The sequence below is a fragment of the Salinisphaera sp. RV14 genome (assembly GCF_052044135.1).
Classification (GTDB): domain Bacteria; phylum Pseudomonadota; class Gammaproteobacteria; order Nevskiales; family Salinisphaeraceae; genus Salinisphaera.
This window is the reverse complement of record NZ_JBQDYF010000002.1, coordinates 227,133-328,978: the sequence shown is the minus strand read 5'-3', so window position 1 is coordinate 328,978 and position 101,846 is coordinate 227,133. Positions and strand designations below refer to the sequence as shown.

At 63.9% G+C, this 101,846-nt stretch carries 93 protein-coding genes, 1 tRNA gene and 1 pseudogene (1 of these 95 only partly in view); 41 read left to right on the top strand and 54 right to left on the bottom strand.

Annotated features, from left to right (window positions below):
- Nucleotides 1-4: 4 nt before the first annotated feature.
- From ACS8Y6_RS04430 to ACS8Y6_RS04395, 8 genes are all read right to left on the bottom strand, one after another.
- Complete coding sequence (locus ACS8Y6_RS04430; protein ID WP_440855043.1) at nt 5-325, bottom strand: hypothetical protein; 321 nt, start codon at nt 323-325, stop codon at nt 5-7.
- Between the two features lie 503 nt (nt 326-828).
- The gene (locus ACS8Y6_RS04425; RefSeq protein ID WP_440855042.1) at nt 829-1,224 is read right to left on the bottom strand and encodes a DUF6680 family protein; all 396 of its coding nucleotides are present in this window, start codon (nt 1,222-1,224) and stop codon (nt 829-831) included.
- A 125-nt stretch (nt 1,225-1,349) separates the two neighbouring features.
- Nucleotides 1,350-2,753: a hypothetical protein gene (locus tag ACS8Y6_RS04420; protein ID WP_440855041.1), complete on the bottom strand. Its 1,404-nt coding sequence runs from the start codon at nt 2,751-2,753 to the stop codon at nt 1,350-1,352.
- 172 nt (nt 2,754-2,925) lie between these two features.
- Nucleotides 2,926-3,333 (bottom strand): hypothetical protein, encoded by a 408-nt coding sequence (locus ACS8Y6_RS04415; protein WP_440855040.1) that lies wholly within the window; start codon nt 3,331-3,333, stop codon nt 2,926-2,928.
- Entirely contained in the window at nt 3,330-3,650 is a 321-nt protein-coding gene (locus tag ACS8Y6_RS04410) for a hypothetical protein (protein ID WP_440855039.1), read from the bottom strand. The genes ACS8Y6_RS04415 and ACS8Y6_RS04410 overlap by 4 nt, the downstream gene beginning before the upstream one ends.
- Before the next feature lie 152 nt (nt 3,651-3,802).
- The gene (locus tag ACS8Y6_RS04405; protein WP_440855038.1) at nt 3,803-4,426 is read right to left on the bottom strand and encodes a hypothetical protein; all 624 of its coding nucleotides are present in this window, start codon (nt 4,424-4,426) and stop codon (nt 3,803-3,805) included.
- Between the two features lie 5 nt (nt 4,427-4,431).
- Nucleotides 4,432-4,623 (bottom strand): DUF2188 domain-containing protein, encoded by a 192-nt coding sequence (locus tag ACS8Y6_RS04400; protein WP_440855037.1) that lies wholly within the window; start codon nt 4,621-4,623, stop codon nt 4,432-4,434.
- 155 nt (nt 4,624-4,778) lie between these two features.
- On the bottom strand, nt 4,779-5,150 hold the full coding sequence (locus tag ACS8Y6_RS04395) for a hypothetical protein (protein ID WP_440855036.1): 372 nt from the start codon (nt 5,148-5,150) through the stop codon (nt 4,779-4,781).
- 164 nt (nt 5,151-5,314) lie between these two features.
- On the opposite strand from ACS8Y6_RS04395, the gene ACS8Y6_RS04390 reads away from it, so the two are divergent.
- Both ACS8Y6_RS04390 and ACS8Y6_RS04385 read left to right on the top strand, forming a co-directional pair.
- Nucleotides 5,315-6,289, top strand: a complete 975-nt coding sequence (locus ACS8Y6_RS04390; RefSeq protein ID WP_440851652.1) for an integron integrase — start codon at nt 5,315-5,317, stop codon at nt 6,287-6,289.
- A 349-nt stretch (nt 6,290-6,638) separates the two neighbouring features.
- Nucleotides 6,639-7,022 carry a diacylglycerol kinase family protein gene (locus ACS8Y6_RS04385; RefSeq protein ID WP_440855035.1) on the top strand — a complete coding sequence of 128 codons (384 nt, stop codon included), beginning with the start codon at nt 6,639-6,641 and terminating at the stop codon, nt 7,020-7,022.
- A gap of 82 nt (nt 7,023-7,104) precedes the next feature.
- Here the strand turns inward: ACS8Y6_RS04385 and ACS8Y6_RS04380 are convergent, their stop codons facing one another.
- The 8 genes from ACS8Y6_RS04380 to ACS8Y6_RS04345 all read right to left on the bottom strand — a co-directional run bounded on the left by ACS8Y6_RS04380 (nt 7,105) and on the right by ACS8Y6_RS04345 (nt 15,045).
- Nucleotides 7,105-7,275, bottom strand: a complete 171-nt coding sequence (locus ACS8Y6_RS04380) for a hypothetical protein (RefSeq protein WP_440851650.1) — start codon at nt 7,273-7,275, stop codon at nt 7,105-7,107.
- A gap of 138 nt (nt 7,276-7,413) precedes the next feature.
- A complete protein-coding gene (locus ACS8Y6_RS04375; protein ID WP_440851649.1) occupies nt 7,414-8,448 on the bottom strand; it encodes a D-cysteine desulfhydrase family protein in 1,035 nt (344 codons plus the stop codon).
- Nucleotides 8,449-8,872: 424 nt separating this feature from the next.
- Complete coding sequence (locus ACS8Y6_RS04370) at nt 8,873-9,604, bottom strand: SDR family NAD(P)-dependent oxidoreductase (RefSeq protein ID WP_440855034.1); 732 nt, start codon at nt 9,602-9,604, stop codon at nt 8,873-8,875.
- 71 nt (nt 9,605-9,675) lie between these two features.
- Nucleotides 9,676-10,014 carry a cytochrome o ubiquinol oxidase subunit IV gene (locus ACS8Y6_RS04365; protein ID WP_440851647.1) on the bottom strand — a complete coding sequence of 113 codons (339 nt, stop codon included), beginning with the start codon at nt 10,012-10,014 and terminating at the stop codon, nt 9,676-9,678.
- The gene (locus ACS8Y6_RS04360) at nt 10,011-10,622 is read right to left on the bottom strand and encodes a cytochrome c oxidase subunit 3 (RefSeq protein ID WP_440851646.1); all 612 of its coding nucleotides are present in this window, start codon (nt 10,620-10,622) and stop codon (nt 10,011-10,013) included. Before ACS8Y6_RS04360 ends, ACS8Y6_RS04365 begins: the two co-directional genes overlap by 4 nt.
- A gap of 33 nt (nt 10,623-10,655) precedes the next feature.
- Nucleotides 10,656-12,740 carry a cbb3-type cytochrome c oxidase subunit I gene (locus ACS8Y6_RS04355; RefSeq protein ID WP_440851645.1) on the bottom strand — a complete coding sequence of 695 codons (2,085 nt, stop codon included), beginning with the start codon at nt 12,738-12,740 and terminating at the stop codon, nt 10,656-10,658.
- Nucleotides 12,741-12,768: 28 nt separating this feature from the next.
- The gene (locus tag ACS8Y6_RS04350) at nt 12,769-13,740 is read right to left on the bottom strand and encodes a COX aromatic rich motif-containing protein (RefSeq protein WP_440855033.1); all 972 of its coding nucleotides are present in this window, start codon (nt 13,738-13,740) and stop codon (nt 12,769-12,771) included.
- 363 nt (nt 13,741-14,103) lie between these two features.
- The gene (locus tag ACS8Y6_RS04345) at nt 14,104-15,045 is read right to left on the bottom strand and encodes a glycine betaine ABC transporter substrate-binding protein (RefSeq protein WP_440855032.1); all 942 of its coding nucleotides are present in this window, start codon (nt 15,043-15,045) and stop codon (nt 14,104-14,106) included.
- 503 nt (nt 15,046-15,548) lie between these two features.
- On the opposite strand from ACS8Y6_RS04345, the gene ACS8Y6_RS04340 reads away from it, so the two are divergent.
- Complete coding sequence (locus ACS8Y6_RS04340; RefSeq protein WP_440855031.1) at nt 15,549-16,799, top strand: MFS transporter; 1,251 nt, start codon at nt 15,549-15,551, stop codon at nt 16,797-16,799.
- Between the two features lie 83 nt (nt 16,800-16,882).
- On the opposite strand, the gene ACS8Y6_RS04335 is transcribed toward ACS8Y6_RS04340, so the two are convergent.
- The 4 genes from ACS8Y6_RS04335 to ACS8Y6_RS04320 form a co-directional block, all read right to left on the bottom strand.
- A complete protein-coding gene (locus tag ACS8Y6_RS04335) occupies nt 16,883-17,224 on the bottom strand; it encodes a TraR/DksA C4-type zinc finger protein (RefSeq protein ID WP_440851693.1) in 342 nt (113 codons plus the stop codon).
- 326 nt (nt 17,225-17,550) lie between these two features.
- Complete coding sequence (locus tag ACS8Y6_RS04330; RefSeq protein WP_440851692.1) at nt 17,551-18,408, bottom strand: universal stress protein; 858 nt, start codon at nt 18,406-18,408, stop codon at nt 17,551-17,553.
- An 18-nt stretch (nt 18,409-18,426) separates the two neighbouring features.
- Nucleotides 18,427-19,914, bottom strand: a complete 1,488-nt coding sequence (locus ACS8Y6_RS04325) for a SulP family inorganic anion transporter (RefSeq protein ID WP_440851691.1) — start codon at nt 19,912-19,914, stop codon at nt 18,427-18,429.
- Nucleotides 19,915-20,119: 205 nt separating this feature from the next.
- Nucleotides 20,120-20,371, bottom strand: coding sequence for a DUF1127 domain-containing protein (locus ACS8Y6_RS04320; RefSeq protein WP_440855030.1), 252 nt, complete (start codon nt 20,369-20,371; stop codon nt 20,120-20,122).
- A gap of 176 nt (nt 20,372-20,547) precedes the next feature.
- On the opposite strand from ACS8Y6_RS04320, the gene ACS8Y6_RS04315 reads away from it, so the two are divergent.
- Entirely contained in the window at nt 20,548-21,429 is an 882-nt protein-coding gene (locus tag ACS8Y6_RS04315; RefSeq protein ID WP_440851689.1) for a LysR family transcriptional regulator, read from the top strand.
- Here the strand turns inward: ACS8Y6_RS04315 and ACS8Y6_RS04310 are convergent.
- The gene (locus ACS8Y6_RS04310) at nt 21,417-21,686 is read right to left on the bottom strand and encodes a DksA/TraR family C4-type zinc finger protein (RefSeq protein ID WP_440851688.1); all 270 of its coding nucleotides are present in this window, start codon (nt 21,684-21,686) and stop codon (nt 21,417-21,419) included. The two genes, ACS8Y6_RS04315 and ACS8Y6_RS04310, sit on opposite strands and share 13 nt — an antisense overlap.
- 120 nt (nt 21,687-21,806) lie before the next feature.
- On the opposite strand from ACS8Y6_RS04310, the gene ACS8Y6_RS04305 reads away from it, so the two are divergent.
- Nucleotides 21,807-23,000 carry a hypothetical protein gene (locus tag ACS8Y6_RS04305; protein ID WP_440855029.1) on the top strand — a complete coding sequence of 398 codons (1,194 nt, stop codon included), beginning with the start codon at nt 21,807-21,809 and terminating at the stop codon, nt 22,998-23,000.
- A gap of 3 nt (nt 23,001-23,003) precedes the next feature.
- Nucleotides 23,004-23,834, top strand: a complete 831-nt coding sequence (locus ACS8Y6_RS04300) for a mechanosensitive ion channel family protein (protein ID WP_440851686.1) — start codon at nt 23,004-23,006, stop codon at nt 23,832-23,834.
- A gap of 158 nt (nt 23,835-23,992) precedes the next feature.
- Here ACS8Y6_RS04300 and ACS8Y6_RS04295 read toward each other — a convergent pair whose 3' ends face one another.
- The 3 genes from ACS8Y6_RS04295 to ACS8Y6_RS04285 form a co-directional block, all read right to left on the bottom strand.
- A complete protein-coding gene (locus tag ACS8Y6_RS04295; protein ID WP_440851685.1) occupies nt 23,993-24,481 on the bottom strand; it encodes a hypothetical protein in 489 nt (162 codons plus the stop codon).
- A gap of 227 nt (nt 24,482-24,708) precedes the next feature.
- Entirely contained in the window at nt 24,709-28,236 is a 3,528-nt protein-coding gene (locus ACS8Y6_RS04290) for a S41 family peptidase (protein WP_440855028.1), read from the bottom strand.
- 305 nt (nt 28,237-28,541) lie between these two features.
- Nucleotides 28,542-29,648 carry a C45 family autoproteolytic acyltransferase/hydolase gene (locus ACS8Y6_RS04285; RefSeq protein WP_440851098.1) on the bottom strand — a complete coding sequence of 369 codons (1,107 nt, stop codon included), beginning with the start codon at nt 29,646-29,648 and terminating at the stop codon, nt 28,542-28,544.
- 345 nt (nt 29,649-29,993) lie between these two features.
- Here ACS8Y6_RS04285 and ACS8Y6_RS04280 point away from each other — a divergent pair, with 345 nt between their 5' ends.
- Together ACS8Y6_RS04280 and ACS8Y6_RS04275 are read left to right on the top strand one after the other, a co-directional pair.
- Nucleotides 29,994-30,374: a hypothetical protein gene (locus tag ACS8Y6_RS04280; RefSeq protein WP_440855027.1), complete on the top strand. Its 381-nt coding sequence runs from the start codon at nt 29,994-29,996 to the stop codon at nt 30,372-30,374.
- A 166-nt stretch (nt 30,375-30,540) separates the two neighbouring features.
- Complete coding sequence (locus ACS8Y6_RS04275; protein WP_440851100.1) at nt 30,541-31,020, top strand: hypothetical protein; 480 nt, start codon at nt 30,541-30,543, stop codon at nt 31,018-31,020.
- 468 nt (nt 31,021-31,488) lie between these two features.
- On the opposite strand, the gene ACS8Y6_RS04270 is transcribed toward ACS8Y6_RS04275, so the two are convergent.
- Entirely contained in the window at nt 31,489-32,814 is a 1,326-nt protein-coding gene (locus tag ACS8Y6_RS04270) for an MFS transporter (protein ID WP_440851101.1), read from the bottom strand.
- 211 nt (nt 32,815-33,025) lie between these two features.
- Between ACS8Y6_RS04270 and ACS8Y6_RS04265 the strand changes: the two genes are divergently transcribed.
- The gene (locus ACS8Y6_RS04265; protein ID WP_440851102.1) at nt 33,026-33,913 is read left to right on the top strand and encodes a LysR family transcriptional regulator; all 888 of its coding nucleotides are present in this window, start codon (nt 33,026-33,028) and stop codon (nt 33,911-33,913) included.
- A gap of 112 nt (nt 33,914-34,025) precedes the next feature.
- On the opposite strand, the gene ACS8Y6_RS04260 is transcribed toward ACS8Y6_RS04265, so the two are convergent.
- Nucleotides 34,026-34,892: a LysR substrate-binding domain-containing protein gene (locus tag ACS8Y6_RS04260; RefSeq protein ID WP_440851103.1), complete on the bottom strand. Its 867-nt coding sequence runs from the start codon at nt 34,890-34,892 to the stop codon at nt 34,026-34,028.
- Between the two features lie 116 nt (nt 34,893-35,008).
- Here ACS8Y6_RS04260 and ACS8Y6_RS04255 point away from each other — a divergent pair, with 116 nt between their 5' ends.
- From ACS8Y6_RS04255 to ACS8Y6_RS04230, 6 genes and pseudogenes are all read left to right on the top strand, one after another.
- The gene (locus ACS8Y6_RS04255) at nt 35,009-36,244 is read left to right on the top strand and encodes a YbfB/YjiJ family MFS transporter (RefSeq protein WP_440855026.1); all 1,236 of its coding nucleotides are present in this window, start codon (nt 35,009-35,011) and stop codon (nt 36,242-36,244) included.
- A 54-nt stretch (nt 36,245-36,298) separates the two neighbouring features.
- Entirely contained in the window at nt 36,299-36,790 is a 492-nt protein-coding gene (locus ACS8Y6_RS04250; protein ID WP_440851105.1) for a pyridoxamine 5'-phosphate oxidase family protein, read from the top strand.
- A gap of 320 nt (nt 36,791-37,110) precedes the next feature.
- Nucleotides 37,111-37,386, top strand: a complete 276-nt coding sequence (locus tag ACS8Y6_RS04245) for a CopG family ribbon-helix-helix protein (RefSeq protein ID WP_440855025.1) — start codon at nt 37,111-37,113, stop codon at nt 37,384-37,386.
- The gene (locus tag ACS8Y6_RS04240) at nt 37,383-37,667 is read left to right on the top strand and encodes a type II toxin-antitoxin system RelE/ParE family toxin (RefSeq protein ID WP_440851107.1); all 285 of its coding nucleotides are present in this window, start codon (nt 37,383-37,385) and stop codon (nt 37,665-37,667) included. Before ACS8Y6_RS04245 ends, ACS8Y6_RS04240 begins: the two co-directional genes overlap by 4 nt.
- Nucleotides 37,668-37,872: 205 nt before the next feature.
- On the top strand, nt 37,873-38,157 hold the full coding sequence (locus ACS8Y6_RS04235) for a type II toxin-antitoxin system RelE/ParE family toxin (RefSeq protein WP_440851107.1): 285 nt from the start codon (nt 37,873-37,875) through the stop codon (nt 38,155-38,157).
- A 164-nt stretch (nt 38,158-38,321) separates the two neighbouring features.
- Nucleotides 38,322-39,050 (top strand): annotated as a pseudogene (locus tag ACS8Y6_RS04230) (aspartate/glutamate racemase family protein).
- Nucleotides 39,051-39,156: 106 nt separating this feature from the next.
- On the opposite strand, the gene ACS8Y6_RS04225 reads toward ACS8Y6_RS04230, so the two are convergent.
- Nucleotides 39,157-40,323 carry an alpha/beta fold hydrolase gene (locus tag ACS8Y6_RS04225; protein ID WP_440851108.1) on the bottom strand — a complete coding sequence of 389 codons (1,167 nt, stop codon included), beginning with the start codon at nt 40,321-40,323 and terminating at the stop codon, nt 39,157-39,159.
- Between the two features lie 119 nt (nt 40,324-40,442).
- On the opposite strand from ACS8Y6_RS04225, the gene ACS8Y6_RS04220 reads away from it, so the two are divergent.
- The 5 genes from ACS8Y6_RS04220 (at nt 40,443) to ACS8Y6_RS04200 (ending at nt 48,651) form a co-directional block, all read left to right on the top strand.
- Nucleotides 40,443-41,348 carry a LysR family transcriptional regulator gene (locus ACS8Y6_RS04220; RefSeq protein ID WP_440855024.1) on the top strand — a complete coding sequence of 302 codons (906 nt, stop codon included), beginning with the start codon at nt 40,443-40,445 and terminating at the stop codon, nt 41,346-41,348.
- 232 nt (nt 41,349-41,580) lie between these two features.
- Entirely contained in the window at nt 41,581-43,056 is a 1,476-nt protein-coding gene (locus tag ACS8Y6_RS04215) for an AAA family ATPase (RefSeq protein WP_440851110.1), read from the top strand.
- Nucleotides 43,057-43,391: 335 nt separating this feature from the next.
- Entirely contained in the window at nt 43,392-44,621 is a 1,230-nt protein-coding gene (locus tag ACS8Y6_RS04210) for a CaiB/BaiF CoA transferase family protein (protein WP_440855023.1), read from the top strand.
- Nucleotides 44,618-45,541 carry a hydroxymethylglutaryl-CoA lyase gene (locus ACS8Y6_RS04205; RefSeq protein WP_440855022.1) on the top strand — a complete coding sequence of 308 codons (924 nt, stop codon included), beginning with the start codon at nt 44,618-44,620 and terminating at the stop codon, nt 45,539-45,541. Before ACS8Y6_RS04210 ends, ACS8Y6_RS04205 begins: the two co-directional genes overlap by 4 nt.
- Before the next feature lie 110 nt (nt 45,542-45,651).
- On the top strand, nt 45,652-48,651 hold the full coding sequence (locus ACS8Y6_RS04200; protein ID WP_440855021.1) for an FAD-binding and (Fe-S)-binding domain-containing protein: 3,000 nt from the start codon (nt 45,652-45,654) through the stop codon (nt 48,649-48,651).
- Here the strand turns inward: ACS8Y6_RS04200 and ACS8Y6_RS04195 are convergent.
- Nucleotides 48,648-49,841 carry a diguanylate cyclase gene (locus ACS8Y6_RS04195; RefSeq protein ID WP_440851114.1) on the bottom strand — a complete coding sequence of 398 codons (1,194 nt, stop codon included), beginning with the start codon at nt 49,839-49,841 and terminating at the stop codon, nt 48,648-48,650. The two genes, ACS8Y6_RS04200 and ACS8Y6_RS04195, sit on opposite strands and share 4 nt — an antisense overlap.
- Nucleotides 49,842-50,028: 187 nt before the next feature.
- On the opposite strand from ACS8Y6_RS04195, the gene murI reads away from it, so the two are divergent.
- Nucleotides 50,029-50,829: a glutamate racemase gene (murI, locus tag ACS8Y6_RS04190; RefSeq protein WP_440851127.1), complete on the top strand. Its 801-nt coding sequence runs from the start codon at nt 50,029-50,031 to the stop codon at nt 50,827-50,829.
- A gap of 2 nt (nt 50,830-50,831) precedes the next feature.
- Here murI and pdxY read toward each other — a convergent pair whose 3' ends face one another.
- A complete protein-coding gene (gene pdxY, locus ACS8Y6_RS04185) occupies nt 50,832-51,707 on the bottom strand; it encodes a pyridoxal kinase PdxY (RefSeq protein WP_440855020.1) in 876 nt (291 codons plus the stop codon).
- A gap of 138 nt (nt 51,708-51,845) precedes the next feature.
- Nucleotides 51,846-53,030, bottom strand: coding sequence for an MFS transporter (locus tag ACS8Y6_RS04180; protein ID WP_440851116.1), 1,185 nt, complete (start codon nt 53,028-53,030; stop codon nt 51,846-51,848).
- Between the two features lie 707 nt (nt 53,031-53,737).
- Here ACS8Y6_RS04180 and ACS8Y6_RS04175 point away from each other — a divergent pair.
- The 3 genes from ACS8Y6_RS04175 (at nt 53,738) to ACS8Y6_RS04165 (ending at nt 57,399) form a co-directional block, all read left to right on the top strand.
- Nucleotides 53,738-55,978, top strand: a complete 2,241-nt coding sequence (locus ACS8Y6_RS04175; protein ID WP_440855019.1) for an NADP-dependent isocitrate dehydrogenase — start codon at nt 53,738-53,740, stop codon at nt 55,976-55,978.
- 198 nt (nt 55,979-56,176) lie between these two features.
- Nucleotides 56,177-56,830, top strand: a complete 654-nt coding sequence (locus ACS8Y6_RS04170) for a DUF6655 family protein (RefSeq protein ID WP_440851118.1) — start codon at nt 56,177-56,179, stop codon at nt 56,828-56,830.
- Nucleotides 56,831-56,967: 137 nt separating this feature from the next.
- Nucleotides 56,968-57,399 carry a CBS domain-containing protein gene (locus ACS8Y6_RS04165; protein ID WP_440851119.1) on the top strand — a complete coding sequence of 144 codons (432 nt, stop codon included), beginning with the start codon at nt 56,968-56,970 and terminating at the stop codon, nt 57,397-57,399.
- Between the two features lie 67 nt (nt 57,400-57,466).
- On the opposite strand, the gene htpX is transcribed toward ACS8Y6_RS04165, so the two are convergent.
- On the bottom strand, nt 57,467-58,336 hold the full coding sequence (htpX, locus tag ACS8Y6_RS04160; protein WP_440851120.1) for a zinc metalloprotease HtpX: 870 nt from the start codon (nt 58,334-58,336) through the stop codon (nt 57,467-57,469).
- A 351-nt stretch (nt 58,337-58,687) separates the two neighbouring features.
- Here htpX and ACS8Y6_RS04155 point away from each other — a divergent pair, with 351 nt between their 5' ends.
- The gene (locus tag ACS8Y6_RS04155) at nt 58,688-59,884 is read left to right on the top strand and encodes a sensor domain-containing phosphodiesterase (protein ID WP_440855018.1); all 1,197 of its coding nucleotides are present in this window, start codon (nt 58,688-58,690) and stop codon (nt 59,882-59,884) included.
- Nucleotides 59,885-60,001: 117 nt separating this feature from the next.
- Nucleotides 60,002-60,562, top strand: coding sequence for a DUF2058 domain-containing protein (locus tag ACS8Y6_RS04150; protein ID WP_440855017.1), 561 nt, complete (start codon nt 60,002-60,004; stop codon nt 60,560-60,562).
- A gap of 62 nt (nt 60,563-60,624) precedes the next feature.
- On the opposite strand, the gene ggt is transcribed toward ACS8Y6_RS04150, so the two are convergent.
- The 3 genes from ggt to ACS8Y6_RS04135 all read right to left on the bottom strand — a co-directional run bounded on the left by ggt (nt 60,625) and on the right by ACS8Y6_RS04135 (nt 64,597).
- Nucleotides 60,625-62,430, bottom strand: coding sequence for a gamma-glutamyltransferase (gene ggt, locus ACS8Y6_RS04145; protein ID WP_440855016.1), 1,806 nt, complete (start codon nt 62,428-62,430; stop codon nt 60,625-60,627).
- 139 nt (nt 62,431-62,569) lie between these two features.
- Nucleotides 62,570-63,556 carry an aldo/keto reductase gene (locus ACS8Y6_RS04140; RefSeq protein WP_440851124.1) on the bottom strand — a complete coding sequence of 329 codons (987 nt, stop codon included), beginning with the start codon at nt 63,554-63,556 and terminating at the stop codon, nt 62,570-62,572.
- A gap of 72 nt (nt 63,557-63,628) precedes the next feature.
- Nucleotides 63,629-64,597, bottom strand: coding sequence for an aldo/keto reductase (locus ACS8Y6_RS04135; protein WP_440851125.1), 969 nt, complete (start codon nt 64,595-64,597; stop codon nt 63,629-63,631).
- A 291-nt stretch (nt 64,598-64,888) separates the two neighbouring features.
- On the opposite strand from ACS8Y6_RS04135, the gene ACS8Y6_RS04130 reads away from it, so the two are divergent.
- Nucleotides 64,889-65,680, top strand: coding sequence for a CDP-diacylglycerol diphosphatase (locus ACS8Y6_RS04130; RefSeq protein WP_440851126.1), 792 nt, complete (start codon nt 64,889-64,891; stop codon nt 65,678-65,680).
- A 327-nt stretch (nt 65,681-66,007) separates the two neighbouring features.
- Nucleotides 66,008-67,228, top strand: coding sequence for a VanZ family protein (locus ACS8Y6_RS04125; protein WP_440855015.1), 1,221 nt, complete (start codon nt 66,008-66,010; stop codon nt 67,226-67,228).
- 9 nt (nt 67,229-67,237) lie between these two features.
- On the opposite strand, the gene ACS8Y6_RS04120 is transcribed toward ACS8Y6_RS04125, so the two are convergent.
- The 10 genes from ACS8Y6_RS04120 to mdcA form a co-directional block, all read right to left on the bottom strand.
- Nucleotides 67,238-68,113: an EamA family transporter gene (locus ACS8Y6_RS04120; protein ID WP_440855014.1), complete on the bottom strand. Its 876-nt coding sequence runs from the start codon at nt 68,111-68,113 to the stop codon at nt 67,238-67,240.
- A 156-nt stretch (nt 68,114-68,269) separates the two neighbouring features.
- Complete coding sequence (locus tag ACS8Y6_RS04115) at nt 68,270-69,184, bottom strand: NAD-dependent epimerase/dehydratase family protein (protein ID WP_440855013.1); 915 nt, start codon at nt 69,182-69,184, stop codon at nt 68,270-68,272.
- Between the two features lie 136 nt (nt 69,185-69,320).
- Nucleotides 69,321-70,535: a Bcr/CflA family multidrug efflux MFS transporter gene (locus ACS8Y6_RS04110; RefSeq protein WP_440851705.1), complete on the bottom strand. Its 1,215-nt coding sequence runs from the start codon at nt 70,533-70,535 to the stop codon at nt 69,321-69,323.
- Nucleotides 70,536-70,671: 136 nt separating this feature from the next.
- Complete coding sequence (locus tag ACS8Y6_RS04105) at nt 70,672-71,613, bottom strand: ACP S-malonyltransferase (protein WP_440855012.1); 942 nt, start codon at nt 71,611-71,613, stop codon at nt 70,672-70,674.
- Nucleotides 71,610-72,293 (bottom strand): malonate decarboxylase holo-ACP synthase, encoded by a 684-nt coding sequence (locus tag ACS8Y6_RS04100; RefSeq protein ID WP_440855011.1) that lies wholly within the window; start codon nt 72,291-72,293, stop codon nt 71,610-71,612. The genes ACS8Y6_RS04105 and ACS8Y6_RS04100 overlap by 4 nt, the downstream gene beginning before the upstream one ends.
- Nucleotides 72,281-73,078: a biotin-independent malonate decarboxylase subunit gamma gene (gene mdcE / locus ACS8Y6_RS04095; protein WP_440855010.1), complete on the bottom strand. Its 798-nt coding sequence runs from the start codon at nt 73,076-73,078 to the stop codon at nt 72,281-72,283. The genes ACS8Y6_RS04100 and mdcE overlap by 13 nt, the downstream gene beginning before the upstream one ends.
- A complete protein-coding gene (locus tag ACS8Y6_RS04090; protein ID WP_440855009.1) occupies nt 73,071-73,931 on the bottom strand; it encodes a biotin-independent malonate decarboxylase subunit beta in 861 nt (286 codons plus the stop codon). The genes mdcE and ACS8Y6_RS04090 overlap by 8 nt, the downstream gene beginning before the upstream one ends.
- Entirely contained in the window at nt 73,928-74,245 is a 318-nt protein-coding gene (locus tag ACS8Y6_RS04085) for a malonate decarboxylase subunit delta (RefSeq protein ID WP_440851757.1), read from the bottom strand. The genes ACS8Y6_RS04090 and ACS8Y6_RS04085 overlap by 4 nt, the downstream gene beginning before the upstream one ends.
- Nucleotides 74,226-75,146 carry a triphosphoribosyl-dephospho-CoA synthase gene (locus ACS8Y6_RS04080; RefSeq protein ID WP_440855008.1) on the bottom strand — a complete coding sequence of 307 codons (921 nt, stop codon included), beginning with the start codon at nt 75,144-75,146 and terminating at the stop codon, nt 74,226-74,228. The genes ACS8Y6_RS04085 and ACS8Y6_RS04080 overlap by 20 nt, the downstream gene beginning before the upstream one ends.
- Entirely contained in the window at nt 75,146-76,804 is a 1,659-nt protein-coding gene (gene mdcA / locus ACS8Y6_RS04075; RefSeq protein ID WP_440855007.1) for a malonate decarboxylase subunit alpha, read from the bottom strand. The genes ACS8Y6_RS04080 and mdcA overlap by 1 nt, the downstream gene beginning before the upstream one ends.
- 154 nt (nt 76,805-76,958) lie before the next feature.
- Here mdcA and ACS8Y6_RS04070 point away from each other — a divergent pair, with 154 nt between their 5' ends.
- The 6 genes from ACS8Y6_RS04070 to ACS8Y6_RS04045 all read left to right on the top strand — a co-directional run bounded on the left by ACS8Y6_RS04070 (nt 76,959) and on the right by ACS8Y6_RS04045 (nt 83,742).
- Nucleotides 76,959-77,876 (top strand): LysR family transcriptional regulator, encoded by a 918-nt coding sequence (locus tag ACS8Y6_RS04070; RefSeq protein ID WP_440855006.1) that lies wholly within the window; start codon nt 76,959-76,961, stop codon nt 77,874-77,876.
- Nucleotides 77,877-78,160: 284 nt separating this feature from the next.
- On the top strand, nt 78,161-79,153 hold the full coding sequence (gene glk, locus ACS8Y6_RS04065) for a glucokinase (protein ID WP_440849331.1): 993 nt from the start codon (nt 78,161-78,163) through the stop codon (nt 79,151-79,153).
- Nucleotides 79,154-79,371: 218 nt separating this feature from the next.
- On the top strand, nt 79,372-80,664 hold the full coding sequence (locus tag ACS8Y6_RS04060) for an ABC transporter substrate-binding protein (protein ID WP_440849332.1): 1,293 nt from the start codon (nt 79,372-79,374) through the stop codon (nt 80,662-80,664).
- 90 nt (nt 80,665-80,754) lie between these two features.
- The gene (locus tag ACS8Y6_RS04055) at nt 80,755-81,684 is read left to right on the top strand and encodes a carbohydrate ABC transporter permease (protein ID WP_440849333.1); all 930 of its coding nucleotides are present in this window, start codon (nt 80,755-80,757) and stop codon (nt 81,682-81,684) included.
- Nucleotides 81,668-82,552 carry a carbohydrate ABC transporter permease gene (locus tag ACS8Y6_RS04050; RefSeq protein WP_440849334.1) on the top strand — a complete coding sequence of 295 codons (885 nt, stop codon included), beginning with the start codon at nt 81,668-81,670 and terminating at the stop codon, nt 82,550-82,552. The genes ACS8Y6_RS04055 and ACS8Y6_RS04050 overlap by 17 nt, the downstream gene beginning before the upstream one ends.
- A gap of 92 nt (nt 82,553-82,644) precedes the next feature.
- Nucleotides 82,645-83,742: an ABC transporter ATP-binding protein gene (locus ACS8Y6_RS04045; RefSeq protein WP_440849335.1), complete on the top strand. Its 1,098-nt coding sequence runs from the start codon at nt 82,645-82,647 to the stop codon at nt 83,740-83,742.
- Nucleotides 83,743-83,844: 102 nt separating this feature from the next.
- Here ACS8Y6_RS04045 and ACS8Y6_RS04040 read toward each other — a convergent pair whose 3' ends face one another.
- The 8 genes from ACS8Y6_RS04040 to ACS8Y6_RS04005 all read right to left on the bottom strand — a co-directional run bounded on the left by ACS8Y6_RS04040 (nt 83,845) and on the right by ACS8Y6_RS04005 (nt 93,064).
- Nucleotides 83,845-84,474 (bottom strand): bifunctional 4-hydroxy-2-oxoglutarate aldolase/2-dehydro-3-deoxy-phosphogluconate aldolase, encoded by a 630-nt coding sequence (locus ACS8Y6_RS04040; RefSeq protein ID WP_440849336.1) that lies wholly within the window; start codon nt 84,472-84,474, stop codon nt 83,845-83,847.
- 30 nt (nt 84,475-84,504) lie between these two features.
- Nucleotides 84,505-86,334: a phosphogluconate dehydratase gene (gene edd, locus ACS8Y6_RS04035; RefSeq protein WP_440849337.1), complete on the bottom strand. Its 1,830-nt coding sequence runs from the start codon at nt 86,332-86,334 to the stop codon at nt 84,505-84,507.
- A gap of 47 nt (nt 86,335-86,381) precedes the next feature.
- Complete coding sequence (gene pgl, locus ACS8Y6_RS04030) at nt 86,382-87,065, bottom strand: 6-phosphogluconolactonase (RefSeq protein ID WP_440849338.1); 684 nt, start codon at nt 87,063-87,065, stop codon at nt 86,382-86,384.
- 73 nt (nt 87,066-87,138) lie between these two features.
- Nucleotides 87,139-88,617 carry a glucose-6-phosphate dehydrogenase gene (gene zwf, locus ACS8Y6_RS04025; RefSeq protein ID WP_440849339.1) on the bottom strand — a complete coding sequence of 493 codons (1,479 nt, stop codon included), beginning with the start codon at nt 88,615-88,617 and terminating at the stop codon, nt 87,139-87,141.
- 153 nt (nt 88,618-88,770) lie between these two features.
- Nucleotides 88,771-90,393, bottom strand: coding sequence for a hypothetical protein (locus ACS8Y6_RS04020; protein ID WP_440849340.1), 1,623 nt, complete (start codon nt 90,391-90,393; stop codon nt 88,771-88,773).
- A gap of 500 nt (nt 90,394-90,893) precedes the next feature.
- Nucleotides 90,894-91,865, bottom strand: a complete 972-nt coding sequence (locus tag ACS8Y6_RS04015) for a sugar-binding transcriptional regulator (protein ID WP_440849341.1) — start codon at nt 91,863-91,865, stop codon at nt 90,894-90,896.
- A 253-nt stretch (nt 91,866-92,118) separates the two neighbouring features.
- Nucleotides 92,119-92,194, bottom strand: a tRNA-Ala gene (locus ACS8Y6_RS04010).
- A 129-nt stretch (nt 92,195-92,323) separates the two neighbouring features.
- Nucleotides 92,324-93,064, bottom strand: coding sequence for an LOG family protein (locus ACS8Y6_RS04005; RefSeq protein WP_440855005.1), 741 nt, complete (start codon nt 93,062-93,064; stop codon nt 92,324-92,326).
- Nucleotides 93,065-93,270: 206 nt separating this feature from the next.
- Here ACS8Y6_RS04005 and clpB point away from each other — a divergent pair, with 206 nt between their 5' ends.
- Both clpB and ACS8Y6_RS03995 read left to right on the top strand, forming a co-directional pair.
- Entirely contained in the window at nt 93,271-95,856 is a 2,586-nt protein-coding gene (gene clpB / locus ACS8Y6_RS04000) for an ATP-dependent chaperone ClpB (RefSeq protein ID WP_440849439.1), read from the top strand.
- A gap of 150 nt (nt 95,857-96,006) precedes the next feature.
- Nucleotides 96,007-96,837, top strand: coding sequence for an aldo/keto reductase (locus ACS8Y6_RS03995; protein ID WP_440849343.1), 831 nt, complete (start codon nt 96,007-96,009; stop codon nt 96,835-96,837).
- 272 nt (nt 96,838-97,109) lie between these two features.
- On the opposite strand, the gene ACS8Y6_RS03990 is transcribed toward ACS8Y6_RS03995, so the two are convergent.
- Nucleotides 97,110-98,150 carry a Glu/Leu/Phe/Val dehydrogenase dimerization domain-containing protein gene (locus tag ACS8Y6_RS03990; RefSeq protein WP_440849344.1) on the bottom strand — a complete coding sequence of 347 codons (1,041 nt, stop codon included), beginning with the start codon at nt 98,148-98,150 and terminating at the stop codon, nt 97,110-97,112.
- A gap of 161 nt (nt 98,151-98,311) precedes the next feature.
- Here ACS8Y6_RS03990 and ACS8Y6_RS03985 point away from each other — a divergent pair, with 161 nt between their 5' ends.
- From ACS8Y6_RS03985 to ACS8Y6_RS03965, 5 genes are read left to right on the top strand one after another with little or no spacing between them, the layout of a single operon-like run.
- Nucleotides 98,312-98,911: a Tat pathway signal sequence domain protein gene (locus tag ACS8Y6_RS03985; RefSeq protein WP_440849345.1), complete on the top strand. Its 600-nt coding sequence runs from the start codon at nt 98,312-98,314 to the stop codon at nt 98,909-98,911.
- Between the two features lie 27 nt (nt 98,912-98,938).
- A complete protein-coding gene (locus ACS8Y6_RS03980) occupies nt 98,939-99,646 on the top strand; it encodes a MotA/TolQ/ExbB proton channel family protein (RefSeq protein ID WP_440849346.1) in 708 nt (235 codons plus the stop codon).
- Nucleotides 99,612-100,058: an ExbD/TolR family protein gene (locus ACS8Y6_RS03975; protein ID WP_440849347.1), complete on the top strand. Its 447-nt coding sequence runs from the start codon at nt 99,612-99,614 to the stop codon at nt 100,056-100,058. The genes ACS8Y6_RS03980 and ACS8Y6_RS03975 overlap by 35 nt, the downstream gene beginning before the upstream one ends.
- On the top strand, nt 100,058-100,477 hold the full coding sequence (locus tag ACS8Y6_RS03970; protein ID WP_440855004.1) for an ExbD/TolR family protein: 420 nt from the start codon (nt 100,058-100,060) through the stop codon (nt 100,475-100,477). Before ACS8Y6_RS03975 ends, ACS8Y6_RS03970 begins: the two co-directional genes overlap by 1 nt.
- Nucleotides 100,477-101,364: an energy transducer TonB gene (locus tag ACS8Y6_RS03965; protein WP_440849349.1), complete on the top strand. Its 888-nt coding sequence runs from the start codon at nt 100,477-100,479 to the stop codon at nt 101,362-101,364. The genes ACS8Y6_RS03970 and ACS8Y6_RS03965 overlap by 1 nt, the downstream gene beginning before the upstream one ends.
- Before the next feature lie 177 nt (nt 101,365-101,541).
- Here ACS8Y6_RS03965 and ACS8Y6_RS03960 read toward each other — a convergent pair whose 3' ends face one another.
- Nucleotides 101,542-101,846, bottom strand: the end of a protein-coding gene (locus ACS8Y6_RS03960) for an OmpA family protein (RefSeq protein WP_440855003.1). Its footprint extends 676 nt past the window's final position; the window shows 305 of its 981 coding nt (coding positions 677-981); the start codon falls outside the window, past its right edge; the stop codon is at nt 101,542-101,544.

The following is a 101,846-nucleotide window of genomic DNA, read 5'->3' as shown; positions in this document are numbered from 1 at the left end:
GGATTTAGCCATGAACCTCGCGGCCTGTGAATGATGGGGTTTGTGGATCGCTTACGGCTTTCGGGAGGGTGATCCGGCGAACCGGCTGGGGCCGGTAGCGCCCGTCACGCAGCTGGTCGCGAATCGTCGGCCAAGCGGTCTTGAGGTGGGCGCCCGTCCGGGCTATATCCAGCCCGTCGACACCCGCCGCACCGCGGTTGGCTTTAACTCGTTTCCAGGCGCGTTGCAGGTTGTCTCGTGCAAGCACCCGCTCTAGCAGGTCTTGCTTGGTGTCTCGGGCTTCCGATCGCGGGCGGGTCGTTTCATCGCTGACCGGCGTGTTCACGGCTTCACCGCTGCCACGTCCGTCCGCCTTGCTTGGGCAAGCATCTGATGCCATACGTCTCGCATCGACCGGTCCTTTAACACCTCTTCTCGTTTGGCCCTTCACCGTCACCGGCTACTATGGCCTCGGCTGACTTCTCGCTCCGGAAACACTCCGTTGCCCTTTCAGGCATAAGGCGAGATCTCCCCGGATAAGAACACGATCCGTCACCGCACAGCCGCCGGATTTACGTTGCCACGCCTTGGCCATGAGAGCTTCGCAGTGTCCCGCCTGCTCGCCCTGCCTGACAGCGCCTTGATATCCGATTCTTGTTCATCGGCTCACGGCTTCGCTCCACGCTTCCTCCCCACGCTCGGTCGCCCTCACGCAGTTGCGCTTCGCTTCATTCGTTATGGCCTACTTATGAGAGGACTTTCACCTCCAAGATCGTGCCCATGCCGGGCGTACGGGAACCCGAAGCGCGGCAGCGCTTCGGGCGGTCAACTGCAGCGGATTGTTGGGTATCATCTCGGAATACTGAAAAATCGCAGGAAATACGTATCGGGCAAATGCTTATATTTAATTTTTAAATCCGCGCAAATCGCTTTCATTAGCTGGATAAGAGCGTCGTCAGCAGCATTGGCGGCACGTGAACTTTGAGGTGTCTCGACTACTTTCCAGAGGTTTTCCATAGCGTCAATCACAAGCTGGCTATCCGAGAACACAATCATTACTTCGTTAATTGCTTCTTGGAACTGGTGTTCGTGGACACGATGCCTGTTGCCGAATAACTTACGTGCGGTCTCGACTTTCAGTCTTCGGCGCTCGAGCCACGAATAGAACCCGAACGAGAGCACCACGCCGGCTATCCCAGAAAGCAATGAGGCAACTAATGCCACTAATACGGCTAATGTTGTCAATCTTTCTCCTTAAATACCCAACGCTGAAGCTCAGTTGCCGCCGGAGCAGCCATCGGCTGCGGAGGGGACCCGAAGCACGCCAGCGCTTCGGGCGGTCAACTGCAGCGACTTGTTAGCCACTAATATCAAAAAAGCTTATTAGTAATATCACTGGCGGCATTTTTTCCTGCGCGATGGTCACTACTGGTTTTAGGCAAAATAAAGGTGTATCGATTGTCACTGCGAAAAACGATTTTAAAATGCTTGCCGTCTTCAGTTATCGTGAAGCCTAGTGATTCTAACGACGAGCGTTTTTTTGAACTCATTTTTCGGTAGTCGCTCAAGGTCTCTTTAATGCATTTTTCAATCTCTTCCATGTCAGAGCCTATCGCATTTGCGGCTATTAGATCGTTTACCACATGTTCTCTGCGACTTCCTTCGTGAGTATTTTTTACTGATTCCTTTAACGCTAATATTATTAGGTCATGAATTTCTTGAGGGTAAAGGTCTTGCTCTTCGCCTAAAGTTAAGAGCATTCCCGAATCAGAGCCAGCATTGTTGTCGTAGCGGCGCAGCTCTGCCTTAAGTTTATAAATTTCGTTATCAGCTTCGCGAATACGCTGCTCCTTCGCTTTAAGCTCGGTGTCAAAAGCTTCAACATATTCGTCCACTGACGAAGACTTATTCTCTCTCAGGGCATTTATTCGGACACGAGATAGCTCTTCTTGAAGGTGAAGCCAGGTGCAATTCGTCGTGAGGCGACGATTGGAAAGCGCTTGCTGCAGCTCGTCAGAAATTGCGCGTTGTAGAGCTATTGGATCGTCATCGTAGCGAGCCAAGAAGTAAGATTTTCGAGCACTACTTTGCGGCCAGTAGACACCAATAGTGCCGTCATAAACGTTCCTGCCGCGAACGAGATGACGTAATTTGGTAGAAAAACTTCTAGACGGCTCAACTACAACATGAGCTAATCCGGATACGAAAGGAGCCAAGCGCGCCGGATCGATAGCAAGAGTCCCATTGAAACCAACACTTACATAAACGATCGGTAATTTATTTTCCGCTTCGCCCTTTATCAAGGCTGCAGCGGCATGGACGTGCTGGTCTTTTAATACGAAGGGCTTATCCGCGACCGGGATTTGGCCATCCTCCCCACCACCTAAAGTCTTTATTACTTGCTTTATAATGAAAGGTTTCTTTGCGGCTGGAAGATTGACTAAGGTTCCAAGAGATTCACAGGATACTTGCACGCTAAAAAGTATCTCCTCATCTTCTTTTCGCGCTACAATCGCCGTTACCCAATTAAGCCCCTTATCCGTCTTACGATATTGCAGTCCCGCAATCTCATACTCAGCCGTACTTGCGGTAGCGAGAATGACAGTCTCGTGTCCGGCTTTTACTGTGAGTGAATCGTCTTTTGGTAAGGATTCGAACGACGACTCCTCTAACGAAGTATGAGGGCTCCCAGTTAGCCATCGGCAAGCTAAACGTAAGACGTCCTGTACCGTAACTTCGGAAGATAACGGGAATTCCGTACTGAAAGTAATCATTTCATTGCGTCAAAGTCTGTGGATCGTGTCTAACGCCCAAGCTCAGTTGCCGCCGGAGTGGCCGCAGGCCACGGAGGGAACCCAGAGCGCGGCAGCGCTTTGGGCGGTCAACTGCAGCGCATCGTTATACTTAAGACCACTTGCCAAGATTGAGTTCTCGCTTGTTACTAATTTAGCCGCCTTTTGTATAGTTCGAGGCGTTATTACCTGAGTGCGCCTTTAAAGCCTCAACAATCTCGTCAATATCGCCACTCTGCCGATTGTCCCATGCTTTTTTGACGGCAAAGCAGAACCAAATAAAAGTTATTATTGTTGAAATTATAAATAAAGCCTTCCACACGGCGGCATCGAGAAAAAAATCTCTGAACTGAGCCGCAGTGAGGCTCGCTACTAAAGTAATGCAGATACTCGCAGGCAATGTCCATTCGCGCTTGGCCGTCAACTTATCTCTATGTTTTATTAGGCAAAGATGCACTTTATCTGCGGTGGTTACTATTACTTCCTGGTCAAGGCTCTTGTGAACGGTTAGCTGACGAGAGAAATCTTCTTGTAAATCGATTTGACCATCCGAGGTATTCATGATTTGTCCTCGGTGGTTGAAGGAAGCAAGCCCAACGCCCCAAGCGCATGTTGGCTCATAAAGCCGCAATTTGTGCAGATCAGTGCGGCACTTGGAATGCTCGGGCCGCCAAGCACCATGCCTTTTAGTTCACCTTGTAAGGCTTGATTAAAGTAACCATCGGCAACCGTCCAGCTCTTGCCTCCACACATTGGGCACGCATTTCTAACGCCCCTTTCCTCAAGACGTGATGCGACTTCTTTGCGCTGTTTATCGGTAAGCAAATTATCGTTCTTATTTTTTTGAGGCGAGTCATGGTTTTTTGCGCCTTTACTCATTCAAGTACCTTATTAGTTATCAAACGTTAGCCTGCTACTACAATTGCGTTTATATAGGTTTGTCATCTCTAAGGCGAGAGACGGTATAACGCCTAAGCTCAGTTGCCGGCCGAAGCGCGGCAGCGCTTTGGGCGGTAAACTGTAGCGCCTGGTTATACGCGCTCAACGAACCAATGATCCATGTAGGACATCACCTCAGGTATTGGCACCTCTCCAAAATCCTCTTGTTCGTGACCTTCCTGAATAAGGTTTTCCTCCAGAGCAGCCGTGAAATCGTTAAACGAATACCATATAACTTTATGACTCGGCCCCTTTCCAAGGACCTCCGTTACAAACCAATCACGTACGGCTTTGGTTAATCGCATCGGATCGTCGTCGTGGTTTTTGATATCGGACCCCGAAAGATCGCTGAGAGCAGCCTGATAGCGATAACGCTCTTTCTCCAAAATTAAAATTCTTTTATCTTGCCATTCGCCTTCTTTGAATTTTTTACATCCGAAATCGACACCTAATTCGAACGGCATGTTCATACGAGCTGGCTGATTTTTTTCAGTAGCTAGCAGCCTAGATAGGTCGTGAATTCCGAACTTACATTCCGCTATAAGTTCTATAATATGTGAAATACGCGTGGCGCCGGAATCTGCGCGCTCTAGGGTGAGGCGCGGATTAAAGCCTAGAAATTTTGCGGTAAAAATAATTGCCAAAAGTAGTTGCCGATAATCATCGTCAAATGGGCAATTGATAAAAACGCTTTGCTCGAAATTATTTTCGCTCACGCTAGCTACCGCTTGGTAATACGGCCATTGCGATCGTGAACTACAACTCGCGTGCCTTGCTTTTGGCTTATGGCCTTGGCTGCTTCGATAGCTTCCTTCTGTGTCGCAAATTTGCCAGATGCCCGAGCGGAGCCTTCCTTCTTAACGCTCCATCCGCCGGATGGGTTCCGTAGCACGTGATGTTTTTTGCCTGCCATATCTATTCTCAAGAACTACTGAAACGCGGTGCTATAGGTATAACGCCGAAGCTCAGTTGCCGCCGGAGCGGCCGAAGGCCGCGGAGGGAACCCGAAGCGCGGCAGCGCTTTGGGCGGTCAGCTGCAGCGACTTGTTGGGAAATTTCCTGCTAAGGCTACGACAGGTAGGCGAACGCAGCGAAGCAGACAATTCCCGATCCGTAAAGAATACCGCTGACATGCCTCAAAGCTATTTCCACACCTTCAGATTTTGGCGAAAATTTCTCGAGATTTTCAGCTAGCGAACACTTCGGGCTATCTGTCTTCGACAAACGATTAACCATGGTCTCGTATGCGCCGAGATCAAATATGCCGCTCAGCAGAACCAAAATTAGGGATACATAAGCGAGCAAGCTGCAGTTTGAATCTGAGAAAACTGTCTCTATTAGCGCAAGTTGCCCACCTGCTGTAGCGAGGACCAAAGAAATAGCCGCTTTATAAAAACTTGCGACAAGTTCCGCTGACACTTCGCTACTAAGTTTGCTCATATTACCCCTTGTCTGAACCAAAGTTGCTGTTCCCCAACGCCAAGTATACGGCTGAAAGTAGGTATAGCACTTCATCGCATTTTCGTATAGTAATAACCAAAGGCAATGCAGGCTGCCCGTTATGCGGCATGCAATAACAATAGACCGCTAACCAGTTATTAAAAATGCCTAAATCGCCCAATCAGCCGCCGAAGCTACTCGATCGTGTCCGCGAGCGCATACGGCTAAAGCATTACAGCATCCGAACCGAGAGGACGTATCTTGCCTGGATTCGTCGCTTTATCCTGTTTCACGGCAAGCGGCATCCCAACGATATGGGCAAGCCGGAGGTGGAGGCTTTTCTCACGCATCTCGCGGTCGACCGCCACGTGGCGGCGTCGACGCAGAATCAGGCACTGAATGCAGTGCTGTTTCTGTACAAGGAGGTGCTGGGCACGGAATTGCCGTGGATGGATGACGTGGTGCGCGTCAAGCGCCCGGCGCGGATACCGGAGGTGTTGAGCGCGCTGGAGGTCGCGCGCCTGCTGGCGCAGCTGGACGGTACTTACCGGCTGATGGCGTCTTTGCTTTACGGGTCGGGGTTGCGGCTGATGGAAGCGGTTCGGCTGCGGGTGAAGGATGTGGACTTCGAGTACCGGCAGATCGTGGTTCGTGATGCCAAGGGGGCGAAGGACCGGGTCACACCGCTGCCCGCCTCGGTCACGGACGCGTTGACAGCGCAAATCGATCGCGTCGCGGCGCAGCATCGGGCCGATCTCGCGGCCGGTTACGGTTCGGTTTATCTGCCCACGGCATTGGCGGAGAAGTATTCCAACGCGCAGACGGAACTCGCCTGGCAATACGTTTTCCCTTCGTCGCGGTTGTCGACGGATCCGCGGTCGGGCAGGACACGCCGCCATCATCTCAGTGAGAAGGGTTTGCAGCATGCGGTAAAGGGCGCCGTGAAGCGCGCCGGCATCCACAAGAAGGCCAGTTGCCATACGCTACGACACTCGTTTGCCACGCACCTGTTGGAGCGCGGCAACGATATCCGGACGGTTCAGGAGCTGCTCGGCCACAAAAGCGTGCAGACCACGATGATTTATACGCATGTGCTCAAGCTGGGCGGGCGCGGCGTGGTCAGCCCGCTCGATAGCTGAACTGCCCTGCTTCCGGCTATGGCCGATCAATTTTTAACCGGCCGCGCCGCGCCCATGCCGGCCGGGCCGATGGCCGACTTGCCCACGGCGTTATCCACAGATTCTGTGTATGGTTCGCCGCCCGGTACGTTGTGGCCGCCTTTCGGTTCGCGCGCAAGCTTCGCCCCGGCGAAGCGACGACGCGGCGACAAGCCCGGAGACGCCATTGGGCGCGATGAACCAGCGGCGGCGCGGCGCCCGGTTGCAATTTGGTCCCCGCCTGCGTAAACAACCGAGGGCCGGCCCGCCGGGTTGTGCGATATGCGAGCTCGGCGCGTTGGCACACGGTATCCAGCGCAGGCGCTCGCCCATGAACGACAGCACAGCCCCGTTTACCTTCATCGGGCGTATTCGCAGCATGCGATATGCCATCGCCGGCATTGGCGAGCTGCTCGTCAGCCAGCACAACGCCCGGGTTCACGCCGCGGCCACGGCGGTCGTGGTGTGCCTCGGGCTGGCCGTGGGCGTGACACCCATCGAGTGGTGCGTGCTGATTCTGGCGATTACCACGGTCTGGGTGGCGGAGGCGTTGAATACCGCATTCGAGCTGCTGTGCGATGTCGCCTCGCCGGATTTTCATCCGGTGGTCAAAAAGGCCAAGGACGTGGCCGCGGGGGCGGTCCTGTTGAGCGCTCTCGGCTCGGTGGCGGTCGGCCTGATCGTTTTCCTGCCGTATATCACGCGCTGGCTGTAGCCACAGGCGGCGAGCAACCGCCCCAACCCATCATCCGCGCGAGCACGGCAGACGGCCTCAAGACGAGGCCGCCCGCCGTCGGCTAGAAGTGGCCTTCGAAGCCCACCGTGCCGCCATGGCGCGACATGCTGACGGTGGGTACGAAGCGATCGGGCGAGAGGCCCAGAAACGCTTCGTCGGCGAATATGCCCACGAAGTGGCCGCTGGCCGCGCCCACGACAACATCCGAGGGATAATGTTTTCGACCGGCCACGCGCGCGTCCATCGCTTGAACATTTCTTGACCAGCGTCTTCAATGCCTTGCTGCCACGGGCTTTCGCGCAAACGGCCCACGGCCTTGTCCACAGATTCTGTGGGTTGTTCGCGGCCCCAGGGCGCGCGCGGCCGCCACTCAGTCGCCAGGGCTGAACACCGATCGATACGCATAAAGGCCGGGCTCGCCGCCGGTGGCCAGAAACAGTACGCGCTGCCCCGGCTCGAACCGGCCGGCGGTAATATCGGCCAGCAGTCCGGCCATGGCTTTGCCGGAATACACCGGATCGAGAAGCAGGCCTTCCAGACGGGCCACGCGCGCCACGGCATCGATCATGGCCGGGGTCGGCATGCCATAACCCGGCCCTCGATGACGGCCATCGACCAACGGGCAAAAGAGGCCGCGGTTGCCGACCACGCCCATGGCATCAAGCGTCTGCGCGATCAACTCGGTGGTACGCAGACGCGCGTCCGCTTCCTCGGCGAGCACGGTATAAGACAGCACCCGGCTCGGATCGCGGCGAAGGGCCACCATACCGGCGGCCAGACCGGCGTGGGTGCCGCCGCTGCCGTTGGCGGTGACTAGCGTATCGAACGTGATACCGAGCTTTTCTTCCTGGGCCGCGATCTCGTAGGCGCAGCGGGCATAGCCCAGGCAACCCAACGCCGTGGCACCGCCGGTGGGCACCACCAGAACACACCGTCCGCGCGCCTCCAGCGCCTCGGCGCGCGCCCAGGCTTCCTCGAGGGCGTCCACGTCGCCGGCGTGGGCCTGGATCCGGGCATCGAACAGGCGGTTGAGCAGGATGTTGCCGCTGGTCTCGTAGTCGGGATCGGCGCGCGGCACCACGCGGGTGAGCACGAGTTCGCAAGCCAGGCCGAGCCGGGCACAGGCGGCGGCGGTCAACCGGGCATGGTTGGATTGCAGCCCGCCGACGGTAATCACCGTGTCGACGCCCTCGGCCCGTGCCCGGCCCAACAGAAACTCGAGTTTGCGCAGCTTGTTGCCACCGCCGCCCAGGCTCATGTGGTCGTCGCGTTTGACGTGGATTTCGATGCCACGGCCGGCACGCCCGAGGCTGTCCTCCAAACGCGTGAGCCGCTGGATCGGCGTGACCCCGTCGAGCAGCGGCTGGTGTGGATGACCGAACGTGGGCAGGCGATGAACGGGCATGTCTGACTCTTCGGGTGATGGCGAGCGACCGGTCAGCCTTATTTTTACCCGATTATGCGACTTATCGGGCACCCCACCCCGGCCATCGCCCGATTGCGAAACAGCCTGGCGATTATTTGATCACCCTTCGCGCGCGCCGACGCCACGAGGGCCGGCACGATCTACCCACGGGCTTATCCACAGATTCTGTGTATGAGTGGGCGTTGGCCCCGGTCGCTCAACGCGAGACGCGTTCGCGATGCAGGCAAACCGGGGACAAGATGACATCCCGCAAGACGCAACGGCTTGTGGCGTCGGTCGGCGTCGCGCGCGAGGCGCGGCCACAATCCGCTTCCTGCGACCGACAGCCGATCACTTGAATCACGCCCGGCCACGCCGGGCTAATGCGGCATTCGTTCGTCGGCGGCTACCGCGCCATGCTTTATCAGCTCATGTACAGGCCGCCATCGATATTCACGGTCTGGCCGTTCATGTAGGCATTTCGCGCCAGATGCACGACCATGTCCGAGATTTCGTCGACCCGGCCGAAGCGCTTGACCGGGATCAGGTCCGGCGTGATGTTGTCGTTGCCCGCGATCATGTCGGTCTCGATCAGCGCCGGGGCGATCGCGTTCGAGGTGATGCCTTCGGTGGCCAGCATGCGCGCGTAGCTGCGCATCAGGCCGAGCTGGCCGGCCTTGCTGGCGGCATAATGCGGCCCGATCACCCCGCCGATATGGGCGGCAACCGACGACATCATGATCAGCCGGCCCCAGCCGCGTTCCCGCATTCCGGGCACCACCCGCTGCGACAGGACGAAGCAGGAAGTGAGGTTGATCTGCAGTGTTTCGTTCCAGCGCGTGGCGTCGATCTCGTGCAGCGGATAGATCGGGTTGATGCCGGCGTTGTTGACCAGAATCTCGACCGGGCCGAGTTCGGATTCGACCGTATCCACCATGGCATTCAGTGCGTCGTGGTCGGCCATATCGGCCTGCACGGCAATGGCGCGGCCGCCGGCGGCCTCGATCTCGGCGGCGGCCGCCCGGGCCTCGTCCGCCGAGCGGTTGTAACCCAGCGCGACCCGGCAACCGGCGTGGCCCAGCGCGATCGCCGCACCGCGGCCGATGCCGCGGGAGGCGCCGGTCACCAGGGCGACGCGGTCGTGAATATCATCCATGTTTCGTTCCCGTGTTCCAACATGCCGCCACGCTGCGCGAAGCCGGGCGTGCGGTCAATCGCAGGCCAGGCTCAATGCGGCATGACCCGCAGCTGCAGGGTATAGAACACCCAGATGGTGAGCACGATCATCAGGATCAGGATCGGCAGCGTGAACAGGGTGGCCGCGGTCTTCCAGCGATGACCCGGGTTCAGGTTGAGCCCCAGAAACAGGAACATCTGCACCAGAACGAGCGCGAAGGCGATGCCACAGAGCGCGCCGAACATGACCGGCCGGGGCAGCGCACGGGTGTGGACGAGCCCGAAGGCCAGCCCGCTCAGCATAATCGAAAGCCCATAGCCGACCGTATACGACACGATGCCGCCGAGCTGAACCTCGGGATGTTCGAGTGTTTCGTTGGAACGGCTCATCCGACGGCTCCCAGAAGATAAATAAACACGAACACACAGACCCAGATCACCGACTGGAACATGAAAAAGATCTTGAGGTTGAGCAGGCGCGAGACGACCGGTTCGGTCAGTCCCTTGAAGGCGACCTGCACCATCATCAGCAGCATCCAGAGGATGCCGACGAAAATATGCAACGCGTGCAGCCCGAGCAGCACGAAATAGATCGAGAGATAGCCGCTGCGCTGCGGCGACTCACCCTTGGCCAGGGCATGCGCGAAATCGTAGGACTCGAATCCGACGAACGCCAGCGCGGCCAGCGCGGCCAACGCCATGAGATTCACCAGCAGGGCCCGCTCGCCGGCTGCCATCGCCCGCATGCTGAGCCCGAGCAGCCAGGCACTGGAAAATACCAGCACCGAGTCGATGAAACCGTGCAGCGGCTCGACCACCTGCTGCGAGGTCGGCCCGCCGGCATAGTGCGTATGCAGCACCGAAAAAGCCGCGAACAGCGCCGCATAGATGATCACGTCGCTGAGCATGTACAGCCAGAAGCCGAAGGTACGGTTACCGATCAGATCCGGCGTGCGTTCCTCGAACAAGCGCGGCGTGCGGGCCTGCTCAAACAGCATGGCGCACCTCCGGCGGGCATGGCACGAGGCGGTTCATAGATACACTCCCTTGCCGGCCTGCTCGATCGGGCCGAGATCCGGCGAATGCGCATCGCGATGACGGAAGAACTGTTGTTCGTGTTCTTCGACGTCGGCGGCCGGAATCGTGTATTCGGTGTCGTCGATGAAGCTGCGCAGCACCAGCAGGCCGATCACCCCGGCAAAACCCAGCGCGCCCAGCCACCAGATCCGCCAGACCATGGCAAAACCGAACATGAAAGTCGCCCCGGCCATCAGGAACGGGATGGCGGTGTTCTTCGGCATCTCGATATCCACATAACGCTCGGGACGCGCCCGCGCGTAGCCTTCGGCTCGTCGCCAGGCCCATTCGTCGCGCTGGTGGATATGCGGGGTAACGGCGAAGTTGTAGAACGGCACCGGCGAATGCGCCACCCATTCGACACTGCGCTCGCCGCTCCAGACCTCGCCGTCGCCGATCAGGTGCACGCCCTGCGCGCGGTCGCGGATGCTCATGTAGAACTGCTTGAACTGGTAGAACGCCGCCACGCAGAACATGAACATGCCGGCCTCCTGAATATAGAAAAAGGGCCGCAGTTCGGGCCGCGAGACATAACTCAAGCGGCGTGTCATGCCCATCAGGCCCAGGCCGTACATGGGGATGAACACCAGCGCCGCGGCGATCACCCAGCACCAGAACACGCGCTTGCCGATGGCCGGATCGAGCTTGAAACCGAAGATCTTGGGAAACCAGTAGGTAATGGCCGCAAACTCGGCGAACACGGTCACCATGACCATGTTATGGAAATGGGCGATCACGAACACGCTGTTGTGCATTTCGTAATCGGCCGGAACCATCGCCAGAATCACGCCCGACAGGCCGCCGATCGGCAACAGGAACAGCACCCCGGTCGCCCACAGCATGGGCGGCTCGAAATGCAGCCGGCCGCGGCACATGGTGAAGATCCAGTTGAACAGCTTCACCCCGGTCGGAATGCCGACCAGCATGGTCGCGATGCCGAAATAAGTGTTCACGCCCGGGCCCTGGCCCATCACGAAGAAGTGATGGAGCCACACGGTCCAGGACACGCCGCCGATGGCGAACGTGGCCAGCACCATGGTGGTGAACCCGAACAGCTGCTTGTGCGAGAAGTTGGCCACGATTTCCGAAACCACGCCGAACGGCAGCAGGATCAGGAAGTAAACCTCCGGATGGCCCCACATCCAGAACAGGTTCTTGTACATCATCAGATCGCCGCCGAGCCCGGCGGTGAAGAAATGCGTGCCCACGTAGCGATCCAGGGTGAGCAGACTCACCACCACGGTGAGGATCGGGAAAGCGGTGATGCCGATGATGCTCATCGACAGCGACGTCCAGGAGAAGATCGGCAGCTTGCTCCAACCCATGCCGGGCGCGCGCATCTTCACGATGGTCGCCACGATATTGATCGATCCGATGGTGGTGCCGATCCCGCTGATCTGCAGGGCCCATAACCAGTAGTCGACGCCGACGCCCGGGCTGTAGGCCAGCTCGGACAGCGGCGTCAGCCCGACCCAGCCGGCATGCGAGAACTCGCCGAGAAACAGCGACAGCATCACCAGCGCCGCCCCGACCGCGGTCAGATACAGCCCGATCGAATTCAGGAACGGATAGGCCATGTCGCGGGCGCCGATCTGCAGCGGCGCGATGATGTTCATCATGCCGATCAGCATCGGCGTGACCGCGAACAGGATCATGATGGTGCCGTGGCTGCCGTAGACCTGATCGAAATGAAACGGCGGCAGATAGCCGTGGCTGGCGTCGAGGAAACCGGCCGTGTGCGGGCCGGCCGCCATCGCCTGCTGGGCACGGATCATCACCGCATCCACGAAGCCGCGGAACAGCATCACCGCGCCCATGATCATGTACATCAACCCGATCTTCTTGTGATCGAGCGTGGTGACCCATTCCCGCCAGAGATAGCCCCACCACCCGAGCCGGGTGACGCCGACGACAATGGTCAGCCCCACGGCACAGGCAAACACGAAAGCGCCCACGATGATCGGGTTGTCGTAGGGCACCCAGTCCATCGACAGGCGTCCGAGCCAGAAACTGTAGTGGCCCTGAAGCGGAACTAGCATGGAATACGGTCCTGCGGCTGCGACGCGTTCATTTCATCTTCTTCCCGGCGAACAGATGGGTCGGATAGACCTTGCCGGCGCGCACTTCGTCGATGACATGGTCGAACAACCCCGGCGCCACCGACGAGAAATACTGCGGCTTGCCCTGGGTATCGATGGTGGGCTGGGCGAGCTGTTCGTAGCGCGCATCGGTCAGATGCTGCGACGAAGTCTTGACGCGGGCGACCCAGCTTTGGAACGCGGCGGGCGCGACCACATGCGTTTTGAACCGCATCCAGGAAAAGCCCGCCCCGCTCTGTGCCGCCGAGAAGCCGGTATACGTGCCGCGCTGATCGGCCTGCAGCAATTGCTGGGTATGCATGCCGGGCATGACATAAATCTGGCCGGCCAGGCGCGGAATGAAGAACGAATTGGTGACGGTCGCCGAGGTCAGATGAAAACGCACCGGCCGGTTCACCGGCAACTCCAGCGTGTGCAGGGTTGCGATATGCTGTTCCGGATAGACGAACAGCCAACGCCAGTCCAGCGCGATTACGTCGATGTTGAGAGCGGGCTGGCTCGACGCAGCGGGATGATCCTCGATCGCCCCCGGGTGATACGGGTCGCTCGCCTGGGTGCCGGTGTAGACGACATAACTCAGCAGGCCGACCGCGATGAGCGGGATGCCCCACATGGCGATTTCCAACCCGATCGAGCGCGACCAGGCGGGCGCATAACCGGCTTTGGTGTTGCTGGCGCGATAGCGCCGGAGAAAGATGACGGTCAGCACGATAGTGGGGATGACGATCGCCGACATGATGATGGCGTCGACGATCAGCGTATAGCGCTCGGATCTTGCCACCGGACCGGCGGGGTCCAGGGTGAGAAACAGCGGCGTGGCCATTGCCGGCAGACTCAGGGCGAACAGCGCAACCGCGCCCGCTGCCTGCATCGGGCGGCGCACGGCCCGCCGGACCGGCCTCATCGTGGCATCGAGGCGCGCAGCGTTTTGGTACGACATCCAGACCCTCTGTAGATCGCGAACACGACACGCCACCGGTGGCGCCGACCCGATGGGCACAGGGCCAAGGCCCGGTGACCGGATACCACGGTAGCGAGCAAAGCGCCCACGAACATCGGGATTTATCCGGACACACGGACGCCGATCGCGTAAAACCGCGGCGCCAAAGCCCGCCAATACAGGTCTGCAAAGGGTTGGATCTTTTCCGCCAGCCGTTCCGATGCCGGCCGGCCCGGCCCCCCCGCCGGGCGTTGTCCGCGGCAGGAAACGCGAGCACGCCGCCGGGGCACGCACGACCCGGCGGCGGATATTCACGCCCTCTGGCCGTGCCCCGGGATGCCGCCCGGGGCACGGCGCCGGGCGCTACTTGGCGTAGCGCTTGTGGTAGGCGTCGACCGCCGAGCCGCCGTCGACGGTTTTCACGCCGGCCAGCCATTGCTCGACCGTCTCGGGATGCGAAGCCAGCCATTGATGGGCCACTGTCGACTTGTCGCCCTTCTTGTAGCTGTAGTCGTAGATCCAGCGGCTCTGGGTCTTGGCCGGCACATGGATATGCTTGAGAAGCGTGGTGACGTTGTCGTTATCCAGCTTGGCCGAGACCAGCGTGAGCACATCGCTCTTGATGCCGGCGATCGGGCTGCCGTCCTTGTCCTTCAGATAATGGATATGGAACTTGATATTCATCCAGTGTGGACGCCAGCCGAGAAACACCATCGGGCTCTTCTTCGGCTCGGAGTGCTTGAGTTCGGCCAGCATGGCGGCGGTGCTGCTGGGCACCATCTTGTAGTCGCCGAGGCCCTCGTAGTTGTCCTTGACGGCCCTGGAAATGGCCTGATCCATGGCGCTGCCCGCCTCGATGCCGTAGATCTTGTGATCGAACATCTTCGGGTGGGCGGCCAGATCCTTGATCGAGTGGATACCCTTGTTCCATACGTAATCCGGCACCGCCAGCCCTTCGATCGCGCCCGACAGGTTCGACCCGAGCTTGACCACCTGCTTCTTCTGGACCAGCGGGCCCAGCATGTCCTTCTCCGCCGGCAGCCACGCGCCCATGAAGACCTCCGTATTGCCGTCGGCAAGACCGCGGTAGATGAAGGGCAAGCCCACATGCTCGGTCTTGGTCTGATAGCCGAGGGTGTGCAGCAGTTGCTCGGCGATTTCGGTCTTGACCGCTACCCCGGGCCACGGCGGCACGCCAAAGCTGATGGTCGACGCACTCGCGGCCTGCGCGAGCGTGGTGCCGGCGACGATCAGGCCGGCCGTGACGGCCGTGCGAGCGAGCCATGCGGATGTCGATTTCGTCATTCAATTCCCCCGGGCGCGGGTGGCGCCTCTTTTGATGTGAACATCGTCGAGGTCAGATGCAACGCCCGTGCCCGGGTGGGCAAGCGTAGCGAACGATCAGCAGCACCTCGGCACAACGAATCATATCAGTCGTCATACAGCCCACCAGAAACCGATGGACCGGGGCGTAGCCAGCCCCCTCCATCACCATCCGACTGGGCCATGGCGTTAATGAAGGCCAACGGCGCGGCGTGCTTGTCGGCGACACACAACGTCTGGCGGGCCACAGGAAGCTACCACGGGTCGCGACAACGCCGCGAAAGCGCCGGTCGCAGTGCGCTGGATCGGCTTGAACGAGCTGGCTGGTCGCTGCCCGGTTGGCCTTGTAAACTATCATCACTTTCCGGGCCCCGACCCGCCGCCGCAACACGCCGCGCGGTCGGCGCGGCCCGTAATTTCCCGATGGATGCCTGATGGCGTGCCGGCAACACCAGCTGGCGCGCCGTCTGGTCGTGGACGCAACAATGCACAATAACCACCCCGGCACCGCCGCCGTTAGTACGTTGCGCGTCATTGCCTTCGGCTTTGTCGCCACCTTCATTTCGAGCTTCGGCCAGACGTTCTTCGTGGGCCTGTTCAGCGAGCAGTTCGGGTCCGCCGCAAACATCGGCGGCACCACCGTGAGCCTGCTCTACGGGATCGCCACCCTGGCCAGCGGCAGCCTGCTGTTCTGGCTCGGTGGCGCCATGGACCGTATCTCGCTACGGCTCGCGGCCGCGGCTAGCCTAATACTGCTCATCGCCGGTTGTCTTTTCGCCGCTGGGATCGAAACCGGGGCGATGCTGCTGGCCGCTTTCTTCCTGTTGCGCCTGGGCGGCCAGGGCCTGCTCACACAGTTGGCGGTCGTCGCAGCGGCTCGCAACGGCGGTGGGCGACGCGGTGCGACCATCGCCTGGGCGACGATGGGCGTTATCCTCGGCGAAGCGATCCTGCCAGCGACCGTTATCGCGCTACTCGGCCTGCTTTACTGGCGCAACCTCTGGCTCACGGTCGCCGCCTTGTTACTGGCGGTCGTGACGCCGGCCCTGTTGATCCTGCAGCGCGGTATCGTATGGCGGGAGCCGGCGAACCGGTCGGCCGTTCCCGGCGGCTCGCAATCAGCGGCGCCACTGCAGCGCCGCACCTTGCTTTCCGATCGACGTTTCTGGGCCGGCGCGGCCATCATGCTCACGCCACCGTTCATGGCCACCGGTTTTCTGTTCGAGCAGAGCACCATCGCCCACGCCATGAATTGGAACGCCGGAATGATCGGCGCCGCCTTCACCGTGTTCGCCGGGTTCCGCGCCTTCGGCACCTGGTTCTACGGCCGGACCGCGGACCGGTTCGGCACCATCCTCATGACGCGCATTCATCTATCGCCCATGGCTCTGGCATTTGCTTCCCTTGCCCTGCCCCTGGGTCCGGCGTCGATCTGGGTCGCGTTCGCGGGCATCGGGTTCACCAACGGCGCCAACTCGGTACTGTCCGGTGCGCTGTGGGCCGACATGTTCGGCACCGCCGCCGTGGGCACGGTGCGCGGCGTGTTCGGCGCGGCCATGGTGCTGGCCAGCGCGCTGGCGCCAGTGGCCGTGGCCGCGGCCATGTCGGCGGGACTGAGTGCGGCCGGGCTGGGGCTGGTATTCGGCGTCTATGCGTTCGTTGTGCCGATACTGGCCGGGCCTTTCCTTTACCGCCGGCGCTCCTTGGCGCAGCCCGTGGCCGCTGGGTCTGATTGAAAAATCCGATCGACGCCACAGCGCCTGCGTGAGTGTTTGGCGGATGACGCGAAGGGCCGCACGTAGTCTAGTTCGCCCCTTACCTATTCGGCGCACTCGATGCATTTCAGCGCCGTAGGATCCAATTCGAGCCGCCCCTTGGCGATCCATTCGCCGCATTCGATGCACTCGCCGAACTCGCCCCGTTCGAGCCGCTTCAGCGCGTGCTCGATCCGCTGCAACTGCAGACGCCGACGCCGCTCGGAAGCCTGCGCCATGGCCTGCGCCTGCAACGCATCGATACGCGACAACCGCCCGGTGGTGGTCTGGTCGAGTTCGACCGTGGCACGCTGGCTCTTCGATCGCTGGCTTTCATCGCGATACTGCTCGCGCAGGGCATGCAAGGTATGCGACATCGTTTCCGTATCGATTTCCGGATGGGTCATGGTCGTCTGCCGCGTAGTCGAATCGGGCCGCGTCTCTATAATGCCGGTCACCGTCATAGCAATGATATCGAGGCGAGCGAATCAGCCCGGTCTGCACTTTCGGGCTCGGGCGTTCATGCAATCGCCGATCCGAGAGCCGGCTCGAACAGGGACGCTGCCGCCCGCCGACTTTGTCATACAGCGGCTGGGGCTCGAAGCCCGCATTGATCGCCCTTTGATCGCGAACAGCGCCGAGCATCCGGGATGCGGCGGCCCGGCGCGGTGTCCGGGTCCGAAACAAGGCGGGCGGACCGCTTCCGCCGGCCCGCCCGCGTTTTCGTCGATTGTTACCGCACGATCAGCAACGGCACGTCGGCCCGCCGAATCATGTCGGTCGTGGTGCTGCCGAGCAATAATTCGCGAATACGCGTGTGGCCATAGGCGCCCATCACCATCAGGTCGAGATCGTGCTTGCGCTGGTAGTCGTGCAGCGCGGGCTCGACATCGCCGTCAATGATGGCGGTGGTCAGCTGCGCGCCGGCAGCCCGCAGTTTTTCGGCCGCGTCATCGAACTGACGGCGTCTCTTGTCGTTGGGCTGCCCGACATACACCAGATGCGCCTCGACCTGGCCCAGCAGCGGCGTGGCCACCGCGCGCTCGATGACCCGCTGGCCGGTCCGACTGCCGTCAAAGGCGATCAGTACACGCTGGGGCGCCGCAAAACTCTGATTGGTCACCAGGATCGGGCAGGACACGCCGCGGATGACGCGCTCCAGGTTGGATCCCAGATGATCGTCGTCGCCAGCGGATTCGCCGCGTTTGCCGATGGCCAACAGCCGGATGTCGTCGCCCATGTAATGCAGCGCGTCCACCAGTTCGCCGTTGCGCTGGCACGTTGCCGGCTCGGGCCGGCCGGCAGCGGCCGCCCGCTGGCTGGCCGAGTCGAGAAAATCGCGGCCCCGATCCCGCGCCACGCGGGCGCGTTGCGCATCCAGCGCCGCCAGTTCGGTCAGCAGGTGCTCGCGCGTGCCCAGGCCGATCTGGCCGGAATAATCGGTCGAGGCCGCATGCTTGCGGCGGCTGATGACGTTGACGAAGGTCAGGGGCGCATCGAGTTTCGTGGCGGCCCAGACGGCCGCATCGCAGGCCGCCGCCGCATAGGCCGAACCATCGATGCACGCCACGATCGGTCGCTCATCGGACATAGTGCTCTCCTCCTTGTATCAGTGCTGCTCGAGCAGCTTTTCGGCGTCGGGCTTGTCGTGCACCGCGACCTGGTCGACCAGTGTCTTGCTGGCTTCGTTCATGCCCACGATATCGACCGTCATGCCTTCGCGCCGCAAGCGCAGCACCGCCCGGTCCAGCGCTTCCACGGCCGAGATATCCCAGAAATGCGCACGATGCACATCGATGGTCACCGCCGACAAGGATTCGTCGTAGTCAAAGGCATGCCGGAACGAACTCGCCGAGGCGAAGAACACCTGGCCGGTGATCTCGTAGACCCGCCGTTCGCCGTTGTCGGTCAGGTGACTGGTGATATGCAGCAGCCGGCCGACCTTGTTGGCAAAGAACAAGGCCGACAGCAGCACGCCGACGAACACGCCGATCGCCAGATTACTGGTGGCGACCACGACCGCGACCACGGTCACCATCACCAGATTGGTCGACAGCGGATGCTTGGGCATGTCGCGGATCGACTCCCAGGAGAAAGTGCCGATCGAGACCATGATCATCACCGCGGCGAGTGCCGCCATCGGGATCTGGCCGACCCAGTCGGACAGGAACACCACCATGACCAGCAGCACGATGCCGGCGGTGAGCGTGGACAACCGGGTGCGGCCGCCGGATTTCACGTTGATCACGGTCTGGCCGATCATGCCGCAACCGGCCATGCCGCCGATGAAGCCGGTGCAGATGTTGGAAATGCCCTGGCCGCGGCATTCCCGGTTTTTATTACTGCCGCTGTCGGTGAGGTCGTCGACGATGGTCGCCGTCATCATCGATTCCATCAGCCCCACCACCGTCAGCGTCAGCGCGTAGGGCGCGATGATGGTGAAGCTATGCCAGTTCCAGGGGATGTCCGGCCAGATCAGGCTCGGCAGGCTGCCCGGCAGCTGGCCCATGTCGCCGACCGTGTGGATATCGAAGTGGCCGGACATGTAGATGCCGGTCATCACCAGGATCGCGATCAGCGGCGACGGAAAGATGCGCCCGATCACCGGTATGTACGGAAACAGATAGATGATCGCCAACGAGCCCGCCGCCATGGCGTACACGACCCACGAGACATTCGTCAGCTCGGGGATCTGTGCCCAGAAGATGAGGATCGCGAGCGCGTTCACGAAGCCGGTCACCACCGAGCGCGACACAAAGCGCATGTAGTTGGCCAGGCGCAGCGAGCCGGCGATGAACTGGAATATGCCGGTAAGAATGGTGGTGGCGAACAGATAGTCGACGCCGTGTTTCGCCACCAGCGTCACCATGACCAGTGCCATGGAGCCGGTCGCCGCCGAAATCATCGCCGGCCGGCCGCCGACGAAGGCGTTGACGGTACAGATACAAAACGATGCGTAGAGCCCGACCTTGGGGTCGACCCCGGCAATAATGGAAAAGGCGAGCGCTTCAGGTATGAGCGCCAGCGCGACCACCACGCCGGACAACATGTCGGCACGCACATTAGAGAACCAGTGTTCTCGGATCAGTTGCAGCATTTATCTTTCCAAACACAAATAGCCGCGTCGGGTGCGGCGGGCCAGGCGTTCGTTTTCGTTCGCGTGGCCCGCCGCACCCGACGCGGCGCAATATCATCGATTCGGGGATTATTCGCGCTGCCGGGCGCGAGCCACGAATACTAACAGACAAACCGCCGCCCTACAGCCGGCCCCGGGCACCCGGGCGGCGATCCAAGTCGGCCTATCAGTGGCACTCGCTGTCGAACGGGTCTCTCGCGGACGCCGTTGCGGCATTCGTCTTCAGGGTTCGGGCCAACTGCCGGCAGGGATCATCGGCACAACGCAGCGCCTGGTGAATATCGGCTCGCGTCAGCCCCAGATCGGCCAGCCGATGATCGTCTTCGCCGAGCAGGGCCTCGAGCTGGCGCCGGCACGCCCGGCGATCGAGGGCACGGCGTATCCAGGCGATCAGGCCCAACGGCGGCATCGCCGGCATGTACAGATCGGGGAGAGCAGGCCGCGTCGAGACCAGGCGGCGCGCCCGGGAGCATTCGATCGGACACATAAAACAGGCTCGGTTCAAGTGGCCCGATCCAGACTGATACGCCCGCTTGATTCAATACAGCGCAAAGATCTACATTAGATGTTCAATTTTACTTAACGGACGACGCGGTGCACGCATCGATAAACCCGCCCCGCACGCTGGATACGGACGTACTGCGCAGTTTTGTGGCGATTGCGGAAGCCGGCAGCTTCACCGCCGCGGCGCGCCAGGTTCACCGCACCCCGTCCGCGTTGAGCATGCAGATCAAAGGCCTGGAGAACAGGCTCGCCCAGCCGCTGTTCGTGCGCGAAGCCCGGCGGGTGCGTGTGACCGAACACGGCGAATTGCTGCTGTCGTATGCGCGCCGTCTCCTGCAGCTCAACGCCGAGGCCGTGTCCCATTTCCTCGCCCCCGCGATCGAAGGCCAGGTCGGGCTGGGCTTGCCGGATGATCTCGGGCGCCGGGTGTTGCCGCGCGCGCTCGGCCAGCTTGCGCGCGAACATCCGCAGGTGACGGTCAACGTCGTCGCCCGAGGCAGTGCGGATTTGTCGGCCCGCGTGGCCGCCGGCGAGCTCGACCTGGCCCTGATTTCGGCCGGCAGCGACGATACCGACTCACGCATTGAGGATATCGTGGCGACCGAGCACATGGTGTGGGCCGGGTTGCCGGACGGCCGTGCCGCCCATCGCCGCCCGTTGCCGTTGGCGCTTGCCAATCACGGCTGCGCATGGCGATCCAGCGCCCTGGCCGCACTCGACGGCGCCGATATCGATTACCGTATCGCCTATTCCAGCGAAAGCGGCGCCGGCCAGAGCGCGGCGGCGCTCGCCGATCTCGCGGTCGCCGCACTGCCGGCCGGCCTGGTCGAGCCACCGCTGGTCGCCCTGCGGGAGTTGCCGGCGCTCGCCGCGACGCGTATCGCACTGATCCAGCGTGCGGACGCGGGCACGGCCGCCGAGACCCTGGCCAGCTGTCTGCGCGCTGCGTTCGACGCCGATCAGCGCAACTGACTGTCCTTGCTGGCGCGCCGATTGAAGCCGCCGGCCCGGCGCGCGTGTTCGTCCGCTTCGGCCTGGCATGCCACGCACAGCCGCACGCCGGGGATCAGTTCGCGCCGCCGCTCGGGGATCGGCTCACCGCATTCCTCGCAGTGCGTGAGGCTGGCGCCGCCCTGCGCCAGTTCGCGGCGCGCCTTCGCCACGGCATCGTTCACGGTGTCGTCGATCTGTTCCTGTACCGCGCCCTCGCGCGCCCATCCACTGGCCATCGCATCCTCCGAGCCGTCGGAATCGTCATTAAATAGATGGCATCGCCGGCCATCGTTTGCAAGCACCCCGCTATACTCGGGCCAGCGAAGCGATTGCCAAGCAGCTTGCCAGGAAAGCCCATGACGGACGCCGAAAGCCGAGACGAAAGCCCGCGTTTCGGGCCGCTGTCCGACTACCGCGTCCCGGCCCTGCCGACGCGCGACACGCTGCAGAGCGTGCTCACCCGGGCGCGTGAACTGCTCCGCCGCCGGACCGACGCACCGCGGATCGACCACGCCCGCCTGCATTCATCGACGCTCGACATGCTGGACGCCGCCGCCGCGCCGCCGGCCTGCGGGCCGTTGATCGACGAACTCCAGGCCACGCTCGGCGCCTGGGCCGACCGGGGGCCGGACGCCCCGCGTCTTCAGCTTATCGTGCTGCCGCCGGGCGATCAGGATCGTATTGTCGCCAGCTGGGCCGAACGGCAAGGCCATCATGTGCTGCAAACACCCGCACGAGACGCCATCCTGCAAGCGGACCCCGACGCGTTGCCGACGCTCGACGGTGATGGCCTGCTGGTCGTGCCGGCACTGGAGGCGTGGTTTCTCCGTCACCGCGATGGGCTGTGGCTGATTCGCGCCCTGCTCGACCGGCTGAGCGAACTCGATCGCCGGGCGGTGATCGGCTGTAACAGCTGGGCCTGGCAGTATCTCAAACGGGCGGTGCGCGCCGATGCCGTACTGCCGGCGCCGCTGACCTTCCAACCGTTCGATGGCGAGCGACTGCGTGGCTGGTTTCGAGAGATATCCAGCGCGAATACCGAGCAACCGATGCGGTTCCGGGACGCGGCCTCGGGCGACGATATGCTGGCCCTGAGCGCCGATGGCAAGCCCCACGACCGACTGATCAGCCTCGCTGCGGCAAGCCGCGGCGTGCCATGGATCGCGTGGCGACTATGGCGCCACAGCCTGCGCCAGCATATTGCCGCGAACGACGACACGGATAACGGCGTCGATGCCGCGACCGCCGACGCCGCTAACGGGGATGCGCATACCCTGTGGGTGACCGCATTCGAGGCGTTCTCCCTGCCGAGCCGCCGCGGCGACGATTCGCTGCTGGTTCTGCATGCCCTGCTGATCCACGGCCCCATGTTGCCGGCGCGGCTCACCGACGTGCTGCCGTTCACCGGAACCGCGAACACCATCAACAGTCTGCTGGCCGCGGGTATTCTGGCGCACGATGCGCAGGGCCGCCTGACCTGCACCCCCGAAGCCTACCCCACGATCCGTACCGGCCTGACGACGGCCGGCTTTCCCGTCGCCGAGGTCTGAGCCATGGCTGGAGCCAACGACAGCGGCCGGCAGGCCGCACACCTGATCCACAATCTCCAGGACATCAACTTTCTCAAGATCGCGCTGATCGTGAGCGGCACGGCGGTCGCCATTGTCGTGATCCGGCGGTCGCTGCCGTTCCTGGCCGAACGCGGGCCAAACCAGCTGCGTCTGCTGCTTCTCGGCGCGGTGCCGATTCTGCGGCTCGCGCTGCTGGCGATCGCCATCCTCTGGTTGATTCCGATCGTGTTCAACGTGACCTTCCAGAATTTTCTGGTGATCATGGGCGCCGCCAGCCTGGCGATCGGCTTCGCCTTCAAGGATTACGTCTCCAGCCTCATCGCCGGCATCGTGGCGATCTTCGAGCGTCCCTATCGCCCCGGCGACTGGGTGAAACTCGGCGACGCCTACGGCGAGGTGCTTTCGGTCGGGTTGCGCGCGGTGCGTATCAACACGCCGGACGACAACGTCGTCACCGCGCCGCACGACACGCTCTGGAACTCGAACGTCGCGAACGCCAACGATGGTTCGCGCACGCTCATGTGCGTGGCCAACTTCTATGTCGCGCCGGATCACGACGCACAGAAAGTCCGCGCTGCGCTGCACGAAGTCGCGCTCACCAGCGCCTATCTGGAATACGACAAACCCATTGTCGTGGTGCTGTCTGAAACGCCCTGGGGCACGCACTACAAGCTGCGCGCCTACCCGTTCGACATGCGCGATCAATTCCTGTTCATCAGCGACATGACGGTGCGCGGCAAGGCGGCGATCGCCGCACTCGGCGCCCGGGCGGCAAGCGTACCGGCCGGCATGGCGGCGCCCTTGGGCCCATGACCGGCGGCGAATCCGGTCTGCCGCGGCCAGCACAGCGGCCGATTGCGTCGACGCGCCAGCACCACGTGCGTCGCGTTCGATCCGCGGAAACCGTGAGTCGATCGCCCGGCATCCGCTCACCCGCGCCGAACGATCGATTCACGCCCCGCGATTTCGCGCTATTGCGCCGGGCCAGCGGCACCATCGGGTTGCGTCGATGCGCCCGATACGTCGGACGGTGACGGCTGCGGGCCCTGGGACGAGCCCGGCTTCGCGGCCGCGCCCTGATTCGTCGTCATCCCGGACCCGGCTCCCATCGAGGCGTGGCCCGTGGGTTTGTGATGATGTTTCCAGGCCATGCGATGACGCTCACCACGCCGGCTCGATTGCGCCAGCTGGTGAATCAGCGGCTGGGCCGCCTGGATGCAGCCTTTGAGCGGTTCATCGCCGCATTGAACGCGCAGGCCCTGGCCGTGGCCGAGTTGCAGATCGAAACCCTTGCCCTGCAGCGCAGCGGGGCCGCCCGGAGGCGGCGGTGGCGGGTGATGGTGGCCGGGCGGCTTGGGGGGCGGATTGGGCGGGCCTGCGTCCGGCGATGATGGTTGCGCCAGGGCCAGGCCACCGCTGGCCAATACGATGCCGATGGCGACCAGACTTGTTCTCAACATGGCAGCTACTCCGCTGTATCGAGGGATGAGCCGGCGCGCGATACGTGGCGCCGGTCGGCCATGCTTAGCACGGCCGGCCGGCGGCGGATAGCCATATAATTAATCCGATACAAAAACAGCTGAAAATCCGCTGTTTTTCAACGCCCTCGAAAACGAAAGCCGGCCCGTGCCCGTCTTTTGTTTTTGACGACTTCGCGGCCGATGGCCGCCGCGGCGGCCGGACGCTTTCAGCTGCCGCTGTTGCCGTTGTCCCAGTCGCACACCCCATTGCCGACCTTGTCGCTGTCGCAGGCCGGATAATCCGGCTGTGGCGGAAAAGCCGGCATCCAGCTCGGCGCCTGCGGATAGGTCTTGGGATGGGCCTTTATCCTGGCCATCAGCATATGCACTGCTTTTTCCAGCTGCGCATCGTGCCCGGCGTTGAGATCCCCCGGCTTGTCGTGGACGCGCACGTCGGGCTTCACGCCGATGTTCTCGACGATCCATTGGCCGTGGGTCCCGTACATGCCGTTGTCGGAGACCACGAGGCTGCCACCACCGAGCAGATCGAACGACCCGTCGTAGCCGCGCACGCCGGCCCAGGTCCGGCTGCCGATGGTCGGGCCGAGATGATCCTTCTTGAACATGTAGGCGAAGATATCGCCATCGGAAGCGGAACCGCGATTGATGAGCGCGGCCATGTAGCCCATGGGCGCATTCGGGGTCGGGCTGGTGGCCCGATAGCGATTGGTGAACATGCCATCGAGCGGGCGATCGATGCGATCGAACAGCATCGGGTCGATGAAGCCGCCCAGGTTCCAGCGGTCGTCGAAGATGATCGCCTTCTTGTTGCGCTGGCTGTAGTACTGGCGGATGAACTCCTTCATCCCCGTGGCTTCCATGTCTTCAAGATAGACGTAGCCGATCTGGCCGTCCGACATCTTGTCGACGGTCTGACGGTTATGCCGGATCCAGGCCAGCAGGTGCAGCTTGTGTGCATTCGCGACCGGCTCGACATGAATGACGTGCGCATTCTTGCCGTCGGCATCGTCCGCCACCTTGAGCGAGATGGTGTCGCCATTGGTACCCTGAAGCAACTTGTACGGGTTGGTCGGGGCCTTGAGCGGTTGCCCATTGATCGCCAGCAGATAGTCGCCGGCCTTGACCTTCAGGCCCGGCTGGTTGAGCGGCGCCCGGTAGCCCGGCACCGTGTTGTCGCCCTGGTAGATCTTCGCGATCTTGTAGCGGCCGGAGTCCGGGTCCAGCGCGAACTCGGCGCCGAGGTCGGCTGTGGGGTTGGCCGGGGTCTTCCAGCCGTCGTTGCCGCCGCGCACATACATATGGCTTTCGCCGGGCGTGCCCATGGCATTGGCAATCAGCCAATCCACGTCTTCGCGCGTGGCGGCGCGATCCAGCAGCTTGCGATAGCGCGCGTCGATCGCCGGCCAGATCTTGTGGATCAGCTTCGGATCGAGGAAGTAATCGCGCACGTCGCGCATGGCCTCGCCGTAGGCGGTCGGCCATTCGGCCTCGGGCTGGACCCAGCGCTTCAGGCCCGACAGATCGATCTTGTCGACGGCATCGTCGCCCGGGTCCTTGGCGAACGACGCCGGGCGCGTCATCCAGTCACCCTTGTGCTGGTAGAACAGCGTGCTGCCATCGGCTGAAAGCGCGACGTGTTTGACGTCGGTCTCCAGCGTGTGGTCCTTGCGTTTGTCCATGTCGTAGGCGCGCAGCGCCGACTGCTCGCCCGACAACGGGCCTTCGATGGTCTGGCTCGGCTGGGTGGTGTAGTAGACGACGCCCTTGGCCTCGGCCACGCTCGATATATCGGCATCCGGCACCGGCAGGCGCACCGCGCGGCCCATCAGCCCGGCGACGTCGATATCGACCGGCTTGCGATCGGTCTTGTGTTTGGATTTCTTGTCGCTTTCCTTGCCCTTGTTCGAACTGCCGTCGTGCGCTTTGGCGTTCTTCTTGGGGCTATCGTCGTCGCTGCTTGCAGAATCGTCGTCGAGCCCTTTGGTGGCCGAACGCACACGGGGGGCGATCGGTGAAGGGGTATCCTTTTTCAGGGTCGCGGCATACAGGCCGCTGCTTTTCAGGCCCGCGGTGATCTCGTCGAAGTTGGAGAAGGTCGGATTGACGATACGCTGGGATACGAAGAACAGATATTTACCATCGTCCGAGAAGAACGGGTCCGAATCGTTGTACTGGCCGTCGCCGAGCCGGGTCAGCTTGCCGTCGGTGACGTGGTACAGATAAATCGCCTGGATATTCGGCACGGTCATGTTGCCGATCGGCTGCGGGATCGCCTTGGAAAACGCCAGCCAGTCGCTGCCCGGTGACCAGTGCAGATCGGAGAAATTGCCGCGCGTCTTGCTCGGGTCGCGCGTGATCCGGGTCCGCTTATCCGATTTCACGTCGATCATCCAGAGCGTCTGATCGGCGTCGACATAGGTCAGGTGCTTGCTGTCCGGGCTCCAGGAAAGCGGGCCGTGCACGCTGAGCTTGTCGTGCGTGAGTGCCTTCGGCTTGCCGCCATCGGCCGGGCGAACGTACACCGCCTGGTGATCGCCCTCGGCGCCGATGTATGCGATCTGCTTGCCGTTCGGCGACCAGGCCGGATCGCGCTGGTCGGCCGCCGGATTCTGGGTGAGTGTGTTGGCGCTGCCGTACTTGGCCGGCACGGTGAACAACGCGCCGCGAGCCGAAAACACCGCCAGATGCCCGTTCGGCGCGATCGCCGATTCATCGACGTGGCCCTCGACCTTGGCCCAGTGCGGCATCGCCTTCACGCCGTTGAGCGGCACGCGCACGTTGAGCTTGGTCAGGCCCTGACTCCCGGTGTTGTAGACATACAGATCGCCGCCGTCGGAGAAGGTGATCTTGTCGCCGCCCAGCGTCGGGAAATCGATGTCGTAGGTCGAAAAATGCGTCAGCTGCTTGAACTGCTTCGTCTTCTGCGAGTAGGCCCAGAGGTTCTGGATATGGTTGGGGCCACGGTCGGAACTGAAATAGATCGTATCGCCCGACCACATCGGCCATACGTCCGCGCCCTTCCAGTGCGTGATGCGATGGCTCTTGCCGTTCTTGTAATCGAAGGTCCAGATATCCTGGGCCTGGCCGCCGTAATAATGCTTGCGGTGAAACGGCCGGTAGACCCGGGCAAGCTTGTTGTAGGCCACGGTGTGATCGTTGGGCCCGAACGACAGCGGCCCGGTCCACGGGATCGGCAGCTTCTTCGGCAGGCCGCCGCCAACCGGCACCGTGTAGGCATGCATGACCTGCGGATTGAGACTGTCGCGCCGGGAAAGAAACACCACCTGTTTACTGTCCGGCGTCCATCCGATCACGCGGTTGTCCTTGGTCGGCTTGAGCTTGCCGCCCTCGCTCGGGTTGTTGATCGAGTGATAGGTCAGGCGCCGCACCCGGCCGCCGGCGGCGGGCACGAGATAGACATCGGTGTTGCCCTGGTACCAGCCGGTAAACGCGACCCATTTGCCGTTCGGCGAGAAATGCGCGTCCTCGTCGAAACCCGGGTCGTCGGTCAGCTGCGTGGCCATGCCGCCGTGGATGTCGGCTTTCCAGAGATTGCCGCCGGCCTCGAAGACCACGGTGTCGCCATGAACGGTCGGATAACGCATCAACGGCGGCGCGGACTGCCTGGCACCGGCAGCCGGCTTTTGGGCCGTGTCGGCATGCGCCATCGGGATCACAGCGGTCGTTACCGCGAACAACGTCGCCGCGCTACCCAGAACTGTCTTCAAAGCCATGGAATCCCTCGTTTGTTATTCGAATCACCCGCGAGAGCCGCAACCCGCGGCGCCCCCTGTTTCACGCCCGGGCGCGCAAGAAACGCGCCATCGCCCGAGCCAGCGGCATGACCGGTCGGCCGGCCTTCGTGGCACGACGGGCGCACCGAATGCGTGCAGTATGCAATATCGTGGCCCGACAACGACGCACGTTCGTGCGGGCGTATCGGCCGCGACCGGGCCGCGCCACCGCAGGTTCCCGCTGGTAGCAGGCTTCGTGGGCGCGCCCGGCCGAGTGTGGACTTGGCCCCTGCTCCAATAGGCGCTTACGCCTGGGGTGCGGTGACGCCGGCGACATCGAACACCGTGTAGTGCTGTTCGCTGGGCCGTCCGCGCAGTGCCCAGAGCCGGCGGGCCGCCGGATCGGCCACAACCGCGCCGCAGGTCGTCATCCGGGTGACTGGCGTGGGCGGGTAACAGATCGCCTGCGTGTCCCGGGTGACGGTTGCCAGACGCGCGACATCGATCGGGCCGGGCTCGGCCAGCAATGCCCGGGCGCGGGCCAGCCGTTTCTCGCTGTGGGCCTGTGCCTCGGGTAGCCGCGGGCGCTCGGCTTCCCGCGTGGCATCGGCCAGACAATGATTGGTATGCACGATCACGTCGTCGGCCAGCGGTGTGATCTCGCGCCGGGTGGCCGTGGCCTCGACGTTCATCCCCTGGCCGTCCGGCCCCACCAGCAGATAATTGTGGGCGCCGGCCAGCTCGGCGTCGGCCAGACGCGCGGCGGCCGCCTCGAAATCGGTCTGGGCCAGCACTTCGCGGACCACGAAATTCCAGGTGACGCCGACCCGCCCATCGTTGCCGGAGAGGTTATTGATGCCGATGGTGATGCCGGCCTCGTTCATGCCGATCATGCCCAGGCAGCCGCGGCTGGTGAACACGGTGAAGGCCGGCGCATCGTCGGGCGTACCGCGCAGCACAAACACATGCTCGGTCGCGGTTTCGTGCATGTCCCAGGTCTGGGCGAACAGGGGTTGCCCGGTGGCGCTACGGGCACCAGGCACGATCATCGCCGTGCAGTTATCGGCCGCGTGCGGCACCGGTCGGCTGCCGCTGAACGCCGCAAAGCCGGTATCCACGAAATCCGTGAAGCCGCTGACGACCAGCATCTCTTCCGGTAACAAACCGGCCGCATCCGCCATGGCCCGTAGTTCCGCGGTCAATCGCGGCGAATAGGCCTCGTGCGCCGCCAGGCACTCTTCCGCCAGAGCCAGCACGTCCGCACGCGGCCGGTCCTTGCCCACCCAGAGTGCCTGACCGGCCCGCTCGACACGCTCGTCCGCGAACCGCCGGATCGGCTCGGCATACGTCATGCCATGCGCGCGACCGATGGCCGAAGCACTGCCGGCGGCTTCGAGTACGGGAATATCCATGCGAGTAATCAACGATGATGATGACGCCTTCAATCTAAGCGCTGGCGGGTCGACCGAGCAAATTGAATCAGCACTTTCGCTAATTGTAACGCGAGCTTCGGATACCTATTAACCCGGCACAAAAATAGATGATTTTTCGGGTTAATAGCGCGCATATGTGACCGCATACTCACCGCGGCAATCGGCAGAGAATCCTTTGAAAACAGCTTATTACGTCATCTTCTTTGATTTCGGATTAATAAACTCAAACTCGACAGGAATTGACCGACGTTCGGCGATCACGAAACAAGAAGGCCCTTCATGCAAGTTCAGGATACGATCAACGCCGAACAGGCGCGACAGAACATGAAGACCCGCAGCAACGGCCCCGCCGAGGCCGTTGCCTCGATCAACGACGCGATTCGCGAGGCATCGTCGGAGAATCGCGGTCATACCACCGTGTTTCCCGAACGCAAGCACATCGAAGTCGAGGATCTCGAGCGCATCGTCAAGCATTTTCGCGAACGGGGTTTCACGGTCGAGGAGCGCTGCCATGCTCGTAATACGTTCGCGCTGAAGGTCAGCTGGTATCCGGCCCAGCACCGCAGCGTCCGACGTTACCGTCGTACCGCTGACACCCGCCACGATCCGGCCGCTCCGATTGCGCGCCAGGACGGCGGCCAGCCCGAGCGCCGTGGGGTAGGCTGCCCTTTCCAACCAGCCACAATCTGCGGCTGGTTTTCTTGACTCATCCGCCGATACACGCAAACGGGCGCGGATGGACGACCACGGCTCGGCGCGTCCAAATTTGACGGCAAAAAACGCCGGCTGGGTGGTTTAGCAGCCGCGCGCGGGAATGCTGTCTTTTTCGATCCGCGTGTATCGGCGTCGCGCCCGCAACCGGAGACATGCCATGTCGTCACGTGCAGCTGACTTTTTCGCGTCTACCGTCCAGCCAACGGTCACCGAATTTCTCACGGACGTCGGGAACACTCGCCGTGGGCGTCTAGCCGCTATCGTTCTTTACCACATGGCCGATTATCTGGCTCTCGCTGGTTACAAGGGGGAGGATCGAACGGTTATGAGGGATCGACTGGACAGACTCAACGCAGAACTGATTACCGAATGTCCTGACTTCTCCTTAATCAAAGATATTGCAGATGCATCGAAACACGCCCAACTCTCTGTGCCGAAAAACTCAGTGCGCGAGGTCTCCTCGTCGGCGCAGATTAAAAGCTCGCCAGGAATATTCCAGACTTCATTGGGCGAAGGTGCTTTTGGCGAGGCCGCAATAGTATTTGTCGTGCTTGATAACGGAACGCAGAAAGCGCTAGCACCGGCAATACGTACCGTCATGGCAATGTGGGCGTCAAAGCTGGGCGCGCCGACCTGAGTTTTACGGTGTACTGTCACACGCCTGGGCCAACCCAGCAGTCGAGCGGACTTGCACGAAAAGCCGCGCAGGCCGCTCGCTTCTGCGATATACCGGCCGCGCACGGAATGCTGCCGTTCTTGATCTGCGCACATCTGCGTCGATCTGCGGAGATCTCGCGTCTTTTTTTCGCAAATGCCCTCGAACGAGCGTCAATAAGAAGGAAAGTCAAGTCACTGCTGCTTCGGGTGCGGGGACAATCGCGTTGTCAATCTTTTGACTGAATTTTGCACCTGATCGAGCGACGGTTTCCTTTCTTAGCTGCATGAATCCATGTTGATCTGCGGATAAATAGGGCTGTCCAGTGACGCCAGCTCGCGCCCTCCGGCATTGCAGGGCGCGACCGCAGGGCGACTACGACGGGCCCCCTGCCCCTTGGCCGACATGGCTTTGCGGCGCAATGCGGCCTCGCCCTACTGGAATAGCCTCTTACCCGGGCAGCCCCCGGTTGCGCGTTTCGGGCAGCCACCATGGCAGGATCAAACCCAGGATGTAGACGCTGCTGATAATCAGCGCCGCCGTGACCACGCCACCGAGCCCGCCAATAATCGAGCCCGCGATGATCGGGAAGAACCCGGCGACCAGTCGCGAGGCATTGAAGATGAAGCTGGCCGCGGTGGTCCGGACCGTGGATGTGAACAGCTCCGCCGGGTAGATCGCCATCCAGGAAAACGCCAGCCCCAGGGTAAAGAAGCCGTTGATCGGCGCCACGATCTGCATGGTGGTCGCGGTGGTTGTCAGCCCATAGGTGATCGGCGCCATCACCAGCGAGCCGGCATAGGTCAGCCAGAGGAATGGGCGTCGGCCGATGGCATCGATCAGAAAGCCCGACAGCAGATAGGCCACGATAGCGCCGAGCATGTACAGGGTGCCGATCCAGGCGCCCCAACTGCTCGGGTCCGGCAAGCCCTGGGCCTTGGCCAGCACCGCAGTATGCGAGGGCAGCCAGGTCGACACGCCGTACCAGCCCACCATTGTCACCATCGACAGCGCGCTGGTCAGCAATACCCGGCGGCGACTTTCCGGCTGACGGAAGATTTCGGTCAAGGTGAAGGGGCGCTTGTCGCTGGCGGCGCTGGCACGGTCAACCGCAGCCTCGGTGGTCGACCATCGTTTTTCCGCCACGGCTTGCTGCCAGCGCTCGGATTCATCGAGATTACGCCGGACATACAACGACAACAGCGCGGGCAACGCGCCGATGACGAACATCAGCCGCCACGAACCATCGCCCAGCGGTTGCAGATAAGACAGCACGAGCCAGACCAGCGCCGCGAGCAACCCGCCCCAGCCAAAGCCGGACTGTAGAAAACCCGCCCCCTTGGCGCGCGCCCGCTCCGGCCAGGTCTCGGCGATCAACGCAATGCCGGTGCTCCACTCGCTGCCGAGCGCCAACCCGGTCAGAAAACGCAGCGCAATCAACTCGCCGATCGTCTGGCTGAAAGCGGTGATGGCGCTAAACAACGCGTAGAGAATCATGGAGATCAGCATCATCCGCTTGCGGCCGATATAGTCGGCCAGCACGCCGCCGATCAGCCCACCGACGCCCCAGCCGAACAAGGTCACCCCGACCGCGATGCCGGCCCACAACGAATGGGCGGCGGCTTGTTCGGGGGTCAGCAACGCACCCAGCGCCGGCCCCAGCACGACGATCAGCGCATAGGTTTCGTAGCCATCGAAAACCCAGCCCATGAAGCTCGCGAGCAGCACCTGCCCATGCTTGGCGGTCAGTCCCTCGTGCCATTTGATGGCGCTCATCAACATCTCCTCTGATTACTTATAAGTTTGTTTTTATTTATATTTTTACTTCAATTCGGCACTGGCCGGGGGCCTGGCCCGGCCCCGTCTGGAGCATGCGCGAGGTCACGGCGGCAGACAATCAAGTAATCGGCAAGGCTGACTTCGCGAATGGCGAAGCCGCTACACTGGCGTGGCCACTCGGCCGTTTGCCCTCGCTTCGACAATGCCCATGCCCCGTATCGATCTCGTCACCCTGAGGCTGTTCGTTTCCATCGCGCGGGAGCGGCGCCTGACCGCAGCAGCGGAACGCGAGCACATGGCGTTGGCCGCGGTCAGCAAGCGAATCAGTGATCTCGAAGCCCAGCTCGATACGCCGCTGCTCTATCGACGCCCACGCGGCGTCGAGCTGACCCCGGCCGGCGACGCCCTGCTGCATCATGCGCGCAGCGTGCTGGAATCGATGGAGCGACTGACCGCAGATCTGTCTGAATACAGTGCCGGCGTGCGCGGGCACGTCCGTATGCACGCGAACACGTCCGCGATCATCGAATTCCTGCCCGAGGACCTGGCCGCCTTCACCCGCGCCCGACCCGAGGTGCGCATCGATATCGAGGAACGCGTCTCGCTGGCGGTGATTCAGGCTGTGCGCGACGGGCTCACGGACATTGGCGTGTACGCGGCCCACGTCGGCGCCGACGGCTTGCAGACACGGGCCTATCGCAGCGATCGGCTGGTGCTGGTCACCCCCACGGAACACGCCCTCGCGGGCGCCGGGCCGATCGAACTTCGCCAGGCCATCGAACACGATTTCGTCGGCCTGCAACACGATGCTTCGTTGCACGCACTGATCCACGATGCCGCGCGCGCCGCCGGCAAACCGCTGCGCATGCGGGTCCAGGTGCGCAGCTTCGAAGGCATCTGCCGCATGATCGCCTGTGGCCTGGGTATCGGCGTGCTGCCCGACCGGGCGGTGAGCACACACGTGGCCACCCTCGGCCTGCGCACCGTCGAGCTTGCCGACGCCTGGGCACACCGCGAACTGCGCATCGCCTACCGCGACCTCGACGCCCTGCCCGTGCTGGCGCGCGAGATGGTCGAGCATTTGAGCCCGATCTGAAATCAGCCCATTGTTCCAGCTTGATGGATAGCGGACGCGACAGGGAAAGCCCGCCGGGCTGGAATCGCCGACTCATGCTGTTTCAGCACAGCCGGCCCTCGTCCCGCCCCGGTCACTTGGCGCGCGCCTGAACCATCCGCTCGAACGCCACCAGCGCCGGCGACCAGCCGGCGACTTCCGTGGCTGCGAACCAGGTTGCGACATGGCCGATATCGTCGGGCAAATCCAGATAATGGATCGCAAACCGGGACTGCTGTGCGTCGACGACCGCTTTCGGCAATAACGCATAGCCCATCCCCGCCGCGACACATCCCAGAATGGCGTCGATCGAACCGAACTCGAACACCCGTCCGCCGGCGATGCCCTGACGAGCCAACAGGCGCTCAATGCGATGCCGGTAATGACAACCCTGCTTGAATGCCAGAAACGGCGTTTCCAGAAGCTGGTCGCTACCGGGCATGGCCTTGATCGGGTCGTCGGCGACCAGCACGAGTGACTCCTGAAAAGCCTCGATCGCATACAGGCTCGAATGGGGCACCGAACCCGCGACGAGAGCGCAGTCGATCGTCCCGTCCAGAAGCTGCGCGACGATATCGGTGGTGGTGCCCGTCATCACCTGGAGATCGATGCGGGGATACTGTTCGTGGTACGCGGCAAGCAGATCCGGCAGCCGTACCGCGGCCGTGCTTTCCATCGAGCCGATACGCAATATACCGCGCGGCGCCCCGGCGTCCTGAAAGACGGCCCGGGCGTTGTCGTGCGCGGTGAGGGTCCGGCGGGCATGCGTGATCAAGGTATGGCCGGCCGGGGTGAGATGAATATGACCGTGCCGCTCGAACAATGTCACGCCCAGCTCGGTTTCCAGCTTCTTGATATGGGCGGTCACGTTGGATTGGACCGTATGCATCTGCTTAGCTGCAGCACTGAAGCTGGCGTTATCGGCCACGGCGACAAACAAGCGTAGCGAATGGATCTGCATGGGCACCGCCCTGCCATCATGAAAAACGATACGCATTATCGATATAAATCGTTTTCAATGAAATAACGCGTCGCTTATCTTCCGGGCTCAGCCTACGACCGCAACGGCACGAGTCCATGACGGCAATGACCTCCAGGAAGCGCTCGCCTGTTCCGGCGATCGCCGTGGGCCTGACGTCTACGCTGGTCGGCATCGGCTTGACCCGCTTCGCCTACACGGCGCTCATCCCGGCGGTCGTGGCCGCTCACTGGTTCACCACCTCGGGCGCCGTCTATCTGGGTGCAGCCAACCTGCTGGGCTATCTCATCGGCGCCGTCACGGCGCACTCGGTTTCAGAACGTTTCGGTGCACGCGCCACGCTCGCGGCATCGTTCGGGCTGGCGGCGCTGAGTTTTCTAGCCTGTGTGCACGCAGCGCCTTTTGGTTGGTTCTTTTTCTGGCGACTGCTTTCGGGTGTGGCGGGCGCGTGGCTGATGGTGGTCGGCCCCGCGATCGCCCTGGCCGGGACCGATCCCGATCGACGCCCGATCGTGGGCTCTTTGATGTTCATGGGGATCGGCCTGGGCGCGCTGTCGTCCGCCCTGGTGATTCCGACGTTGCTACACGCCGGGCTGTGGGTCACGTGGGTCACGCTCGGCACTCTGACACTCATCGCCGGCACCGCGGGCGACGTGGCGCTTTATCGACTTCCGGCTCAGTCCGGGGCGAACGATCGGACCGAATCCCACACGCCGGCCTCGAACCCGGCGATTCGCTGGGCCGTGGCGCTCGTCGTCGCCGCCTATGCCTGCGACGGTATCGGCTTCGTGCCGCATACCGTGTTCTGGGTCGACTATCTCGCCCGCGAAGTCGGATTGGGCATGGGCCCCGCCAATCTTCAGTGGGCGTTGTTCGGGCTGGGCGCCATGCTGGGGCCGGTCGTTACGCGTTACATCGTACCCCGCGCCGGCTGGCGGGCCAGCCTCACAACGGGGTTCATCATCAAATCCCTGGCCGTAGGCTTGCCGTTTTTCGCGATCACTATCGGGGCGCGCTCGCTGTCATCGATCCTCGTGGGCGCGCTCATCCCGAGCATCGTCGCCCTCACATCCGGTCGGCTGGCCGAACTGGTCGGGCCCGTCCAGCACAAGCGCTTGTGGGGACGTGCTACCGCCGCGTTCGCCTTGGCGCAGGCGATCGCCGGCTACGGCCTGTCCGGGCTTGCGACGGTGATGAGCAGTTATCGCCCAACCTTCGCGATCGGCGCGGCCGTTCTGGCGATCGCCTTCATTCTGGCATGGTTCGGCGACCCCGCCCGCTTCGCGCAACGCACAAGCCGCCGATCGAGTTCGCCGCCAAATGCCCCCCGTTGATAGGCACGCAATCCCTGTCCCGCCGACTCACACTTCGACTCAATGGAGACTGTCATGGAAGCACAAGATCTAGGCGCACGTTGTGCCGAAATCCTGAACATCTGCCTGTACGCCAACATCGCGACGTGCGGCGACGATCAGCCATGGAACACGCCGGCCACGGCGATTCCCGATTCGAATCTCGATATCTATTGGTCGTCCTGGACCGAAGCCGTGCATTCGAAAAATATCCTCGCCAATCCGCGTGCGTTTATCACCTACTACGATTCCACCCGGCCGCGCGGCATGAACAATCTTCGATGTCTCTATCTTCAATGCGAGGCCGTGGTCGTTGAGGATTACGACGAAGCACGAGCCGCGCACGAACTGCTCTATCCCGGCGAAGAAGTCCAATTGGACAATTTCTTCGATTCCGGTCTGCGGCGCTTTTATCGAGCCAGACCGTCACAGGCTTGGTTGAACTGTCTTTCCGAGCAACAGGTCCAGCCGGACACGATCGATATGCGGCGCGAAGTATCGTTGCAAGAGATACGGGCGGCGTACTGAAAAGCCGCCCCACGGCTCGTTCCCATCGCGCCGAACCAACGCCCTTCGCGCGGCGCTCCGGATGATGCCACGCCGCTGTTTTTAGCGCTGTTATCCGCGCCGCTCCATGCTTGTCGACCCGGCAATTGTCGCCGCTGGCCTGCCCGCTTAGCTTAGATGTGCATTCCAAACGTTGACCGCCATGACCGAACCCGCCACTGCATCGCACCAGGCCCCGTCCGGTATCAAGGTGCTCAGAGTGCTGCCCGTGTCTGACCCCTTTCCTCCACTTCTTCCCCCCATGGTACGGTTGCTAAAGGTGCAATCGAGTGTTACTAGCGATGAAGACGACAACAGGCATCAAGCTGGATGAAGCAACACGGGCAAGATTGCAGGCGCTCGGAGGCCTGAAAGAGCGCTCGCCGCATTGGCTGATGAAGCGTGCAATCGCAGAATATCTTGATCGCGAAGAACGCTACGAACGCGAAAAGAAAGAAGATATGCAGCGTTGGCGACAGTACCAAGAGTCCGGCGCCTACATCGATGATGCTGATATGCGGGAGCACCTAAGCGCGCTAGCGGCGGCCGCACGCGATAAAGCTGATGCCCCGAAGTGAGATTGCGCTGGCTGCCCGAAACACGGGATGACATTCAACGACTGTTTGAATTTCTTTTACATCAAGACACCCTTGCTGCAGAACGAGCAATGACGTTGATCGCAGAGGGTGCAAACAAGTTGTTGGAGATGCCTGAAATCGGGCGGCCAATAAACGACAGCAGCGACCGTCGGGAACTATACTTACCGCTCGGCGCTGGATCCTATGTTTTGCGCTACCGACTCGACGGCGGCACCGTCATCATTATCCGTGTATGGCATAGCCGGGAACAACGCATTTGACACGTTTACCGCCTGTGCACGCGTAAGCATGCGCTTTCTGGGTTCTCGAAGCCGCCCGTGTCTGACCCCTTTCTCCCGAAAAGAAAGAAGATATGCAGCGTTGGCGACAGTACCAAGAGTCCGGCGCCTACATCGATGATGCTGATATGCGGGAGCACCTAAGCGCGCTAGCGGCGGCCGCACGCGATAAAGCTGATGCCCCGAAGTGAGATTGCGCTGGCTGCCCGAAACACGGGATGACATTCAACGACTGTTTGAATTTCTTTTACATCAAGACACCCTTGCTGCAGAACGAGCAATGACGTTGATCGCAGAGGGTGCAAACAAGTTGTTGGAGATGCCTGAAATCGGGCGGCCAATAAACGACAGCAGCGACCGTCGGGAACTATACTTACCGCTCGGCGCTGGATCCTATGTTTTGCGCTACCGACTCGACGGCGGCACCGTCATCATTATCCGTGTATGGCATAGCCGGGAACAACGCATTTGACACGTTTACCGCCTGTGCACGCGTAAGCATGCGCTTTCTGGGTTCTCGAAGCCGCCCGTGTCTGACCCCTTTCTCCCCTGCACCTGATGCTGGCGCCGAAAGACCGGACGTATCAACACGTCGAGGGCGAAGCCATCGCCCGCCCGTCGCAATAAATCCCTTCAATGAGCTTCAGCATTCTCGTTGCCAATGTGAACACGACGACCTCGATGACCGACGCCATCGCGCAGCAGGCGCGCGCCGTGGCGAACCCCGGCACCGAGATCATCCCCATCACCCCGGCCTTCGGCGCCGAATCCATCGAAGGCAACTACGAAAGCTATGTGGCCGCCGTGGCCGTCATGGAAACCATTCGGGCCTATGACGGCGAATTCGATGCCATCATCCAAGCCGGGTACGGCGAACACGGCCGCGAGGGGCTCCAGGAGCTTTTCGCTGTCACGGTGGTCGACATCACCGAGACCGCCGCAGCCACGGCCTTGTTCGTCGGTCATCGCTAATCGGTCGTTACCACGCTCGACCGCGCCGTACCGATGATCGAAGACCGGCTCAAACTGGCCGGACTGAGCGATCGGCTGGCGTCCGTGCATGCCAGCGGCCTGGCCGTGCTCGAACTCGAGCGAGACCCCGAGGTCGCGATCGAAGCTATTGTGGCCAAGGCCTTGCACGCTGTGGAGGTCGATCGCGCGGAGGCGATCTGTCTCGGCTGCGGCGGCATGGCCGGGCTCACGAGCCGAGTCGTGGCACAAACCGGCGTGCCGGTCATCGACGGCGTATCGGCCGCGGTCAAGCTTGCCGAAGGCTTGGTCGCTCAGAACCTGTCGACATCCAAGGCTCGCATGTTCAGCGAGCCGCGCGAAAAGCGCTTCGTTAATTGGCCACCCGCGCTCTGAGCAAGCGCTCGGTATCAAAGCGCTGCACGTCGAGTGACTCGAAAATCACTCGACGTGCCCGACGAGCGGGACTCATCATTAGCAGACGACGGCTATGGTCATCGCCTCAATCGATCCCCAAAGGGTTCGAGATCCGCAGTTGCCAGATACCATCGGCGCTGCGTTCGGCCACCTGGGTCGCAACGCCGCTCTCTACGATCTCATCCTGATCGGGCGGGGCGATACGGATCGTCCACTCGAGTAGCAGTAGTGCGATGTCACCGCTTGCGATGACCCGGCGAACGCCGTTACGTATTTGGGGCCGTGCGGCCATCAGCCGAGCGAATGCGTCGCGCAGTGCGTCGTGACCTTCGGCGATCGTGCGGCCATCCTGCATCCGCATCGTTGCCTCCGGGTGAAAGAGCGACATAACCGCGTCGAGATCGCCGCGATTGAGCGCCGCGTCGAATAGCGCGGCCACCGCCTCCGGCCGTGCCGCCGCCTCCGATGCGCCCGAACATTCGGTATCGACAAATTCAGCAATGAGGGCCGCCAGCGCCTGCGGCGCTTCCAGCGGGATAAGATGCCCAACGCCCGGTATGGTCTGCATCGCCACACCGGGCAGCGACGGCAGGACGACGCGTTGCAACATGTCGATCGAATCGACCTTGTCGTGTTCGCCGCCGATCACTCGAACCGGGACGTCAATCCGCGCCAGGTCGGCACTCACGTCCTCGGATATCGCTGTATGCGGCCAGAACTGTTTTGCAGCGTCCGTGCCGCCGAGACTGTCGGCGATCACCTGGTCACGCATGGTGGGCGATAGCTTGCGTTCGCTCAGGACGTTATCGATCGTCCAGCCGACCGATTCCGGCGCGGCATAGGCGCCTGCCATCGCGTCGCGTTCCGGCTGCGGCAACGATTTACCTTCCGCGGGTGACGGCGCCACCAGTACGAGCCCCGCCAAACCGGAGGGGCGACGCGAAGCCAGCAGCTGGGCCACCTTGCCGCCCATCGAATGGCCGACCAGCACATAGCGATTCAGGGCGAGCGCGGCGATTGCGGCTTCTACGTCGTCGGCCATGGTTGCAATATCGTAGCCGTCGTCGGGGCGATCCGATCGGCCCCATCCGCGAGCATCCAAAGCGATCTTGCGTAGATTCGCCGGTAGCGCTGCCATCACGGCTTGCCAGGTTCGCGCCGTGCCGCCCCAGTAATGCAGGAAAACGAGGGCTAGCGGGCCTTGGCCGCTATCGTCGGCGTGCAGCGTCAATCCGTTCGCGTTGATCTTCATGGCTTGTCTCCTATGCGTTAAAGCGCTTCGAGCGTCGAAACAAATCATAGGAGGCCTCGATTTAAGCGATAATCCCTTTTTTTCGACATGCACTCGATAACATAGGTATCGAATAAATCATGGACCGATTCACCGGACTTTCGGTTTTTACGGCCGCCGTCGAACAGGGCAGCCTGGCAGCGGCGGCACGAACCCTTGGGATCACGCCGGCCATGGCCAGCAAGCATCTCGCCGCGATCGAGGCATCATTAGGCGTGCGGCTCATGCACCGCACCACGCGCCGTCTTCATCTGACCGACGTCGGCCAGGAGTATTATCAGCGCAGCCGGCATATCCTCCAATCGCTCGATGACGCCGACCGCGCCGCACGCGAATTGCAGGATCAGCCGCGTGGCACGTTACGAGTCACTGCTCCGACGACGTTCGGGGCACTGCACATGGGCGCCCCGGTGGCCGAATACATTCGGCGCTACCCGCACGTCGACGTCGAGATGACGCTCGACGACCGCTTTATCGATCTCGTGGCCGGCGGTTTCGATGTCGCGATCCGGATCGGTGACCTGCCGGACTCGAGTCTGGTCGCACGCCCCCTTGCACGTACCGAGATGATCGCCTGCGCCGCCCCATCCTATCTGGCCGAACACGGCCGGCCGGCAGCGCCATCAGATTTGAGCCATCATGATCGCCTCGCGTTCAGCGAAGCCATTTCGGCCGGCGACTGGGGCTTTACCGGCACGGACGGCCAAATGCATAACGCCTCCGGTCGTTCACGGTTTTCCGCCAACAGCGTGGAAATGCTGTTAGCCGCCGCCTTGCGTGGGGCCGGAATCGCTTATGGACCCCGCTTCGTGTTCCACCGCCATCTGGCCTCCGGCGACTTGGAACAGATCCTGGGAAATTACACGACCCGAAGCCTCGGCATTCATGCGGTCTATCCCTCGGCCCGGTTGGTCGGCGCCAAAGTACGCCGCTTCATCGAGTTGCTCGAGGAATGGTTTGGCTCGTCGGCCGAGTGGCGCGGATAGGGAATCAATTAGCAATCGATAAAGCGCGTAATGTGAGCGCACGATTGCTCCGTGTTCGCGTTCGACCCAAAGCCGACGTCTAATTGAGAGAAGACCGAAGGCTTTCCAGTAAGATAAGGGCAACGCCAAAACAGCTAAATATAACTTAGTGTGAAAGTACGAATCGAGCTTGGCCGTCAATGCTTACAGGCTAATGTTAGCGTCCAGATGAAGATCAATATTTGAGGTTGTAATGGAAGATTTTACATTCCAAAAAAGGGACGGAGAATCGTTCGCGCTCCAGAGGCTTAACCTCATCAACATAATTCTCGGGAGAAATGGCGCGGGTAAAAGCCGATTTCTAAGGCTTCTTGACGAGACGATGGGCAATGAAGAGACATACCGCGTCCGTTATGTCACTCCGGAAAGAGGAGGAGTATTCAGGCGCGAGGGTAATATTGACACGAACATGACGTCAGATCAGAACTGGGCGAATAACACGCGACGATCAAACCAAGCGTCGAGCTTCAAATCTATGTCGCATGTTTATCTGCGCAATACGGAAAGTGCTTACCTTAGAAAATTGCAGAATACCGATGCCCGTGGCCGTAGTTTTCAAGTCGACTGCCTTGAACCAATAAATCGGATGCTCAGTAACGTATCTATAGAACAAGCTGATCCAGATTTCGTATTTCGCAGCGCTCACGGTGACCTGGTCGAGGCAGACAAGCTAAGCAGCGGCGAGTCTGAGACTATAGCCTTGGCATCAGAAGTTTTAAATTTTATGCAGAACTTGGATACCAATAAGATAAACGTTCTTCTTCTAGATGAGCCAGATGTACACCAACACCCCGACTTGCAAGCCCGCTTCGGCTTCTATCTCGTGGATCAACTCGAATCTTTAAATCAGGATGAACAGTCAAAAATAGCAATCTGCTTAGCCACGCACAGCACGCCCCTCGTCTGTTCGCTGGCTAGTAGCGCCTACACTTCTGTTGGTACCAAGGAATTTGATTCAGACACAGTGCGATTATCTCCTGTATCTGACCATATTAAGAAGGTCGCACCGTTCTTCGGTCATCCTCTATCGCTAAGCCTCAGTCGCGATCCGATGTTAATTCTTGAGGGGGAAGATGACGAAAGGGTTTGGCAGCAAGCTGCTCGATCTTCGCAAGGGCGTATTCGCGTTTTCCCGGTATTAGCCCACTCCGTGTCTCAGCAGTCGGAATTGGAAAGCTTCTCTGGGCCAATCTTGGGCGCACTCTACGACGAGCCTGTGGCCTACTCTCTTCGTGATGGGGATGGGATATCCGATCAACTTGCGCCGGTCGGGCCTGTGGTTCGTTTTCGCTTGCGATGCTACGCAATCGAGAACGCGCTAGTTACGACGGAGTGTCTTGCTAATTTAGGGATCGATTGGAGGCAGTTACAGCAACTTTCTGAATCTTGGCTTGCGGAAAATGCTGGGCATAAAGACGCTTGTGCGCTGCGCAAGCTCGTAGATTCCGAAGATCGCTTAAGAAATGAAAAAATTAAAGATATTCGACAGCTTATCGTATCCGTTACTGGCTCTAAAAAGCCTTGGGAGGTGGTTGTTGGTCAAGCATTAGCCGCAACAGTGGGTGGAGAAAGTAGCCCAGACGACCCGTTCGCTCTATTGGCTTTCGTAGGTAGTGATGCTGCGGAGCGACTGCTTCATGCTGAGCGTGCGGTTGGAAATGGGGCCTGAAGAATGGATCGAGTAACTCCGCCGAAAGCGGCAAATCAGATGCGGCATTGAAGTCCGCTTCTGGCCGATAGCCTCCACGAAGACCCATCGATCGGCAATAGAGGCGAAGCGACGCCGAGCACCACGGTTCAACTGGCGTTGTTGCCCCATCACCTGACCGCGTGGCGTGCCTATGCCCTGCCTTATCTGCGTTGATCCGTGTCGATCTGCGGACAATCATTTTCGAACAACGACAACGAGCCTTAACGAACCGCGAAACCTCGCTTGTCGACCCGGCAATTGTCGCCGCTGGCCTGCCCGCTTAGCTTAGATGTGCATTCCAAACGTTGACCGCCATGACCGAACCCGCCGCCGCATCGCCCCAGGCCCTGTCCGGTATCAAGGTGCTCGAGCTCGGCCAGCTCATCGCCGGGCCGTTCGCGGCCAAGCTGTTCGGCGAATTCGGCGCCGACGTGATCAAGATCGAGCCGCCGGGCACGGGCGATCCGCTGCGGCGCTGGCGGGTGATGCGCGATGGCACGTCGCTGTGGTGGCATGTCCAGACGCGCAACAAGCGCTCGGTCTCGCTGGATCTGAAATCCGCGGAAGGCCAGGCGATCGTGAAGAAACTGGTCGCCGAGGCGGATGTGGTGATCGAGAATTTCTCGCCCGGGCGGCTGGAGAAATGGGGTCTGGGCTGGGCGGATCTGGCCGCGATCAACCCCGGGCTGATCATGGTGCGGATTTCCGGCTACGGCCAGACCGGACCGTATCGGGACCTGCCCGGCTTCGGCGTGATCGGCGAGGCCATGGGGGGCCTGCGTTATCTATCCGGCCACCCGGGCGAGTCGTCGGTGCGCGTGGGGGTATCGATCGGCGATTCGCTGGCGGCGCTGTACGGCGTGATCGGCGCCCTTCTGGCACTGCACGAGCGCGCGCGCTCCGGCCAGGGTCAGTACATCGACGTCGCACTCTATGAATCGGTGTTCGCGATGATGGAATCGCTGATTCCGGAATACGACGCCGCCGGGATCGTGCGCGAACCCAGCGGCAGCGCCCTGCCCGGCATCACGCCGTCCAACGCCTATCCGTGCGTCGATGGTTCCGAGGTGCTGATCGCCGGCAACGGCGACTCGATCTTCAAACGCCTGATGACCGCGATCGGCCGCGAGGACCTGGCCGAGGACCCGGATCTGGCCCACAACGACGGCCGCGCCAAGCAGGCCGAGCGTATCGACGGTGCCATCGCTGACTGGAGCCGATCTCACTCGCGCGAGGACGTGCTGGAGACGCTGGAAGCCGCCCGCGTACCGGCCGGTCGCCCTTACACGGCGGCCGATATCGTGGCCGACGAGCACTATGCGGCCCGCCGCATGATCGAGACCATCACCACCGCCGAAGGCCGCGAGCTGAAAGTGCCGGCCGTGATGCCGCGACTGTCGCGCACGCCGGGGCGCATCGACGGCGGCGGGCCGGTGCTGGGCGCGCATACCCGCGCGGTGATGGACGAACTGGGCATCGACCGCGAAACCCAGGATGCGCTGTACGAGCGCGGCGTTCTTTACGACTCGGAGCATGCGCAATGAGCCATCGCGTATTCATCAACGATGTCGCCGCCCGCGACGGCTTCCAGATTGAGCCGCGCTGGATCGAGACCGCGGACAAGATCGCCTTCATCGACCGGCTGTCGGCCACCGGGCTGGCCAAGATCGAGGCGACTTCTTTCACCTCGCCAAAGGCGATCCCCAATCTGGCGGATGCTGCGGAGGTGATGCGCGGCATCCATCGCGCGGCCCAGGTCGACTATGTGGCGCTCATCCCGAACGTCAAAGGCGTCGAACGCGCACTTTCGGTCGGCACCGACGAGCTCAATTTCGTGATGTCGGCCTCGGACAGCCATGGCCGCGCCAATCTGCGCATGACCGCCGACGAATCGCTGGCACGCTTTGCCGACATGGTCGCGGCCGCCGAGGGGGCCGACGTGCGTCTGAATGCCTCCATCTCCACCGCCTTCGGCTGCCCGTTCGAAGGCCGCGTGCCGGCCGACCGCGTGATGGAGATCGTCGCGCGGATCGCGGATCTGGGCATCGCCGGGGTCACACTGTGCGATACCACCGGCGTGGCCAATCCGCTGCAGGTCGCCGCCCTGTGCGAGGCCGTGCGCGCGCGGCATCCGGCACTCGATCTGACCCTGCATCCGCACAATACGCGCGGCATGGGCCTGGCCAACGCCCTGGCCGCCTGGCAAGTGGGCGTAACGCGCTTCGATGCCGCCCTCGGCGGCCTCGGCGGCTGCCCCTATGCGCCGGGTGCTTCCGGCAACATCTGCACCGAGGATCTGGTGCATATGTTCGCCTGCATGGGCATCGACACCGGCGTGGATCTGGACAGCCTGATCGCGGTCAGCGAAACCCTGCCCGACCTGATCGGGCATGACGTGCCCGGCCAGGTGGTCAAGGCCGGCAAGGCCGACCGGCGTTATCCGTTGCCGGAAGCGATCGCCTGATTGCCCGTATAGACTGATCGGGCAGCGCTAGCCGGCGAGCGCTGGCCGAGTGATGGGCATGGGCGATCGGGTTTATCCTGCCGCACAGGATATCGCCCGCCCGTGACCCGATGCTCCCCACGCTCTCGCCCGACAACACGCTCGACCCGCGGCACCGCGCATTCGTCGACGGGCTGGCGGCCAGCGGCTTTGCCGGCGATATCGATACGCGCTATGCGACGCGCCTCACGCTGGCCACCGACAACAGCGCGTTCCAGCAGCTGCCCGCCGGGGTGTTCTTTCCGCGCAATGAAGGCGATATCGAGCGCGTGGCCGCCCTGCTCGCCGAGCCGGATTTTCACGGCGTTCATCTCGCGCCGCGCGGTGGCGGCACCAGCACCATCGGCTGTTCGTTGACGGCGGGCTTCGTGCTCGACTGCTCGCGGCACATGAATCGCATTCTGTCGATCGACCCCGAAGCCGGCGAAGCGGTCGTGCAGCCGGGCGTGGTGCTGGACCAGCTCAATGCCGCGCTTGCCGAATACGAGCTGTTCTTCGCGCCCAACGTGGCGCCATCGTCGCGCGCCACGCTCGGCGGCATGGCCAACACCGACGGCTGCGGCAAGGGCTCGCGCATCTACGGCAAGACCAGCGATCACGTACTGGCCACCCGCGTGGTGCTCACCGATGGCGCGGCCCACGTAATTGACTCGCGGCGCGGCGCTGACGATCCCGACGAGCGCATCGCGGCCATCAACCAACGCGTGACATCGATCATCGATGCCAACCGCGGCGAGATCGCCCGTGTATTTCCCGATCTGTCGCGTTATCTGTCGGGCTACAACCTGGCACAGGCGGTAGACGCGGCCGGCCGTTGTCATCTCAACAAGCTGATCGGCGGCTCGGAGGGCACGCTGGCGCTGGTCAGTGAATTGACGCTCAAGCTCACACCGATCCCGAATACGACCGTGCTCTATGCGCTGCGCTATGCCAGCTTCGATGCTGCCCTGCGCGATGCCGAATCGCTGGTGGCATACGACCCGAGCGCGATCGAATCGGTTGACGAAACGGTTATGAACCTGGCGCGCGACAACCCGATCTACGAACGGGTGCGCGACGCTATCGAGAACGACGACGGCTCAACGCCGGGCGCGGTGAACCTGGTCGAGTTCGCCGGCCGCGATGGCGTGCCGGAAGGGGCGGCGCGGCTGGACGTGGCACTCGAAGCCGGCGACAGCGGCGCGACCGGCCATTATCGCGCCGAAAGCGCGGCGGCCCGGGCGGCACTCTGGGATCTGCGCAAGGGCGGCGTCGGCCTGCTCGGGTCGGCGCCCGGCGCGCGCAAGCCATTGCCGTTCGTCGAGGACACGGTAGTCGACCCGCGCGTGCTGGCCGACTACGTCATCGATTTCCGGGCCATTCTCGACGAGTACGGCGTGTCCTACGGCATGTTCGGGCATATCGACGTGGGCTGCCTGCATGTGCGCCCGGCGCTTGATCTCACCGATCCGGACGACGAGCGCATCATACGCGAAATCACCGATCGCGTGGCGAAGCTGGCCGAATCCTATGGCGGTCTGCTGTGGAACGAGCACGGCAAGGGTTTTCGCTCGGAATACAACAAGCCCTTCTTCGGCGAACAGCTCTACGCCGCACTCGCCGATATCAAGCGCGCCTTCGATCCGCGCAACCAGCTCAACCCCGGCAAGATCGTGGCCCTGGAACCGGAGCGCGTCCCGCTGGCGTCGATGGACGAGCCTACCCGCGGCACCTTCGATCGCCAGATCCCGGCCGACGAGCGCGGCGCATTCCCGGGTGCGATGCAATGCAACGGCAACGGCGCCTGTTTCGATTACGACCCGACCCACGTCATGTGTCCGTCGTACCGCGCCACCCGCGACCGGCTGCATTCGCCCAAGGGCCGGGCCGGCGCCATGCGCGAATGGCTGCGCCAGCTCGCCGAGGCCGGCACCGGTACCGGCGATCTCGCCCCGGCCGAATCGCCGCTGGCCTGGCGCGCCTTGCGTGACCTGACGGCCGGGCCGGCCGATCCCGAGGCCGATTTCTCGCACCAGGTCTGGCAGGCGATGGACGGTTGTCTGTCGTGCCGCGCCTGTGCCACCCAGTGCCCGATCCGGGTCGACGTACCGACGTTCAAGAGCGAGTTTCTGGCGCTGTACCACGGCCGCTATGCGCGTCCGCCGGCCGACTATGCCCTGGCCGGGCTGGAGACCGGCGCCGCGCTCGCCAGCCGCCTGCCCGGGCTCGCTAATGCGGCGCTGCGCGTACCCGCGCTGCGGCGACTTCTTGCCGACAGGCTGGGCCTGGTCGATCCGCCGCCGCTGAGCCGGCCGGGTCTTCCTGGCTGGCTGAGGCGACATCCCGGCTTTCGTTACAGCGCCGACGGTTGGGCACTGATGAGCGACGCCGAGCGCGCGCGCAGCGTGTTCGTGGTCCAGGATGCCTTTACCAGTTTCTTCGATGCCCCGGTCGCGATCGCGGTGATCGAGTTGATCGCGGCGCTCGGTTACCGGCCCCAGGTCGCACCCTTCTCGGCCAGCGGCAAACCGCTGCATGTGAAGGGCTTCCTGCCGGAGTTCGAGCGCGTGGCGCGCCGACACGCCCGCCGCATAGACGTGCTCGCGGCCCACGGGCGGCCTCTGGTCGGCATCGAGCCGAGCGTGACACTGGCGCTCGCGACCGATTATCAGCAGGCCATCGGCCGCGCACTGCCGGTACAACTGTTCGAACAATGGCTGGCCTCGGCGCTCGCCACACGCGCGCCAACGCGAACGGCCGGGTCGTCGCCGGGCTATCGTCTGCTTAACCATTGCACCGCCCAGACAGCGTCCTCGGCGAGCGCGCGTGCCTGGCGCGATGCCTTCGCGTACTTCGGGCTGTCGCTGGAAACCGGCAACGTCGGCTGCTGCGGCATGAGCGGCGCCTACGGCCACGAAGCGCGCCACCGTCAGACATCACAAGCCGTCTTCGAGCTGTCCTGGACAAGCGCGCTGTCCTGCGGCACGTCGCAACCCCTGGTGCCCGGCTACAGCTGTCGCAGCCAGATCGCGCGTCTCAAGGGAGAAACCGCCCTGCACCCGGCCCAGGCCCTGCTGGCCGAGATCGATTAATTTTGACCCTCGCCCCGGCGCTCGCGTATCCGCGGACGCGTGACCGGGTGCACCGGCGCGTCGCGCGGCGCCGCCACGATACGATTACGGCCGCCTGCCTTGGCGTCGTATAGCGCCTCGTCGGCCAAGCGCAGCAGGGTGTCGTTCGCCAGCCGCCGGTCGCTGTCGTTCTGCGCCAGCCCGATCGAGAGCGTGACCGAGAACGGCGCGCCGCCCTCGCCGGTGAACACCAGTTCGGCAGCACGCTGGCGCAAGCGCTCGGCCGCCTCCAGCGCACGCTCGAGAGCGGTCGCCGGCACGATCCAGAGAAACTCCTCGCCTCCGAACCGGCCGAAGCTGTCGATCTCGCGCACTCCTTCGACCATGTTCCGACCGAGGCGTTTGAGCACCTCGTCGCCCACGGCGTGGCCGTGTGTGTCGTTGATGCGCTTGAAGTGGTCGATGTCGATCACGCCGACGCAGAATACATAGGGCGAGCGTTGGCAACGGATGCGCTCGCGTTCGAGCATTTCCATCAGCCAGCGCCGGTTGTACAGCCCGGTCAGGTGATCGCGCACGGCCATGGCCGAAATCCGGGCCATGGCTTCGCGGATCTCGTGGTTGCGTTCGCGCAGGGTCCGGCGCATCCGGTTGATGAGCGCACTCAGCAGCACGATCTGCGGCATGACGATGATCAACGACACCAGCAGCATCCAGTTGTGGAAGAACAAGCCGGCTTCCGTGTGCAACAGGCCATGGCAGAACACCACCACGAGATAACCCGTCGAGTAGACCAAGGCCGCGACGATGAATCGGTCCATGCTCAGATCGAGGGTGCCGTACAGCAGGGGCACGACCGTCGTCAGCACCAGCGCCGCCTGAGCCTCGGCCGAATTGAGCTGATAGAGCAGGATGAAGCCGGGCAATGCAGGCACCAGTACCTGCGGCAGCGTCAGGTTCGGTTCGCGCGAGCGCAGGTTCAGGCCGCTGCGAAACGCCACGTAGAACATCGCCACGATCACGCACTGAGCGATGGCATAGCCGGCCACGAACTGCGGCGAAACCGCGCCGAGCAGACTGAGCACCGCAGCCAGCGCGATCTGCAGCGCATAAGACACACAGGACAACCCGAGCCTCTGCAGCCGAACGCGCTGATGCCGCGCGCGGCGCTCCGATGCGGTCTCCGCCGCGTGGCGATCATCGTTCGACATTATTGTTTTCGGGTTGTGGCAAGCCAGTAAACGGATCGGTTCGCGCCGAGCCGCGGGCCCGGCTTCGCTGGCCGGGCCGATGTGTGCGGTATCGCAAGCGCCCGGGCGGTGGCGAAACCGGCCCTCCGCCGCGACAATACCACCCCTGGTTTTTCTGCATGCCGTCGTCCCCATCGTGTCCGGTCGCATTTCCGCCCATGCCCCGATCCTGATCTTCGACTCCGGCGTGGGCGGCCTGTCGGTGCTCGCCGCGGTTCGGGCCCGGCTGCCGCGGGCGCCGCTGGTGTATGCCATGGACGGCGCCGGCTATCCCTACGGCCAGCGCGACGATGCCGAACTCACCGCCCGCGTTCCGGCCCTGCTCGGCCGGCTGGTGGAGCGCTATCGCCCCTGTCTCGTGGTGATCGCCTGTAATACGGCTTCCACCATCGCGCTGGCCGCGGTCCGCGACGTGCTCGCGACCCCGGTGGTGGGCACGGTGCCGGCCATCAAGCCGGCCGCCGAACGCTCATCCAGCCGCGTGATCGGCGTGCTCGGCACGCGCGCCACCGTACGCCAGGCCTACGTCGACGATCTGGCGCAACGCTTTGCCGGCGACTGCCGCGTGTTACGCCACGGCGCCCCGGCCCTGGTCGACTACGTGGAATCGATGCTGCGCGAAGAGACGGCCGCCGACCCTGAGGCGCCGCGCCACGCGCTGGCCGGGCTGCTCGCTCAACCGGGCGGCGACGCCATCGACACCGTCGTGCTGGCCTGTACGCATTTCCCCCTGGCCGGGGATGCGCTGCAGCGCGCGGCGCCCGCCGCGATGCAATTCGTCGACGGCGCCGAAGGCATTGCCCGGCGCTGTGCTGCGCTGCTCACGCATCAAGAATGGCCGGCGCATGTCCCCGTCGGCGTGACGGTAACGACGGGCGACGCCGCCGCCTGCACTGCGTTGACCCCCGGCCTGGCGCGCTTCGGACTCGCGCCGGCAAGCGCCTTGTAACCTCAGCGCAGCCGCTCGATCGCCACCGTATCGCCGGAGGCCGCCGCGATCTCGTTCTGGGCCGGGATCAGCGCCAGTTCGCGACCGCCGGCCGCCTGGGTGGCCTCGAACAGGATACGAACGGCGGCTGCCGTGCGAGCCAGGGCGCGGGCCGGGCCGTCGCCGCCCAGCCCCAGTTCGAGACAGCCCGCCAGAAAAACGGCGGCGGTGAAGTCGCCGGCGCCGTTGGGCGGGGGATCGAAGTGGATCAGCGGCGTGGAAACCCGCCAACTGCCGTCGGCCGTGTCCACCAGCATGGCAATGCGGTCGGCCTGACTGTCGTCGACCACCAGCGACGTGACCAGCACCACCCTCGGCCCGCGCCTGCGCAGAGCCGCCGCCGCGGTCATCGCGTCGTTGCGGGTGGTGATGTCGCGGTCGGCCAGCCAGGCCAGTTCAAACTGGTTGGGTGTAACGATGTCGGCCGCCGGCAGCGCGTGGTCGCGCATCCATTGCGGCAGCCCGTCGCGCACGAAAAAACCGCGGCCGGTATCGCCCATCACCGGATCGCAGCAGTACAGCGCCCGCGGATGCACGGCCCGCAGCCGCGCCAGCGCATCGAGCACGGCTGCCCCGGTGGCCTGATCGCCCATGTAGCCGGTCAGCAGTGCGCGCACACCGGCAAAGCCCGTCAGCGCCTGGATGCCATCGACCACCTCGCGGATATGCGCGGCCGAGAACACCTCGCCGGTGAAACGGCCGTAGCCGGTGTGATTCGAGAACTGAACCGTGTTCACGGCCGTGACGTCCCAGCCGAGCCGCTGCAACGGAAATACCGCGGCCCGGTTGCCGACATAGCCATAGGCGACATGGCTCTGGATGGAAATGATCTCGCTCATGTCCTGCGGCTCTCCCTGTTCGCTGCGACGCGCCGATTCCGCGGCGACCGGACGGGCGCAGCGTATCGCAGGAGGTCGCCGACGTCTGCCGCCCGCCTTGCGGGACCGATCGCCAGGTGAAACGACGGCGGGCGCGACCTACGACGCCGCGTTCGGCACATGGCCGACGCGGCGGTCGTAATGCCACGTCAGCCCCCACATGACCAGGCCGGCGACAGCCAGACCGGCGCCGACATAGCCGGCGATCTCGGCACTGAAACCAAAGGCGATGACCAGCCCGGCCAGGAACGGGCCGAGCGCGTTGGCGAAGTTGAAAGCCACATGGTTCAGCGCCGCCGCCAGATTCTGCGCATCACCGGCCACATCCATCAGCCGGGTTTGCAGAATGGCTGCCAGCGACACGCCAAAGCCGATGCAGAACACGTCGATGGTGACCGCGATGCCGTGATGGCTGGCCAGCGGGAAGGCCAGCAGCGCAAGCAGGCTCCAGACCAGCATCGCGCCGGCCGTGGGCATTTGCGCCCGATCGGCAAAGCGCGGCACGATCATGTTGCCCATGGTCATGCCCACCCCGAACACGGCGAGCACCACCGGGGCGAGCGCGCTCGACATGTGGGTGACGTGCGTGAGCGTGGTCGTCAGATAGGTATACACCGCGAACACGCCGCCGAAACCGATGCCGCCGATCGACAGCGTCAACCAGACATTGGGCCGGGCCAGCGCGGTCAGCTCGCGCAGCGGGTGCGCATCGCTGTGTGCGCCCTGATACGGCGCGAAGAGGGCGATCAGCACCCCGGCCGCGATGGCGATCGCGGTTACCGTCCAGTAACCGGCACGCCAACCCGCCAGCGACGCCAGCCAGGTCGCCGCCGGCACGCCGAGAATCGTTGCCAGCGTCAGCCCGAGCATGACGTAGCCCACCGCCTGGGTCCGGCGATGCGGCCGGACCACGGACGCCGCCATCAACGAGGCCAGCCCGAAGTAAGCGCCATGCGGCAGACCGCTGACAAAACGAAACAGAATCAGCCAGTGATAACTCGGCGCCAGCGCGCTCAGCCCATTGCCCACGGCGAACACGGCCATCAGCCCGATGAGCAGCGGCTTGCGCGAAATCCGGGCGGACAGCACGGTGATGATCGGCGCCCCGACCACCACGCCCAGCGCATAGGCACTGATGATATGGCTGGCGGTCGATTCGTCCACAGTGAATGCGCGCTGGATCAGCGGCAGCAGGCTCATGGTTCCGAACTCGGTCGTGCCGATCGCAAAACCACCGGTCGCCAGCGCCACGAACACCAGCACTTGAAGCACTCTGTTCGGCATAAGCGAAATCGAAGGAAAAAAGCCCGACACGGGCCAAGGGAATCGGCACGTAGAATACACGCCCCGAGTCTAATACTAAAGTCTTAAATAATAATTTAGGCAGGTTTTGCCAGGCATTCACGCCGGAATCGGTCCCACGATAAAACAACCGGAATCGGCCGCCCGCCAAGCCGCGACGGCGCCGGTACGTTTTCGCGAACCCCGCCGCGCGCCGTTCTGCGGCCGCGTCGTGCGGCGCCAGTCTTGTTCGGCGAGCGCCCGCCCTCGGTGGCGCGGACGCGCGATCCGGCGTCGTCGGGCGCACCCGCGGAACGCGCTTGCCGGCGCCCGACGCAGCCCAGGAACACCCTGCCTCGCGACACGACAGGGCGGCACTGCGGCAGCCGCCCGGGCGCGCGGGCGCCACCGGGCTGACGCGATCAGCGTCGAGAGCGATGACGCGCTAGAATAGCGCCCCTGAATAACGCAGCGCGCGACCGCCCCGGGGCCAAGGCCCGGCGGGCGTGCCGTACAATAGCTGCATAGACCAACCATCTCGGTGGCCGGCGGCCCCGGGGCGGCCCGGCTGACCCGTACAACGAAAAACCGGCCTTTATGGGAAAGGTCATTCGCCGGCGGCGCGCGGCGCCGACCCGGCTTGCGACAAGCTGTCACCATTTCCATCCCCACGGGATGACACACAAGCTCTGCGAGGTTGAAACGCGACGATGTCCGACACGCCGAAGATCATCTACACGCTCACCGACGAAGCCCCGGCCCTGGCCACGCATTCGCTGCTGCCGATCATCGATGCCTATACCGATTCGGCCGGCATCCGCGTCGAGACCCGCGACATCTCGCTGGCCGCACGCATCATCGCCCACTTCCCGGATTACCTGACCGACGAGCAAAAGGCCGCCGACGACCTGGCCGAGCTGGGCGAGATGACGGCCAACCCGTCGGCCAACATCATCAAGCTGCCCAACATCAGCGCCTCGGTGCCGCAGCTCAAGGAAGCGATCGCCGAGCTGCAGAACGCCGGCTACGCGTTGCCCGACTATCCCGAAGAGCCGGAAACGGACGCCGAAAAAGAGATCGCCGAGCGCTACGAGAAGGTCAAGGGCAGTGCCGTGAACCCGGTGCTGCGCCAGGGCAATTCGGATCGTCGCGCGCCGGCTTCGGTGAAGGACTATGCGCGCAAGTATCCGCATCGCATGGGCGCCTGGGAGTCGGACAACAAGGCCGAAGTTGCGCATATGGACGACGGCGACTTCTATGCCACCGAGAAATCGACCACGTTCGACGCGGCCGACAAGCTCACCGTCACGCTGCATCCGAAATCCGGCGACACCAGGGTCCTCAAGAAGGGCATCGCCGTGACCGCGGGTGAAGTGGTCGATGCCGCCGTCATGCATGCCCGGCCATTCCGCGAGTTCATCGATCGCGAGATCGCCGATGCCAAGGCCAAGAACCTGCTGTTCTCGGTGCATCTCAAGGCCACGATGATGAAGGTCTCCGACCCGATCATGTTCGGCTGGGTGGTCACCCAGTTCTACAAGGACGTGATGGACAAGTTCGGCGACACGCTGCACGAGGTCGGCTTCGATCCGCGCTCCGGGCTCGGCGACCTGTACAAGAACATCCAGCAGCTGCCCGACGACAAGCTGTCGGCGATCGAATCCGAGATCGCGAAGGTCAACGAGCAATCCGCGCCGCTGGCGATGGTGGATTCACACCGCGGCATCTCGGTGCTGCACTGGCCCAACGACATCATCATCGATGCCTCGATGCCGGCCATGATCCGCGACTCCGGCATGATGTGGGGCGCCGACGACGACCAGCACGAAGCCAAGGCACTGATCCCGGACCGCTGCTATGCCGGCATCTATGCGGCTACGGTCGAGGACTGCAAGAAAAACGGCGCCTTCGATCCGACCACCATGGGCACCGTGCCCAATGTGGGCCTGATGGCGCAGAAGGCCGAGGAATACGGCTCGCACGACAAGACCTTCCAGGTCCCGGCGGACGGCACGGTCCGCGTGACCAACAGCGCCGGCGAGACGGTCTTCGAGCACGAGGTCGATGCCGGCGATATCTGGCGCATGTGCCTGGCCAAGGACGCGGCGATCGCCGACTGGGTCAAGCTGGCGGTCACCCGGGCGCGCGATTCCGGCATGCCGGCCGTGTTCTGGCTGGACGAGAACCGGGCCCACGACGCCCAGATCATCGCCAAGGTGAAGCAGTATCTACCCGAGCACGGCACCGAAGGTCTGGACATCCGGATCATGGAACCGGTCGCAGCCATGAACCACACGCTCCAACGTGTACGCGCCGGCCAGGACACGATCTCGGTGACCGGCAATGTGCTGCGCGACTACCTCACCGACCTGTTCCCGATCATGGAGCTGGGCACCAGCGCCAAGATGCTGTCGATCGTGCCGCTGATGGCCGGCGGCGGCCTGTTCGAGACCGGGGCCGGCGGTTCGGCACCCAAGCATGTGCGCCAGCTGCAGCGCGAGAACCACCTGCGCTGGGATTCGCTGGGCGAATTCCTGGCCCTGGCCGCCTCGCTCGAGCATCTCGGCAAGACCTTCGACAACGAACGCGCCAAGGTCATGGCCGAAGCGCTGGACCAGGCCACCAGCCGCTTCCTGTCGGAGAACAAGTCGCCCTCGCGCAAGGTCGGCGAACTCGATAACCGGGGCAGCCACTTCTACCTGGCCATGTTCTGGGCCCGGGCGATCGCCGATCAGAAGGACGATGCCGAACTCGCCGAGACCTTCGCCGAGCTGGCGAACGCGCTCGAGGCCAACGAGGACAAGATCGTCGAGGAACTGAACGCGGTTCAGGGCGAGCCGGTCGAGCTCAACGGTTATTACTTCGTGGATCCGCAGCGCGCCACCGAAGTGATGCGCCCGAGCGCCACGCTCAATCAGACCATCGCGATGGTGGCCGCGAACCGCAAATAGCCCGGTCAGCAGCCGGCCGGCTTGCGGCCGATCCAGGGCCGACGCTCGCTTCGCCGGGCGCCGGCCTTTTTCATGCCCGCCGGCACCTGCTGGGATGCGCCCTTATAACATACGGATTCGACGCCCGTTTTCGCTTTCGACACACCGCTCTGGTACGGTCGATCGTCCGTCGAATTAATAGCTCCCAATATGAAATCAATGCCGAAAGAGATCCTGGTCACGGGGACTATCGTGGGCGCGTGTCTGGCCGTGGCTGGCTGCACGACCGTGCGCGAGACCCAGCCGACGCAAACGGCTCGCGAGCAGCTCATGCTGTCCACCGCGGCCGATCACGCCAGCGCCCAGATCAAGCCGAACGTGCCCCGCGGCAACGCCATCTACGTGGATTCCAGCGAGTTCACCGACAACGCCGAGTACAAGACGAAATACGCCATCGCACAGATCCAGTCGCAACTGCTGGCCGATGGCTACAAGCTCGTCGGTTCGGCCGACAAGGCGGACACCATCGCGCTGGTGAGCAACGGCGCGTTGTCGATCGATCAGGCCAACACCATGCTCGGCATCCCCAGCATTCCGATCCCGATCCCGCTGACCGGGACAGTCAGCACGCCAGAGCTCGCCTTCTACAAGAAAGCGCGCCGCACCGGCGTGGCCAAATTCGGCATCGCGTTCTATAACGCCAAGACCGGCGATATGCAGGATGTCGTCGGGCCGGTCTATGGCTTTTCACACTACGACAAGTCATCGATCCTGGGTATCAGCTGGAAACATCAGAATCTGCTGACGCCGACCCAACAGGCCCGGATGAATAGCGAGACACCTAAAAAACCCAAGACCGCCAACAACGGTTAGGCGCGCCCGCTCCGAACGCAATGGCCCGGCTTCTCAAGCCGGGCCATTTTGTTGCGGTGTCCGCGCCGCGCCACTCGTTATCGGGAACGCGAACACGGTACGATCCGGATTCCACGATTTGAGGGAGGAGAGCAGCCATGACAACCATCAACGATTTACTTCGTGACAAGCCATCGGATATCTGGACGGTGGCGCCGGATGATTCGGTATACGACGCGCTGCAGCTGATGGCGGACAAGAACATTGGTGCCGTGCTGGTGATGGACGCCGGCCGCCTCGTCGGCCTGCTGTCCGAACGCGACTATGCCCGCAAGCTCGTGCTCGAGAACCGGTCATCGAAACAGACCCCGGTGCAGGACGTGATGACCCAGCGGGTGGCCTATATCGCCCCGGCAACCGAGATCGAGCAGTGCCTGGCGTTGATGACCGAAAAACGTTTCCGGCATCTGCCGGTCATGGACAACGACAAGCTCGTGGGGCTGGTCTCGATCGGCGACCTGGTCAAAGGGGTGATCGCCGACAAGGAATTCATGATCGAGCAACTCGAGCATTATATTACCGGGCATTAGACGCCGCCGAGCGACAAAAGGCCGCCGGGATGATCGGCGGCCTCTTTTGGTCCGGCACCGGCGGCGGCTACATCCGGGCGCGCCCGGACATCGCTTCCAGCCGCTGGATACGCTCCTCGGTCGGCGGATGGGTCGAAAACAGCTTGCCGATGTTGACACCCGCCAGCGGGTTGACGATGAACAGATGCGCCGTGCCCGGATTGCGCTCGGCCGACGACATCGGGTGCTGCTCATTGGCCTGCTCCAGCTTGCGCAGCGCGTTGGCCAACCCCATCGGGCTGCCCGAGATTTCGGCGCCGCCCTTGTCGGCCGCGAACTCGCGCGACCGCGAAACGGCCATCTGGATCAGGGCGGCAGCCAGCGGCGCCAGTATGATCGTCGCCAAGGCGCCGAGCATGCCGCCCGCGCCTTCGCGATCGTCGTTACCGCGGAAACCGCCGAACAGCATCGCCCACTGCGCCATGTTCGCGATCATGGTGATTGCGCCCGCGAAAGTGGCCGCGACGGCACTGATGAGCGTATCGCGATGGCGGACATGCGCCAGCTCGTGGGCGAGTACACCGCGCAACTCATCACGGTTCATGATCCGCAGCAGGCCGGTGGTCGCGGCCACCGCCGCATGCGTCGGACTGCGGCCGGTGGCAAAGGCGTTGGGCGTGTCCGATTCCATTACGTAGACGCGCGGCATCGGCAACCGGGCGCTCTGTGCGAGTTCCCGTACCACTTGATAGAGCTCGGGGGCATCCGCGGCCGACACTTCACGCGCGCCATGCATCTTCAGCACCATGCGATCGGAAAACCAGTAGCTGCCGAAGTTCATCGCCGCCGCGATCACCAGGGCAAGCAGCATGCCGCCACGGCCGCCGAGCGCGCCCCCGACGAGAACCAGCAACGCGGTCAGGCCGGCCAGCAGAATGGTCGTACGCAACGCATTCATTTCAAGCACCCTCTTTCAAACAAGCAACCCGAACACTCATGCTCAAGATAGCGGCGTTCGCAACCGAATCAAGATGGCGCACGAAACGCTCGATTCGCCCCGATCTTGCGCGTATCCTTTATTACAGTCCGTGACAATACGCGCACGCCATCGATACCCCGGCCCGCCCACAAGGCTCGATGAGCGGCGTGACCGGGACAATCGCCGGCCTGGTCTACCGAGACGACCCATGACCAATCCGCTTTCGCCTTCGCCTTGTCGCCACCGGGCCGGACCACCGGGCCGATCCGCGCACTTGCGCGTATCGCGACGTGCTCCGGCCGGGCCCCATTGGCAGGCGCCGCAGCTGCCATGAACGCGATCACGGAGCAGTACAACGGTTACCAGTTACACAGCGTCTTCCAGCCCATTCTCAGCCTGTGCCACCGACGCAGCGTCGGCTTCGAATCGCTACTGCGCTCCACGGATGCCGACAACCACGCGCATGCACCCGTCGATGTCATGCGGGAGGCCGCCGAGCACGGCGACATCCGCCTGCTGGATACGCTCTGCCAAAGCCTGCACATCCACAACTTCTCGGCCCAGGCGCCCGAAGAACGCTGGCTTTTCCTCAACCTGGACCCCAGCACCATCGCCGACCGCTGGTATCACGACGGAACGCTCACCAGGGCTTTGCGCGAGGCCGGCGTACCGCCGCAGCGCCTGGTCATCGAGATCGTGGAGGGCGCGATCGACGACGAGCCGCAGCTGTTCGCGGCGGTCGACTACTTTCGCTCCATCGGCGCACTGGTCGCGCTCGACGACTTCGGCACCGGCCATTCCAATTTCGACCGTATCTGGCGGCTCGCGCCCGACATCATCAAGCTCGATCGCAGCCTGATCGTGGAAGCCGAACAACACCGCACCGGCCGGCTGCGGCAGATGTTGCCCAACCTCGTGTCGCTGATTCACGAAGCCGGCTCCCTGGTACTGGCCGAAGGTATCGAAACGCGTGAGCAGGCACTGCTCGCCATGGATGCCGATGTCGACTTCGTCCAGGGCTTCTACTTCGCTCGCCCATCGCGCGAAATTGATCACCTCCGGATCGACGGCCTGCCGATACTCAGCGATATCACCCGTCATTTCGAGACCACGGCCACGATCGAGGAGCGCATCGAGGCCGACCGCATTGCGCCCTACGCCGATGCCTTTCGCGACGCCATCGAGCGCATCGGCCGCGGCGAGGCGCCGCACGCCGCCGCGCGCCAGCTGATGACCATGCCGCGCGCCGCGCGCTTTTATATTCTCGACGAGCGCGGCGAACAGATCATGCATGTCGACGGCCGTTCGCTGCGTACGCGCCGGATCTTCCATGCCGGCCCGATCACCGACACCTCGGGCGGCACCTGGTATCGACGCCAGTATTTCCGCGCCGCCATGGCCGAACCGCACCGCCTGCAGACCTCGCGCCCCTACCTGTCGAGCACGGGCGCCTATATGTGTGTCACGCTCTCGATCGCGCGCGGTCGCCCGCCGGAACAGGTCCTTTGCTGCGATATCGACTGGTAACGGCGACCATGGGTGAGCCGTGGCGCCGCAACCCGCCCCGGCCCGTTAACTCGACGTCGCATGAGACGGCAACAGGCCCTAGAATAGCTACCGATCTACCGCAATCGACGCATTACCATGGGTCAGTCGCTACAGGACCAGCTGCTCAAGGCCGGTATCGCCAAGCCGAAACAGGCCAAAAAGGCACGCCACGACAAGGCGCGTCGCAACAAGGCGGCACGCCGGGCAGGCAGCGCCGGCGATGAGGAACAGCGCAAACTGTCGAAGGAAGTCGAGGCCGCGGCCGCCGCGAAGCGCGAAGCCGACCGCAAGCGCGCCGAAGCGGCCAACGCGGAGCGCCAGCAGCGCGAACGCAAGCGCCAGGTGATCCAGATCATCAACGAGCACCGCATCGCCATCGAGGCGCCGGAAGCCGACGAGCCGCCCTACAGCTATACCGTCAAGGGCAAGATCCGCCGCCTGCCGGTCAGTCGCGACCAGCGTCGCCGGCTGGCCGACGGCCGGCTGGCCATCGTGCGCTACGACGGCCAGACCTCACTGGTCGACGTCGAGACCGCCGAGCGCCTGGAGGTGCTGGTCCCGAAGGCGGTATCGCGCATCACCGAAGCCGACAAGCGCCCGACCGATCCGGACGACCCCTACGCCGGATATGAAGTCCCCGACGACCTGATGTGGTGAGCCCGGCCACGGCCAACGGCCGTGGTCGAGCACCGCCGGCTCGCCGGGCGACACGCACCGGATCAGTACCCGGCCGCCAGGCCCGCCGGGCGCCGGCGATCGTTGGCGCCTTCGAGCGATCCGTCCGGGCGTCGCCGGATCGCCTCATCGGCGCCCCAGGAGCGCACCACGTCGAAGCTGTGCCCCATGGCTTCCAGTTTCTGTTTCACCGCATCGGTCAGATAGCCCGGCTCGACCTTGGTGTGATCCGGCAACCATTGATTGTGGATTCGCGGCGCGTCGACTGCCTGCTGGATGTTCATGCCGAAATCAATCACGTTGAGCATGCTCTCGAGCGTGGTCGAGATGATGGTCGAGCCGCCCGGGCTGCCGGTCACCATGAACAGGTTGCCGTTCTTGAGCACCAGGGACGGCGACATCGACGACAGCGGCCGCTTGCCGCCCTCGACCTGATTCGTCTTGCCCTGCACCAGGCCGAAGGAGTTGGGCACGCCCGGCTTGGCGGTGAAGTCGTCCATTTCGTTGTTGAGGAAGAATCCGGTGTTGCCGGCGATATGACCGTTGCCGAACAGATAATTGATGGTGTAGGTCACGCTCACCGCATCGCCCTTGGCATCGACCACCGAGTACTGCGTGGTGTGCTGGCCCTCGCGCGGGCCAAGGCTGCCGTGGATCCGTGACGACGGCGTTGCCTTGTCCGGGTCGATGTCGCCACGTAGACGATTCAGGTGATCGGCGGACAGCAGTTTGCCGATCGGGTTGTCGACGAACGCCGGATCGCCGAGATAGGTATTGCGGTCGGCGAAGGCACGCCGTTCGGCCTCGATCAGGTAATGCGAGGTCTTGACCGAGCCGTAGCCCCATTTTTTCAGCGGCAACGGGTCCAGAATGCCGAGAATCTCGCAGATCGTGGTGCCGCCCGAGCTTGGCGGCGGCGTTGAAACCACAGTGTAGCCCTCGTAGCCACAGGTGACCGGCTTACCCCAGGGGGCGGTGTAATCGGCAAAATCCTGCATGGTGAGGATACCGCCATGGGCCTTGCTGGCCTTGACCACCGCCTTCGCTATGGCGCCCTGGTAGAAGGCTTTCGTGCCCCGCTTCGAGATCAGCGACAACGTGTGCGCCAGTTGTGGCTGCTTCAGCGTATCGCCCACCTGATAGGGCTGGCCATGGTTCAGGAATATCTTCGCCACATTGGGCTGGTCAGCGAAATCGTCGCTGCGTTCGTGCAGGATATTGACGTCGCCCTGTTCGAGCGTAAAGCCCTGGCGCGCCAGCTTGATCGCCGGCGCCATCAGCCGCTGGCGGCTCATCGTGCCGAAACGACGGCGGGCCTGCTCCAGCCCCATCACCGTGCCGGGCACGCCGGTGCCGAGATAGGTCTTCGTGCTGCGGCCCGTGACCACGTTGCCGTCGGCATCCTGGAACAGCGTGGGCGTCGCTTTCTCGGGCGCTTTCTCGCGAAAATCCAGGAATAGATTCTTGGCCGGGTGATCGGCCGACCTGGCCAGATGCAGCACCATGAAACCGCCACCGCCGATGTTGCCGCAACAGGGATGCACCACCGCGAGTGCATAGCCCACGGCCACGGCGGCATCGACCGCATTGCCGCCATCGGCCAGCACCTTCACGCCGACGCGCGTGGCCAGATGCTGTGCGGTCACCACCATGGCGTGCCGGGCGGTCACCGGTTTGGCTTTTGCCAGGGCGGCCTGCGTGGTGGGCGGTGCGGTGACGTCCAGCGCACTGGCGGCAATGCCGGAAGCATTCGCGCTGGCGGCGCCGGCGACCCCGCTGCCGGCAAGCGCAACAGCCACGAACCCCGCGGCGCAGACGAGACGAAGACAGCGCCGAAATTGGTTGTGCATGAAACCAATCATGATCTGAATGATGGTGGCACTATAGCCCGCCCATTCCATCGCCAGCACCCCGCCGGTCAGAAAAAAGCGGCCCGATCGGGCTGATCGGGCCGGCCCGGTAGGCGGCATTCAAGACGCGAAAGCGGCCCTAGTCCGGCACGTGCGCCGATTCCGGCAACAGTCCCTCGCGCTTGAACCCGGCCCAGAGCTCGGCGGGGATATCGGCCTCGAACAACGCCTTGTTCTGGGGAATGCGTTCGGGCTTGCTCGCGCCCGGGATGATCGAATCCACCGCCGGGTGCGCGGCCGCGAACTGCAGCGCCGCCGCCTTCAGGTCGACATCGTGCGCCGCACAGATCGCGGCCATGCGATCGCGAATACGGACCGGCTCGGCGGCGGCCTTTTCGTACAGATAATGATCGCCGCCGGCGAGCAATCCCGAGCCGAACGGCGCCCCGACCACCACGCTGACATCCCGCTCCAGACAACGCGGGAACAGATCGTCGGCACCGGCCGTGTTCAACAAATGGTACTGGGTGGCCAACAGAAAGATATCCGGGTCCGCTTCGTCCAGCGTGCGCAGACACGGCTCGATGGTGTTCACGCCCAGGCCCCAGCCATGGATGAGCCCCTGGTCGCGCATTTCCGTCAGGGCGACCGCCGCGCCCGACATCGCGGTGGCAAAATGCTCGGTCCAGGCATCGCCGAGCGCGTCCGGCGACAGGTCGTGGATATAGACGATATCCAGATAGCCTACGCCCAGGCGCTGGAGGCTGTCGTGCACGGCCTGCCTGGCGCCGTCGTAGGAATAATCCATACGGCGCTTGAAATACAGCCCGCCCACGAACGGGCCGGTGGCCTCGGGCGCGTCGGCGGGCTCGAGCACACGCCCGACCTTGGTCGACAACACGTACTCGGAACGCGGCCGGCGCGCCAGGAACGAGCCGAAGCGCTGCTCCGACAGGCCGGCGCCGTAATGCGGGGCGGTATCGTAATACCGGATACCATGATCCCAGGCAGTGGCCAGGGTCTCGCGGGCGCGGTCGTCGTCGGAATGGGCGAACATGTCGCCCAACGGCGCGCCGCCGAATCCCATGCGGTCCAGGCGTGGCCCGGAATGCTTGAAATCGCTCATCTCGTCCTCCTGAGCATTGACTGATGGATAGCCGGCCGCGCCGTCGGCGCGACGCGACCGGCCGTGGGTCGATTATTCGCGCTCTTCGGGCGCGGTGGTGCTCGCTTCATCCAGCGTGGCGAGGGCCTGTTCGTCGAGTGTGATCGAGGTGGCGGCAACGAGCTGGTCGAACTGGGACATCGACGTCGCGGACACGATCGGCGCGGTCACGCTCGGCCGCTGGATCAGCCAGGCCAGCGAGATCGCGGCCGGCGTGGTCTCGTAGCGCGCGGCGACCGCGTCCAGCGCATCGAGAATGCGCATGCCGCGCGCGTCGAAGTATTTGTCCACGAACGGCGCCCGCGCACGGCCTTCGGCGTCGGTGCGGCTGCGATACTTGCCGGTCAGGAAACCGCTGGCCAGCGCGAAGTACGGTGTTACACCGAGCTCGTGCTCGCGGCAGATCTCGGCCAGATCATTCTCGAAATCGAAGCGGTCGTAAAGATTGTAGAACGGCTGCAGCACTTCATAGCGCGGCACCTCCAGATCGCGGGCCGCGCCCAGCGCCGAGACCAGGCGCGAGCCATCGTAGTTGGATGCCCCGATGTTGCGAACCTTGCCGTCGTCGATCAACCGATCGAAAGCCGCCATGGTTTCGTGGATCGGCGTGCTGTCATCGTGGGTATGGGCGAAGTAAAGATCGAGATAATCGGTATTCAGGCGCCGCAGCGAGTTCTCGATCGCCGTGGTGATCCAGTCGCGCGACAGCCCCTGGCCCTGACCGGGCATCTCCATGCCCACCTTGCTCGCCAGCACGATGCGATCGCGATTGCCGCGTTCGGCGAAATAACGCCCCAGCAGGCGTTCCGATTCTCCGCCGGCGTGGCCCTCGGCCCACTTCGAATAGACATCGGCGGTATCGATCATGTTGAAGCCCGCATCCAGCCAGGCATCGATCATGTCGAAGCTGTCTTTTTCGTTCAGCGTCCAGCCGAACACGTTACCGCCGAAAATCAGCGGGGCGGTCTTGAGTTCGGTCAGACCGAGTGTGCGGTATTCCATGGTCACTCCATTGGATGATTCGATTCGATAGCAAGATCGCGGCGACGCCGATCACCCGGGCGGCCGTGAGCGACGCGAGGCACGACAAACGCCGCGGCACGCCGGCGCACTCGAGGGCCCGGAATCAGCGGCAGCCTTGCCTGCAAGGCCGACCAACCGTCAAAGCCATGTCCGGCCTCCAGGCCCTGAGTAACTGAATGCATCATGCACGCAACATGGCGCGTACGCATCCCGTGCTACACGGATGGCACTTGCGCTAAGCTCGGTGACCTCGATCCGCCGTGGAACGTCATGCGCCCTTCACGCCCACGCGTCGCACTTGTGCTACTGGCCGCGATCGGCCTGTCGGGCATGATCGCCGCGGGCACCGCCTGCGCGCACGATCCCAATGCGCTCTGGCACATCGTGCATGACAAGTGCGTACCCGCCGCCCGGGCTGATCATGGCACCGGACCCTGCGCGCGCGTCGATACCGCGGGCGGCTATGCGCTGCTCAAGGATCTCGTGGGGCCGCTGCAGTATCTGCTGATTCCAACCCGGCGCGTGACCGGAATCGAAAGCCCGGCCGTACTCGCCCCCGGCTCGCCCCATTATTTCGCCGAGGCATGGCGGCGCCGGGGCATCATGGCCCGGCGCTTCGGACACCCGATCCCCGACGATGACATCCTGCTGGCCCTGAACTCGCGCCACGGGCGGACCCAGAACCAACTGCACATCCATATCTCCTGTATCGATCCGGTGGTCAAGCAGCGGCTCACCGCCATGGCGGACCGGATCGGCCGGCACTGGGCCGCCCTGCCGCAGCCGTTGCGCGGACATCGCTACATCGCCCGCCGGGTTTCGATCCACCGGCTCGAGCGCGAGAGTGCGGTGCGGCTGTTGGCCGACCACGACCATGCGCGCCAGCATATGGGCGACTACGGCATGGCGCTGACCGCGGTCAACGGCGCCGGTCCCGTATTGCTTGCCACGCGCACCCATCGACTGGCGGGCAACTTCGGCTCGGCCGAGGAACTGGCGTCGCATGCCTGTGGCGTGCTGCCCGGTATCGATCGCTTTCACCCCCCGACTCGCGCCCCGTGAGCGTTTCGCCGGCAAGGCTAGGGCCTGTTGTCGTTTCGTACGCGTCCGCGCCAAGCGCTGTTTTGCGGCAAGACGAGGCGTAGCGAACGTGGCGTAGTCGTTCTACGTGAGAGGGCTACAACGCTGGATTGCCGTCGTATTGTTGATATATTGGGCACTTGTGCCGAAGGGTTGGGCCGCCCAAAAAATTTACTAGGGGCGCCCGGCGGCGTTGTGAGTCTGGGTCGTGGCGCGCCACGACACGGCGACTCGCGCCTTGCCGGACACGATTTGCGGTCTCCAACGCGGCACGTGTACGAAACGGCAACAGACCCTAGAATAACGGTCATGCCGTCGCTCAATTCGCCTCGTCGCTTCTTGTACGCCAGCCTGGCGGCGACAATCTTCATTGTTTATGGCTCGCTCTATCCCTTCGCTTTCCACGGCGGCTCGCTGGGGGCCGCGGTACGGACACTGTTTCTCAGCGACCACATGCGCGATCAACCGTTTTCCGGCCTGATTGCGAACATCGTCCTGTATGTCCCGCTGGGCCTGTTCTGCGTGGCAGCACAGAATGACGCACGGCCCGCTTGGCGACAGGTGCTATGGGCAACCGGGCTGGGCGTCATGCTGTGTCTGAGCATCGAGATCACTCAGTTCTTCGACACCGGCCGCGTCACCACGCTCACCGATGTCTACCCGAACGTGGCCGGTACGCTGTTCGGCGCGCTGCTGGCGCTGCCACTGATCCGGTGGCTGGACCGGCCCGTCGACATGCATTCACCGGCACGCCAGACCGCCGCGCTGCTGCTGCTGTCGTTTCTCGCCTACCGCCTTTTCCCCTACGTGCCCACGATCGACCTGCATGCCTACTGGCGGGCGATCAAACCGGTCGTCATCCATCCCGGCGTGCACGGCTTCGACGTCGTGTCCTACGTGGTCATCTGGACCGTGGTGGGTGCCCTGCTATGCGACCTGGCCGGGCGCCGGCGCAGCCGCTGGCTGCTCGTGGTCATGATGCTCGCGGTGTTGTCGGCCAAGATCCTCATCACCCACAACCGGCTCTCGTTGTCCGAGCTCGTTGCCCTGCCGATCGCCGTCGCGGCCTGGCTTGTATTGTCGAGCATGCGTCGGGCATGGGCCGGCGGCGTGCTGGCCGTGCTGCTGGGCCTGGTGATCGTGGGCGATCGCCTGCTTCCCTTTGACTGGCAGCCGATCGCGCATGCATTCGGCTGGCTGCCCTTCTTCTCGATTCTGCACGGATCGATGGCCGCCAATACGCAGGCGCTGGCCGACAAGGTCTTTTTGTATTCGAGCCTGGTCTGGCTCATCACCGTGGCCGGCCCGCGCCATGCCGTCGCCGGCGCCCTGGTCGCGGCCGGGCTGTTCGCCACCAGCATGCTGGAAACCCACCTGCCCGGCCGTTCGGCCGAGATCACCGACGCGCTGATCGCGCTCGGCGCCGCCACGGTACTCGGCTGGCTTACGGTCGACGCCCCGGCGACGGGCCGCGCCGCGGTCGCGCCGTCAATCAAGCCCGCCCGCGATACGCCCCCGGCGGCCGAATAAGCCACCCGCTCAACCGGACAAGGCGTCGAGAAGACCCGCCGCCAACAGCAGCGCGGCGCCGGCGATCTGGGAAGCATTCAAGGCCTCGTGTGCGAAAAGCGCCGACGAGACCACGCCGACCAATACTTCGCTCATGAGCAGAATGCCGACCCGGGCCGGTTCGAGACGGGCGGCCGCCCAGACCAGTGCCAGCATCGATCCGATCCACCAGATCAGTGCGGCGGCCACCGCCCAGACGACGGATGCGGCATCGAGCGAGATGGCGGGCGCCCCCGGCGCCATCGGCAGCACCAGCCAAAGCAACCCGCCCGCGATCAATGCGCCCGCGGCGAACACCGTGCTGCCGGCCAGCGGCGGCATTTCGCCGCGCACCCGCATGCCGACCGAGGCCAACGACCACAGTGCGCCCGCCGCGAGACCGAGCCATTCGCCCACGGCATGCGGCAACGGCACGCCGTCGTGCACGCCCAGCACCAGCACGAGCCCGATCAGGCCAAGCCCGATCACCGCGTAGCGCAGCCGCGGCACCGGCCAGCGCAGCACGAGTGCCGTGATCAGGGTGGTCCATACCGGCGTCAGGTAGAACAACAGGATCACCGCGCTGATCCGCCCCTCCACCAGGCCCACCGAATACAGCATGAAGGCCGCGCCACCCGCGGCATTGGCGCCGAGACCGAGCGGATCGATCCGGCCCGGGTGCGAGCGGACAACGCACATGGCCATCAGCAACAGTACAAACGCGACCCCCGCCACCAGCAGCGAGCCTCGAGCCCCGACCAGGCCCGCGCTCGCCAGTGCACGCACCGGCACCCAGTACAACCCCCAGAGTGAACCGGCAAGCAGCACAAAAAGGCTCGCCAGGCCGGTGTGACGAGAACTCGACATAACACAGCGACGGATGGATTCGACCGGCGATACTACCAGTCGGTCGTTGCGGGCGCGCGGTGCGTCAGCGCATTACCCGCCGATCGCCGGACGGGCCATGCACCAGCGGAGAATCGCTGCCCGCCCGGCGCCGGGGCGCAAGGCCGGCCGCCGGGCTCAGTCGTCCTGTCGCGGCGAGCGCACGTGACGATGCCAGGGATGCTGTTCCTCGAAGCCCAGCAGATCGCGGATCTTGCGATTCGAATACAACGCTTCGTATTCGCCCAGCTCCCGGGTCACCGGCACGTCCGGATAGAATTCCTCGATGATCTCGGTGGTGGTCAGGTCGACCGAGTTGTGGTCGTTGCCGGCGTTGAAAACCTCGTAGCCCAGCCCGTCGGTCGCCAGGCAGCGATCCACGATCTGACCCAGATCGCGGGCGTCGATGTAGCAGAAGATATTGCGGCGGCGCAGCGACGGGTCGTCGAAATAGCGCGGGAAATAGGTCGCGTATTCATGCGGCTCGATCACATTGCCGATACGCAGGCCATAGATATCCGCGCCACTGCGCCGGGCGAAGACTTCCGCGGTCGCCTCGTTGCAGAGCTTGGACATGGCATAGCTGTCGATGGGCCGGGTCGGATGGTCTTCAGTGACCGGCAGGAACTCCGGCTTGACCTCGCCCTCGGCGAAACAGACGCCGTAGGTGGTCTCCGAGGAGGCGAACACGATCTTGCGCACGCCGAGCTTGGTGGCCGCTTCGAGTACGTTGTAGGTGCCCACCGTGTTGATGCGATAGGTCTCGTTGTCCGGCGTAACCAGGATGCGCGGGATGGCGGCGAAATGAACCACGGCATCGAAAGGCTTCGGCCCGCCCTCAGCCTGTTCCAGCTCACCGAGATGCGCGTAGCTGGTCAATGCATTGAACATCTGGCCTGAATCGGTGATATCGGCGGTCAGGTTGTGGACTCGCGGGTCATCCAGCGGCGTGCGGTCGATGTTGACCACGGTATGGCCGCGATCGAGCAGATAAGGCACTACATGGCGACCGGCTTTGCCGGAGCCGCCGGTAAAAAAAATACGAAGGGACATGTGTGTTCATCTCGGGTACGACAACCCGGCTATCCTGACATAGCCGCCGCTGTGTTGGCCGTGTTCAGCCCTCCGCCATTCGTTGCATGCCGGCCGCCGATGGCAAAATCACGCGCGCGCCGCACCGGCCGACCGCTCAGGTGTCGCCGGGCGCCGGGGCCCAGCGGCGCAGCGCCAGATAAGCCAGAAACGCGGACCCGGCCGAGCCCGTCATCACGATCGCCATGGCCCGGGCATCGCCGCCGATCAGGCCCACACCCCAGGTGGCGATCGCGCCACAGGCGAACTGGAACACGCCGAACAGGGCCGAGGCCGCGCCGGCGGCGTCGGGCGCCAGGTCGAGCAGCCCGGCGACCGTGTTCGCCCCGGCGACGCCGACCGTCGACAACAGGAAGAACAACGGCACCGCCACGCCCCAGAAGCCACCGAACCCGGTCAGTGTGGTCGCCAGCAGAATCAGGGCACAGGCCAGCGTATTGCCCACCGCCACACCAAGCAGCGTGCGATAGCCGAAACGCTGGACGATGCGCCCGTTGGTGAAGGTGCCGATCAGCATCGAAACGACGTTGGCACTGAAATAGAAACCGAACAGCGATTCGTCCACGCCGAATTCGTTCACGTACACGAACGAACTGGCGGCCACGTACGAGAACAGCGCGCCGAACATCAGCGAGCCGCAGGCCAGATAGAGAAACACCGGCAGCCGCGTGACCAGCGAAAGATAGCCGATGTATTGCGCAACTAGGCTGCGGTCGCGCACTCGCCGACGCTGTGGGTGCGACTCGACCAACAGCAGCGCGATGGCTGCCAGCGCAACGATGGCATAGGCCAGAAGCATCCAGAAAATGAGCTGCCATTCGCCGAAGAACAGAATCATGCTGCCGATCATGGGCGCGATCAGCGGTGCGGCGCCCATGACCATGACCACGAACGACATCACGCTGGCCGCCTTCGAGCCCTGGAAACGGTCGCGCACGATGGCCCGCGCCATCACCGGCCCGGCCGCGGCACCCAGGCCCTGCACCAGGCGCGCCGCGATCAGCATGTTGATCGAGATCGACAGCGCGCAGGCGACGCTCGCCACCAGATACAACGCCAGCCCGAAATACAGCACCGGGCGCCGGCCGTGCCGGTCGGATACCGGGCCATAGAGCAACTGGCCGAAACCCAGCCCCACGAAGAACAGGCTCAGACTGTACTGGACATGGGCCGGGTCGACGGCGAACTGGCGTGCCAATGCCGGCATGGCCGGCAGATAGGTATCGATCGACAACGGCGCGACGGCCGTCAGCAGGCCGAGCACGCAGACCATGAGCATGTGCTCACCCCGGCTCTGGGCGGTTTCGGTCATCGAGAGAACTCCTTGCACCGGCCCGGCGGACGGTCAGACGAGCGCGCGGGCTGTTCGCCGCGAGCGGCGGCGCGCCGATTCAAGTGGCGCGTAGTATGCCAGCCGGGCGCTGCGGCCGTCGAAACGGCAAACGGCCCTATCGACCGGCCTGAGCCCGCGCAACCAGGGCGCGCGTATTGGCCCGGCCGGTATCGGCCAGCGCGATCGCCTCGCCGGGCGGTTCGAGCGGCGGCTGCAGGCGGGTGAGCGTGTGGCCGGGCGGCATTTCCACCGCCAGCCGGAAGCCGGCCTCGGCGACGATGCGCGCCGTATCGGCCCAGTACACCGTTCGCGCCATGTTCCACACCAGATCGTCGCGGATCTCCGCGCCGGTCCACAAACGCCGGCGGCGGTTGGCCGAGAAATAAGCCAGCTGCGGTTCGCGAAAGATCACGTCACGGGCCATGGCCTCCAGCTGGCCGGCCGGCGTCAGCATCAACGCGCAATGGGACGGCACGGCCATATCCAGTCGCACCACCCGTGGCGCGCCGGCGTCGGCGGCCGCCGGTTCGAGCCGGGCCAGCGCGCTATCGGCGCCGGCGACCACGATCTGCTGATCGGCGTTTACATTGGCCAGATAGAGGGTGTCGGCCGCCCCGGCCCCGATATTGAGTTCGTCGAGCAACGCCCCGACCGCAGCGACCGACAGGCCAATCACCGCGACCATGCCATAGCCTTCGGGATAGGCCTCGCCCATCAGACGACCGCGTTCGGCCACCAGCCGCAGCGCATCGGCAAAATCGAGCGCGCCGGCGATCACCGCCGCCGGCCAGGCGCCGATGGAAAGCCCCATCACGGCAGCGGGCGCGGCACCGGCCTGGATGAGATCGCGCGCGGCCGCGACCCCGACCACGCACAGCGCGATCTGCACCGCCCGGGTGTCGGCCAGAGCCGCGCGCGTATCCAGGGCGCACACGTCTTCACCGAGCGCGGCGCGGGCGGTCGCCAGCGTGTCGGTCACGATGTCGTTGTCGGGCAAGTCGGCAAGCATGCCGGGGCGCTGCGCCCCCTGCCCGGGAAAGGTGAACACCACGCTCATGACGTACAGCCTGCCATGAGCGCCCAGGGATCGGCCGCCAGATACGGCCCCTGATCCGATTTGACCAGCACCTGCGGCGGCGCCGACAGCCAATCGGCCAAGGCCACACCGCCGGCCGGCGTTTCCAGCTGGACGTCGCAGCGCACCGGCAGCGTGGCCAGCCGTTCGGCCAGCGCGCGCAGCGCGGCCGGTACCGGCGTCCGGCCAACACGCAGGATCAGATCGACATCGGATTGGGCATGACAGGCCGCCGCCCCGCAGGCCAATTCGTAACCCACGGCCCCGCCGATGCCCCAGGCACCGGACCACGGCGCCATCGCGGCGCGCAACGCCGGCAGCACGGCGAGGGCCGGAATGCGCGCGTCCCGCGCCGGGTCGGGCCCGTCGACCAGCGATTCCGGTGTGACCGGATCGCCCCGCAACCCCGAGGGCGACACACGGGCGGCGAAGCGCCGATCACGGCTCGCCCCGCGAACGCCGACCGGCAGGGTCGTCGCATCGCGATGCCCGCGTCGCACCACCACCGGTTCGCCGCGGGCGACCACGGCCTGCGCCCATGCGGGGGCATCCGGGGTCAGCGCGGCCGGCGTGATATGCACCAGATCATGCGGCCGGAACGCCGGGCCCACCGTCCGCGGCTGACTGTAATCGCCGCCGGCGAGATCGGTCAGCCGGCCCACTGTTCCCGCAGCCGACGCCGAACCGCCATCGAGGCTGGCCGGCCCTGGTCGTCGAACCGATCAGCCAGATCGGTGCGGCCCCCGATATCGGCGACCGCCGCCGCCAGGGCCTCGCGCACCAGGGCCACCTGACTCGTATCCTCCGCCGCCACATCCAGCCGGCGATGCAACAGGCCGAGCGAGGCATAGCTGTCGATATCGTAGGCCATCGGCGTGATGGTCCGGGCCAGCGCCTCGACACCTTCAACGCTGCGCTGGGTGATGCGCGCCGCGGCCTGTTTGCCCATGGCATGCACCTGGACCGATTCGCCGGACAGCGCGAGCAACCGGTTGGCCTGGTAGCCGTGTGCCAGAAAGCCCCCGGACATGGCCCGGCCGACGATCAGCCCGATCACCGGATGCCCCGCCTGCCGGGCCCGAGCATAGGCCTCGGCCGCCGCAGCCAGCGCCTGATGGATGCCATAGGCTTCCTCGGTACGGCCATAGGCCTGACTGGGCACGTCGATCACGGCCACGATCACGCGCCGGGTATCGGCGCTGTCGTCGGCGGCCATTGCCTCGCGCACGGCGCGGGCCAACGCCCAGCCTTCGGCGAGGCCGACCTCGCCGTTGCGGGCGCGCGGATAACGGCTGTCCGGGTCGGGGACGACGGCGATAAAGCGAGCGGCCCGGCCGGCCAGTTGGCCGTCGACCACGCGCACACTGGCCGGATAGCCGGGCTGCACCGGGGCCTCGCCGGCCAGTGCCAACAACCACTCGGCGCCGAGAGATGGGGCTTCATGCATGACGGCCTCCCAGATGTCGGGCGAAAACCTCGCGCACGACGCCGGCCTCGGCGCGCTCGGCCGGATCGATCGCTTCGAGCAAACGGTTCCAGGCCGCGACATCGGCCGTCCGCGCCAGCCGCGTCGGCCCGGTGGCCGCGGCCGCGGCGATGCGCGCGCGAATCCGGGCGCGATCGTCATCCGTGCGTTCGTCGGCCAGGCCGGTCGCCGCGCGCTGGGCGCCGCCGAGCAGACTCCAGATCATCGGCCGGTCGCGGGAATCGAATTCCTCGACGCCGGCTTCCTGTTCGATCACCTGCGGGCCGTTCAAGCCCAGCCGGGCTTCCCGCGTGACGATCAGATGCGAACACAGCCCGGCGGCGATCGACATGCCGCCGAAACACCCCACCGGCCCGGTGATCACGCCGATCACCGGCACGAACGCGCGCAGCGCCACGATCGCGGCATGGATCTCCGCGATCGCCGCCAACCCGCAGTTGGCCTCCTGCAACCGGACCCCGCCGGTTTCCAGCAACAGCACCGGCACCACCGGCTTGCCGGCGGCGGCATCCTCGGCCGCCAGTTCCAGCGCCCCGGCGATCTTGGCGCCGCCGACCTCGCCCATCGAGCCGCCCTGGAACGCCGGTTCGATCGCCGCCACGACCACATCGACGCCGTCGATGGTGCCGCGGGCAATGATCACACCGTCATCGGCCTGGGTGACGATGTCCTGCTTGGCCAGCCACGGCGAGGTCTGGCGCTCGAACGGCCCGACCAGCTCGCGCATCGTGCCGGTATCGAGCAGGCACTCGACGCGCGCCCGGGCCGGCAGTTCGACGAAGCTCTCGCGCGCCAGCAGTTCGGCGGTATTCATGCCGCACCGCCGTCGGCCCGGCGCGCGGCCTGTTCCATGGCCTGGGCGATACGCAGCCGCACCACGGCGGGGGTGGCACCGAAATCGTTGATCTCGAGTGCCACGGCCGGGGCCTTCCCATCGGCGAAGATGCGATCGATCACGGCTTTCCAGATGTCGTTGACACCGTCGACCGAGGTCCTGATCGCCACCGTGGCGCGCCCCACCGCGCCGGGCTCGAGCAGCACCTCCAGATCGCCGGAGCCGACGACACCGGCCAGCGCGCGGCGCGCCGGCGGTTCGCCGGCCGGATAATCAAGCGATAGCGTTTGCATGGTTTGTCTCCTGCAGGTCCGGGCGGAATCCGGCCGCGGTTTCGAGGCGATCCACCAGCAGCGTGGCCGCCAGCAGATCCGCGGCGCCGCCCGGCGAGGCGTTGTGCGCCAGAAAAACGGCGTCGAGTTCGGCCAGGGCCGTGCGACCGGCCACGCTGGCCGACCCGCCGCGCGCGGCCACCGCCGCGGCCGCACGCCGTACAGCGGCCAGGCCGGCGGCGCCGGCCCGATGCAGCACGCAGGTATCGTCGAGCACGGCGATGATGGCCGCCAGCGCGTCCAGCCGGGCCGAGCCTTCATCGGCGCCCAGGGCCCGGGCGCCATGCAATGCCGGCAGCCCGGCTTCAACGATCTGCGGGAAGCCGGCGATGGCTTCGCCACGCGCGCCGGCCACCCGATAGCGCGCCACGACACGCGTACCGTGCGATGCCCGGCGCATCGACGCCGCCGCCGGATCGTCGATCGCCGCCATCCGGGCGACCCAGCCGAGCAGCGGCACCGCCCGCCATTGCCGCCGCGGCGTCGCCGCGGCGGCCGCCACGATCAGGCCCAGCGCCCAGATCGCGCCGCGATGCGTGTTCACACCGTCGGTGGCCTGCATCATCGCGGCCTCGGCCTCGCGGCCGGCCACGCCCAGCGCCGCGCGCAGGGCCGCCGCATCCGCCTCCCCGGCCGCGGCGGTCGCGATCGCGGCGAAGCCCGGTTCCAGTGCCAGCGCCGAGGTCGTCATCAAGGCGTGATCCATATCGCGATGCGCGCCGGTCGTCGTCCGGTCCACCAGCCCCGGCTTGGGCGTGAGATCGAGTTCGTCGCGCAGCGCGGCCACGGCCATGCCGGCCAGATCCAGTGCCGATGAGCGCGGCCCGGCAGCGCCGGCGGTATCGAAATCCAGACGCCGCATCACCAGCTCCTGAAGCGCGGCGGCGGATCGTAGAGCCCGCCCGACCAGTCGACCAGGTCGGCGATGCTGGAGGCGGCGAGCTTTGAGCGCGTGGCCTCGGCGCGCGCCACGCCCAGATCCTCGGGCAGGCGGATCTTGTCCTGCTGGCGCAGCCGCGCGCTGACCCGCGGATCGGCCGACCGCCCCAGCGGGGTGACCCCGGCCACGGCCGCGATCATCGCGCGCCGCTCTTCCAGCGATTCGGCCTTGTACAGATACGCCAGCCCTTCTTCGGTGAGCAAATGGGTGGTGTCGTCGCCGTAGACCATGACCGGGGCCACCGCCAGATGGGCTTTCTCGGCGACTTTCACCGCGTCGAGCTGGTCGACGAACGTCGGTTTCAGGCCGGCCTGGAAGGTCTCGACCATCTGCACCACCAGCTTGCGGCCGCGGCCGAGCTTGTCGTCCGGCGCCGCGAGATGGGTCCAGGCCGGTGTGGCGTGTCGCCGGCCGCGGGCATCGCTGCCCAGATTCGGCGCCCCGCCGAAGCCGGACACGCGCGACTCGGTCACGGTCGAGGAATTGCCGTCGGGGTCGATCTGCAGCGTGGCGCCGATGAACATGTCGGCCGCGTACTGGCCGGCGAGCTGACAGAACGCGCGGTTGGATCGCAGCGAGCCATCGGCGCCGGTGAAGAACACGTCGGGCCGGGCCGCGACATAGCGCTCCATGCCGAGTTCGGTGCCAAAGCAGTGCACGGACTCGACCCAGCCCGATTCGATCGCCGGGATGAGCGTCGGATGCGGGTTCAGCACCCAGTTCTTCGCGATGCGCCCGCGCAGGCCGAGCTTTTCGCCGAAGGTGGGCAGCAGCAGCTCGATGGCGGCGGTATTGAAGCCGATGCCATGGTTGAGCGAAGTCACGCCATGCTCGGCATAGATGCCCTTGATGGCCATCATCGCCATGAAGATCTGCACCGGCGTGATGTTGCGCGGGTCGCGCGTGAACAGCGGCTCGATGTAGAACGGCCGGTCGGCCTCGACCACGATATCGACCCAGGAGCCCGGGATATCCACCCGGTCGAGATCCGATACGTCGTCGACGATCTCGTTGGCCTGGGCGATCACGATGCCATCGGAGAACGCCGCAGCCTCGACCAGCGCGGGCGTATCCTCGGTCGACGGGCCGGTATAGAGATTGCCCTGGCGGTCGGCCTTGAACGCCGCGGTGAGCACCACGCGCGGCGTGAGATCGACGAACAGCCGGGCGTACAGCTCGATGTAGGTATGGATGGCGCCGACCTCGATCGTGCCGTCCATCATGAGCGCGCCGATGCGGTGGCTCTGGGTGCCGGAGAAGGCGAAATCCAGTTTTTTCGCGATGCCCTTTTCGAACACCGCCAGATGCTCCGGCCGGCCCACGCTCGGCTGGATCATGTGCAGGTTGTTCACGCGCGCGGGGTCGAGCTCGGCCAAGGCGCGCGACAGGAAATCGGCCTGTTTCTGGTTGTTGCCTTCCGCGATGATGCGGTCGCCCGAGCGGATGCAGGCGTAGAGAATATCGGCGATGGCCTCGCGCCGGGCCAGCTTGCCCTCGAGGTGGCCGGCGGCCGCCGCCAGGCGCTCGGCCTTGTCCTCACCGCGGGTGTTCCAGTTGCGTGTATCGTTGTTTTGAATCATGCCACCGCATCGCCTGAGCCGGGATGGCCGACGATAGAATCGGCCCAGCGGTCGATCAATCAAGCTCGCGTTAGCTTCGTTAACGTCGGGCAAAGCCCAGCGCCGGTCGCCGTGCATGCCGCGGTCACCGCCCCGGGTCTGGAGGAGCCATCATTTGAGCGGCAGCGACGAAATCACCCTGCGCAAGCTGGAGATCTTTCTGGTCTTCATGCGCGAACGCAATCTCGCCCGGGCCGCCGAGGCCCTGGGGCTGTCGAGTGTGTCGGTACACAAGGCAATTCATTCGCTGGAGACCGCCGTCGGCGCGCCATTGTTCGCCCATCGCGGCCGGGCGCTGGAACCGCTGGCCTCGGCCACCGTGCTGGAATCCCACGCCGCCGACATCATCGACGGCATCCAGCGCAGCGTGGACGCCACGCGCCAGGCCGCGGGCATCTCGCCCCGCACCTTCCGGATCGGCTCGCTGTATTCGCTGACCATCGAGGTGGTGCCGCGCATCATCACCGCCATCCAGACCTCGCTGCCGGGTTGCAACATCGAACTGGTGCTGGGCTCGAATACCGATCTCGAGGACAAGCTCGCCGCCGGCGAGGTCGATGCCGCGGTCATGTGCGTACACGATATGGACAGCTCGCGCAGCCGGCGCGTCATTGCCCTGTTCGGGGACGAAATGTATCTGGCCAGCCGGAAGGACGACGCGCCCTCGCGGACCCCGGTGGATCTGCGCGACTGGGCGGATCGGTCGTTCGTGATGCTGTCGCAGGAATTCTCTTCCGGCCGCGATGCCTACCGCATGTTCGACCAGGCCGGGGTGACGCCGAAGGTCGCGCTGCGCGCCAACGACATCTTTTCGCTGTCGTCGCTGGTACGCGGCGGCGTCGGCCTGGCCCTGCTGCCCGGCCGCATCGGCCAGCTCTACCCCGGCGCCCTGCAATACTCGCGCGTGCGCCGCGAGCAACGCGTGTCCCAGACTCTCGGTCTGTGCTATCTCGCCTCGCGCGCCGAGGACGAGGCGATCGTGGCGCTCGAGGCCGCGGCGCGCAGCGCCACGGCCCAGCCCCGGCCAGCCTGACGTGGCGCGGCGATGCGGGGTGCCGTTAAGCGCGTCGCCGTCAACGAAATTCGTCTGTTCCCGAAAATCCTGCGATGGCGCGCACCCGCGCTCGACACGCAGCGACCCGTGTCACGCGCGAAGCAGGGCCGGGCTGTGCCGACCACGCGAAACAAGCCCGCATGGCGCGCTCGCCGGCGGTTCATGCGGCGATCACGCGGCAACGCCCGAGCGGGCCGCACTGGCCTTCGCTCCGAAGCTATGGCTTCATATGCGGCGTTTCGCATCCCAGTCGAGTCGCGCCCATGTTCGATAAACCCCGTGTTGGTCTTGCCGGTGATCCGGACAGCTCGTGGCGGCTCGTCGCCGATGTCGGCGGCACCAATGCGCGCTTCGCCCTGGCCGACGACTACGGCGCGCTACAGGGTCAGGAGACGCTGCGCTGCGAGGATTTTTCCGGCCTGGCCGAGGCCACCCGACATTATCTGTCGAACCGCAATGTGGGCAGCATTCGCGCGGCCGCGGTGGCCGTCGCGACCGCCGTCTACGAAGACCATGTCGCGTTCACCAACTCGCCGTGGTCATTCTCGATCCGGGACCTGGGTCGCCAGCTCGGGGTCAAGGATTTTCACGTCGTCAACGACTTTACTGCACTCGCGCTGTCGATCCCGCGACTGGATCGCGAGTGGCTGGTACCGGTGACACCGCATGGCGGGGGGACACCGAACGCGCCGCGCGCGGTGATCGGCCCGGGCACCGGGCTGGGTGTGTCGGGCGTTTTCCACTTCGGTGGCCGATGGCGCGCTCTCGACAGCGAGGGCGGCCATGTCACGCTCGCCCCCGCCGATGCGCGTGAAGTCGAATTGCTGGGCATTCTCACCCGGCAGTTCGATCATGTGTCGGCCGAGCGCGTGCTTTCGGGGCCGGGGCTGGTCAATCTGTATCGCGCCAACTGCGAGCTCGACGGCGTGGATGCCGAGGCGCTGGAACCGTCGGACATCACCGAGCGCGGCCTCGCCGGGGAATGTGCCATCTGCGTGAAGGTGCTCGACGACTTCTGCGCCATGCTGGGCACGGCTGCCGGAAATCTGGTGCTCACCCTGGGCGCGCGCGGCGGGGCCTATATCGGCGGTGGCATCGCGCCGCGGCTGCAGCCGTTTCTGGCGCAAAGCCGTTTCCGCGAGCGGTTCGAAGCGCACGGGCGGCTGTCCGAGTACCTTGCCGATGTCCCCTGCTACATCGTGACGGCCAAATATCCGGCGCTGGAAGGCGCGCTGGCCGCCCTCGACGACTTGTAGCCGACCCCGAATAAAATATCTGGAAACAAAAAGTTAAGTTATTTCGGCTTGACTGTGGGCACGGTCCCAGAATGGTCTATTAGACCTTCGTTCCGTTGTGATCCCCGAACGTTTGCTCGATCCTTGAACAAATGCGTCCGCTGTGGCGCACGCGTCAATCGTAGCCAAACGAACACGCCGTGGCCCCAAGGGCCGGATACGGTATCAGGGAGGAGCCCATGAGGAACCAGAGTATTTTGCGCAAGAGCGTCACAATCGGCCTGTCGGTCGCGGCCATGACGGTCGGTGGTGTGGCCCTGGCCGCACCCAACAAGGGCAGTGTCAGCGTGCTGAACTGGTGGACATCGGGCTCCGAGGCCAAGTCCATGAATGTTCTGCAGCAGATGATGGCCGACAATGGCTACAAGATGATCAACGACGCCGTCTCTGGCGGCGGCGGCTCCAACGCCCGTACCGTGCTCAAGTCGCGCATCCAGTCGAACAACCTGCCGGGCGCGGCCCAGATCAAGGGTCCGGAAATTCAGCAGTGGTGCACCACCGGCCTGACGATGAACATCGACAAGGTCGCCAAGCAGCAGCACTGGTCCAAGATCCTGCCCGGCCCCGTGGCCAAGGGCATGCAGTGCAACGGTCACTATGTGGCCGTACCGTTCAACCTGCATCGCATCAACTGGCTGTGGATCAATAAGTCGGTGATGGAAAAGGCCGGCGCCCAGATGCCGACCGACTGGGATTCGCTGGTGGCCGCGCTCAAGAAGCTGAAATCGGCGGGTATCACCCCGATCGCCGGCGGCGGCGACACCTGGCAGGTGGCGACCGAGTTCGATGCCATCGCGATCGCCACCGGCGGCGCCGACTTCTATCGCAAGGCTTTCGTCGACCTCGACCAGAGTGCGCTGTCCGGCGACACCATGGCCAAGGTCTTCAAGCGTCTGCGTACGATCGAGCAGTACGAGGATCCGAACGGTCAGGGGCTGTCGTGGAACCATGACACCGGCGAAGTGGTCCAGGGCAAGGCCGCGATGCAGATCATGGGCGACTGGGCCAAGGGCGAAATCACCAACGACAACGCCACACCGGGCAAGGAAATCGCCTGCATGGCGTTCCCGGGGGAACACAACGGCTTCGTTTACAACACCGACTCGTTCGAGATGTTCAAGAGCTCGCACTCGGACAAGAATGCCCAGTACGCGTTCGCGCGCACGGCGTTGTCGCCGAAGTTCCAGCGCCGGTTCAACATGGCCAAGGGCTCGATTCCGGTGCGTGAGGGCGTCTCGCTCAAGGGCTTCGATGCCTGTGCGAAGCAGTCCAAGAAGGACTTCACCGCCGCCGAGAAGAACAATGCGCTCGTGCCGAGCTTCTCGCAGGACATGGCCGAGAACGGCGCGGTCAAGGGCGCCATCTTCGACGTCATCGCCAAGTTCTACAACGACAAGAGCATGACGCCGGAAGCGGCAGCCAAGGCCATGGCGAGCCAGGCCAAGCAGGCCAAGATGATGTCCCAGATGTAGTAGCGGGCGGCATCCTCCGCCTTCCTTCAAGCCGGCGCCTGGGCGCCGGCTTTTCTCTGATGCGCCGACAAGCACAACGGATAATCCTACATGGCTGAATCATCGCCTCGGGCCGCCCGGGCCGCGGCCACGCCGTGGCGACGCCGGCTCGACCGCTGGCTGCCCAAGTTTTCGCTGCTACCCAGCGGTCTTGCTTCGCTGATCTTCGTCTATGGCTTCATTGCCTGGACGATCTGGCTGTCGCTGACCAGCTCGAGCCTTCTCCCCACCAACAACTTCGCGGGCCTGCGCGAATACAAGGTACTGTTTCAGCTCGATATCTGGTGGGTATCGGTGATCAATCTGGCGATCTTCGGCATTCTCTATGTCGCGATCTGTCTGGCTATCGGCCTCTTTCTGGCCATCATGCTCGATCAGAAGATCCGCGCCGAAGGCTGGTTGCGCACGATCTATCTCTATCCGCTGGCCCTGTCGCTGATCGTGACCGGTGTCGTCTGGAAATGGCTGCTCAATCCGAGTCTCGGTCTGCAGCATGTGGTGCAGTCACTGGGCTGGACGGGTTTTTCCTTCGATTGGCTGGTGAATCCGAACATGGCGATCTATACCGTGGTGATCGCCGCGGTCTGGCAGGCGTCGGGCTTTGTCACCGCCCTGTTCCTGGCCGGCCTGCGCGGTATCGACAGTTCCATAATCAAGGCGGCCCAGATCGATGGCGCCAGTCTTCCGCGCGTGTATTTCTCGATCATCATCCCGAGTCTGCGGCCGGTGTTCTTCTCGGCAATCATTCTGCTGGTCAGCCTCGCCATCAAGAGCTTTGACCTGGTCATCGCCCTGACCGGTGGTGGCCCCGGCTACTCGACCTGGCTGCCCGCCATTTTCATGTACAACTTCGGCTTCAATCGGGGCCAGATCGGCCTGGGCGCGGCCGCCGCAACACTCATGATGGCCGCCGTTGCGCTCGCCATGCTGCCAATGCTCATTGCCGAACTGAAGGAGCGCCGTGATGGCCGGACCCACTGAAGACGGCATTCAGCGTGGCGGGCCGATCGCCCGCGCGCTGGTCTACGCCGTGCTGATTTTCGCGGCCCTCTATTTTCTGATGCCGCTGTACGTGATGCTGACGACGTCGTTCAAGACACTGCCGCAGATCAGCCACGGTAACCTGTTCGCCCTGCCATCGCCGTTCTCGACCGAAGGCTGGACGGCCGCCTGGTCCAATGCCTGTACCGGCGCCGACTGCTCCGGCCTGCACGGCTACTTCTGGAACTCCGTACGCTTTACGATCCCGGCCGTGGCGTTGTCGACCCTGTTCGGCGCGATCAACGGCTATGTCCTGACCAAGTGGCGCTTCAAGGGCTCCGAACTGGCATTCGGCCTGCTTCTGGGCGGCACCTTCGTGCCTTTCCAGATGTTCCTGCTGCCGATGGCCGGCGTACTCGGCAAGATCGGGCTGGCGAATTCCCTGACCGGCCTGGCGCTGGTGCATACCGTCTACGGTATCGCTTTCACGACCCTGTTCTGTCGCAATTACTACGTCACCATCCCGGACGAGCTGGTCAAGGCGGCGCGCATCGACGGCGCCGGCTTCGTGTCGACCTTCTTCTATGTGATCCTGCCGATCTCGACACCCATTCTCATGGTTTGCGTGATCTGGCAGTTCACCCAGATCTGGAACGACTTCCTGTTCGGCGTGGTGTTCACCTCGGGCAGCGAGCATCCGATCACAGTGGCGCTCAACAACCTGGTCAACACCTCGTCGACCGGGGTCAAGCGCTACAACGTGGACATGGCCGGCGCGATCATCACCGCCCTGCCCACGCTTATCGTGTACGTGGTGGCCGGGCGCTACTTCATGCGCGGGCTGACTGCGGGCGCAGTGAAAGGCTGACGCCAGTTCAAATCGGGGGCGGGCCAGCCGCGCGGCCGCATGGGCGACCGCGCGCATCCCGCGAACCAACGCCATAACGAGAAGCGAATTACATGGCTGTACTGAAAATCGATAACGTATCCAAGACCTTTGGCGAAACCCGTGTCCTCGAAGACATCAACATCGCCATGGCCGAGGGCGAATTCCTGATCCTGGTCGGCCCGTCCGGCTGCGGCAAATCCACGCTGCTGAACATGATCGCCGGCCTGGAGACCATCAGTTCCGGCACGATCACGCTGGACGGCACACCAGTCAACGATCGCAGCCCGCGCGAGCGCGACATCGCCATGGTGTTCCAGTTCTATGCGCTGTATCCGAACATGAACGTGCGCAAGAACATCGAGTTCGGCCTGAAAATGCGCGGCGTCGACAAGACCGAGCGGGGCAAGACGGTCGAACGCGTGGCCAAGATGCTGCAGATCGAGAACCTCCTCGACCGCAAGCCGGCCCAGCTATCCGGCGGGCAGCGCCAGCGCGTGGCCATCGGCCGCGCCCTGGCCCGCGACCCGGCGCTGTTCCTGTTCGACGAACCGCTGTCCAACCTCGACGCCAAGTTGCGTGTCGAAATGCGCACCGAGCTCAAGCAACTCCATCAGCGCCTGAAGACCGCCATGGTCTACGTAACCCACGATCAGATTGAGGCCATGACGCTGGGCGACCGGATTGCGGTGATGAACGAAGGCCGCGTGCAGCAACTCGGCACACCGCACGAGATCTACGACAATCCGGCCAATCGCTATGTCGCCGGTTTCATCGGCTCGCCGGCGATGAACTTCATCGAGTGCGAGTTCTCGGGCGGCGAGAACGGCACAATCCGGTTAACCTCTGGACAGGCCAGCATTGACCTCATGCTGCCACAGGCCGCCGCGAGCCGGCTTGCGGCGCACGGGCAGTCAAGGGTCATCATGGGCATGCGACCGGAGCATCTGGCACCGGCCGAGCCCAGCGAAGAGAACGCGCTGACCTGCCGCATCGAGATCGTGGAACCGACCGGGCCGGATACCTATCTGCTCACCCATATCAACGACATCGAGGTCACCGCGCGCTGCACGCCATCGGCGGCACCGGAAGTCGGCGCGAATATGGCCCTGTCGTTCGATACCGCGCGTGCCGTATTCTTCGACTGCGACAGCGACGAGCGGATCGCCTAGCACGCTACCCCGGCAGCAAAAAAGCCGGGCTCGAGCCCGGCTTTTTTTCTTACCTGCCATGCGTTGGCGGGCGGTTCCGCGCCGAGGCGGCCCGCCACGGCGTCAACGCCCGAGCCGCGCGGCGCGCTCCGCGGCTGCACGGGTTGGCGACTGACCTGTCGGCTCATCCCCGGTCGCCGGCTTGGCGAGCCAACTGCCGCCGACGCAGGGAATGCTGGGCAGCTTGAGATAATCCGGCGCGCTCTGCTCGGTGATGCCGCCCGTCGGGCAGAAGCGGACATCCGGAAACACGGCCGCATACGCCTTGATTGCGGAAGGGCCGCCGATCACCGACGCCGGAAACAGCTTGACCTGCTGCCAGCCCTGGCGCACCAGATGGGCAACCTCGCTGACCGTCTGCGCCCCCGGCAGATAGGGCAGATCCGCCTCGCGGCAGACCGCGCCGACATCGTCGGCAATGCCCGGCGAAACGATGAACTGGGCACCGGCATCCAGTGCTTCGTGCGCCTGCGCCGCGGTCCACACGGTGCCCACGCCGAGGCATAGATCAGGCACGGCCTGGGCGATCGCACGCACGGCATCGAGTGCGACCTGGGTGCGCCGCGTGATCTCGATCGTCTTCAAGCCGCCGTCGTACAAATCGCGCGCCATGGCGACCGCGTCATCGACCGAATGGATGGTGACCACCGGGATCACCGGCGACATTTTCATGATGGCGAGTGTATCGGCCATGGTTACCTCTTGATTATCGACGGATCGCGTTCAGTCATGGAGCACCGGACCGGCGCCTTCTTCGGCCGGCGCGGCATGGTGGCGAAACAGCGCGAACAGCTCGCGACCGAAACCGTATTCGGTCGGCGGCGGATCGGCGAAGGAGACCGGCTCGCGGGCGTCGAGTTCGGCCTGATCGACCTGCACCGACAACTCGCCCGTCTCGCTGTCCACGACCACCATGTCGCCGTCCCGGATTCGGCCGATGGCCCCGCCGAGCTTCGCTTCAGGGGTGACCTGAATCGCCGCCGGCACCTTGCCCGAGGCGCCCGACATGCGCCCATCGGTAACCAGGGCGACCTGATAACCACGCTGCAGCAGCACCGACAGGCTCGGCGTCAGCTTGTGCAGTTCGGGCATGCCGTTGGCCCGCGGGCCCTGGTACGGCACCACCACCACCACGTCCTTGTTCAGCTCATTGGCCTTGAACGCGTCGAGCACCGCCTGCTGGGTTGAAAACACCTGTGCCGGCGCCTCGATACGGCGATATTTCTTGTCCACCGCCGAGGTCTTGATGATGGCGCGGCCCAGATTGCCATCCAGTACGTTGATGCCCCCGGTCGACGCAAACGGGGTGTCGACCGTGCGCATGACGTCTTCGTCGTGGCTGGTCATCGCACCCTCGCGCCAGGCGAGTTCGCCATTGTCCAGGAACGGTTCACGCGTGTAATTGTGCAGGCCGTAGCCCTCGACCGTCATGACGTCGTCATGCAGCAGGCCGGCATCGAGCAGACTGCGAATCATCAACTGAATGCCGCCCGCGGCGCGCATATGGTTGACGTCCGCGACCCCGTTCGGGTAGACACGGGCCAACAGCGGCACCGCCGATGACAATTCCGAGAAATCGTCCCAGTTGATCTTGATGCCGGCGGCGCGTGCCACCGCCACATAGTGCATGGTGTGGTTGGTCGATCCGCCCGAGGACAACAATCCGACCAGGCCATTGACCAGGGATTTCTCGTCCACGATGTCGCACATCCGCCGGGCCTGGCCGTCGTCGGGCACGGAGGCCATCTCCACGGCGCGCCGGGCGGCCGCTTCGGTCAGCGCATGGCGCAGCGGCGTACCGGGGTTGATGAAAGACGTTCCGGTCAGATGCAGGCCCATGAACTCCATCATGAGCTGGTTCGAATTGGCCGTGCCATAAAAGGTGCAGGTGCCCGGCGAGTGATAGGCCATGGATTCGGCCTTGAGCAGCTCGTCGCGGCCGATCTCGCCCTGGGCGAAACGCTCGCGAACCTTGGCCTTGACCGGGTTCGACATCCCCGAAGTCATGGGTCCGGCCGGCGCGAAGATCACCGGCAGATGACCGAAGGCCAGGCTGCCGATCAGCAGCCCGGGCACGATCTTGTCGCAGACACCGAGGCAGATGGCGGCGTCGAACATGTTGTGCGTCAGAGCCACGCCGGTGGCCAACGCGATGACATCGCGCGAGAACAGGCTGAGCTCCATGCCGGGCTGGCCCTGGGTCACGCCGTCGCACATGGCCGGCGTACCGCCGGCGAACTGTGCCACGCCGCCCGCGTCCCAGGCGGCTTTCTTGATGATATCCGGAAAATCCACGAACGGCTGGTGGGCCGAGAGCATCTCGTTGTAGGCCGAGACGATGCCGACATTGGGCCGGACATCCGAGGCCAGCGCGTCCTTGTCCGGCGCGCCACAGGCGGCAAAGCCGTGGGCCAGATTCGAGCACGACATGGTGCCGCGGTGCGGGCCATGCCGCCCGGCTTCGTTCATGCGTGCGAGATAATCCGCACGGGAATCGCGACTGCGCTCGATGATGCGCTGAGTGACGTCGTGGATGACGGGATTGAGTGCCATGACAGCCTCCGCTCACGGGAGCCCGGCGATAACGCCGGGCGTTTCATTCATTCAGCCCAGTGTGCCTGGGCCACGGGGCGCTCGAGATGCAAGACGCCGCGCACGGGCAGTTCGGCCACCGGGCCGGCCGCCCGGGCGCGTTCGAACACGCGGCGCTTCTCGTCGCCGAAGATCAGAAGATCGATGCTGCGGGCATCGGTCAGGTACGCCAGACTCAGGGACAACCGGGCCGGCGGGCCGACGCTGGGCGCCACGCAGGGCGCCGTCGAGTCGAGACAGGTCTGGATGTCGGGCGCTTGCGGGAACAGCGAGGCGGTGTGCCCGTCGTCTCCCATGCCGAGCAATACCACATCGAGCGGCCGCGGCACGTCGGTCAAGGAAGCCGCGACCGCGTCGAGCGCTTCGCCAGGCGTATCGGTCGGGCGATACAGCCCCACGAACCGCGCCTCGGCCGCCGGCCCGGCCAACAGCGTCTGCCGAACCAGTCGTTCGTTGCTCTGCTCGTCGTCGACCGGCACCCAGCGCTCGTCGGAGGGGACAATCGTCACTCGCGACCAGGCCAGTGCCTCGGCCGAAAGAAACGCGAACAGCTCTTTCGGCGAACTGCCGCCACAGACCACCAGGCTGGCCGCGCCGCGCTCGGCGATTGCGTCGCGCAGGCGTGCGGCAATCGATGCCGCGAGCTTGCGTGCCGCCTCGGTCCGGCTGGGATATTGCGTCAACTCGGCCATGGGAACGGTCCCTCTCGTGGATTGCATTCAGCGCGGGTCTCGACCTGTGCGCGCCCATACGGCGCGGGGACGATCAGCTATCGTGCCACCGCCGTCCATCGCGATCGAGCAATACGAAGGCATCGGTCGGACCCCAGCTGCCGGCCATGTATTCCTGGGCTTCGACCTGTTCCAGACGCCAGCTCTCCAGAATCCGGTCGATCCACTGCCAGCCGGCCTCGACCTCGTCGCGGCGCATGAACAACGCCGGGTTGCCGCGCAGGACTTCCATCAACAAGCGCTCGTAGGCGTCCGGATAAGCCACTTCGAACGCCTGGCTGAAGCTCAGGTTGAGCGGCAGGCTACGCATGCGGAAACCACCGGGGCCCGGTTCCTTGGTCATGATCGACATCTCCACGCCCTCCTCCGGCTGCAGCCGCAGCACGAGGCGATTGGGCTGGAGCGGTTCCTCGCCGAAGATCGAGTGCGGCACCGGCTTGAACTCGAACACGATCTGCGACGACTTGCGCGCCATGCGCTTGCCCGTGCGCAGATAGAAAGGCACGCCCTGCCAGCGCCAGTTGTCGATCTCGGCCTTGATCGCGACGAACGTCTCGGCCGTGGCCTCATCCGCGGGCGCCTGGGCCTTCTTGTTCGCGCTGCCGTAGGCCGGCACCGCCTTGCCGTCGATCATGCCGGCCGCGTATTGCCCGCGCGCCGTGACCTTGTGCACATCCTGCGGCGTAATGGGCTTGAGCGAGCGCAGCACCTTGATCTTTTCGTTGCGCACATCGTCGTGGTTCATGCTCGCCGGCGGCTCCATCGCCGTCAGGCACAGCAGTTGCAGCATGTGGTTCTGCACCATGTCGCGCAGCGCGCCGGTCTGCTCATAGAACTCGAAGCGCTCGTCCACGCCCAGGCTCTCGGCGACGGTGATCTGCACATTGTCCACCGCCTGTCGGCCCCACACCGGCTCGAACAAGGAGTTGCCGAAACGCAGGGCGATCAGGTTCTGGACCGTTTCCTTGCCCAGATAATGATCGATACGATAGATCTGCGATTCGTCGAACCGCGCGCCCACCGCATTGTTGATATCGCGCGCCGATTCGTAATCGTGGCCCACCGGCTTTTCCAGCACGATCCGGGCTCTTGCATCCACCAGCCCGGCATCGGCCACGCCATTGGCGATCTTGCCGAACAGACTGGGCGCGGTGGCCAGATAGAACGTACGAATACGGCCATCGTGGTCGAACCGCTCGGCGAATGCCGTCCAGCCGGCCGCGTCGTCTACGTCGAGCCGCACATGGGCCAGGCGATCATGGAAACGCGAGAACACATCCTCATCGATTTCATTATCCGGGAGATGCTCTTCGAGCACCTTGCGAACCCACGCGGCGTAGTCCTCGTCGCTCATCTCCTGGCGCGATACCGCAATAATGCGACTATCGTCCGAGAACTGCTCGTCGTGGTCGCGGTGATACAGCGCCGGCAGCAGCTTTCGCCGCGCCAGATCACCCGTACCGCCGAATATCACCAGGTCGAACGGATCCACGGGTACGAATTCGGCGGCCATCGTCTCTCTCTTTCTCGCTAACCAATTCAACTCCCGAGTATAACCGCTTCGCCTGGCTCTGTGGCGCGGGCGAACCGCCCCGCGAGCTTTTCACAGCATTAAAAAAGCCCGGCCATCCCGAGGGATGGACCGGGCCGTTGGGCCGTTGCGCGACTAGAAGCTGTAGTAGAAGCGGATACGGTTGTCGTAGAAGTTCGGCGCGTGGTCGAACTTGGTGATGCCCAGATTGTCCCCGATCTTCAGGCCGGCGAGCTGCTTGGAGATGCCGCCCAGGTCGTAGGTCATGCCGATGCCGATACCCTGACTCTTCTGGTTCCGATACTGGGTGCCGGTGAACGAGTCGGGGCTACCGTTGCGCCCATCGCCGATCTGACCATTATTGCCGTTGCTCGCGCCGCTGAAGTAGAAGTCATGCGAGTGACCATACTTGGCTTCATACTGCACGTAGCGTGCATACATCGAGAAGTTGTCGGTCGGGGTGAAGTCGATGCGCGCACCGGCGGCCCAACCCGGGCCCTGCTCCTGGATACCGTCATTCATGGTGTCGGTGTAGATCACGCCCGACAGATCGGTGTACGGATGCAGGAGCTGGCCGTGGTTGAACGAGTTATTGTGCTCCGGCGAGAAATTGGCGAAGACCGAGAAGCCGACCATGCCGCTATCCACACCCAACTTCAGACCGTAGATCTGGCTGTTGATGCCCTGCGGGATGCGGCTCTTGTCCGCATTATAGGCCGCAACCACCTGGGCGCGGACATACGGCGCCCAGGCCGTGGCCCCCGAACCCATCGTCGGCGCCATGTAACCGACCTCGCCGTAGTCGGCCGACTCGGTCTGCTGGAAGTCATAGTGGTAGTACTGCCCGACAACCTGGCCGCCGTTGGACATCACGTTGCGATAGGAGGTACCCAGTGACCAGAAGCCGCTGACGTTGTCGAAATACCGGTTCGCCTTGACGAAGCCATCCGGAGGATTGCCGCGCGGCTCACGCCGCGTGATCTTGGCACCGAAGACCTGCCACTCGGGCTGGTCCATGGCGGACGCATCCAGGCCGAAGAACGGCAGATACTGATTGGTCTCGTAGGTGGCGTTCTGCGACACGCTGGACTGATTGATCTGTGGGCCGGTGTTGCCTTCGGTCTTGGCGGAACCGCCGCCAGTGAACGACATCCGCGTCATGGTATCCAGCGGACGCCAGACCGCGCTCACGCCCTGCATGGCACGCGGCAGGAAGGTGAACTGATCGGCACCGGCCAACGGCGTGTTGATCAGCTGACGGCCGCCACGAAGCTGGAACCCGTACGCATTGAACTGCAGGTAGCCCTGGGTAATCGCGTCCACGGATCCGCATGCCAGATTACAGTTCAGCTTGGTGCCGGCGGCGTTGTTGCCGTAGAGCGCGCCTTCATAGACGAACTCGCCACCCGCGGAAAAGCCGTACAGACGCCCCGTCGTAATACCGATCTGCGCGCCGAAGTTGGTGTTCTCCGTATTGTAGTTATCTCCGGTCTTTGGTTGCCCCGGGTACGGCTGGTTGGTGTCATGCCAGCGACGGAAGTCGTAGAAGCCGATGCGGCCGTGCACTTGCGAACCTTCCACGACCTGCTTCTGGAACATCTCCGGAAAACTGAGCGTCGACGTGTCGTTGCTCGAGTTGCTGGTCTGTGCCTGCGCGGCACCGGCGCACACGAGTGCGGTGGTACCGAGCAGCAATGTCGTATAACGACTTACGCGGCTGTTGAGCGCGGCGCGCCCTTGTATTTTTTGCTTGCCCACAGTGGTTTCTCCTGATTGGCTAGTTTTACGCTATTCGCGGAAGCTATCCGCGCCCCTTCGATAACCGCCGGTCCACAGGCTCTTATCTCGAGCCATCCAGTCCGGCGGACTGGTTCTTTCCATGTTTTCCAAGATCTCATCCGCCGCACCGGCCGACCGGGCCCCGACACGCGCGATCATTCGGTCGCGCGTGTCGATACGGCTTCGGGGACGGATATCACTCGGATCAATCAAGCTTTTCGACCGTGTCTTGCGTCCCCGTAACCTTCGCACTCGCCGGCTTGTTGCCAATTCGCCCCGGCCCGGCGCGATCCAGACCCGCTCGACGCTGTCGCAGCAAGTCCTTGTTGAGCGGATCATAACGTTCAGCCGGCTCATTACCCATTCGCGAAAAGTCGAACATATCGCGCTGCCGGGCCGACTTTCGATGCCAAATTCGCCCATTCGCTGTCGCCCATCCAGGGCGCGCCGCGCCCATCGTAAGCCCCGTTCGCGGCCGCTCACGCAGCACGGGCGCGCACATTCAACAGCGCCTTGGCCGCGGGCTCATCGACGATCAGCCGATCAATCACGCCACTATTGAGCACGGCGTGGATCGCCGGCCCCTTGTCAGCGCCGCCGGTTACCGCGACGATCTCGCGCTCGGCCAGCTCGGCCAGCGACAGGCCGATCGTGCGTTCGTTGATCACCATGGGGATGGGCCGCCCGTTGCAGTCCAGGAAATGCCCGACCAGCTCGCCCACGGCGCCTGCCTCGACCAGCTCCGCCAGCTGGCGCTCGCCCAGCAAACCGCGCTCTTCCATGAACATGGGCTGATCCAGGGCCATGGCACCGATGCCGACCACGCCGAGATCAATCGCCCGGGCCCGGGCGAGGGCATCGGCGACACTGCGCTGGGCCATCAGTACGTTGCGGTCCTCAATACTGTCGGCGATGAACGGCACCGGCAGGAAAAACCCCTGCCCGCCGGTTTTCTCGGCCAACCGATAGACCACATCGAACGGATTGATCGCCGATTGCTGGGTCAGACTGCCCATGAGCGAGACGATGGCCAGGTGGGGAAGCCCCTCACGGGGCAGTTGACGCGTCATCTCGGCCAGCGAACGGCCCCACGACACACCCAGCGACGACACCTCGCCACTCGCGATGCGCCCATGCACGTAGCGCGCCGCCGCCGAGCCGAGCGCGCCCACGTTGCCGTGGCGATCATTGGGATCCTCCACGTCGGGCACGACCAGGCACTGGCTCAGGCCGAAATACTCGGCGATACGATCCTCATAGGAGACCAGGCGCTGGGGCGAGCGATCGATATAGACGTGAACATAGCCCGCCTGATGGGCCTCGCCGATCAGGCGATGAACCTTGGCGCGCGACAACGACAGTCGATCGGCGATTTCAGCCTGGGTATACCCGCCGATGTAAGACAACCAGGCGACATAGATCGCCAGATCATCGGTTTGCCGGTCAGCCATGAACGATGCCGATGAAATAATTTTCAACAATTGAGAAAAATTATTTCAGCGACGACAACGCTGTCATTGCGACCATGGTTGTAGTCGCGGGCCACCGCTCAACAATCAAGTCGAATCATGGCCTTACGGGCCAACCTCAAAGCGGCGTGCGAGCCCGGCCGGCAAATTGCCGACGCTGGCCCGTTGATCGCGCAGCAGGCACCGAATCATGGGCAATAAAAAAGGGATCAGGCGCGGCCTGATCCCTTCGACATGGTGGAGCCGGGCGGAATCGAACCGCCGACCTTCGCATTGCGAACGCGACGCTCTCCCAACTGAGCTACGGCCCCACGAAACCGTCTGTTGCCTCGCAACGAGCGGCGTATGATAGCAGGCTTATGGCGATTGCCAACCCCTGACACGCCACTTCGTTGGCAATCGACCCGCTATCGCCGGGCCCGGCGTTCAATCCGGGGGGCTCAGGCCTGGCGCTTGGCCCCTTCGGGCACCCGGCCTTCGAGGGCGTCGGTCAGGAAATCATATGCATGCTGGACGCTATTGGCCTGGTAGAACAGCCGCATATCCGCATCGGCAATCAAGCCGAGTTCGCGGAACACATCGAAATCGATCAGGCGCCGCCAGAAATCGTGGCCGTAAAGCACGACCGGGATTCGCGGCTGTTTGCCGGTCTGGATCAGGGTCAGCATCTCGAACAGCTCGTCCATGGTGCCGAAGCCGCCCGGGAAGATGATCAGGGCCTTGGCAAGATTCATGAACCAGAACTTGCGCATGAAGAAGTAGTGGAAGTTGAAGTTCAGGCGCTCGTGCACCCAGGCGTTGGTGCCCTGCTCGTGCGGCAGCTCGATGTTGAGCCCCATCGACAGTTCCGGATTGACATCCGCTGCGCCGCGATTGGCCGCTTCCATGATGCCCGGCCCGCCACCGGTACAGACATAGTAGTGCTCGCCGCTGGCGTGCTCGTCCATGGTCCAGCGCATCATGCGGCGGGCCAGTTCACGCGCCTCGGCATAGTAGTCGGCGGTATCGGCCACCCGATCGTGCTCGTGCGGACGCAGCCGCGCCGAGCCCCAGAAGATCAGACCGTTATGCACGTCCAGTTCCATCAGCCGGGTACGCGGCTCGATGTACTCGGACAGGATCCGGAGCGGACGGGCTTCCTCGCCCAACATGAAATCCGGATCGGTGTAGGCGTTCGACATTCAGACCTCGGGATGATTCAGATCACGCCGGTTCGCGGCAAACGCGCGAGTATATCAGCGCAGACGTGGTCTGCCGGGCGATGGAATGAAATCCATCAAACAATGGTTGAAATGTTCAAGGCAGACCTCATTACAACCTCAAAGCGATGGCCGTACGCGGTGCGGCACGACTCACCCGTCTTCACAAAGGAAAGTCGACCATGCGAATGGACAAACTCACGAGCAAGCTCCAACAGGCCCTGGCCGATGCCCAGAGTCTGGCCGTGGGGCGCGACCATAACGAAATACAACCCCAGCATTTGCTGCTGGCGCTACTCGATGCCGAGGGGGGCACGGTTCGTCCATTGCTCGACGGCGCGGGGCTCAACGTACGCGAGATCCGCAATCAGGTCCTCAAGAGCCTCGACAACCTGCCGACAATCAGCGAGGCCACGGGCGAGGTCAATCCGAGCCAGGCCTTGATGCGCGTGCTCAACCTGTCGGACAAGCTGGCGCAGAAGCGAGGCGACTCGTTCATCTCCAGCGAGCTGGCCATTCTCGCCATGCTCGAGGACAAATCCGAAACCGGCAAGATTCTCAAGAACGCCGGCGCGACCCGCGACAATCTCACGGCGCAGATCGACAAGATCCGCGGCGGCGAACAGGTGGACGACCCGAACGCCGAGGAACAACGCGGCGCGCTCGACAAGTACACCACCGATCTCACCGAGCGGGCGGAACAGGGCAAGCTCGATCCGGTGATCGGTCGCGACGAGGAGATCCGGCGCGTGATCCAGGTGCTGTCGCGCCGCACCAAGAACAACCCGACGCTGGTCGGCGACCCGGGCGTGGGCAAGACCGCGATCGTGGAGGGCCTGGCCCAGCGCATCGTCAACGGCGAAGTGCCGGAGTCGCTGCGCGACAAGCGCGTGCTCGTGCTCGACCTCGCGGCCATGATCGCCGGCGCCAAGTATCGCGGCGAATTCGAGGATCGGCTCAAGGGCGTGCTGGCCGATCTGGCCAAGCAGGAAGGCCGCATCATCCTGTTCATCGACGAGATTCATACGCTGGTCGGCGCCGGCAAGGCCGAGGGCGCCATGGACGCCGGCAACATGCTCAAGCCGGCGCTGGCGCGCGGCGAACTGCACTGCATCGGCGCGACCACGCTCAATGAGTATCGCGAGAACATCGAAAAGGATGCGGCCCTGGAACGCCGTTTCCAGAAAGTGCTGGTCGACGAGCCGGATCTGGAGGACACCATCGCCATTCTGCGCGGCCTGAAGGAGCGCTACGAGGTGCATCACGGCGTGGACATCACCGACGGCGCGATCATTGCCGCGGCCAAGCTGTCCCAGCGCTACATCACCGATCGCAAGCTGCCGGACAAGGCGATCGACCTGATCGACGAAGCGGCCTCCAAGATCCGTATCGAGATCGACTCCAAACCGGAAGCGCTCGACCGGCTCGACCGGCGCCTGATCCAGCTCAAGATCGAGAAACAGGCCCTGTCCAAGGAGTCGGACGAGGGCTCCAGGGCACGGCTGGAAAAGCTCGACGATGAAATCGACGAGCTGGAACGCGAATACTCGGATCTCGAGGAGATATGGAAGGCCGAGAAAGCCAGCGTGGCGGGTGCCGCCAACAAGCGTGAGGAACTGGACCAGGCCAAGCGTGAACTGGAGGCCGCACAACGCGCCGGCGACTACGAGCGCATGGCCGAGCTGCAGTACGGCAAGATTCCGCAGCTGCAGCGCGAACTCGAGGAAGCGCAGGCCGCCGAGGAGAAGCCGGCGGACCACAAGCTGCTGCGCAACAATGTGACCGACGAGGAAGTCGCCGAAATCGTCTCGCGCTGGACCGGCATCCCGGTGTCGCGCATGCTCGAAGGCGAGCGCGACAAGCTGCTGCGCATGGAGGATTCCCTGCATGAGCGGGTCATCGGCCAGGACGAGGCCGTGGCCGCGGTGTCAGACGCGATCCGGCGCTCGCGATCCGGCCTGTCGGACCCGAATCGACCGATCGGCTCGTTCCTGTTCCTCGGCCCGACGGGCGTGGGCAAGACCGAGTTGTGCAAGGCGATTGCGAATTTCCTGTTCGATACCGACAACGCCATGGTGCGCATCGACATGTCGGAATTCATGGAAAAGCACTCGGTGGCGCGGCTCATCGGGGCCCCGCCCGGTTACGTCGGCTACGAGCAAGGTGGTTATCTGACCGAGGCAGTACGGCGCAAACCGTATTCCGTGATCCTGCTCGACGAGGTGGAAAAAGCCCATCACGACGTATTCAACATCCTGTTGCAGGTGCTGGACGACGGCCGGCTCACGGACGGCCAGGGCCGGACCGTGGATTTCCGCAACACGGTGATCGTGATGACGTCCAACCTCGGCAGCCAGCTGATTCAGGAACTGGCCGACTCGGGCTACGACACGATGAAGGAATCGGTCATGGAAGTAGTCGCTCAGCACTTCCGGCCGGAATTCATCAACCGCATCGACGAATCGGTGGTGTTCCATCCGCTGGCGGCACCCGAGATTCGGCAGATCGCGCGCATCCAGATGCGCGAATTGGAGCAGCGCATGGCCGAACGCGAGCTTACGCTGGAAATCAGCGACGCCGCGCTCGACCGGCTCGCCGAAGCCGGCTTCGATCCGGTCTACGGTGCCCGGCCGCTCAAGCGTTCGATTCAGACGCTGGTCGAAAATCCGCTGGCCAAGCGGATTCTGGCCGGCGAGTTCGTCGCCGGAGATATCGTGCGGGTCGATCTGAAAAGCGAGGACAGCCCCGACCTCGCCTTCGCCAAGGCGGCCTGATGCCGCCACCCGGCGGGCCGCCAGCCAGGCCCGCGGCATGCGCCGCGGGCCTTTTTCATGGCGACAGGCGGTCAATGCCCGGGTTGATTATCGCGGTGGCGCCCCACAGCGTCAGGCCATCAATTTGTATCGAACACAACAGGATTGACCATGCATAATGTGACGGCCAATGGCGCGACGATTCCCGCAATCGGCTTCGGCACCTTCGAGCTTGAGCCCAAGGACGCCGAGGCGATGGTTGAACATGCACTCGCGGTGGGTTATCGCCACATCGATACCGCCCAGGTCTACAAGAACGAAGAAGCCGTGGGCCGCGGCATCAAGAATTCCGGCGTCGCCCGTGAAGACATCTTCCTGACCACCAAGGTCTGGACCGACCGCTACACCGACGGCGAGTTCCAGAAGTCGGTCGCTGAAAGCCTTGAACGGCTCGATACCGATTATCTCGACCTGCTGCTGCTGCACTGGCCGAACCCGGATGTCTCGCTCAAGGAGACGCTGGCCGCACTCAACGAAGTGCAGGACAAGGGCCTGGTGCGCAACATCGGCATCAGCAACTTCACCCGTGCCCAGATCCATGAGGCAGCGGAACTCTCGGCCAAGCCGCTGGCCACCAATCAGGTCGAGTATCACCCCTATCTCGATCAAAAGCCGGTGCTGGATGCACTGTCCGAGCATGGCATTTCGCTGACCGCCTACTGCCCGCTGGCCCGCGGCGAGGTCTTCAAGGACCCGACGCTGGAACGCATCGGCAAGCGATACGGCAAGAATGCCGGCCAGGTGGCCCTGCGCTGGCTGGTCCAGCAGGACAATGTGATCGCCCTGCCCCGCTCATCCAACCCGGCGCACGTGGCCGCCAACTTCGAGGTCTTCGATTTCGAGCTCACCGAGGAAGAGATGAGCGAGATCAGCAAGCTGCATTCCGAGGACGGCCGAATGATCAATCCGTCGTTCGCGCCGGCCTGGGACAACGCGGCCTGATTCTCGCCAGACGATCCCCTTGTAAGCCGCGCTCGGCGAGCGCGGCTTTTTCATGGCCGCTCTTGATTATGTACAAAATTATGTACAAATTTCAGCCAAAGTCTTGACAGTGCGATTGCTCGCGAACCTGAAGCGACAGCGCCTTGATCTTCCTTCTTATTTGCGCTCATTCGCGTGCATTTGCGGACAAAATGCGCTTGCTTAGTCAGCCAACTGAGTGTCGTACATAATCAAGTGGCCGCTTATCGATATCGTCGGCGGCCGGGCCGGAATCAGGCGGCGCCAACCCGGGCATGCGCCAGCGCAAGTGCGACCTCGGCCGAGGTCCGGCCGCTGCGTTCGGCCTCGGCAAAGATCTCGTCGAGCGTCGTCTCGATCCCGGCCACGCGGCCCGCGACGCGCTGGCTGTCATAGCCGGCGGGATCGATCTCGTCGGCCACGTTGATCAACCCGCCGGCATTGATGACGAAATCCGGCGCGTAGACGATGCCGCGCGCCGCCAGCCGGGCCGCATCGGCGTCGGTAGCCAGCTGGTTGTTGGCCGCGCCGGCGATCACGCGGGCCCGAATGGCGGGGATACTTCGTTCGTTGAGCACCGCGCCAATGCCGCAGGGCGCGAACACATCCACGTCCGCAGTGGTGATCTCGTCGTTTGCGATGATGGCCGCCCCGGCGCCACGCGCGCGCTCGATCGCCGCTTCGTCGATGTCCGAGGCCCACACCTCGGCCCCTCGGGCGATCAAACGCTCGATGACGCCGAAGCCGACATGGCCGCAACCTTGCACGGCAACCTTCAGGCTGCGGAAATCAGCGGGCATGCCGGCAGCCCGCAGCGCCGAGCGCATGCCGTTGATCACGCCCTGCGCCGTATGCGGCGACGGATCCCCCGAACCGCCGTCATCCAGACCGCGACCCACCGCGAACCGGGTGACATCGTTGAGCCGCGCGATGTCCGACTCGCTCATGCCCATGTCTTCGGTTGCGATGTAGCGCCCGCCGACGCGCTCGATGCAATCGGCCAGCGCATGCATGCCCGCCGCGCGATCGGCCGGGAACGGGCCCATGACCACCGCCTTGGCGCCGCCACACGACAATCCCGCGCAGGCTGCCTTGTAGGTCATGGCCTCGGACAGGCGCAACACGTCGGTCAAGGCCTGGGCCTCGTCGTCGTACGTCCGGATACGCACGCCGCCGAGCCCCGGCCCCAGCGCGGTGGAATGAATCGCAATGATGGCGCGCAATCCGGTCGCCGGATCATGAAAGAAACAGACCTGTTCGTGGCCGGCCGCGACCATCGATGAAAAAACCGTCACCCGTTGTCCTCGACGCTTTGTAAACGGTCGAGTCTGACGCCAGCGCCCGCGGCTGTCGATTCGCGGCTTGCAGCGACTGTCGACGATCGCGATACTCACGTTGTTATTCATGCGATGCACGCGACCCGAATCGAAAGTCAGGGTCGTCAGGGGGCTGGGTCATGCAACGATTACGCATTCTGCTTTGCGTTGGCGCGCTGAGCTTTGCCGGCATGGCGTTGGCCCAGACGCATGACGGCCAGGCGACGGCCGGTAATCCCTCGGCCGCCCAGGCAAGTGGAAACGCCAGCGCCAGCGCGTCCGGCGCTGGCGGCGATGCCGGAACCAACATCGCGTCGAGCGCCGCAACCGGCAACCCGTCGGCCGCTCAGACATCCAGCGCGGGGACGGCGAGTTCGCAGGCGGTGGATGTCGAGCTCAACAAGATGACGACAGTCGCCAATGCATGCCGGGCCTATCTCGTCACCCAGAACCTGACCAACCGCTCGTTCGATTCGTTCAAGCTGGACGTGGTGATGTTCGACAACAACGGCATCGTAGCCAAGCGTCTCGCGGTCCAGTTGGGGCCGATGCCGGCCGGCAAGACCAGCCTCAAGGTGTTCGACATCCCCGGGCTCACCTGCCAGAAGATCGGGCAATTGCTGCTCAACAATGTGCTGCAGTGCACGGTGGATACCGGCAAGGGCCCGCCGCAAAAGCGTGACGACTGCCTGTCCCTGATTTCTGTGTCGCAGCGCGGTCGCGTACCGTTCATCGAGTAGCCGGCCCGGGCGCCACGGAGTAGACAAGTGCTGCAAAATCTAGTCGAACTGCTCAACCACCTTAACGACAAACTGCTTGTCGGCGGCCCGGTGGTGATTCTTCTGGCGCTGATGTCGATCGTCGCGATCACGATCATCGTGGCCAAGCTGATGCAGTTCCGCGCCGCCGGGATCAGCGACTTCCGCTCGGCGCGCGAGGCACTCTCGCTCTACCGAACCGGCAATGCGCCCGCGGCGCTGGCCGCGACGCGGCGCTCGCGCAGCCCGGTGGCCCGGGTGGCCCGGCGCACGCTGGAACTCAAGGCGCGTCAGGGCCTGCCCGAATCGCGGCTGCGCGAAGAGATCATGCAATACGGCGCTGATATCCTCGAGGAACTCCGCTCGCATCTGCGCACGCTCGAAGTCATCGCATCGCTCTCGCCGCTGCTCGGTCTGTTCGGCACCGTGCTCGGCATGATCGAGGCATTCCAGGCGCTCCAGGCCGCGGGCAACCAGGTCAATCCGGCGCTACTCTCCGGCGGCATCTGGCAGGCGCTTCTGACCACCGCCGTCGGTCTCGGCGTGGCGATGCCGGTCATGGTCGCGGTCAACTGGTTCGAACGCCTTGTCGATCGCCAGGCCCAGGAGATGGATAGCATCGTCACGCGTCTTTTCATACTCGATCCGTCGCAGCCCGATACCGAACCGGATATCGATACCGATGAACCCTTCGTCTACCGTCGCCCCGTCATTTAGCAGCGCCGGCCGGCGCCGTCGCGCCCGGCTGATCGGCCTGACACCGCTGATCGATGTGGTGTTCATCCTGCTGCTGTTCTTCATGCTCGCCTATAACTTCACCGACGAGCATCGGATCACGCTGGATACCGCCGCGGGAAGCGCGCATGCCCACGGCATCGAAGGCGCCCTGCTGGTCGAGGTACGCACGGACGGCGTCCGCTTCGCGGGCCACTATATGCCGATGAAAACGCTGATCGCCCGGGTGACAGCGGCGCGGCGCGGGCACCCGGACCGCCGCGTGCTGGTCCGATCGGCCAACGGCGTCACGCTACAGCACACTGTGCGTGTGCTGGATGCGCTATCGCAGGCCGGCGTCCAGCATATTTCGCTGATGGACGCCACGCCCGGAACCGACGGGCACCCCTCCTGATGCGTTTTCAGCGCGCCCGTCGCTCGACCTCCATGGCCGCACGGCTGGACGACGCGGTATTGCCACTGACCAATGTGGTTTTCCTGCTGCTGATTTTCTTCATGCTCGCCGGCCAACTGGCCACTCCCTCGCCACTGGGCGTCAAGCCGCCCCACTCGACCAGCCCGACCCCCGTGGACCAACGGGGCATCGAAGTGTCGCTGGCGGCCGACGGTCGCGTGGCACTCGATGACCAGCCGATTCAGGATGACGCGCTGGAAAAAGCGGTCCGGCAACGGCTGCAACGGCGGCCGAACACGCCGATCCGCCTGCGCGCCGACGCTGGCCTGGCCACGAGTCGCGTCGTGAAGATGATGCACGTCTTGCGGGCGGCCGGTGCCCATCGCCTGCGGCTCGTGACCCAGTCAACCCGCGGATAATGCGGATTTCCCGCCGGCAATGGCTGATCGCGATCGGCTGGGCGACGCTGCTTCACATGCTGGTGATCGCACTGCTGATCTGGTCACCATCCCCACCGACACCCTCGTCGAAAACCTCGCGCGGCGTGACAGTGTCACTCGACAAGCTGGACACCACGCCGCCCAGCATCGAGGACATGCCGATCGAGCAACTGCACGACAACAGCCACGAAGCCGGCGGCACGAACAGCGCATCGGCGTCATCCGCGCCAACGGCGACCGACAGCGGCACCGCACCGGACGCGCCGATCGAAGCCGCCAAGCCGGTCACGCCGGCCATCGGCGATGCGCCGAGCGATCAGACCGAGGCCGCCGCCGCGGCGGAACCGAGCCCGCCCGAAGCGACGGCGGAGGCGCCGGAAGTGGCCGCGGCGCCGGCTTCACAGGCATCCGGGGCCGGCCCGAGCGATGCCACCGGGCCGCCCGCGATCGCGCCCGCCCTATCGGTGACACCACAGCAGACGCTTTCGGATACCGCACCGGCGCAGCAAGTCACGGCGCGCGATGCCACCCAGCCCGCCGGGGCCAGCCGCCAGGGTGCCTACGGCAACCGCGAGCAGGCCACCGATGCCTACATTGCCAAGCTACGCGCGTGGCTGGGTCGGCATAAGCATTATCCGGACCAGGCAAGACAGAACCATACGCAAGGCACGGTCAAACTCTTCCTCGCCATCGATGCTGATGGCAAGGTGCTGGAAAGCCGGATTGCCGCCTCCTCCGGATCGCCGGCGCTGGATGCCGCCGCCCGCCGGATGCTGGCGGCCTCGCGCCCATTGCCGCCGATGCCGGCCGCCGCGCAGCGCAATCGACTGGAACTCATCATCCCGATCGTGTTCAAGCTGCATTAGTTGCCGTTGCACGCGGCGTCGCGCGGCGCGCCCAGATCAGGTCAGGCAATGCGCGGGGCGCCGGCCTCGATCAGTCCAGGGACCGGCACCGCAAAGCCGTATGGCGCGCGCGCTATCGATGAGCGGGGCCGACAGCCCGAACCAGGGCCGGCGGCATGTGACCCATGACGCGCGGCGTTACCAGGGCACGAGCTCGACGCGACGGTTCTTGGCGCGACCTGCCGCGGTGGCGTTGCTCGCGCTCGGCGCCGCATAACTCACGCCCACGGGTTTGAGCCGCGCAGGGTCGATGCCGTGTTGCTGGACCAGGGCCTGGACCACGGCCTTCGCCCGACGTTCCGACAGGGCCTGGTTATAGGCGAAACTGCCCCGGTTGTCGGTATGGCCGACCACCAACAGCCGGAGCTTGGGCTTGTTCTCGAGGAGCTTGGCGATCTGAGCCACCATCGAGCGCGATTCCGGCTTGATACGGTCGCTGTCGG

Coding starts and splice junctions, on each gene's coding strand:
- ACS8Y6_RS03985 (WP_440849345.1), top strand. CDS start 98,312: ATGCAACGATTACGCATTCTGCTTTGCGTTGGCGCGCTGAGCTTTGCC.
- htpX (WP_440851120.1), bottom strand. CDS start 58,336: ATGAATGCGTTGCGTACGACCATTCTGCTGGCCGGCCTGACCGCGTTG.
- mdcE (WP_440855010.1), bottom strand. CDS start 73,078: ATGCATGAAGCCCCATCTCTCGGCGCCGAGTGGTTGTTGGCACTGGCC.
- ACS8Y6_RS04015 (WP_440849341.1), bottom strand. CDS start 91,865: ATGGCTGACCGGCAAACCGATGATCTGGCGATCTATGTCGCCTGGTTG.
- ACS8Y6_RS04045 (WP_440849335.1), top strand. CDS start 82,645: ATGGCTGTACTGAAAATCGATAACGTATCCAAGACCTTTGGCGAAACC.
- ACS8Y6_RS04080 (WP_440855008.1), bottom strand. CDS start 75,146: ATGCGGCGTCTGGATTTCGATACCGCCGGCGCTGCCGGGCCGCGCTCA.
- ACS8Y6_RS04290 (WP_440855028.1), bottom strand. CDS start 28,236: ATGGCTTTGAAGACAGTTCTGGGTAGCGCGGCGACGTTGTTCGCGGTA.
- ACS8Y6_RS04300 (WP_440851686.1), top strand. CDS start 23,004: ATGGCTGGAGCCAACGACAGCGGCCGGCAGGCCGCACACCTGATCCAC.
- ACS8Y6_RS04110 (WP_440851705.1), bottom strand. CDS start 70,535: ATGACCGAAACCGCCCAGAGCCGGGGTGAGCACATGCTCATGGTCTGC.
- ACS8Y6_RS04340 (WP_440855031.1), top strand. CDS start 15,549: ATGCACAATAACCACCCCGGCACCGCCGCCGTTAGTACGTTGCGCGTC.
- ACS8Y6_RS04125 (WP_440855015.1), top strand. CDS start 66,008: ATGCCGTCGCTCAATTCGCCTCGTCGCTTCTTGTACGCCAGCCTGGCG.
- ACS8Y6_RS04395 (WP_440855036.1), bottom strand. CDS start 5,150: ATGAGCAAACTTAGTAGCGAAGTGTCAGCGGAACTTGTCGCAAGTTTT.
- ACS8Y6_RS04120 (WP_440855014.1), bottom strand. CDS start 68,113: ATGTCGAGTTCTCGTCACACCGGCCTGGCGAGCCTTTTTGTGCTGCTT.
- ACS8Y6_RS04265 (WP_440851102.1), top strand. CDS start 33,026: ATGCCCCGTATCGATCTCGTCACCCTGAGGCTGTTCGTTTCCATCGCG.
- ACS8Y6_RS03965 (WP_440849349.1), top strand. CDS start 100,477: ATGCGGATTTCCCGCCGGCAATGGCTGATCGCGATCGGCTGGGCGACG.
- ACS8Y6_RS04410 (WP_440855039.1), bottom strand. CDS start 3,650: ATGAGTAAAGGCGCAAAAAACCATGACTCGCCTCAAAAAAATAAGAAC.
- ACS8Y6_RS04150 (WP_440855017.1), top strand. CDS start 60,002: ATGGGTCAGTCGCTACAGGACCAGCTGCTCAAGGCCGGTATCGCCAAG.
- ggt (WP_440855016.1), bottom strand. CDS start 62,430: ATGCACAACCAATTTCGGCGCTGTCTTCGTCTCGTCTGCGCCGCGGGG.
- ACS8Y6_RS04215 (WP_440851110.1), top strand. CDS start 41,581: ATGGAAGATTTTACATTCCAAAAAAGGGACGGAGAATCGTTCGCGCTC.
- ACS8Y6_RS04260 (WP_440851103.1), bottom strand. CDS start 34,892: ATGCAGATCCATTCGCTACGCTTGTTTGTCGCCGTGGCCGATAACGCC.
- ACS8Y6_RS04085 (WP_440851757.1), bottom strand. CDS start 74,245: ATGCAAACGCTATCGCTTGATTATCCGGCCGGCGAACCGCCGGCGCGC.
- ACS8Y6_RS04280 (WP_440855027.1), top strand. CDS start 29,994: ATGAAGACCCGCAGCAACGGCCCCGCCGAGGCCGTTGCCTCGATCAAC.
- ACS8Y6_RS04210 (WP_440855023.1), top strand. CDS start 43,392: ATGACCGAACCCGCCGCCGCATCGCCCCAGGCCCTGTCCGGTATCAAG.
- mdcA (WP_440855007.1), bottom strand. CDS start 76,804: ATGATTCAAAACAACGATACACGCAACTGGAACACCCGCGGTGAGGAC.
- ACS8Y6_RS04400 (WP_440855037.1), bottom strand. CDS start 4,623: ATGGCAGGCAAAAAACATCACGTGCTACGGAACCCATCCGGCGGATGG.
- pgl (WP_440849338.1), bottom strand. CDS start 87,065: ATGGCCGAGTTGACGCAATATCCCAGCCGGACCGAGGCGGCACGCAAG.
- ACS8Y6_RS04295 (WP_440851685.1), bottom strand. CDS start 24,481: ATGTTGAGAACAAGTCTGGTCGCCATCGGCATCGTATTGGCCAGCGGT.
- pdxY (WP_440855020.1), bottom strand. CDS start 51,707: ATGAGCGAGATCATTTCCATCCAGAGCCATGTCGCCTATGGCTATGTC.
- ACS8Y6_RS04060 (WP_440849332.1), top strand. CDS start 79,372: ATGAGGAACCAGAGTATTTTGCGCAAGAGCGTCACAATCGGCCTGTCG.
- ACS8Y6_RS04375 (WP_440851649.1), bottom strand. CDS start 8,448: ATGCCCGTTCATCGCCTGCCCACGTTCGGTCATCCACACCAGCCGCTG.
- ACS8Y6_RS04200 (WP_440855021.1), top strand. CDS start 45,652: ATGCTCCCCACGCTCTCGCCCGACAACACGCTCGACCCGCGGCACCGC.
- ACS8Y6_RS04330 (WP_440851692.1), bottom strand. CDS start 18,408: ATGTCCGATGAGCGACCGATCGTGGCGTGCATCGATGGTTCGGCCTAT.
- ACS8Y6_RS04320 (WP_440855030.1), bottom strand. CDS start 20,371: ATGCCGGCGATGCCGCCGTTGGGCCTGATCGCCTGGATACGCCGTGCC.
- ACS8Y6_RS04275 (WP_440851100.1), top strand. CDS start 30,541: ATGTCGTCACGTGCAGCTGACTTTTTCGCGTCTACCGTCCAGCCAACG.
- ACS8Y6_RS04360 (WP_440851646.1), bottom strand. CDS start 10,622: ATGCTGTTTGAGCAGGCCCGCACGCCGCGCTTGTTCGAGGAACGCACG.
- ACS8Y6_RS04135 (WP_440851125.1), bottom strand. CDS start 64,597: ATGGAATACCGCACACTCGGTCTGACCGAACTCAAGACCGCCCCGCTG.
- ACS8Y6_RS04255 (WP_440855026.1), top strand. CDS start 35,009: ATGACGGCAATGACCTCCAGGAAGCGCTCGCCTGTTCCGGCGATCGCC.
- ACS8Y6_RS04220 (WP_440855024.1), top strand. CDS start 40,443: ATGGACCGATTCACCGGACTTTCGGTTTTTACGGCCGCCGTCGAACAG.
- ACS8Y6_RS04305 (WP_440855029.1), top strand. CDS start 21,807: ATGACGGACGCCGAAAGCCGAGACGAAAGCCCGCGTTTCGGGCCGCTG.
- clpB (WP_440849439.1), top strand. CDS start 93,271: ATGGACAAACTCACGAGCAAGCTCCAACAGGCCCTGGCCGATGCCCAG.
- ACS8Y6_RS04335 (WP_440851693.1), bottom strand. CDS start 17,224: ATGACCCATCCGGAAATCGATACGGAAACGATGTCGCATACCTTGCAT.
- ACS8Y6_RS04420 (WP_440855041.1), bottom strand. CDS start 2,753: ATGATTACTTTCAGTACGGAATTCCCGTTATCTTCCGAAGTTACGGTA.
- ACS8Y6_RS03995 (WP_440849343.1), top strand. CDS start 96,007: ATGCATAATGTGACGGCCAATGGCGCGACGATTCCCGCAATCGGCTTC.
- ACS8Y6_RS04170 (WP_440851118.1), top strand. CDS start 56,177: ATGCCGAAAGAGATCCTGGTCACGGGGACTATCGTGGGCGCGTGTCTG.
- ACS8Y6_RS04270 (WP_440851101.1), bottom strand. CDS start 32,814: ATGAGCGCCATCAAATGGCACGAGGGACTGACCGCCAAGCATGGGCAG.
- ACS8Y6_RS04105 (WP_440855012.1), bottom strand. CDS start 71,613: ATGAGCGTGGTGTTCACCTTTCCCGGGCAGGGGGCGCAGCGCCCCGGC.
- ACS8Y6_RS04040 (WP_440849336.1), bottom strand. CDS start 84,474: ATGGCCGATACACTCGCCATCATGAAAATGTCGCCGGTGATCCCGGTG.
- ACS8Y6_RS04175 (WP_440855019.1), top strand. CDS start 53,738: ATGTCCGACACGCCGAAGATCATCTACACGCTCACCGACGAAGCCCCG.
- ACS8Y6_RS04090 (WP_440855009.1), bottom strand. CDS start 73,931: ATGAATACCGCCGAACTGCTGGCGCGCGAGAGCTTCGTCGAACTGCCG.
- ACS8Y6_RS04155 (WP_440855018.1), top strand. CDS start 58,688: ATGAACGCGATCACGGAGCAGTACAACGGTTACCAGTTACACAGCGTC.
- ACS8Y6_RS04325 (WP_440851691.1), bottom strand. CDS start 19,914: ATGCTGCAACTGATCCGAGAACACTGGTTCTCTAATGTGCGTGCCGAC.
- ACS8Y6_RS04055 (WP_440849333.1), top strand. CDS start 80,755: ATGGCTGAATCATCGCCTCGGGCCGCCCGGGCCGCGGCCACGCCGTGG.
- ACS8Y6_RS03975 (WP_440849347.1), top strand. CDS start 99,612: ATGAACCCTTCGTCTACCGTCGCCCCGTCATTTAGCAGCGCCGGCCGG.
- ACS8Y6_RS04225 (WP_440851108.1), bottom strand. CDS start 40,323: ATGAAGATCAACGCGAACGGATTGACGCTGCACGCCGACGATAGCGGC.
- ACS8Y6_RS04310 (WP_440851688.1), bottom strand. CDS start 21,686: ATGGCCAGTGGATGGGCGCGCGAGGGCGCGGTACAGGAACAGATCGAC.
- ACS8Y6_RS04195 (WP_440851114.1), bottom strand. CDS start 49,841: ATGTCGAACGATGATCGCCACGCGGCGGAGACCGCATCGGAGCGCCGC.
- ACS8Y6_RS04180 (WP_440851116.1), bottom strand. CDS start 53,030: ATGCCGAACAGAGTGCTTCAAGTGCTGGTGTTCGTGGCGCTGGCGACC.
- zwf (WP_440849339.1), bottom strand. CDS start 88,617: ATGGCCGCCGAATTCGTACCCGTGGATCCGTTCGACCTGGTGATATTC.
- ACS8Y6_RS04345 (WP_440855032.1), bottom strand. CDS start 15,045: ATGACGAAATCGACATCCGCATGGCTCGCTCGCACGGCCGTCACGGCC.
- ACS8Y6_RS04050 (WP_440849334.1), top strand. CDS start 81,668: ATGGCCGGACCCACTGAAGACGGCATTCAGCGTGGCGGGCCGATCGCC.
- glk (WP_440849331.1), top strand. CDS start 78,161: ATGTTCGATAAACCCCGTGTTGGTCTTGCCGGTGATCCGGACAGCTCG.
- ACS8Y6_RS04005 (WP_440855005.1), bottom strand. CDS start 93,064: ATGTCGAACGCCTACACCGATCCGGATTTCATGTTGGGCGAGGAAGCC.
- ACS8Y6_RS04115 (WP_440855013.1), bottom strand. CDS start 69,184: ATGTCCCTTCGTATTTTTTTTACCGGCGGCTCCGGCAAAGCCGGTCGC.
- ACS8Y6_RS04130 (WP_440851126.1), top strand. CDS start 64,889: ATGCGCCCTTCACGCCCACGCGTCGCACTTGTGCTACTGGCCGCGATC.
- edd (WP_440849337.1), bottom strand. CDS start 86,334: ATGGCACTCAATCCCGTCATCCACGACGTCACTCAGCGCATCATCGAG.
- ACS8Y6_RS04250 (WP_440851105.1), top strand. CDS start 36,299: ATGGAAGCACAAGATCTAGGCGCACGTTGTGCCGAAATCCTGAACATC.
- ACS8Y6_RS04165 (WP_440851119.1), top strand. CDS start 56,968: ATGACAACCATCAACGATTTACTTCGTGACAAGCCATCGGATATCTGG.
- ACS8Y6_RS04350 (WP_440855033.1), bottom strand. CDS start 13,740: ATGTCGTACCAAAACGCTGCGCGCCTCGATGCCACGATGAGGCCGGTC.
- ACS8Y6_RS04140 (WP_440851124.1), bottom strand. CDS start 63,556: ATGAGCGATTTCAAGCATTCCGGGCCACGCCTGGACCGCATGGGATTC.
- ACS8Y6_RS04285 (WP_440851098.1), bottom strand. CDS start 29,648: ATGGATATTCCCGTACTCGAAGCCGCCGGCAGTGCTTCGGCCATCGGT.
- ACS8Y6_RS04385 (WP_440855035.1), top strand. CDS start 6,639: ATGAACGACAGCACAGCCCCGTTTACCTTCATCGGGCGTATTCGCAGC.
- ACS8Y6_RS04355 (WP_440851645.1), bottom strand. CDS start 12,740: ATGCTAGTTCCGCTTCAGGGCCACTACAGTTTCTGGCTCGGACGCCTG.
- ACS8Y6_RS03970 (WP_440855004.1), top strand. CDS start 100,058: ATGCGTTTTCAGCGCGCCCGTCGCTCGACCTCCATGGCCGCACGGCTG.
- ACS8Y6_RS04365 (WP_440851647.1), bottom strand. CDS start 10,014: ATGAGCCGTTCCAACGAAACACTCGAACATCCCGAGGTTCAGCTCGGC.
- ACS8Y6_RS04370 (WP_440855034.1), bottom strand. CDS start 9,604: ATGGATGATATTCACGACCGCGTCGCCCTGGTGACCGGCGCCTCCCGC.
- ACS8Y6_RS04415 (WP_440855040.1), bottom strand. CDS start 3,333: ATGAATACCTCGGATGGTCAAATCGATTTACAAGAAGATTTCTCTCGT.
- ACS8Y6_RS04390 (WP_440851652.1), top strand. CDS start 5,315: ATGCCTAAATCGCCCAATCAGCCGCCGAAGCTACTCGATCGTGTCCGC.
- ACS8Y6_RS04205 (WP_440855022.1), top strand. CDS start 44,618: ATGAGCCATCGCGTATTCATCAACGATGTCGCCGCCCGCGACGGCTTC.
- ACS8Y6_RS04245 (WP_440855025.1), top strand. CDS start 37,111: ATGAAGACGACAACAGGCATCAAGCTGGATGAAGCAACACGGGCAAGA.